The sequence below is a fragment of the Acinetobacter sp. RW6 genome (genome assembly GCF_041956835.1).
In the GTDB taxonomy this organism is placed as follows: Bacteria; Pseudomonadota; Gammaproteobacteria; order Pseudomonadales; family Moraxellaceae; genus Acinetobacter; species Acinetobacter calcoaceticus.
The window spans coordinates 3,052,836-3,168,178 of sequence record NZ_CP167121.1; the positions used below are offsets into that span (position 1 = coordinate 3,052,836).

A 115,343-nucleotide genomic window follows, 5' to 3' on the forward strand; every position below is an offset into this window, starting at 1 on the left:
GGGCCAACCAACCAATCAATTGCTCTTTTAGTACTTCAAGCTGACGTAAAGTAGAATGGCAAACATGGATCTGAATAGAGTCATCGTCTGGAGCAAGCTCATATTGCTTAGCTTGGGGTTCCACCAAATGCAAAATATCGGATTGAACTTTACCGAGTAAATTTTCAGGGAAATCATCCACAAAAGCATCAACCCATTTACCCTCTTCACCCGTAGATAAATTTGATAATAGCGAAAAGTGGTCGCGGGCTTGTTTACCCAATCTTGTTAAAAGCGGGTGTCTGGACTCACGCGCTTCAGCATTAAAGTTGAGTGTAAATTTATTAAAGAAATCGCTAATTTCAGCATCCGTTGCCTTAGGGTTTTTCGCAATAAAGCGTTCTTTCACCCCTAAGTCATAACGCTGTTTCCAGAGTGGATCGACGCTATCCGCCCAATATTCTTGCGAAGGGTTATAGTGCAAAATTAGCACATCAGTATATTGGCCTAAACGGCGTAAGAACTGTAACTGGCTTGGCGGTAAATCCAATAATGTAAAGATCACCACCTGATGAGGTAATCTTGAAATAGCCCATTTACTGCGATCTGAATGTTCGATCTCTTGCCAAAACAACGCATCAATTTGCTGCATCTGCAAAAAGTCATCATGAAAATGTTGCTGCCACAGCCACCGCTGCCAACGTTCTAGCTCTTGAGTTTGATGCAATGCAAAAGCAGTAACCTCTTCGTCTTTTTGCACAATATATTTTTCAATATCGAGCGCTCGCCCTTGCCCCCAAGCAGCCAACCAGTTCTCTGGACACGTACAACTATTTTCACAACCACGCTGACACTGTCCACGATAAATCATGTAGTTACTAAATAGGTCGGCAACCTGCTCAGCGACCCAATACAGCATTTTTTGTTTTTTTAGTTGTTTATCTATGCCTTGCTCAAGTCGGTCTGCGCTGTCATAAATGCGCTGAACAATAGAATGGAGAGGATGTGAGGTATCTATGCTAATTGCATCAGGTTGTATAAATTCATACAAAGCCTGATGAACCCGCCATTTAAAAATTAAACGTGGGATGTTCGCTTTACGGACCTGTTCTTTATGGGCAGTTAAGACTTGCTGGTAGGCATACCACTGGAAACCTCGTACCCGTTGATGAAACTGGTAATTGGCACTCATGCCTTGCTGTTCTGCAAGTTTCTGTATTAGCCACTGCTCAACCGCAGGACTTGGAACAACAAAATGCTGTGTTTTCAAAACCTGTAAAGGATGCGTTGAAGTTTGCGATGTAGACGCCAATACACCTTGCAACAACACATCAATACGTTGGCTTTGAATAACATGAATCCCCATTTATTTCATATCCTGCTTGCATAATTTATGCACAAAATCATAAACATTCATTACTATACAACTGAATCTGACTATGTCACGTTGGTTTAAACACAGCATAATTTAACTTTAGGTGTCACTTACACTTGGTTTAAATGACGCCATCAAGAAACTTACACAGGTAGACATTATGAAAATTGATAACATTCCTGACTATATTGATCCTAGCCTAAATCTGGAACAAATTCGCGATGAGTGTCATGACCTCATCAAAAAAAGAGCTTACGTCTCAGCAGGAGCGGCAATTGTACCCATTCCTTTTTTAGACGTGGTGATAGATTTGGGAATTTTGTCGTACCTTATTCCAGATATCAATTCCCGTTTTGGCTTAGCACCTGAGCACGTTAGTGTTTACGACCCAAAAACTAAAACAATTCATTGGGATGAATTACGTAAACGCGGTTTTGAATTTTCAGGTTTTGTGGTGGCGCGTACTACTGTTAAAAAGACATTTAATGGCTTTTTGGGCAAAATCGTAACGAAACAGGTGACTAAATTTATACCGCTAGGCGGACAAATTGTAGCAGCAAGTTTAGGCTATTTCATGATGAAAAAAATAGCAGAAACGCATCTGAATGACAGTTACAATCTTGCAAAACGTATTCAGCAAAAAAGCCGTACCACTATTGTAAATTAGTAGATACCTTATGGCTGAGAGCTTAATCTGCTCTCAGCTGTTTTAAAACTGCCTTTAATACTTCTAGACGTGCAGTATATTTATCATCAGTTGCAACAATATTCCAAGGTGCGTATTCAGTACTGGTTCGCTCAAACATATCTGCTGCCGCTTTTAAATAATCGTCCCACTTATCACGATTACGCCAATCCTCTGCGGTAATTTTAAAGCGTTTATGCGGTGTCTCTTCTCTGGCCTTAAAACGTTGCTCTTGTTCATCTTTACTAATTGCCAGCCAAATTTTTACTACAATCGTTTGACTATCAAATAAATCTTTTTCAAAACGATTAATTTCATCATAGGCACGCTGCCACTCTAAAGGCGAAGCAAAACCTTCAACACGTTCAACGAGTACTCGCCCATACCATGTCCGATCAAAGATCGTGATTTTTTCAGCCTCATTAATACGGTTCCAAAAACGCCATAAATAAGGATGACGTGCCTCGTACCGTTCAGGTGCTCCAATACAGTGAATATCATATTCACGCGGGTCTAGATTTTTAACAATTCGTTTAATTGCACCGCCTTTACCAGCAGCATCCATTCCCTCAAAAGCAATCACGACATTGCGTTTATCAAAACGCATTGCATCAGCAATTTTTTTGCTGAGTTTATCGAGCTCTTTTTTATATTCAGCTTTTTCAAGTGGCTCATTAGAAGGTTTTAATAAACTCTCTGGAATTTTAGCTTGTTGCCATTTTCCTTTAACTTCAGTTTCATGGTCAGGAAGTTGACGCATGTGTTGCAAAAGGTATTGAGCAAAAAACTGATCGCGTTGTGTTTCATCTTCGCCATCAATAATGTACCAATCATCGGTAAAACGGCGGCGTAACTTTTGCAAAGTGTCATATTGTTTTTTATTACGCCAGTCTAAGCCGTGGAGCTTATGCCAATGTTGCTCTGACGGGTCAATTTTATCTAAACGTTTTTGCAGTGATTTCCATGAAAGATCGAACCAGACTTTGACCACATCAACATAGTTATTTTTCAAATCTTGTTCGAATGCCCGCATACTTTCAACGTAAGCATCAAATCGCGTCTCATCTAAAGGTTCAGACACATGCGTTGCTGTGACAAGCAAATCGCTATACCAATTGCCAAACATCACCACAATTTGACCTTCGGTAGGAATAAACTCCGAATAAGATTGCCAAAATGCTTCTGTATCTGTCAGCACACGTGGTGCATCTGCTTTTACTCTTAAATATCTTGGATCTAGCCACTCGCGAAGCTGCTTAACCGCCTCGCCTTTTCCAGCCAGTTCAATACCACTCATTAAAATGAGTGTACTTTTAGCATTCGGTTTTCCCCGACTTTCTTTTAGAGCATATTGTGCTTCAATCAAATCGACTGAAAGTTGTTCTTCATCTCGAATTTCAAATTTTGGTTGTTGTTCACTCATAGTCCACAGCTCTAATCATTTATTGTTTAATTTCGATGATCTTTAACTTATGCGGTTAAATGATGAATTGCTATACAAATTATGTCATTGCGACCAAATTCCATCTAAAAATTGACGCATGAATCATTTTTTTTACATCTACTCGCCATAGTACAAGGTTACAATGCCTCTTATGATTTTTTGTAAATAGCCCAATATTAGAGTCTTACATGTCTAAACTCGCTGCTTTTGATGAACTTTTACAACAATATAAAACATTTAATTATCACGACAATCCGGTGCTTGCCCAACGTTTGCAAGATGTACAAACATGGCTAAAAGAGCGGATGAAAGATACACATCACGACTTTTTTAATCTGCCTGAACATAAACTCATGGCACAGTATTTTTTAAATCGTTTATATGGTGGTCCAGAGTTTGATGCCCTTGCAGCACAAATTGACCGTCTATTGAGATATGCACATAAAGCCGAAAAAGTATTGCCTGAGAATGCGATTAAAACTGGAACTAAATCGGTAAGTTTGGCTGTGCTTGCCACTCAGCTTGATGAACAAGTTGCCATGCAACTCCTTGAGGACTATCCGGCTGATACAGTATTAACCGATGAAATCATGCGCTTAACCCTAACCAAACTTGATCAGGCAGAAGCTCGTTATCAGCAACTCGCTCTTCTTGATGATTTAGGTGCAGCATTAGATAAATATATGCGCTCATTTATGATGTTTACGGCCTTTAAAATGTGTAAAGGTATTGCCCAAAAATATCACTTTGAATTGATGTATGATTTTATCCAAGATGGTTTTACTGCGATGAAACCATTAAAATCAGCCGAGACCTTTATCAAGACTTTTACGGAAAAAGAACGCCAGATTATTGAAAATGTACATTCAGGGCATCCGAATCCGTTTAGAGTGTGATAAGGTCGGCACAGAGAAAAAATCAACCTTACGAAGTTGAGATTTTATTCATTATATTTGCATGATGATGCCTGTAAAAATAGACAAAATCTGTCATCATGCAGAACTTATTCCGTTTCACTTGAGTTTGAGTCTAGGAGAGACAATATGTCTAACGAAAACCAAAAGCCAACATCTCCAACTGAGCAGGCACAAAGTTCAGACAAAGTTAGCCCATTCCTAAGCTCACCTTTACCGCAAGGTACCCCTCAAGGGCAACAACAAACTTTACAACAAACCTTAACTGATACACCGGTTAACGGTTCTGTACCGAAATACAATTTACCGCGTGGTGCTGGCAATACTGGCAACGTGGGAGAAACCACACACTTTGGTTTCTCGACTGTTAAAACTGAAGATAAAGCTCAAAAAGTTGCAGAAGTTTTCCATTCGGTTGCAAGCAAATATGACTTGATGAATGACTTGATGTCATTTGGTATTCACCGCCTCTGGAAACGCTTTGCAATTAACATGTCAGGTGTACGCCGTGGTCAACATGTGTTGGACATTGCTGGTGGTACAGGCGACTTAGCAAAAGTATTCAGCCGCGAAGTTGGTCCACAAGGCCATGTCGTTCTTTCAGATATCAATGAGTCAATGCTTAACGTAGGCCGTGACCGTTTGATTGATGCAGGCTGTACCAATGTCGACTTCGTACTTGCCAATGCAGAAACTTTAGAGCCTTTTGCAGATAACAGCTTTGATCTACTCACCATTAGTTTTGGCTTACGTAACGTGACTGATAAAGATGCAGCACTTGCTTCTATGTTCCGTGTGTTAAAGCCAGGCGGTCGTTTGCTTATTCTTGAGTTTTCTAAGCCTGTATTTGAGCCATTCTCAAAACTTTATGACCTCTACTCATTCACTGCTTTACCGATTATGGGTAAATTAGTTGCCAATGATTCAGAGAGTTATAAGTATTTGGCTGAATCAATTCGTATGCATCCAGACCAACGCACCTTAAAAGGTATGATGGAAAATGCTGGCTTCCAAAACTGTGACTATCACAACCTTACTGCTGGTATCGTTGCCGTTCACCGTGGCTTCAAACTGTAAGGGTTAACGATATGTGGTCGATTCTGGCACTCGGTGCAGTCGAACGTATCATTCATCATCTGATCGATCTGGATGCGGTTACTCGCATTCAGCTTAATCAGTTACAGGGCAAAATGTTGCGTGTCGTAATCGACAGTCCGCAACTTTCTGTCGATGTATTCTTTGATCAAGAAAAAGTACGTCTTGAACCTACCGCAACAGGACACAGTGAAAAGCCTTCTATTTTTGAACAACGCCCTTTTGATGAGCAATTCAAAATTTCTGAAGCTACAGCAACTTTGCATGTTAAAGATGCCATTGAGCTGATCAAACTATTGGTCAGCGATCCAGATCAGATTGGCAATATCCCATTACAAGGTGATTATCACCTGTTACAGGATATTCAAAAAATCATGCAACAAGCTGAACCAGATTTAGCTGCGCACTTATCAAGATGGGTGGGTCCTCAACTCGCACACGAAATTGGCAAGATTCAACTTGCACCAAAACATTTAAAACGCTCTCTTCAAAGTCATCTATTTTTTGCTGAAGATGCATTAAAAGAAGATAGCGGTCTATTTGCCCCTCGCTGGGAAATGGATGATTTAACTCAAGCAACGCGCAAGCTTAATCAAGACATTGACCGTCTAGAAGCAAGATTGCAGCAACTCAACGCACAACTACAACCCTCTCAAGACTAGGTAAGACTGTATATGATTCCGCACGTTTCACGTTTACTCGAACTTTGGCGTATTGCAGCGCACTATAGACTCGATACGTTGTTCCCTGCGGATGAATTACCAGTTAAAGCTCAACGTGCATTAAGTGTTATTAAAATGCACCCAGCCGCATGGTCTAGTCGTGAACGTAAAAATCCTTTAAAGCTCAAAGAAGCTTTGGAAGAGATGGGGCCGCTTGCAATTAAGCTTGGGCAATTACTGTCAACCCGACGTGATTTGATTCCACCTGAAATACTCGCTCAATTGGTCTTACTTCAAGATCAGGTAAAACCTTTTGATAGCAATGTTGCCAAACAACGTATTCAAGATTCGTTAAAAGCTGACGTAAATACCTTGTTTGCTCGCTTTGATGACCAGCCATTAGCTGCTGCGTCAATTGCGCAAGTTCATACTGCTGCTTTGCACGATGGCCGTGAAGTCGTTATTAAGGTGACTCGCCCGGACATTCGCAACCAAATTTTGCAAGACTTTGAGATTTTGGCATGGTTAGGCAACACACTAGAAAGCCGCCTTGAAGCTGCTCGTGCGTTGCATCTCACTGAAATTATTCAAGACTACCGCCAGATCATTTTGAACGAGCTGGACTTGAGTATTGAGGCAGATAACACCCGTCGTATGCGCCACTATTTTACTGGCTCAACCATGATGTATGTGCCTGAAGTCTACATGGACACAAAAGATGTCATGGTGGCAGAGCGTATTACAGGTGTTCCTATTTCAGATACGGCGACTTTTGACCGTCTAGGCATGGACCGCGCACAACTTGCAGAAAAAGGATTAACCATTTTCTTCACGCAAGTATTCCGCGATAACTTTTTCCATGCCGATATGCACCCCGGCAATGTCTTTGTAGAAACAATTAACCCAAGCAATCCACGCTTTATTGCGTTGGACTGTGCGATTATGGGTGAGTTATCTAAGCATGACCAGATGACGATTGCCCGCATGTTGCTTGCTGTAATGAACAGCAACTTTATGCAGCTCATTCAAATTGTGCATCAAGCTGGCTGGATTCCACCGGGTACAGACCAAGATGCGTTATCACGTGAAATGCGTCGTACTGTTGGGCCAATGGTATCCAAACCAATGGATCAACTGGATTTTGCTGGCATCTTGATTCAAGTGATGGATATTGCCCGTCGCTTCCATTTAGAGATTCCACCACAACTCATGCTATTGCTAAAGACTTTAGTGCATGTCGAAGGTCTAGGTACCGATCTTTATCCGCAGCTCGACATCTGGAAATTGGCAAAACCCATTTTGACTGAATGGGTCAAAGCCAACATGAACCCAGTCAAAAATATAAAAGAGTTAGGACAGCAACTACCTGACCTGCTTTTAGGTGCTCAAGATTTCCCAAGCTTAATTGTTGATAGTTTAAATGGTTTAAAAAATCAGTCTGCTTGGCAAGACCGTCAGTTACGCGAAATGCAGCAACTTCGTTTGCAAATGGAACATCAACAGCGCCGTAGCTGGATGTTCGGCAGTACTATGCTGATTTTACTAACCATCGCTATTATTAGTCCGTGGTTCGTTTCGGTTATTTTGATTGTGCTGAGTAGCTTATTAGCACTTTGGCGAGTGATGAAATAACATTTAAATCCCTTGCAATCGCAAGGGATTTTTCTATGACAATAATTTAATTTTAAAAAATTTTTCTAGATCAGTGATAAGTTCATTGTTAAATTGAACCTATAAATACTTCAAAAGAATAAACAATGAAAACACCTCATTTTGCCATTATCGGTGCTGGTACAGCAGGTTTAGCAACTGCGATTTTGCTCGCCCGCGAAGGCAATAATGTGACTATTTTTGAACAAGTTGATGAATTATCTCCGGTAGGTGCAGGTCTTTTACTACAGCCTGCAGGGTTAGCCGTATTTGAACATCTTGGTGTAATTGATGAAGCCTTAACACTAGGTGCAAAAGTCACAGGTTTAGAAGGGCAACTTCCTGATAAACGCCTTTTAGTAAATAGTCACTATCATGAAGCTTCAACAAATCTTTATGGTTTAGGTATTCACCGTTCTACTTTATGTCACGTTCTTACTCAAAAACTTTCTCAATATTCAAGTCACATTACTTGGCGTATGAGCCACATAATTGAAAGACTTGAAGAACACCCTAATGAAATTCGGGTCTTTGGCTTTAATCACAACCAAAAGTTTGATGATTGCTTTGATGCGGTCTTAATTGCCAATGGCGCTCGTAGTCAATTGCGACCAAAAGCATGGGTAAAAGTCGATCAAGCTTATCCATGGGGTGCTGCTTGGAGTATCGTGCCTGAATGTTTAGCACTGAATCCCCAAATTCTGCATCAATTTTATGATCGCTCTAAAATCATGATGGGGATTTTACCTACAGGGGCAATCCCTTCTGCACCCGAGCAACGACTTGCGAGTGTATTTTGGAGCCTACCTACTGCACAATTATCTACATTTTTGAAAGACGAGCAGTCAAAACAGACTTGGTTAAACCAAGTTTCAGAGCGCTGGCCTGATGTAGCAGAATGGTTACAACAGATTTTGTACAACAATCAAATTCAACCTAAATGGCTATCTGCCCAATACCGTGATGTGGTGATGACTCAATTTGGACAAGGCCGAATTGGTGTTATTGGTGATGCTGCTCATGCTATGAGCCCTCAACTGGGACAAGGCGCAAATATGGCTTTATTGGATGCTTGGGCTTTTTCTCAATCATTGCAACTTGCCCAAAAGAACCAAAATATTGACTGGTCACTACTCTGGCAGCACTATCATCAACATCGTCGCTCTTCCACCCAGTTTTATCAATTCCTCAGTCGCTTATTAACACCACTTTATCAATCTGACCATTGGTGGGCGGGAGGTGTAAGAGATCTCATTTTCCCTTGGATGTATCAGATCCCTTATTTTCGAAAAGAAATGGCAATCACAGTTTCTGGCTTAAAAACAGGTCTATTTCAACAACTCGATTATCAGAAAATTGCTCAATATTGCGAAAAAGAAAATGTACTTAATTCAAAAAGTGAATCTCTTCCCGACTATTAACCTCACAAAAGAATAGCGAGTTATATATGAAAATCAGCCACCTTGATCATCTCGTTTTAACCGTTGCAGATATTGAAAACACCTGTAATTTCTATCAAACAGTATTAGGGTTTGAGGTCATTACGTTTAAAGGTGATAGAAAAGCCTTAAAGTTTGGGCGTCAAAAAATTAATTTGCATCAACTAGGCAAAGAATTTGAACCAAAGGCATTACATCCAACTTCTGGATCTGCTGATCTGTGTTTTATTTCAGAAACACCAATTTCAGAGGTCGTTACACACCTTAATAAGTTAAATATTCAAATTGAAGAAGGCCCCGTTGAACGTACTGGTGCAATGCACCCTATTCTCTCAGTTTATATACGTGATCCAGATCAAAATTTGATTGAGATTTCCAATATTCTCACTTCAGAAATATCTAAATAACGTACTGACAAGTAATGAGAGTAAGCTGTTTGTTAGCCTGACACAGAGAAAAAGCGTAAAGAATTTTTCCGCAAAGTGACGTTCATGCCGTACACTATACAAGCTATTTTTTAGCATCTGACTTAAATCAATTTATAGTTCATATTTCTTTGGTGATTCCTCATGAATAACACGCAATGGCTCGATGAAGTAAAATTTAACGAACAAGGTCTTATCCCTGCCATTGCTCAACATCATCAAACCGGACGCATTTTGATGGTGGCGTGGATGAACCGTGAAGCACTCGCGCTAACAGCGGAAAAAAATCAGGCTGTTTACTTCTCTCGCTCTCGCCAAAAACTCTGGCACAAGGGTGAAGAATCAGGCCATTTCCAAACAGTTTATGAAATTCGTCTGGACTGCGATGCCGATGTCATTGTGTTACAAATTGAACAGCACGGCGGTATTGCATGTCATACAGGTCGTGAGTCTTGTTTCTACCGTAAACTTACCCCACAAGGTTGGGAAATTGTCGATGCACAGTTAAAAGACCCTACTGCAATTTACGGTGAAAATGCTAAAACAGAAGCTCACGATCATGCCCATACCACTGAACAAGTTGATGTACTTGCTCATTTAGGTCAATTGATGCAAGAGCGGAAGCAAGCGGAAGCAGATACCTCTTATGTTGCCAGCCTCTATAAAAAAGGCATCAATAAAATTTTAGAAAAAGTCGGCGAAGAAAGTGTAGAAACCATTATTGCTGCTAAAGATTTTGCAGTTCAAGATTCAGAAGCTCACTTAAACGATCTCGTTTATGAAACAGCCGATTTATGGTTCCATACTATTGTCATGTTGGGTTATTTCGATCTTAATCCACAACTTATTATTGACGAATTAGCTCGTCGTCAGGGTTTATCTGGTTTAGTTGAAAAAGCTAACCGCAACAAGGTATAAAATCACTCAGTGTCGAATATTGAAAAACCTAAAGCTACCTATGAGCAAGCGATTGCCATAGACAACGCACGTCTTGGGCAATCATTTAAAGTGATTGCCTATGCAGGTACAGGTAAAACTACTACTTTACAAATGATTAGCGATGCCATGCCTGAGCGGCGCGGTATGTATTTGGCATTTAATAAAGCGATTGCTGGTGAAGCCCAAAACAAATTTCATCGCAATGTCGACTGCCGTACTTTTCACTCACTTGCTTTTCGTAGCGTGCCACGTGGCGTAACTGACAAATTACGTCTACCGCGCTTAAGTCCAAGTTTTATTGCTAAAGAATATCGACTAGAGCCGATTACTTTACGACGCATGATGGGTGGGCGTTACGAGAAATATGTCTTAATGCCAAGCCGACTAGCGAGTCTTGTCGCAAATGCGGTAGGTTACTTCTGTTCAACGAGTTCTCAATACCCTGCACCTCGCCATATTCAAGCACCGAATTGGTTACATCCAGATGATATTATCGAATTACAAAAGCATCTTTATCCTGCTGTAGAACGTCGTTGGCTAGAGTCGATTGACTCGAATCATCAAGCCGGAATTGGCCATGATATTTACCTTAAACTTTGGGCATTATCTGAACCGAACATTCCTAGTGATTATGTGTTATTTGATGAAGCACAAGATGCCGACCCTTTAATGCTGGGTATTTTGCTTCGACAAAAAAATACGCAGGTCATTTATGTGGGCGATGCTCATCAGCAAATTTATGCATGGCGTGGCGCAATTAATGCTATGCAGCAATTACCATTACCTGAATCTCGTCTAACCACGTCTTTTCGTTTTGGTGAAACAATTGCTGACGTTGCCAATGCGTTACTGGGTGGCTTAAATGAGACTGTTCCTCTACTTGGCAATCCGAACCAGAAATCAAGTGTAGTTAATAAACCTCACACTAAAATGCGTGACGCAATTTTATGTCGCACTAATGCCCGTGCAATGGAACTTTTGTTGGCAGGTTTAGTTCATGGCGATAAGGTAAGTTTGCAAGCAGACCATCAAAAACTAAACCGTTTTGTAGATGCTGCAAGCCTCTTGAAACAAGGCAAACGTGTCACCGATGTTCCTGAGTTAGCATGGTTCAATTCATGGCATGATGTTCATGAATACTGTGAAACCAATGAAGGTAGTGACATTAAACCTTTGGTTAAATTGGTTGATGATCACGGGACTGACCCATTAAAGAAAGCACTTGCAAAGATTACACCCATTGAGCAAGCTGATTATGTCATCTCTACAGCCCACAAAGCGAAAGGGTTAGAATGGAACCGCGTTCATATTGAAGATGACTATCAATTTAAAATTAATGGCTTAGAACACAAGATTACAGATGAAGAGTTAAGATTACTTTACGTTGCCTGTACTCGTGCTAAAGTAAGTTTAAATATCCATCATCTTTATGATCTGATACAACAATTAAAACTAAGGGCGCCTTTAAGTCTTCGTCAATCGGTTGGTTGAAGCGCTCATACTTAGGTGAGCCTATGAAACTTGAATCGATCCAATTTAAACATATTGCTTTATTTCAAGATCTTAAAATACAGTTTCAATATGAAAAACAGCCTATTACCTTAATTTTAGGTGAACAAGCAACTGGTAAAAGTATGTTACTCAAACATACTTACCATGCTTTAACTTGGTTCCCTGCCCGTCTTAAAGATTTACGTAGCCCTGGTATTGTCATGCCTGATCAAGACATTACTCAGTCGCGCCTACAATCAAGAATCGAAGTGACCATTCAAGTTCCAGCAGAAATTGGTCATTTACCAGAATCTACCTCTGCCCAACAGGTGGATTCTTCTCTGTGTAGCTGGAAACTTTTTAAAACTCTAAATTCAAGTGGTATTGGGATAAGCCAAGTTGAAACGCAGCAACTTGATCAAACTATGGCCCTTTATCAGCAAGTCACAAAAAAAGATCCACTACAAGGATTGCCCTTAGTCGCTTACTACCCAGCCGAGCGATTTGTAAATGATATTAATCTGCTGAATAAAAATTTACCCGGCATTACTCAATCGATTTCAGCCTATGACATTAGCCCACTGCCATTTACAACATTTACCCGTTTTTTTGAATGGCTACGTGAAATTAGCGATATAGAAAATGCTCAAGCTGCACATCTCGTACAACGTATTATTTCTAAACAATCAGATCAGCAAGACCAGACGGAACTATTAAATGAGCTTCAAAAAGAGTTATCAGGGCAGCCTAAACAGCTCACCTCCCCGAATCTCTATGCACTGAAAAATGCATTAAATATTGTTCTGCCTGAACTTAAAGACCTATATTTGCAATATCAACCTCGGCTCCAGCTCATGGTTGACTATGAAGGTCAAACCCTACCGTTTCAGCAGCTTTCCAACACCACAAAAACTTGGATTGCGTTGGTAGGCGATGTAGCCCGTAGACTCTGTTTACTTAATCCCTTAAGTTTAAATCCTTGCCTCGAAGGTGACGGGGTTTTATTGATTGATCAGATTGATGCACAGCTCGACTCCACACATTGCACAGAAATCTTGAATCGGCTTCATCAGGCATTCCCACGCTTACAAATTATTGCAACAGGAAGTCGTGAGGAATTACTTGAACATGCTTCCAACTATCAATGTTTAAAATTAGAAAATGGTAAAGTTAGCCATCTTGATTTAAATACAACCAAGCAACAGCTTGAAAACATCTATACATTGCTACAAAGAAGCGAACCATTAACGCAGTCTATAGAGGCACAACCTCTTAGCTTAATTGATCCAACACCATCTCCAGCACAAATTGGTGTTTTATTTCAGCAAATCCAAAATCTAAATGAGCAACAAAAAAATGAATTGCTCCGCATGATTCATGCTGGCGACACACCAGAAGAAAGCCCTTCTGTTTAAATTTTATGACCCATTTACTCTATTTTTATAGTGAAATTCGGCCTCACACAATATAGAGTTTAAGCAGGATTTTTAGGCTCTAAAATCACTAGATGTTGTTACTACATGTAATAACATCAGATTTTTACTGCTTTTTTAGTGTACAATAAATTTCATTTTGCGTTTTTATTCTTCAAGTTGCGCAATACAACTTGTTTCTCGCTTTATTTTTCTAATTTGGTTGGGCTTTCAGAATACAAGCCTTGGAAATCTCTTTGAATTCCTATCTGTTCTGAAATTAAAATTTCACTTTTAGGTCTCGGCCTAAATCACATATGGATACGAGTGTGCTACCGATAATTATCTTATTACCGTTAATATTAGGCACCACCCTTGTTTCATTGCTTCAACGGTTCTCGCGTGGAGTAACGGCTTTAGGGGCAATCGGAGTCAGTTTAACCAGTTTTGGTTTATTACTGGCTCAAGCAAAAACTGTGCTTGGTGGTGCAAGCATTCAACAGAGCTGGGATTGGTTACCTCAATTAGGAATTAATCTAAGCTTCAGACTCGATGCTCTTGGTTTACTATTTTCTCTACTTATTACCGGTATCGGTACCCTCATTTATATATACGCCTATTACTATCTTGGCCCTAAAAATTCTTTAAGCAAACTATATGCTTTACTCATGCTGTTTATGGCAGCAATGCTGGGTATTTCGCTCTCTAATAATCTTATTATTTTATTAGTCTTTTGGGAGCTCACCAGTATTTCATCTTTTTTATTAGTGGGTTACTGGAGTCATTATGAAGCTGCTCAACGCGGCTCTCGAATGGCACTCACCATTACAGGGATGGGCGGTTTGGCGTTATTGGGTGGATTTGTTCTATTAGGACAAATCACTGGAACCTATGAAATTAATGACATCATGGGTATGAAAGATGCCATTCAAGCCCATTCCCTATTTATTCCAATGTTATTGCTTATTTTGCTTGGTGCATTTACGAAGAGTGCTCAGTTTCCATTTCATTTTTGGTTACCCAATGCAATGGCTGCGCCCACTCCGGTGTCTGCCTACCTACACTCTGCAACCATGGTAAAAGCCGGGATCTTTCTACTTGCCCGCTTATTGCCAATTTTTGTAGGCGCTGCGATCTATCACAATATCGTGACGTTTGTCGGCCTATTTACACTTTGTATGGCCGCATGTTTTGCCATTTTCAAAGAAGACTTAAAAGGGCTACTGGCGTATTCAACAATTAGCCATTTAGGTCTTATTGTCTGTTTGCTAGGTATCGGTTCGCCTTTAGCAGTTGCTGCTGCCATTTTTCATATTATTAACCATGCGACATTTAAAGCAGCTCTGTTTATGCTTGCAGGGATTATTGATCATGAAACTGGTACACGTGATCTTCGAAAACTCAGTGGTATTTGGCAATTACTTCCTTTTACAGCCACATTAACCATGATCACCGCTGCTTCTATGGCAGGGGTACCACTCACCAATGGCTTTATTTCTAAAGAGATGTTCTTTACCGAGCTATTGGCGAATCTTTCAGGTTCAACGGTTATCTTTGCCAGCATTATTGCAACTCTGGCTGGTATCTTTGCAGTAAGTTATTCAATTCGCTTAGTGCATGGTGTGTTTTTTGACGGCCCAATTGGTAAACAAGTTCCAAATAAAAATGCACATGAACCCCCGATCGGCATGCGTTCGCCAGCCATTCTTCTTGCTGTGCTATGTATCTTGGTTGGAATTCTACCTTCTTTATTGGTAGAACCACTGGTCAATAGCGTAACAAGAGCAAGCTTGATGCAACCAGAATTTGTAGGAACTCATCTTGCAATCTGGCACGGATTCAATGCTCCTCTCGTGATGAGTATTATTGCTTTAGTGGGTGGCACACTCTTCTATTTTGCTTTGGCAAAAGATGGCATGATTCGTAAAATTGACCTTGACCCACGTCTTGGCAGATTACAAGGTCGTATTTTATTTGATTTATTTTTAAAACACCTGTTGCTCACCAGCCGAAAAATCAAACAAAAAACTGAAAATGGCTCATTGCAAAGTTACTTGTTCTTGATCATTGCTTTTAGCATCATCATGGTCACCATGCCGCTACTTAATCAAGGGCTCACCACAGGCACACGTGAACTCACTCATGCCCCATGGATTGCCATCGTTCTCTGGCTGACCTTATTCTCGGGTTGCTGGATGATGCTATGGTTCCACCATGAACGTATTAAAGCAGTCCTCATTAGTGGTGCAATTGGTCTGGTTGTAACGATGGTATTTGTCACCATGTCAGCTCCAGATTTGGCATTGACCCAAATTACTGTGGATGTTGTAACCACTGTTCTTTTATTAATGAGTTTGTCTTTACTTCCACAGCTAACGCCTTATGAATCTCTGCGCTCAAGACGTTTAAGAGATGCCGCTTTAGCGATTGTTGGAGGCTTAGGGATAGGCTGGATTACGTGGCTGATTTTAACCCGTGATCATAATTCGATTTCATGGTTCTTTGCCCAACAATCTTTACCACTCGGTGGTGGTTCAAATATTGTAAATGTCATTTTAGTTGACTTCCGTGGTTTCGATACCTTTGGTGAAATTACGGTACTAGGAATTGCGGCTATTGGTTCACTTTGCCTCATGGATGGCATGCGTGTACATGGTACAACCATGACCCAAGGTCTCACCTACCGTTTTAATCCATCTCCGCTCATGTTCCGTATTACAGCCTCTTGGGTATTGCCATTAGCGCTTGTCGTGAGTGTTTATATCTTTATGCGCGGCCATAACTATCCAGGCGGTGGCTTCATTGCAGGTCTAATCACCTCAATGGCGTTAATCATCCAATATATTGCCCTAGGTCAAGACCAAACTGAACAATTACTCAAAGCAAAATCAGGGCGTCTTTACGAAGTCTGGATTGGTTCAGGTTTAACAATTGCTGGGCTTACTGGTGTAGCTGCATGGTTCTGGTTACGCCCATTCCTTACCAGCGCGCACGTGTATGTTGAATTACCAATTTTAGGAAAACTACATTTGGCTTCAGCTGCAAGTTTTGACTTAGGCGTTTATATCACCGTTGTTGGTGCAACGATGTTGCTCATCTCTGTATTGGGAGACTCTCGCCACTCAAGTATGTCTGGTCCTGTAGTACCACATAGGGAGGAATCATCATGATCAGTTTAGAATTCTTATTGGCTTCTGCTATTGGTTTACTTGTTGCCACAGGTATTTATCTGATTTTACGTGCTCGTACTTTCCCTGTCGTGCTTGGGTTAGCTGTAATTGGCTATGCTGTAAACCTATTTTTATTTGCTATGGGCCGATTACAAATCAGCTCACAAGCAATTTTAACTGAAACAACAAAAATAACCGATCCACTTCCTCAAGCGCTGGTATTAACAGCTATTGTGATCGGTTTTGCAACCACCGCTTTTATTGTACAACTGGCGCTGCGTAGCCGTTATGAGTCAGGTAGTGATCATGTTGATGCTAAAGAAGACATCTCTCCAACATACGACCCACGCGAGGATGAGCCGTAATGTTTGATTTTTTATCTTTCTGGCAAGAACATGCGCCTATTTTTAGCATTCTCATCCCGGCATTTACTGCTTTTATATTATTACTGCTCGGCAACCCGGGAGCTGGTGCTTTAAACAATGATTGGCGACAGCCATGGCGTCGTGGCATTAGTCTTGTTTCCGCAATTGCAGGATTAATTACCGCAATTGTTTATCTGAGCTTTGCCAGCACTGGCCAGATTACCATTTACCAACTCAGTGAATGGTCAGCACCGTTTGGCATTGTACTCGTATTAGATCGTCTTTCTGCTTTTATGCTGGTACTGACCTATGCATTAGCAGTGCCGGTTTTATGGTATGCAAGCGACAATTGGGATACCCGTGGTCGCTATTTCCATGCCATGGTTCATTTCTTGTTAATGGGTATCTGCGGAGCATTTTTAACAGGCGATTTATTTAACCTTTTCGTCTTTTTTGAAATTTTGTTGATGGCTTCGTATGTTCTGCTTTTACATGGACAAGGCAAGCCACGCTTTCAGCTAGGTGTTCACTACGTCATTATCAATCTATTAGCCTCTGCCCTATTCTTAATTGGCCTTGGTATGATTTATGGTAGTGTGGGTAGCCTCAACATGGTGGATGTTTCACGTCTTATCCCCACACTCGAAGCAGATCAACATAAATTAGCCGTAGCAGGTGCCTTACTTTTATTTGTAGTGTTTGGCATTAAAGCAGCCATGCTTCCTGTAGGTTTTTGGCTACCAAAAACTTATGCTATTGCAAGTACGCCTGTAGCTGCAATTTTCACCATTATGACCAAGGTCGGTATATATTCGATTTTGCGTGTGAATGGAACTGTATTTGACGATGCGCTTAGTCAAGAAATCTTAAAAAGCTGGTTACTTCCTATTGGTTTAATTACATCACTCTATGGTGTGATTGGAGCAATTGGAGCAGATCGATTACGTCGCTTTGTCGGGTTTATGGTGCTTTCTTCAATTGGCACCTTGCTCACGGCAATTGCCATGTCGAATACACAAGCATGGTCTGGCGCATTATATTACTTAGTGCACAGTACACTGATTGGAGCAGCTTTTTATCTATTTTGTGGATGGATAACCTCACAACGTGGAGATTTTAAAGATCATTTAAAAGTTGCCCCAAGAATCAAACAAGAAAAAGCGGCTATGCTGACTTATTTCTTGATTGCCATGATGCTCGCGGGTTTACCACCTTTTAGTGGTTTCCTTGGAAAAGTATTTATTTTGCAAGCGACAGTTGAAACCAGCTACCAAGGCTGGATTATTGGTGTTGTGCTTGTTGTAAGCCTATTAAGTATTATTGCCCTAACACGTGTTGGTTTTATCTTGTTCTGGCGAGCAACACCTCCTGAACAAGATCCAATCCATCCCGCTTATATTCTTTATCAAGCCTTACCAGAACGAGCACCACCACGTAATGATAAAGTCATCTATGTGTTACTTGTTGGCTTAATGGCTTTTGTCGTATTTGCTGCACCTATTCAGCATTACACATTAAGTACTGCCCAGCAGATCCAAGACCATGCGCTTTACCAACGTACTATTCTTAAAGTAGATCAAAATGGTGAATTTATCAGCGTGCAACCATTTGATCCCGCTTACCTACCAGAAACTAAATATGGGGGTGAAGTTGAAGATCATAATGCTTACCTCATTCCTGATATTATTTCGAAAGATACCTTTAATGGTGAACATATTTCAGAATATAAACATCGACAAATTCAGCAACAGGACAAACTACAAACGCCTACCATTGTTGATGAAAGTCAATTGAAACCTATGGAGCCATAACAATGCAGTTATCTCATTTGCTTGAACGCTGGTTTCCACATCCATTTGTTTCCGTTCTTATCATTTTATTTTGGCTGATGCTGTCACATAGTCTTGATGCCAGTGATCTTTTGACGGCTGTGCTTTTAGGCTTGATCATTCCTCGTTTAGTCAAACCGTTTATTACCCGCACACCACATATTCACTGGAAACCTGCTGTTAAATTATGCTTTGTAGTTCTTTGGGATATTGTGATTTCTAACTTTCGAGTAGCAAAGCTCGTTTTAGGACCTACCAAAAATTTACATCCTAAATGGTATCGTGTGCCACTAGAAACAGAACATGAGCAGGTCAATACCTTACTGGCAATGATCATTACGACAACGCCAGGTACTGTCTCTGCTGGTATTGATCAGGAACGTGGAGATATTTTGGTTCACGCCTTGAGCACGGATGATACCGAATCTGACATTCAAGACATCAAACAACGTTATGAAATTCCACTTATGGAAATTTTTGATGTAAAAAGCGAAACGGAGGCAAGTGTATGACAATCCTACCCTATGCTCTAGGTATTAGCTTAATTGCCATTACAATCTCTATGCTACTTTGTCTTTTCCGAATGGTAATCGGTCCATCAATTGTAGATCGACTTTTAGCACTCGATACTCTTTTCTTAAATGCAACTTGCCTCATTGTTGTGCTAGGCATTTACTGGATGACCACCTCTTTATTTGAAGGAGCGCTACTGGTTGCTATGCTAGGCTTTGTGTCTACAGCAGCTTTAGCTCGTTACTTCACAACCGGTCATGTTGTCGATTAAGGAGAGATCAAAATGCAGTTTGTAATGGAAATTATTGTTTCGGTCTTTCTGGTTTTTGGCGCTTTCTTTATGTTAGTCGGCTCAATTGGTATGGTCCGCTTACCTGACTTATTCATGCGCTTACATGCACCCACAAAATCAAGTACGTTAGGATTAGGCAGCTTCTTGATTGCTTCCATGATCTTTTTTGCTTTTCAAGGCCGTTTTGGTTTTGCCGAGCTACTGATCACACTTTTAGCTTTTATTACCGCACCGGTTTCAGCAAATTTAATTGCTCAAGCTGCGCTACATTTACGTTTGCGCTCGCTTAGTGGAGAAGTTCCTGAAGCAATTGAACGCCCTTTGCCTTGGGATCGTTATAAAATTGGACAGCGTTTCTCGCAAAATAAACCTCCTATGGACCCTCCTAAAGAGTAGGCGAAAAAACCAACCAATAAAAAAGCCACCCAAAGGTGGCTTTTTTATTTTTAATTTATATTACTGTTCGTCATCTGACTCGCGTTTCGGTAAATCATTTACCGCTTTCTCGATCAGACCAAACATATAGTTACCATACGCATTAGTCTTATCATAATGGAAACGCAATCTTGGCGTAATACGTGTCTTGATACGACGGCTCAATTCATGACGCAAGAAACCAGAAGCTTTATTTAATACGTCTAAAGTTTCTTTATTTGCTGCTTCACTTTGCTCATCACCAAGCTCACGTCCCATTACAGTGACATAAACTTCAGCATAACCCATATCTGCACTAACTTTCACCGCAGAGATGGTCACTAGACCACCTAAGCGAGGATCTTTAAGCTCCTGACGGATCAGCTCAGACAACTCACGTTGTACTGAATCCGCCATGCGCTTTAAGCGTTGGCTACCCGCCATTAAAGACTCCGTTTAATCAATTGAACATCATAGACTTCGATCTTATCTTTCACTTTGATGTCTTTATAACCTTTCACCGCAAGACCACATTCCATACCGGCACGAACTTCTTCAACCACTTCTTTATAGCGACGAAGAGATTCAAGCTCACCTTGGAACACAACCACGTCATCACGTAATACGCGAATCGGTTTATTACGATGCAATACACCTTCAAGTACCATACAGCCTGCTGCTGCACCAAACTTACTTGAGTGGAATACTTCACGTACTTCAGCAACACCCAAGATAGTTTCACGATGTTCAGGAGCAAGTTTACCACTCATGGCATCTTTCACATCATCAATCAATTCATAGATGATGCTGTAGTAACGAATATCGATACCATCTTGGTCACTTCTCTGACGAGCAGTCGTATCGGCACGAACGTTAAAGCCCAACAATACAGCTTCTGAAGATTCAGCAAGAATCACATCAGACTCAGTAATCGCACCAACACCCGAACTAATTACACGAACTTTTACTTCATCAGTAGATAATTCATGTAAAGCTGCATTCAATGCTTCTAAAGTACCACGTACGTCAGTTCTTAAAACAACGTTCACTGTAGGAACATCTTTTTTGCCCATTGACGACATGATATTTTCAAGACGCATTGCGCTTTGACGATCAATACGTTTTTGACGTTCACGGTCAGCACGAGCATCAGCAACTTCACGTGCTTTCTTCTCGTCATTTACAACAAGAACTTCATCACCTGCCATTGGAGCATCTGGAAGACCCAGAATTTCTACTGGAATAGATGGTCCTGCTGATTTAATAGGCTTACCATTTTCATCAGACATTGCACGGACACGACCGTATGATGAACCTGCAAGAACAAGGTCACCAATGTTTAATGTACCGTTTTGAACAAGAATAGAAGTTACTGCACCACGGCCTTTATCAACACGCGCTTCAATAACAACACCTTGCGCAGCACCTTCAGCAGATGCTTTTAATTCCATCAATTCTGATTGAATAAGAATTAAATCAAGAAGTTCATCAATTCCTTGTCCACTGTGCGCAGAAACCTTAGCAATCGGAACATCACCACCCCATTCTTCTGGAACGATTTGTTTCGTTGTTAATTCATTTAACACACGGTCTACATCAGCAGATTCTTTATCCATTTTGTTGATTGCAACAATAATTGGAGTACCTGCTGCGCGCGCATGGTCAATTGCTTCTGCAGTTTGTGGCATTACACCGTCATCTGCTGCAACAACCAATACAACGATATCCGTTGCTTTAGCACCACGTGCACGCATTGAAGTAAACGCAGCATGTCCCGGTGTATCAAGGAATGTAATGATTCCTTTGTCTGTTTCAACGTGATATGCACCAATATGCTGGGTAATACCACCTGCTTCGCCTGCCGCTACTTTCGAACGACGGATACGGTCAAGCAATGATGTTTTACCATGGTCAACGTGACCCATAATGGTAACAACTGGCGGACGAGTTGTTTGCTCACCACGTGCTTCTTCAGCCGCTTCAAGCAAGTTATCTTCCGCTTGTGTATCAGAAACTAAAACAGGGTTATGGCCCATTTCTTCAACAACAAGTGCTGCTATATCTTGATCAATAGCTTGTTCTTGATTAACCAACTCACCCATTTTCATAAGTGATTTGATAACTTCACGTACTTTAATCGCCATTTTTTGAGCAAGATCGGCAACAACAATGCTTGAACCGATTTCTACATCATAAACTTGCTTTTTAACTGGCTTTTCAAATCCATGCTTATTTGCTTGGCTTGATTTTAAACCGCGTTTGTTATGGTTAACAAAGCTTTGCTCTTCTTGACCACGACGACCACCTTTTTTACCCGCACGTGGGTTAGTGGTTGCGCCACCGCGTTTAATTTCACGGTCTTCTTGCTTAAATGAATCTTCATAAGCCTGGCCAACTAGACCTGAAGCAAGTGGAGAATCATCAATCACACGAATTGTCGTAGTAGCTTCGTCATTTGAATACTTAGACGCCATTTTGCGCATTTGTTCAAGTGTACGTTGCTGAGCTTCTTCAGCCGCTTTACGACGCGCAGCTTCTTCAGTCGCTTTTAACTGAGCTGTTTGTGCTTCACGCGCTTTCTTTTGCTCTAATGTTTCTGCTGGTTTTGGTGCAGGTTTTACTGTACCACCACCACGTCTTTTCACGACTACAGCAGCTTTAGGAGCTGTCTGTGCAGCGCTATCTTGTTGATGAGCAACACGCATAGCATCTAAAGTTGCTTTTGCTTTTTGCTCTGTTTGAAGACGCGCGTTTTGCTGTGCAGTGTCACGCGTTTGCTGTTCTACACGTGTTTTAGCTTCAGCTTCTGCACGTGCTTTAGCTTCAGCTGCAATTTGTTCAGGGTTTGGTTTAGCAAAAACCTGTTTTTTACGTACTTCTACGTTAATTGTTTTTGCTTTACCTGAAGTACTTGCAACTTTAGCGGTACTGGTTGTTTTACGTTTCAACGCAATTTTTCCTGTGTTACCACTTTCCTGACCATGCACTTTTTTCAAATGATTGACTAAAGTATCCTGTTGTTCAGTGGTAATAATATCGTCTGCTGTACGTTGAGGCAAACCTGCTTCACGAGCCTGTTCTAGGAGCTTCTCAACAGGACGTTCTACACTGAGAGCTAACTCTTTAATCGACTTGTCCGTCATATTTCATCTCCTAGTTAAACCATGATTCGCGAGCTTTCATGATCAATTGACCTGCTTTTTCATGATCAAGACCTTCAATATCAGAGATATCATCAGTAGCCTGATCTGCCAAATCGTCGACAGTAATAATACCGCGCGCGGCAAGCGAGTAAGCGATCTCAGAAGTCATGCCTTCCATAGTTAGAAGGTCTGCGCTCGGTTCTTGAATATTTTCTTGCTGTTTCAAAGCATCAGTAAGTGCTGCTTCTTTTGCACGACTTTGCAATAACTCAACCAATTCAGCATCAAGCTCAATTTCGTCAAAAGTTTCAGCTGGAACATAAGCAATCTCTTCTAAAGAGGTAAAGCCCATTTCCACTAATGCCATTGCTAAATCTTCTTCAATATCGAGACGTGATACAAACATGTCAAGATATTGCTGAGCTTCATTTTGCTGACGAGCACGATACTCTTCTTCAAGCATCATGTCGAGTTTGTAGCCAGTTAAATCAGAAGCTAAGCGAACGTTCTGGCCTTGTGAGCCAATCGCACGAGCCAATTGATCGCTGGTTGCAAAAATAATATCGGCACTTCTTGCATCTTCATCAAGCACGATGCCTGAAACATCAGCTGGTTCTAATGCACTTGCAATGTACTGAGCTGGATCATCAGACCAGACCACTACATCAATACGTTCACCGTTTAACTCTTGTTGTACTGCTTGAATACGCGTACCACGCATACCAATACATGCACCGACAGGGTCAATACGATGGTCATTTGTTTTCACTGCAATTTTAGCACGAACGCCTGGTTGACGTGCCGCTGCTTTAATTTCAATAATTTCTTCAGAAATCTCAGGAATTTCTTTTTTCATTAAAGCAATTAACATTTCAGGCTTAGCGCGTGATAACAACAACTGAGCGCCACGACCTTCACGGTTCACATTGTATAAAATAGCGTTCATACGTTGTTTCGGGCGAAGAATTTCTTTAGGAATCATTTCTTCGCGCGCAAGATAAGCTTCTGCGTTGTCGCCTAAATCGATAATAAAGCCATCTTTGGTTTGTTTTTTCACTTCACCGTAAATCAACTCACCAACTTTAGACTCGTATGCATCAGCAACTAAAGCACGCTCAGCTTCACGAATTTTTTGTACAATAACTTGTTTTGCAATTTGTGCAGCGATACGACCAAACTCAATAGATTCTACTTCGAGTTCACGTACATCACCAATTGACCATTTAGATGGGTCAAGGTCAGAAATCGCATCTTGGCAAGCTGGCATTTCATGATCTTCATCTGCCACAACAGTCCATTGACGGAACGTACTGTAATCACCAGTTTTACGATCAATTTCTACACGAAGCTGAGCTTCTTCAGCATGCGTACCTTCGTAAAATCTTTTCTTCGTTGCGGCAACTAGAGCTTGTTCTAAAGCCTCGAAGATCGCTTCACGACTAACACCTTTTTCATTACTAACCGTTTCAACAACGGTAAGAATTTCGCGGCCCATAAGTCACCTACCGATTTCTTATAAAATTTAAATAAATTTAATCTTGATAGATCAAGTTTGCTTTATCGATATTGTTGCTGTCGATCTCAAGCACGTGCTGCCCATCAACTTCAACCTGAATTTCTTCATTTTCAAGGTCTACTAAGATAAGTTTTGCTTGAAATTTACGACGGTTTTCTACTGCTGCAATCAAACGCAAAGCAATTTGTTGTCCAATGTAGCCTTGTAACTGTTCTAGTTGAAAAAATGGACGATCCCAGCCCGGGGAAGAAACTTCTAATGAATACTCACCTGAAATTGGATCATGAACATCCAGCATTGCGCCGACTTGTTGTGTTACACGCACACAATCTTGTACACCAATACCACGGCCTTGTTCTACTTCGCCATCTTCATCAAGTACAGGCTCAGCATCTTCACTTACCGCTTTGTCGATATAAATACGCAATAATGAACGTTTGCCTTGTGGGAGAAACTCGATTCCCCAAAGGTCGACACCACATGCTTGTACTGCAGGAACAATTAAGTCATGCAATGCTTGGGATTTATTTGATAATTTCATTTACTCTCGTCATTCTCGTGCGATTCAATCGGTTGTTTTAACCGACACAGACCTACTATAGTGAAGCATGACTATTTGACCAATTGATGTCGAAACTACACGATAGCGATACGATAACCAATAAAAAAGGGCGTTAATCGCCCCTGTCTTGCACAGAAAACAATAGTCCACTGTGCAAAAAGGCCCACTTGTTTGTGAGCCTCTTTTAAGAAACTTGGTAGCGGGAGCTGGATTTGAACCAACGACCTTCGGGTTATGAGCCCGACGAGCTACCAGACTGCTCCATCCCGCAACAACGTGCAAAAATTATATACAAATATCAAATAAAGTCAATGTAAACTTACTAGATATTTGCCTGATTAAGTTGCACCTTAATCAAATTGGTAGCGGGAGCTGGATTTGAACCAACGACCTTCGGGTTATGAGCCCGACGAGCTACCAGACTGCTCCATCCCGCAACAAAAACAAACCACACGCATCAACTTTCTGGTTAAAAGCTGGTGCGGAAGGGGGGACTTGAACCCCCACGCCCGAAGGCACTACCACCTCAAGGTAGCGTGTCTACCAATTCCACCACCACCGCAGCTTGTGGGACGCATTCTAGTGCTTCCCACCACAAAAGGAAAGCCCTATTTCGAATTATTGACTCGTTTTTGGTGCAGTTGGCGAAGTTTCAGGCAATGTGCTTGGTGTTGGCGCAGTAGTTTGTACAGTTTTTAGACTATAAGCCTCTGTAGTTTGCTTTTTCGCAAAAACAGCTAGGGTTAAACTAGTCACAAAAAACAAGGCTGTTAACACAGCAGTAAGGCGAGTAAGGAAGTTAGCTGAACCCGATGCACCAAATACAGTGGCTGCTCCGCCGCCGCCAAAAGAGGCACCCGCATCCGCACCTTTACCGTGTTGCACTAGAATCAAGCCAATCATCAGTACCGCTAAAATAATATGTACGATCAGTACAAAAGAGTGCATACCCTATCCTCGTTATTTACTTTGTGCAAAGGCTTCTACGATTTGATAAAAAGATGCTGCATTTAACGAAGCACCTCCAACCAACGCGCCATTAATATCTGGACATGCTGCCAACTCGACTGCATTTTCAGCTTTTACACTACCGCCATATAAAATCGCAATGTCTGGACCCGCTGAGGTAATCTGACTTAAACCTTCACGGATTTTAGCATGCATTGCCTGTGCATCTTGTGGTGAAGCAGTTTTACCTGTACCAATTGCCCAGATTGGCTCATAAGCAATTACAATTTGCTTTTGCCATTGTTCTGCTGTAACTACAGGAGCTATATCACAGATTTGTTGCAATACAACCTGCTCTGCCAAATCTTGTTCACGCTGTTCGAGACTTTCACCCACACAATAAATGACAGTTAAGCCTGCATTTAAAGAATTTTGGAGTTTTGCCTTCAAAATTTCAACGTTATCACCTAATAAATCACGGCGTTCAGAGTGACCCACCAATACAAAATTAATTTGGCTATCTTTTAATAATTCTGCACTGACTTCACCAGTATAGGCGCCTGTACCTGCTACACGCGATACATCTTGTGCAACTGTATATACTGTTCTTGCAGCATCTTGCAATTGTGTTTGTACCATTGCAAGTGCAATAGAAACTGGAGCAACCCCGACATGGCAGCTTTCATCTGCAATTTGGTTTTGTTGCAATAGTTGTTTAAATTCTTCTATAAGTTGTTTGGCATTGGCACGCATTGGGTTCATTTTCCAGTTGCCAACTACCCAAGGCGTAATCGTCGAACCCGACATACGGCTCACCTTTCATCAAAAATGCAGCACATTCTACACGCATTTCTACAAATTTCAGATACTTTTCTTTAACGGCTTTGCTCATATCTTTTCTACTATTTGAAAACAGTAATAAAACTTTATTGAGCCTAAAGCCTTAGCTTTTAAAAATTAATGAATAAAAACTTCGACTGGTTCAAGCTTTGATAAGCGGATCAAGACCAGAGCATCATTTTCTCAGGTAGTAATTTTAGATAACAAAAGTATAATTTTTTATATACCAATTATAAACATATGAGCACAGGTAGGCAGATGTCAGTCATACATACATCTCCAAAATTTTCGGGGTTTTTTCGACGATTAGTCGAAGAAAAACATGTGTCGGCAGCGACCATGCAAACAGCATTAGATGCAGCAAAAAGAGCTAAACAGGATACAGTTTCGTACCTGATTGAAGAGGTTCATCTCTCCCCTTCTTTATTAGCTGAAACAATTTCTATTGAATTTGCTGAACCATATTTTGATCTGGATGTTTACGATACCAGCCAGATTCCTAAAGATTTGGTCGACCAGAAACTGATTTTAAAACATCGGATCTTGCCTCTCGTACAAAGAGGACAGATTTTATATGTTGCAATCAGTAATCCTAGTAACATTGAAGCTATTGATGCTATTCGCTTCAACAGCAAGCTTATGGTTGAACCGGTTATTGTCGAGCACCATAAACTTGAGAAAATTCTGGCGCAGCAATTTACTGAAGAAAGTAGTTTCGAGTTTAGTGATGAAGAGTTTGATCTTGATGTAGATCTTGATACTTCAACCGCCCCAGAAGAGGATGATGACACTCCTCAGGGCGATGAAGCACCTATTGTTAAATATGTTAACAAGTTATTAATAGATGCGATTCGTATGGGGGCTTCAGACTTGCATTTCGAACCCTATGAGAAATCGTATCGGGTCCGTTATCGGGTCGATGGCGTTTTGCGTCAGATTGCAAATCCGCCTTTGCAACTGGCTAACCGTTTGGCTTCACGCTTAAAAGTGATGTCTCAAATGGACATTTCTGAAAAGCGTGTCCCTCAAGATGGTCGTATCAAACTCAAGCTATCGAAATCTAAAGCAATTGATTTTCGTGTGAACTCTCTTCCGACTTTATTTGGTGAAAAGCTAGTTCTACGTATTCTCGATCCATCTAGTGCCATGCTGGGAATTGATGCTCTAGGATATGAAGAAGATCAAAAAGCACTCTTTATGGAAGCATTAGATAAGCCACAAGGTATGCTTTTAATTACTGGTCCTACAGGTTCTGGTAAAACAGTATCCTTATATACAGGCCTCAACATTTTAAATACTGAAAGCTCCAATATTTCTACTGCCGAAGATCCAGTCGAAATTAACCTTGAAGGTATTAATCAGGTTAACGTGAACCCTAAAGTAGGTCTTACTTTTTCGGCTGCGCTTAAATCATTTTTACGTCAGGACCCTGACATTATTATGGTCGGTGAGATTCGTGATTTAGAAACAGCTGAAATCGCGATTAAAGCTGCTCAGACGGGCCATATGGTAATGTCCACACTACATACTAACAGTGCCCCTGAAACACTTACTCGTCTACGCAATATGGGAGTTCCATCTTTTAATATTGCGACATCGGTCAATTTGGTTATTGCTCAACGTTTGGCACGTCGATTATGCCCTCAATGTAAGCTGCCTAGTGACATTCCTAAACAAAGCCTATTAGAAATGGGTTTTACAGAACAAGATCTAACACATCCCGATTTTCAAGTTTTTCAACCGGTCGGTTGTCCTGAATGTCGTGAGGGTTACAAAGGTCGAGTAGGTATTTATGAGGTAATGAAAGTCACACCTGAGATTTCCAAGATTATTATGGAAGATGGCAATGCTTTAGAAATCGCTGCTGCTTCTGAAAAATTGGGGTTTAGTAATCTGCGTCGCTCAGGTTTAAAGAAAGTCATGCAAGGTGTTACTTCTTTACAAGAAGTCAACCGCGTGACCAGTGAATAAAAGACAATTTAAAATAAGGATAATGTCATGACTGTCAAAAAGGCACAATTGATGCCGACTTTTGCTTATGAAGGGGTTGACCGTAAAGGCGTAAAAATTAAGGGGGAACTTCCAGCTAAAAATATGGCTTTAGCTAAAGTCACCCTACGCAAACAAGGTGTAACAGTCCGTAATATTCGGGAAAAGCGTAAAAATATTCTTGAAGGTTTATTTAAGAAAAAAGTATCAACGCTCGATATCACGATTTTCACACGACAACTTGCAACCATGATGAAAGCTGGTGTTCCACTGGTACAAGGCTTTGAAATTGTGGCGGAAGGTTTAGAAAACCCAGCGATGCGCGAGGTGGTGCTCGGTATTAAAGGTGAAGTTGAAGGTGGCGGTACTTTTGCCTCAGCTTTAAGAAAGTATCCTCAGCACTTCGACAAACTGTTTTGTTCTCTTGTAGAGTCTGGCGAACAATCTGGTGCGCTTGAAACCATGCTAGATCGTGTGGCAATTTACAAAGAAAAAAGTGAATTGCTCAAGCAGAAAATCAAGAAAGCCATGAAGTACCCAGCAACGGTTATTGTAGTTGCTGTAGTTGTTACCATTATTTTGATGGTTAAAGTAGTTCCTGTCTTCCAAGACCTGTTTTCTTCCTTTGGCGCAGATTTGCCTGCGTTTACACAAATGGTCGTAAATATGTCGAAATGGATGCAGGAATACTGGTTCATTATGATTATTGTAATTGGTGCAATTATTGCTGCTTTTATGGAAGCTAAAAAGCGCAGTAAAAAATTCCGTGATGGCTTAGACAAACTCACGCTTAAGTTGCCTATCTTTGGTGATCTTGTTTACAAGGCGATTATTGCCCGCTACAGCCGTACTTTAGCAACCACTTTTGCAGCAGGTGTTCCGCTCATTGATGCACTTGAATCAACAGCTGGTGCAACCAATAATGTTATTTATGAACAAGCTGTAATGAAAATTCGTGAAGATGTTGCAACAGGTCAACAACTCCAATTTGCGATGCGCGTTTCAAATCGTTTTCCATCTATGGCTATACAAATGGTCGCAATTGGTGAAGAATCTGGTGCACTAGACAGCATGCTAGATAAAGTTGCCACCTACTATGAAAATGAAGTTGATAATGCCGTTGATGGCTTAACTTCAATGATGGAACCTTTAATTATGGCAATCTTAGGGGTACTTGTAGGCGGTCTGGTTATTGCTATGTATCTTCCAATTTTCCAAATGGGCTCAGTCGTGTAATGCAAGAAATTATTGCTTATTTTATTCAAAACTTAACTGCACTTTATATTGCAGTTGCACTATTGAGCCTGTGTATTGGTAGCTTTTTGAATGTGGTGATTTATCGCACCCCAAAAATGATGGAACAAGATTGGCACCAAGAATGTCAAATGCTACTCGATCCTGAACAACCAATCATTGATCATGAAAAACTGACATTAAGTAAGCCTGCTTCATCATGCCCCCAATGTCACCAGACCATTCGCTGGTATCAAAATATTCCTGTCATAAGTTGGCTGGTTTTAAAAGGTAAATGTGGGCATTGTGAGCACGCAATTAGCATGCGCTACCCAGCCATCGAACTATTAACAATGGCATGTTCACTGGTTGTGGTCATGGTGTTTGGCCCAACCATACAAATGCTTTTTGGACTAGTCCTGACTTGGGTTTTAATTGCTTTAACATTTATTGATTTTGATACTCAGCTGCTACCCGACCGTTTTACCTTACCTTTGGCCGCACTGGGTTTAGGCATTAATACCTTTAGCATCTACACCACACCCACCTCAGCCATTTGGGGTTACTTAATTGGTTTTTTATGCCTGTGGATTGTGTATTACCTATTTAAAGTAATTACCGGCAAAGAAGGCATGGGCTACGGCGACTTTAAGTTGCTTGCGGCATTAGGTGCATGGATGGGGCCATTGATGCTGCCATTAATTGTGCTATTGTCATCTTTACTAGGTGCAATTATTGGCATCATTTTACTAAAATTACGCAATGACAATCAGCCCTTTGCCTTTGGGCCGTATATTGCCATTGCTGGCTGGGTTGCCTTTTTATGGGGTGACCAAATTATGAAAATCTATTTGGGAGGTTAAGATGGCTTTTATTCTGGGAGTCACAGGTGGAATTGGCAGTGGAAAATCTGCTGCAACACAATGGTTTGAATCCCAAGGAATACAAGTCGTCGACGCCGACATCGTTGCTCGCGAAGTGGTTGAAAAAGGCCAACCTGCCCTTCAAAAAATTCAACAAACTTTTGGAGATTGGGTACTTCAACCTGATGGAAGCCTAGATCGTCGCGCCCTACGCGAATATATTTTTCAAAACCCTGAAGCAAGACAAACACTTGAGAAAATTACGCATCCAGCCATTCGCCAATCTATTATTCAGCAGTTGCAAAACCAAAAAAGTCCTTATGTGATTTTAGTTTCACCACTACTTTTTGAAACCAACCAGCATGAATTGGTTAACCACACGTTATTAGTTGATGCTAGTGAACAAACTCAAATTCAGCGTGCAAGCCAACGCGATGGACAAAACCAAGAACAAATCCAGAAAATTATTGCGGCGCAAATGCCACGTGATCGAAAACGTGAACTTGCCAATGACATTGTGTTTAATGACGGATTACTCGAACATTTACATCAACAATTAGAGCCCTTACATCAAAGTTATTTGAAACGTACAGACTAATCTGGCTCATTTTGCTGTCTAATTTTTTGTGCCAAGCTATCTGGTCGAAACCATCGCCAAGGTTGTAAAGCACCGATTCCCATTCCGACCAAGCCCACAACAATCGATGGGCTTAACGCCTCCCCTAACAGAGGTACGGCCAATATGGCTGCAATAAAAGGCGCCAAAGTGACAATGCTTCCAGTTTTAAAAGCACCAAGCCGCTGAATGGCTGCCACATAAGTCAAAGTTGCAATAATGACTACGAACACACCATGAAAAATGCCTTGTATGGCTAAATGAACAGGGCTGACTTCCATGAAATGCTTAGGCAAAAATAAAACATAGATGGGCAAATAAATAATTGCAGACCAAATCGCAACACTTGCCATTGAGTGCCATGCAGACAGTTTCCACTGTTTAAGTAACACAGTGAAAATACCCCACCAAATCGCACTAACAAAAAGGAGTAGATCACCTATTCCAAAAGCAGAAGCATTACCTTGCAGCATCAAAACACTCATGAGACCTAAAGCAGCAATCATGATTGCCAAACTAGCCCATGTATGTTTATCAAAGGGTTGTCTAAATAAAATATATGCTGCAAATGCAGTACAAATTGGAATACAGCCATTTAAGAAAATTGCAGCGTGAGCGGCGGGAGCATAGAGAAATGCGGTGTAGACGGTAAGGCAATAAATGACCCCACCAATCAAGGCCAAAATAACCGCATGCTTACTCCATAAAAAAGCGAGATCTTTTTTATAGATCAGAATAGGCATTAAAATTAAGAAGGCTATAGCGAAGCGCAGTGCGGCAATATCCCAAGCACTGATGTGCCACTGTGCATTTAAACGGGCAAAAAGCGTAAACCCGCCCCAAATGCACATGGTCACCAATACAAAGAAATAACCTTGCTTACGGGGAGACATATCAAGATGACTTAAAAACTAGAAAGGCAGCTAAATTATACTTCAGAACGCTGGCGGCAAGCCTCATAAAGAGCCATACCAGTCGCTACACTGACATTTAGACTTTGTAGATTTCCTGCCATCGGAATATAAACTTTATGATCACACTGCGCCTGTGTAATAGGACGCAAACCGGTATCTTCAGCTCCCATCACAATCACGACTGGGCCAGAAAAATCGCATTTTTGAAGTGGCAACGCACTTTCATCAAGCATAGTGCCAATCACACGCACATGCGTTGTTTCTTTAAGATGAGCCAATGTACGAGCTAAGTTTGTGACTTGAATGAATTTAACTTTCTCGGCCCCACCCGCTGCAACTTTACGAGCAGTTGGCGTTAAACTTGCCGCACGATCACGAGGAACGATGACCGCTTGCACGCCCATCGCAGCGGCAGTACGAATACAAGCCCCTAAGTTATGTGGGTCTGTCACTTGATCTAATGCCAACAACAAGGCATCTGGAGTTTCACTTAAGATTTGATCAAGATCTTGCTCATTTAAGACAGGATGCGGACGAACTGCTGCAACTACGCCTTGATGAAATGGTAGACCTGCAAGTTTTTCAAGACTATCGCGGCTTGCTTTTTGTACACTGATTCCAAAAGGCTCTGCCAATTGCAAAATCTTTTGCAAACGCTGATCATCCCGTCCTTTTAAAGTAAACAGGGTTAGCACACGCTCCGGCTCAAGTTCTAGCAATGACTCCACTGAATGAACGCCATAATAATATTCCTGTTTTGCCATGCATGACCTCTAACAACGTTTGAGCAAAAAAATAAAAATCCTGCAAAGCCAACTTCACAGGATTTCTTTGGGCATAGTGTACCCGATTTGAACAGGAATTTCTTAGCCTTCTAAATGGCACACATAATCGAGGACTTCATCAGTTTCGATTTTGAAAACGCTATTTCCAGGCACGTAAAATGATTGGCCTGCACGGAACAATTCACTTTCATTACTGTCCGCAATTGTTACGCGACATTCACCTGAAATAATTTCCATACGCTCAGGGACATGCGTTTCAAAAGTTAAGGCTTGCTCAGTCGGCAAAATAACACCTAGTGTTTTTTTCGTTCCATCTTCAAATTGCACGGTATGGCTGATACATGCTCCACCAAAATAAACGTTTGATTTTTTGATGACCGTTACATGATCAAATTGGTTTGTACTCATGCACATTCTCCAGATAATGCCATATTTATATAAATTATGATGAATGTAGTTTAATTGTGCCTAAATAACTAATCAATCAGTTTTCATACGGATAGACTTGTAATTTCCACTGCTCGGCCTGAATTTTTTTGGCAAAAGCATGAGGTAAATTAATCTCAATATTTCGACTATTCGACACAATTGCATCGTATCTGCAAACTTCGACCTGATTTTCATCTAGGAGTACCCAACACACTCTTTGTGCTGTTGGATGGGCAACTGCTGTAGCAACTACTGGTGAACCGTCATTCATTCCTACATGAAAATTTTCACTGTCATTTTGCATTAACGCCAGATCATAAGCTGGAAAATCGATAGCATCTGAATCAAATTGCTGGCTATCGTGTATCAGCACACTCTGTTTTAAAGTCGGCCAAATACAATAACGCAAATAATGTTGATCCATCACCCGATTATCCAGATAACGCCCGGTGGCAACATAATCTCTGATATGTGCTTCAATATTATGAAAAATCCCCGTACATCCGCCCCACATTCCAGCCAGAATTAGTTCGGTATGAGAATAGTTATCTCGCATTAAATGAAACCATTTATCACTCTTGAGCCACGCATCTACAGCCGCCTTTTCACGGTACGACACAATCGAGTCAGCATCACGTATAAGAAAACGCTTAATTGTTGGATCATCCATCACAAAAAATCGCCAGAACAGCCCTGATAGTTGTTTTTGGGAGTCCGTCACTGGTACCACTTGCGCACCTTTCTCTTTTAAACGCTGTTGCACAAGCACTGGAACGGTATCATCGACATAAAATCGGCATGTCCACTCTGGATAAACTTGTTTGGCTAACTCAGTATTTAAAATAGAGGTTTCACAATAACGCGGGTTTGCCCCAAACAATGAAAGGGCAATAATATTTTCTTGAGGGTTTGAACTAAACTCTGGAGGCGCATGATTGGGAATAGGCAAAACAGGTTCGTTCTTAGCCAATTCTTTTTTAGTTGTAATTGCCAAGCGTCCAAATTTTATTGTTTCTTCTTTTTTATTTAAATGATGACAAACTTCTGTTAATCCATCATATAAATTTGTATTTACAGCTGAACCACTTACCTGAATCGCTTGCAAATAGTGTTGATAGGCATCGTTATAACGGCGTAAGCGTAGCTCGGTATATGCCAAATCGGATAATGCTCCCGGATGCTTGGGAACTAAATTAACAGCTTGTTTAACATGTTGATAAGCTTTGGCATAATCTCCTTGTGCGGCTGCCTGTTTAAATGCATTAAAATGTTGATTTAAAATTTTATTCATTTCCGCAGGATTGTTTTTTTTATGACGGTTGATCATCCCTATTGGTGGTTTCGGTAAGCTTAATGTTTTTTTCATTGTAAATATCCGCAATCTTGCTGTTCTATAATTTCAGTTAGAATAATAGATCACTTGTAGCAAATTCAAAACTTCTCTATCTTTAACCCATAATTTGGCGCGTTGGATGCGTTTATGCTCACACATTTAACTTTAATTAATTTTGCATTAGCTGATCATTTAGCTATTGATATAGAACAAGGATTTAATGTTCTAACAGGCGAAACAGGTGCCGGAAAATCATTATTACTGGATGCACTTTCTGCCTGTCTAGGGGAACGTACCGATACGAATTATGTCCGTTATGGTTCAGACAAAGCGGATATCACCGCTGTTTTTACCTATCAAAATAATAGCCCTGAAGAAAAATGGCTACAAGAACACGAGCTAGATGATGATTCTGGGGAAATTCATTTACGCCGTGTTATTTTTGCAACTGGACGTAGTAAAGCATGGGTCAATGGCCGCCCTAGCAGTTTATCTGAACTCAAAGAATTGGGCCGTTTGCTCGTTCAACTCTATAGTCAACACAGCCAGCAGCAGCTTCTTGAGCCACCTTATCCAAAGCATTGGCTAGATCGTTATAACAATTTTTATGTTGAAGCGAATGATGTACGTGAAGCCTATAGCTCATGGCAACGTACCATTCGTTTGCACCAAGCAGCCTTAGATGCACAAGCAACCCGTCTACAACGGATTGGTACTTTAGAGCATCAAATCGAGGAACTTGAAGAGGTTGTCCAAACCGACTATAAAGAAATTGAGCAAGAATTTGATCGTCTTAGCCATCATGAACATATCATGCAAGACTGTAGCTACAGCTTAAATGTCTTAGATGAAGCTGAGCAAAATATTACTCAAGAAATGTCTTCGATTATTCGCCGTCTAGAATCTCATGCCGGGCGTAGTGATCAACTTTCTGAAATTTATAACTCTTTGCTCAATGCTCAAAGTGAAATAGATGATGCAACAGCGAACTTGCGTCAATTTATTGATCGTCAGAGCTTTGATCCAGAGCGCATGGAAGAACTCAACTCTAAACTTGAGGTTTTTCATCGTCTGGCACGCAAATACCGGACTCAACCGGAAACACTTAAAGAAGAATATGAAGCTTGGCAACGTGAGCTTGAGCAACTACATCAACTTGAAGACCCAGAAACACTGGCAGAGCAAGTTGAAAAGTCGCATGAGGAATTTTTAGAAAAAGCTCAGCATTTAGACAATATTCGTCGTGAAGCTGCCGCTCCGCTCGCTAAACAATTAACTGAACAAGTGAAACCTTTAGCGTTACCAGAGGCACACTTCGAGTTTAAGTTCGAACCATTAGAACAACCAGGGGCAGAGGGTTTAAGCTTCATTCAACTTTTATTTACTGCGAATAAGGGTATTCCTCCACAACCACTGGCACGAGTGGCATCTGGCGGTGAGCTTTCTCGTATTGCACTCGTGATGCAAGTCATGAATGCTGAGAAAACCGAATCTGAAGTTTTGGTGTTTGATGAAATTGATGTCGGGATTAGTGGCGGCACCGCAGAAGTTGTGGGACGTTTACTTGCCGACTTAGCGCAACATGTCCAGCTTTTATGTATTACTCACCAAGCACAAGTTGCTGCACAATCTGATCAGCATTTATTAGTGAAAAAACAACAAACTGACCCAGCCAGCAGTACAATTATAGAACTTGATGAAAATCAAATCATTTTTGAGTTAGCTCGCATGTCAGGTGGTGTTGAAATTAATGAAACAACCTTGCAGCATGCAAAACAATTACGCCAACTTAAATTTCAGGCTTCTTCAAATTAATAAAGAAAATGAGAGAAAAAGATTGGCGAAATCCGATTAACTCTTGTATGTTGATAAAAAGAACCTATATAGATAAAAGGGTCGAGAGGCCTTCTAGTGACATTTTTTGAGGGAGAACCGCTTAGGTGACCAAACAATACCTGACTCACCGTTGTCTGATTGCCCCGCCAGAAATGGCAGATGACTTTTTTGCAAACACTGTAATTTATCTTGCCCGTCATGATGAGGAAGGTGCTCAAGGCATTATTATTAATCGTCCTTCCGGTATTCAAATTAAAGAATTACTCAATGATCTCGACATTGAAGCTGACAATGTAAATCCACATGCGGTTTTACAAGGTGGTCCTTTACGTCCTGAAGCTGGATTTGTTCTACACACTGGACAACCAACATGGCATTCATCTATTGCTGTAGGTGAAAATGTTTGTATTACCACCAGTAAAGATATTCTCGATGCCATTGCCCATAATGAAGGTGTCGGCCGATACCAGATTGCATTAGGCTATGCAAGCTGGAGCAAAAATCAGTTAGAAGACGAAATTACGCGTGGTGACTGGCTCATTTGTGATGCCGATATGGATCTGATTTTTAACCTGCCTTATGACGATCGTTGGGATGCAGCTTATAAAAAAATTGGTGTAGATCGTGCGTGGCTAGCATCTGAAATCGGACACGCTTAATGACCGAAACACAATCAAAATCGATTATGGCTTTTGACTTTGGCACTCAAAAAATGGGAATGGCGATTGGCCAGTCTTCAATTGAAAGTGCCAACCCTCTCCCTCTATTTGTCATGAAAGATGGTATCCCGAACTGGGATCAACTCTTAAAAATCGTGAAAGAATGGCAACCTGATTTATTTTTGGTTGGCCTTCCCCTAAATATGGACGATAGCGAGTCAGAACTCTCTACACGTGCTCGGAAATTTGCGAGACGTTTACGTCATCAAACCAACATAGAAACGTTGATGGTAGATGAGCGTTTAACGACACGTGAAGCAAGAGAAGAGTTAGGTTTTTACCAAGAACAAGGTCGAGCAAAAAAGCTATCAGCAGATAGTTTTGCAGCTGCACTACTCATTCAGAGTTGGTATCGAAATCCAGTCGGTTTAACACCCTAAGATTTTAAAAAAGAAGGAAGGCTAAAGCCTTCCTTCTTTTTTACTTCTCAACAATATGTACGGTAGCAGTTCGTCCCGAGACAAAAGCAAGCTGATTCTTCGGTGTTTCATCTAACATGATCTTCACGGGTACACGCTGTGCTAAACGAACCCAGCTAAAGGTTGGGTTTACATTGGCAAGAAGCTTAGAGCTACTTGAACGCTCACGATCTTCAATTCCCGATGCAATACCTTGTACATGACCTTTAATTTTTTGGTTATCACCCATTAACTGTACAGTGGCCTGATCACCGACATGAATACGATTTAATTTGGTCTCTTCAAAGTATCCCACGACATACAGCTGTTTACGGTCAAGTAATGCAGCAACCGCTTGGCCTACTTGAACATAGTTACCTGGGCTCATATCAAAGTTAGATAAAGTACCATCCGCTGGTGCAACCACTGCGGCACGATGCATATTAAGCTCAGCCAAATGTAAACTGCTCGTTGCTGCCTCAATCAAGGCCTGCTGTTGCTTAACAGTTGCTTCTGCTTGTTCAATTGCTGCTTGTAGTTGCTCATGCTCGGCATGCGATTGATCACGTGTTGCAAAAACCTGATCTTGTTCTTGTTTTGAAATCGCCCCATCCATTAAGTTTGAATAGCGGCTCGCATTTTTTTCAGCTAAACGAATATTGGTATCTGATTTAATCAGATTTGCTTTTGCTTGAGCTAAGCCTGCTTGTGATTGAGCAAATGCTGCTTTCGCTTTTGCTAAATCAGATTTTGCTTGCTCTACATCTAAAGCTCGGCGAGACACATCAATTTTAAAGAGTACCTGCCCCTTCTTCACACTCTGGTTATCTTGAACCAAAACTTCTGTGACAAGGCCGGCTACATCCGAAGATACTTGAATAACGTCACCACGAACTCGACCATCTCGTGTCCACGGCGCTGCATTATAGTAGTTCCACAAATGCACAATGGTATAGACCGCAACCATTAATGCGACAATCAAAATTACTGGACGGATGACTTTTTTCAAATCCACCTGATTCATTTCACTCACCTAACTCAATCTTTAATTTCGCAATCATCTCTATGCACCAACCCCAACAAAAATTTGATGTATCACCAAGAGCAATAAAAGGTAAAAACACAAATTAAAAATACTAGGTAATGCAATCCAGCCTTGTGCAATCCACTTGTTGGTTAAAACACTTAATCCACGAAAACATATATATGCCAAGAGGGCTTGAACGAGCAAAGAAGGCACGTAAATGCCATAAACATTAAACTCACCCATTTGCTGTGGCTCCTCTAAAGGTACTGTTTTCATTCATTTGATCTGATGAAACATGACACATGCTATAAGCAATATTGTTAAGTGAAATAAGTAATCTTTGTCGCATAGTCATATCGTCAACATTTGAAGCAAGCTGTTTTAGTTCAAATAAAGCTCGATGGATTTTTTCCACTAAAACCACAGTATTGTCTGCATCATTTTCTTTAGCTCTAAACAGTTCATCCAGATTCTGTTGCAGATTTCCGATGTGATGAGCCAGTTCTGAATTTTGAGGGAACTGATTCGCCAGTTCTTGTAATCTACTTAAATCGACAATACTGCTCGACTCAATCAATGCTTGCTGAATTGAGGTTTTAATCTCACTAGATTGCACTACTTTACTGTTAAGAATTCCAATTCGGTCCAGCATACTGCGCAGGTGAACTTTAAAATCAAGACCATAAGGTAAATAGATCGCTTGTCTCATTGCACGATAATGCAAGGCCAAAATACGGCTGGCACTGGTGTCTGGAGACATTGCACGAACAACGTCAATGACAACTAAAGACACCAAGACACCCAAGATCATGGCAAAAGAACCATCAAGATAAGACACTGCATCCATGCTATAAGCATTGTGCAGGTTTAGTCCCATCATGGTATTAATACCCAAAACCATACCCACTGGCATAAGCATCTGGTTAGCCATCATAGAAACTGCAAACAGGAACATAGGTAATAAAACCAGTCCAAGCTCCCAGAATGTAGTGACATGAGGGAAAATACCAAATGCATAAACGAAGACTAAAACTGCTGAAGCGATACTGCCCCAGATAAAAATACGCAAAACTGGAACGGGATTATCTAAGGCCGTTAAAATACAGGCCGTTACTGCGCCCATTTGCGCCATCATAAATCCAGCTTTCCATCCAGAAATAATCCAGCCCCCAGTCACAATAAATGTAATAAGGACTGCACTGATGCCACCTCGGATAGCCACACCATGATCACGGTGTAAACTTGGATATTTAGTGGTCATTGGGGTAATGTTGTCAGGGATTTCTTTATTACCTTGCTGAATTCGCTGCCACAAGACTTTAACCGCTAAAACATTGCTAATGAAATGACGTACATCCATTTTCATAGCTGCGACCAAAACTTGCTGATGTGTAGAAGCCGATTCCATCAAACTTGCAAAATCACATTCAAACTCATCAGGTAACTGCAAAATATTTTCATCAATAATCAGATCTTTTTGCTCCAGAAAATGTACAACATGCGCTGAGAGCTGTTGCAGTTTTTCTGAATGAGTTTCGATAAACCGAAGCTCTTGAAGTTGCTTAATACGTTCAGATAAAGCGACCAGATTAGCAACCACCATTGAGATTTGATGAAGCATTTCCTGCAAGGGTTTGGTCATACCATGCAACTCACCCTTTTCATAACTCAAATGTACTGCCAAAGCATGAATATCGGTGGTGTCACGAGTAATGGTCGCTAAAAGTTGAGTATTGTTCTGCTGCGGATCAGCAATTAATAAATTAGCAAACAGATTTTCTGTATCTTTAAGCGTTTTGATGACGCGCTGCTTAATCGCAGAACCAATGTGCATTGGAAGAATAGTGGCAGAAACCACAGCACTTGAAATCACCCCAATCGAAATCTCTATGACCCGAGCTAAAGCAATATCAAAAATATTGTATTGATCAATATACGTAATCGCATTGAAGACAATCATGGCTGTCGAATAACCCGCCAGCATAAAAGCATAACTGCGTGGAGTCCGGTCAAGTAAAGACACATAAAGCGCAAAACCTACCCACAATGACAACACCACAGTAAACAACCAAGGTGTATTAATTAGATGTGGCGTTAGCGTTAAGGCAATCACAGCCCCACCAATCGTCCCTACCACACGGTAGACGCACTTAGAGGACACCATTCCTGAATAAGGATTGGCAATAATCAGGACCGTACCAATCGACCACATCGGGTTAATCAGATCTAATTCAAATGAAACAAATAACGCCAACATTCCGGCAATAAATGTTTTTATTGCAAAGATCAGATCAAGCCTACTCGGGCGAAACGCCAGTATTTGCTTTAATAACATGAACTCATCTCAAATACAGATTTGAACTGATGAGCATGCCCTTCAATGTTAAATTGCCTTTCTAGAGACAACAAAACTGTGCCATTTGCCTAAAAGCAAATGAGATGAGGAGCATCCTTCAATACAATGATTTTTCCACATCCTGCCTGATTGGCCCAGATGATTTCAATTTGGACGTTATTTAAACGGCCAAACTTTGGAAAGAAGAGGTATCAAGAAATTCGCCTAGAATCGACCAATTTCTCGATTAGATATTTTGTTTGGCAATTTTTTCAAAATAAAGCGATTTAGTCAACTAAAATATCTCTATTTGATAATTTGATATATTTTTTGATAATCATATATGATGTATAAGCCAAGAGAAGTTTTCTCTTTGTCAGAGTAAAATACTCAAATCAGGCATTTATTTTAGAATTGAGACAAATTTTCTTTTTTTCTGTTATAAGAACTCAAACATGACTCTTTGTTAAAGGATACGAACAAGACGCTATGGCAATTTCAAGTTTTGGCAAAATTTTAACCGTACTGGACCTATTTTCAGTTTCGCGTCCAATCATTAATGTCGATATTATTTGCGAAGAGCTTGGCTTGTCTAAACCAACCAGTTACCGTTACCTGAAAGAACTGGTGTCTACTGATCTATTAAAACGCATTAATGGAACGTCTGGCGATTATACCTTAGGCTCAAAAATTGCAGTTCTTGATTATATTTCCCGAACCACTGATCCGTTAGTTCAAATCAGCACACCATTTATGCGAAACATTGTGGAGCGTACCGAACTGTGCTGCTTGCTCACCTATTTAAATGATGACTATTGCATTGACATTCATCATGAAATATTTAAAGACACCGAATTACTGTCATATGGCCGAGGCTGCCCAAGACCTATTTACGTTGGGTCATCTCCAAAAACGATGGTTTCGCATTTAAGTAAACAACGGATGCAGGACTACTATCATCGTTACCAGCAAGAATTAAAACAATCAGGTTTTGCTGAAGATGAACCAAGCTTTATTCAACGTATGCGTAAAATTAAAAAACAAGGGTTCTATTTCTCACAAGGTGAGATTGACCCAAATGTTTCTGGCCTTGCCGTTCCAGTTCGTTTTTCGAACAAAGAGGTACCTTTAGCTTTAACTTTAGTTGCTTCTAAAAATCGTTTTGATTTTTTAAATGTTGAAAAGCTCACCGAAATTTTGCAAGAAAATGCAGCACTTATTGAACAACGTTTTATGGAGTTATCTGAAAAAGGTGAAATTTAAAACCCGACTTTATGATAATTTAACCTTTTCTTACATTTTAATACATTGAATATCTCACAATATTCTCATATTATGATTTTAGCTCTTATTGATGATTCTTTTCATCAGCAGCTCATCAATAGAAGCATCCCCCTCAGAGGAATAAGCTCATGTTGCCATCATGGGCTTTTTTCTTGCCCAATTTTTAATGAAAGTCATGAAAACTGAAACTGCCTGAAAGTAAGATTAATACGCGGCTGTAAAATCTTTGTTGAGCGATTTAAACGATGTTGCCAATGTTGTTGCGTTTCACCACGCATCACGATGAGTTGGCCTGGCTGTAGCCACAATTCAACTTTTTCTTTACTTTGAATGTGTTTAAAAGAAAATTTACGGCTAGCACCAAAACTTAAAGATGCAATCGTTGTGGTTTTTGCTAAAGAAACATCCGAATCACTATGCCAAGCCATACCTTGTGTTCCATCTTCATAAAGGTTTGCTAAGCAGGAATTAAATGTTTCTGAAAGCCGCTGTTCTACCAATTGTTTGAGTTTGGCAAGCCCTCGATCCCAAGGCAAAGAATCACGAATGACACCCGAATATTTATATTGATAATAATTATCTCCATACCATGCCACTTTTCGGGGGGTGATAAAGTGCTTGCCATACAACTTAGCCTCGTCATGTTTCCACGCGAGATGTTGGTAAAGATAGTGAAAATATTGTTCGGCTTCTTCTAGGCTTAAAATACAACCATAGTCCTGAACTTCACCATCATAAGGTAATAAATTTTCACAAGGCTCTGGAGCAAATAAATCCAAGGTCATTCGGTCTCTCCATGTTGCTTTGACATCTCCCAAGCTAACAATGCCAATTTACGCCCCTTTTGCCAATGATATTCTCCGACCATGCCTGTTGCATGTATCACCCGATGACAAGGAATCAAATATGCAATCGGATTTTGTCCAATCGCTGTAGCAACAGCTCTGACAGCCTTAGGCTTTCCAATCTGTTCGGCAATCTCTTGATAAGTCCGCAATTGACCTTCTGGAATGGTCAGTAGCGCTTCCCAGACTTGCAATTGAAATGGAGTTCCAGCCAAATTAAGCGGAAGTTTCTGCTGTAAGTGTTCTGAGAAATCTTGTTCAAACCACTGCGCAATTTGTTGATGCCAAATCGGCGCCTGATTTTTTAATTGAGCTTTAGGGAACTGCTGTTTAATTATTTCTTCGATATGTTCACGAGTATCGATAAAGCGAACAGAACATATCCCTTTATCGCTACTTACAACCAGCAACTCACCAAAGGGACTCGTTTCAATCGAATAATTAAGTGTAACCCCTTCACCTTGCAGTTTATATTCACCAGGCGTCATGCCTTCAAGCTGAATAAACAAATCATGTAAACGACCGGTACCAGACAAACCCGTGTTTAAAGCAGTGTCTAACAAACTGCGTTGCTGCATCAAATAATATTTTGCCTGCTGCAAACTCATATATTGAACAAATTTTTTCGGGCTAATACCCACCCATTCTTGAAACTGACGTTGAATATAACCTGAACTTAAATTCATATGACTCGCAACATCGTCCAGACTGGGTTGCTGGTCCAGATGTTCATATAAATATTCAATTACAGTGGCAATTACAGCAAATTGCCGAGAAGAAAGCATTTGCATGTGTCACCTCCTTAGCACTTATATCTTACATTAAAGTACCTAAAGCTCGGTGACGACCCGATTCTTGCACTATCCGAAAATAAAAAAGCCTTTCATTATAGAAAGGCTTAATCATTCAATCTGAAATTAAGGTTGCTTCAAATAAGGCCAAGCTGCTCTTAGGTAAATAAACATTGACCATAAAGTAAGAATCACAGCGGTATATAACAAGGCATATGCTAGCATTTCTAAAGGCTGCCAATTAAGTAAAAACACACTGATGGCAATCATCTGAAAAGCTGTTTTATATTTGCCTACTGTCGATACAGCCACACTCGTTCTTGCGCCAAGCTCTGCCATCCACTCACGTAAAGCAGAAACTGTAATCTCTCTTGAAATAATGACAATTGCAGCAAAAGCCATTGATATGGTGGGATTCCACTGCACCAAAACAATCAGTGCTGCTGCCACCATAAGCTTATCTGCAACTGGATCTAAAAAACGGCCAAATGCTGAAGTCTGGTTTAAAGTTCGTGCCAAATAGCCATCAAACCAATCGGTAATAGCAGCAAACACAAAAATTGCAGTCAAGATAATATGACGACTCATACTTCCTTCTTGCTCACCAATACCCATTGCAGGCGGCCAATACGCAATCACCAAAAATACAGGAATAAGCGCGATACGCGCCAAAGTTAGGATATTTGGGATATTCAGGATTCGCCCTGTGGTCATAAACACCGCCAATTTAGTCTTCAAGCATCTTGTAACAGACAAAAATACATTCTTCAATATTGTATCTATCTGTAACAGCCACTTTATACGAAATATATGAATCGAGGAAGTAGACTGCTTAGGTAAATACCGTAACAGTTTGCCGTAAAATTGCAATTAAATGATCATTTTGATCCCATAAATGCGCATATTCTGTGGAATAACCTTCACCAGCATATTCAGTTACCACTTTATATTTAAACCAGTCACATAGTTGATGCTGGATCGGATGCACATAGGTAATGTGCCAAGTTAAAGAACTTGCAGGAGCAACTTGTTTAAACATCGGCAATACACCGGGTGGCCAAATATCCATCAAAACAATTAAATCTGGCAAAGTCATTTGACGATTTAGATGCTTTTCTGGAGAAAATCTTGACCATCCTCCAAAGTCAGCATACTGACTTCCTGTAACAGGATAATGACCTTCTGCCCAGCATACATCAAAATGTTGATAGCATTCTGGCATTTGTCTAGCAAAAGGAAGAGGTTGTAAGTCTTCTGGCTGTGCATATACTGGAACAATAGGTTCTTGGCGTACTTCAATATTCGAAGTGCGAGGCACACCAAAGCTTGCGACCAAAATAGTTTGTACAGCACCATCTTGCCATAAACGGGTTTCAAGCGTAGTGACCGACTTTCCTTCCCTTAAAATTTCAATAGTCAATTGGGCAGGTCCTTGCTGTACAGGGCCCACAAAAGTAATACTACAACTTAATAATCTTTTATTTGGGTCGTGAATATTTAAACATGCTTTTTGCATCAACAACCCTGCAACAAAACCACCAAAAACCGTGCGGCCTTGTAACCATCCTTCAGGTATTTCAATCCATTCCTTTTCTTTTATTTCTTCAAATAATCGCAGCAATGACATTCCTTTCCCTAAAACGAAAGTGTTATTAGGAAATATCTTTCATCATTTTGATTGGAATGTGAATGGTCAATCATTTAGTAATTGGCGAGTTATTTTGCCACTCACATTATTCGCATGATTACTCATGGAGAATTTTATAAATTGTTCTGGCCATCATCTCACCAAAGCCAGGCACAAGTGTGAGCTCTTTTTCAGACGCTTTTAAAACACCTTGAATCCCACCAAAATGAGTCAATAAATCTCGACGGCGTTTCGGTCCCAACCCCGGAATTGCTTCTAAAACCGATGTACTACGACGTTTATCACGTTTAGCTCGGTGTTTAGTAATTGCGAAGCGATGGGCTTCATCACGCACCTGTTGAATCAAGTGCAATGCTTTATTGTCTTCTGGTAATTGAATTTTCGTGCCATCAGTAAAATGTAGGGTTTCAAGTCCTGGTTTACGCCCTTCACCTTTAGACACCCCCACCATAAAAGCATCAAGCCCAAGTTCTTGCATGACGTCCATCGCCATGTGAAGTTGACCTTTACCGCCATCAATCAACAACAGATCAGGCAATATGGCTTTTTTATAACGTCGTGTTAAAGCTTGGCGCATGGCAGCGTAATCATCACCACCAGTAATATCTTGAATGGCAAATTGGCGGTAATCACGCTTACGAGCACCACCTTGGTCAAACACCACACATGACGCAATTGGAGCTTCACCCATGGTGTGACTAATATCAAAGCATTCAATACGATCGACTGGTCGTCCAATCACTTGTTCTAACTGATGAAAACGTTCATTGAGTTCTAAATGATTACTCAGCTGTCCCTTAATGGCATGTTGAACGTTCATTTCAGCAAGCTCTAGCCACTCCGCACGAGTTTCTCGCACACTACTCTTAATTTGCACCTTCTTACCAAACTGCTGTGCCAATGCTTCTTCTAACTCCTTACGATCAGGTAATGCAATATTCACAATGAGTTCATTTGGAACTTCATCTGCAACCTGAAAGTAAAAGTTAGCCATAAAGTCACTGAGCATTTGGCCAAGATCATCGCCAAGCATGTCTGGGAAATAACTTTTACCTCCCAACATTCGTCCATTGCGTACATACATAATTTGCACGCAAGTCACGCCAGCCTGATATGCAATTGCCAGAATATCCGCCTCACCTTTAACCTTAAAAACAGCCTGTTGTGCTTGTACTTCACGAAGCAAAGACAATCGGTCGCGGTAAAAAACAGCTTTTTCAAATTCAAGTTCAGCCGCGGCTTGCTCCATTTTGGCAATGAGCTCTTGATTTAACTCTTTGGTGTCGCCTTGCAAAAAGCGAATACTGTTATTAACGTCTTCTTTATAATCTTCGGGTGAAATCAGACCTACACACGGTGCAGAGCAACGCTTGATCTGATATTGCAAACATGGGCGTTTGCGCTGTGAGAAATAGCTATTTTCACACTGACGAACATTAAAAAGTTTTTGCAAAACCAGTAAAGTATCGCGAGCGCTATAGGCGCTTGGATAAGGTCCAAAGAACTTCCCAATTTGATGCTTCCCTTTACCACGACCGCTCGCAAGCCTAGGATAGGGCTTATCCGACGAAACAAAAATATAGACATATGACTTATCGTCCCGCAGCATGATGTTATAAGGCGGACGATGTTGTTTAATTAGGTTTTGTTCTAAAAGTAATGCTTCGGTTTCTGAACGTGTTACCAAAGTTTCAATATTATAAATTCGTGCAACCAAAGCCTGAGTTTTAGGATGCTCAATCGTTTTAACAAAATAACTCGACACCCGATTTTTTAGGTTTTTTGCTTTACCGACATATAACAATTCACCCTCTTTCCCTAGCATTTTATAAACGCCTGGAAGTTGAGTCATATGGGCTAAAATTTTTTCAATATGGGGACGAGCGTTTTGATTCACTATCGGCAGACATGGCTTAATACTGAATAGCTAATGTGATGTTTTAACCGCTACTTTTCAAGTGCTTTACTGTGCCAGAAGCCAAATTTGAAAAGAGATTTGGATATGGCGCGACAGAATATGTCGTATTCGCTTAAGAATCGAGACGATAGTAGCTATATTTCATATCTTTTTCTTTATAGACCGCATAGGTTTTTTGGCGAAAATCCGAGAACCAGCCATTGCCTGTATAACCCGCAATATGACCATATGTGTGGCCACTTGTCCGCTCAATAATATAGATATCACCTTCTTGAGGACGGTTAAAAGCAGGTTTAATTTTCTTATAGCCATTCTTCTCAAGCGTATGCCCCCAATCAGAGGCAGCTACTGGGTGCTTAGACACATCGGCTCCTGCGGCTTGTAAAGCAATACGAATATTTTTGGCACATTTTTCTTTACTATGCTGTGCCGACATGCTTTCAAGCTTACTTGAGAACTTATGCAAATTAATATTTTGATCTTCAGATTGCTGTCTTTTAGCATCAGATTTTTTATGTTTTTCAGACGTCGGAGCTGCTTGTCTTAGCATCACTTTCATTTTTAAATCATCCTGAGAGCTTTCTTCTTTTCTCACTTTGATATGGTGAACATGTGCATGAACTGCGTGATGAGCATGAGCCATTTTAAAACCTACTTCCGCTAACCAGTCTTCGAAAAAACCGCGCCATTGTAGAATCAAAATTGCTTATTGGTTTTTAATAGTTGTAACAAATTGCCAGCACTGTGAAATGAGTCACAAAATCCATTAAGTATTGTATAACATAAAAAAACGCCCTTTTGGGCGTAATAAACAAAACTATTTATCTATAATTACTGGGTCAAAGTCTCCACTTACAAAAACAGAATACTTATCTGTAAGTGGTCAATTGCATTCATTTCAATACGACTGACCAAGCATTTATAAAGAGTTTTAGATTAATTTAAATTATTTAAATAAACCGTTCGCTCTATAGTTTTTTGAGTAAAGCACTGTGTATATTGCATCTCTTGGTTTTGCTGACGCATTTCAGCAGTCCAATAATTCGATTGTTTCTGATAAGTTTCTAAATCTTTTTCAGCAATGTCATCAACACTTTTTTGTGCCAGTACCTTACATTCAACATCGCGTTTTTCAAACCAGTCGGATTGATCTTGTTTAAATTGAGTTTTTTTATCAGCACTCAATTTATCCCAAGTCTGATTTAAGCGTTCTACTTGCTTAGCTTTTTCGGCATCCAATTCTTTTTTACGGACATCCATGGCTTTCTGTGCCAATTCAGTCTGTGCATTATAATTTTCTGCAGATTGCTTATCATCCTCTACACGACTTTTTTCATAACGCTGATTTTCTTCAACATAAGCCGCATATTGCACAGCTTTGGTTGCTATAAAAACTACACCCTCTATGACAATATTTTGATTTGGTAAATTAAACACCAAACCCTCTTTATCTGTTTTAGTAATGTTATAGAAAAAATCACCTTTTAATTGGTCATGTTCAAGGGTCAAAGGTGAATCATTATCCGAAAAATAGTCATTGAGTGTATATATCTCATCACTATTATACTGTTGCTCTTCAAGATATGCTTTTTCCGCACGTTTTTGTAAACCTTTAGGAAATGAAATGACCAATTGGCTTTCACAACTTAATTGTGTATTTTTCTGACTCTCATCTTCTAATGGTAAAGTGCGAATATTTTTAATTTCAAACTTCAATCCTTGATTAATTTTATTAAGGATATCCGCATCAACCTGATATTGACTTTGTCTTAAACTGCGTTCGATTTGTTTCAAATACTCTTTTTTCAATGAGGTTTGAATCTGATTTAAATTTTCAGGGTGTGTACAGCTCCAATCCGAAATTGTCTCAACTTTATCTGTTTTTGATTTTGGCTCTGGCTTAGATTTTCCACATCCAGTCAATATTACTGCTGCACTGAATGTAGTTATTACTAAAGCTTGTTTCATCACCGTATTCATTTATATTCCACGCAAATTTTTAAATTTATCAAGTACAAGAAAGGTATATATTTACCAGTTGCATTATCATCCCAATAATTAATATAAAATTCACCTAAAATTTTAAATAAAAATACTATCCGCTCTAATAATCATCTTTTTAAGTGCGGAAAAATAAATGCAAATTATTTAAATAATCAAAATAAAAAAACGCCCTTTCGGGCGCTTTTATTAAAATACATATGGTCGAACAAAAATCAGGAAGAAAATCCCAAGCATCAGGAACCATTTTAAAAAGTAATATAACTTACGGTTTTTAGCTTTTAATGCTTTAGCTTTAATACGAATTTGGTAAACATAACCAAACGCTTTATTTAAACCACCTGTTTGGTCACCTGTTTCATTCGGTGAACTTGCCGCAGTCATCACACTACGACCAAACCAATGGTTGAAACGTTCCATCCATTTCACTTTCATTGGACGTTCAACATCTGCAAAGAAAATGATACGGTTTTGATCAGTCTTATTTTCAGCATAGTGAATATAAGTTTCATCAAACACTACACTTTGACCATCACGCCAAGAGTATCTTTCACCATCGACATCAATAAAACAACGGTCATCATTTGGTGTAATTAAACCCAAGTGATAACGTAATGAACCAGCATATGGGTCACGGTGTCTTACTAAACGGCTATCAGGTGCAAGTTCAGTAAACATTGCGGCTTTAATCGTCGGTAATGTTTTGAGTAATGCCGTAGTTTTTGGACAAAGCTCGGCAGCCGATGGATGGCTTGACTCATACCATTTTAAATAAAAACGTTTCCAGCCTGTTTTAAAGAATGAGTTAAAACCTAAATCGTTATAAGTACTCGATGCTTTAATCCCACCTTGATCATATAAAGCTTTCGCTTCATCACGAATCATTTCCCAATTGTCATCCAACACTTTTAAATCTTTAAAATGCTGAGTGTCGATATAAGGCTGATTCGGCACCTTTGAAAAGATGTACATTAAAAAGTTAATCGGTGCGAGCAAGGTTGAATGGTCAAAAAATTGACGATAAAACGAGTGACGCACTTTGCCGCGATGTTGGATATACAATGCTGATATCACAAAAATCGCTAATATGATCCACTTAATCATATTGCTACTCTTTTAAAAGATTGGGGCAACTTCACCTTATATTTAAGGTAATAGAAACCGGAGGTTTATTTAATTGGCGCAAATTTTAACAAAATTGACTTATAAAAAGCCAATGTAAAAAAATTAAGTCAAATGATAGAGATCATACTTTAAATAAAAAAAATAAATATACGTTATTTTTCTATAACTTTAAGAGAGTTAAAATTCATGAATGTTCCTAATATTATTTACAGACTAACCTACTAACAATTGACATTTTTGACAAAAAGTTAAGCTTTAAAATTTAATCGTTTTTATATAAAAATTTGATAATTCCAATGCGTTATAAAGAAAAATTTAAATTAAAACAAATGACTTTGGTTTACATCTATCTTTATGATTTCTTTTATGCATTTACTAGAGATGAATTAAATAAAAAATAAGATGACCCTTGCGTCACGGCTTGATACAACTTGTCAGGTTTTTTTTAGATATAGTTATCGTAAGATTAGCGAAGCATAAATGTGTACCGAAGCTGTGCACACGCTTCATAACATCAATTTAGAAGTCCTCCAAAACCAAGGAGATCAGGCATGATCCACGCTGGCAATGCCATTACCGTCCAAATGCTTTCGGACGGAATTGCAGAATTCCGCTTTGACTTACAAGGTGAGTCGGTCAATAAATTTAACCGTGCAACAATTGAAGATTTCCAAGCTGCTATTGCTGCGGTAAAAGCAAATAATGATATTAAAGGCTTAGTTGTTACCTCTGGCAAATCAACATTTATTGTTGGGGCAGACATTACCGAGTTTGGTGAAAACTTCGCTCAAGGTGAAAAAGCGATTGTTGACTGGCTTATGCCTGTTCACGAAATCTTCAATAGCTTTGAAGATTTAGATATTCCAAAAGTTGTTGCTATTAACGGTATGGCGTTAGGCGGCGGTTTTGAAATGTGTTTAGTGTGTGACTATCGAGTGATGTCAGAAGCTGCACAAGTGGGCTTACCAGAAATTAAACTTGGTATCTACCCAGGTTTCGGTGGTAGCGTACGTTTAAGTCGTGTTATCGGTATCGATAACGCTGTTGAATGGATGGCAATGGCTGCTCCTAAAAAACCGGCTGCTGCACTAAAAGATGGTGCTGTAGATGCGGTTGTAGCTGCTGATAAATTACTTGATGCTGCAATGGACTTGGTTAAGCAAGCAATTTCTGGTCGTTTAAACTGGAAAGCAAAACGTCAAGAAAAACTTGATGCTGTAAAATTGAACCCGCTTGAGCAAATGATGGCGTTCAACACAGCAAAAGGTGCAGTACTTGCTAAAGCGAATCCAGCTCAATACCCTGCTCCAAAATTATTACTTGATTCATTACAAGCAGGTGCAAGCCTTGCGCGTGACGAAGCATTAAAAGCTGAAGCTGAAGGTTTTGCGAAAGCAGCGATTACTCCACAAGCTGGTGCATTGATTGGTTTATTCCTCAATGACCAAGTTGTTAAGAAAACTGCTAAGAAACATGAAAAAGGTGCTCATCCTGTAAACCAAGCAGCTGTACTAGGCGCTGGTATCATGGGTGGTGGTATTGCCTATCAAGCTGCAAGCAAAGGCACTCCAATTATCATGAAAGATATTGGTAACCCACAACTTGCACTAGGCATGTCAGAAGCGAATAGCTTGTTAACTAAACAAGTTGAACGTAAGAAAATGAAACCTGCGCAAATGGGTGAAACGCTTGCACGTATCCGTCCTACTTTAAGCTACGATGAGTTTAAAGAAGTCGACATCGTGATCGAAGCGGTTACAGAAAATCCAAAAGTTAAAGAAATCGTTCTTGCAGACACAGAAAAGCATGTTCGTGAAAATACGATTATTGCGTCTAACACGTCTACAATTTCAATCACGCGTTTGGCGAAAGCTTTACAACGTCCTGAAAACTTCGTAGGTATGCACTTCTTCAACCCAGTTCACATGATGCCGCTTGTAGAAGTAATTCGTGGTGAAAAGACTTCTGAAGAAGCAATTGCAACTACTGTTGTTCTTGCTCAAAAAATGGGTAAAACACCAATCGTTGTAAACGACTGCCCAGGGTTCTTGGTTAACCGCGTATTGTTCCCTTACTTTGGTGCATTTGACCTTCTTGTAAAAGACGGTGCAGACTTCCAGCAAGTTGACAATGTGATGTCTAAGTTTGGTTGGCCAATGGGTCCTGCTTACCTCATCGACGTTGTAGGTATCGACACAGGTGTACATGGTGCAGAAGTAATGGCTGAAGGTTTCCCTGACCGTATGAAGCCAGACTACAAAGGTTCAATCCAAGCAATGTACGAAGCTAAACGTCTTGGTCAAAAGAATGACGTTGGTTTCTATAAATACGAACTCGATAAGAAAGGCAAGAAAGCAAAAACTGTTGATCCAACAGCGTATGAAATCATTGCTCCTTTCGTAACGGGTGAAAAACGCGAGTTTGATAACCAAGAAATCATTGACCGCATGATGCTTGCTTTCTGTAACGAAACAGTTCGTTGCTTAGAAGACAACATCGTTGCAACTGCAGCTGAAGCTGATATGGCAATGATTATGGGTGTAGGTTTCCCTCCATTCCGTGGTGGTCCATGTCGTTATATCGACCAAACAGGTGTTGCTGAATACGTTGCGCTTTGCAACAAATATGCGCACTTAGGTAAGGCTTATGAAGCGCCACAAATGTTGCGTGACATGGCTGCTAACAACAAAAAATTCTACGGTTAAGGAGCAACGTGAATGGCTACTTTAAATCCACGTGACGTTGTCATCGTTGATGGCGTACGTTCTGCAATGGGTAAAACCAAAAACGGTATGTTCCGCAATGTACGTGCTGACAGCTTATCTGCTGAATTAGTTCGTGCACTCGTTGCTCGTAACCAGTTTGATACCAATGAAGTTGAAGACTTGATCTGGGGCTGTGTAAACCAGACTCTAGAGCAAGGTATGAACATTGGCCGTAACATCGGCTTATTGGCTGACCTACCAAAAACTGTGGCAGGTCAAACGGTAAACCGTCTTTGTGGTTCATCTATGCAAGCGCTTCATACTGCTGCCGCACAGATTGCAACTAACCAAGGTGATATCTTCATTATTGGTGGTGTAGAGCACATGGGTCACGTAGGTATGATGCACGGCATCGACTTAAACCCAGAAGCATCTAAACACTATGCTAAAGCATCTAACATGATGGGCTTAACAGCTGAAATGTTAGGTCGTATGAATGGTATTAGCCGTGAAGAGCAAGATGCATTTGGTGTTGAATCTCATCGCCGTGCTTGGGCTGCAACACAAGAAGGTCGTTTCAAAAACGAAATCGTTGGTGTTGAAGGTCACGACGCAAATGGCTTTAAAATCCTTTGTGACATCGATGAAGTGATTCGTCCAGACGCAAACCTTGAATCATTCAAAGCATTACGCCCTGTATTCGATCCGAAAGGCGGTACTGTAACTGCGGCTACATCTTCAGCTTTATCTGATGGTGCTTCTGCAATGTTACTTATGTCTGCTGAGCGCGCACAAGCATTAGGTTTAAAACCACGCGCTGTGATTCGCTCTATGGCAGTTGCAGGTTGCGACGCTGCAATCATGGGTTACGGTCCAGTTCCAGCAACTCAAAAAGCGCTTAAACGTGCTGGTTTAACGATGGCTGATATTCAAACTATCGAGTTAAACGAAGCATTTGCTGCTCAAGGCTTATCAGTAATGAAAGGCTTAGGCGTTTATGATAAGCAAGACATCATTAACTTAAATGGTGGTGCGATTGCTTTGGGTCACCCACTAGGCTGTTCTGGTGCTCGTATCACCACTACGTTGTTAAACGTAATGGAACAACAAGATACTCAAATCGGTCTTGCGACCATGTGTATCGGCCTTGGTCAAGGTATTGCAACGATTATCGAACGTGTTTAATTAACACCACGATAAAAAAATCCCCGCTCAATGCGGGGATTTTTTTAATGGCCTTGAAGACCATCTTTAATTTTCTGCTGTAAATCTCTAATATCTTGAATATTCACTTTCATCGTACCCTCACGATAAGCGTCGACATTACTTCGATTAATATTCAAATCTTTTAACATTTCAAAGATACCATTGGTCGGGTCAGAGGACTGTATTCCCCCTGCTACCGCTAAAATATACTCTTGCAAAAACGGAGAAAATTGAGACAAATCTGGCTGGGCCATGACTGGCTGATAATCTACCGTAGTCATGCCTTCAGGGACTAAAGCATTCTGTATATCGTAATGAGTTTTATACTCACGATGTTGCAGAGCCTGACGCACTTTTTTATCTTCTTGAAATGGTACAAACCCCACCTCTTCACGCAGCTCAGATTCAGCCATAACGCGAATTGTAGGTAACGTAGCGACCTCTTCAGCTTGAACAGTCGGCAACCCCATAAAAGCAAATGCAGCAATGAAGGCTGATTGTTTTAGAAAGTTCATAACTTGCTCCAAAAATCACTCACCCTATTCAAATTAAAAAGATGATGATTAAATTAAAAGTATCTATAAATAGGCTACAACAAAGTCGAATTTGATTCAGTAATGCTCAGATAAACGGTAAATATAATTAAATTTTTTAATGTAATAGTACGGTTCTTCTATTTATTAAAACTGCATCCTATAAAGCACTCTATAACTTGAACAAAAGTGTTCAGATTATAGAGTGCGATTTATCTTATAAATTTTATTTGCTCTCTAACATCTCTTTTAAAGAATTCACGACTTGCGGAAATGTCGTATAACCTTCCCGTCCTAAAAAATGACCGCCATTAGGCACTGTAATGTACGGCGCATCAATTTCTTTAGCGAATTGAATGGTCAGTTTAGGCGGAACCAAATCATCGTTATCAGACAAATACACAAGCTTTTTCTTTATGTCATGAAAGTAACTCGTATCGACTTTGCTTTTTGTTATATAAGCATCGAGTGGAGAAAAATCTGAAATAGTTCCAGAAAATCCAGATACTAAAATCATTCCACCCATGTTTTGGTAATCATGTCTTTGCAAAAAGTGCAGTAAAGTAATGACGCCTAAACTGTGTGCAACAAAATAAGTATTTTCATCCACACTAGGGATCTGTTGATCTAAAACTTTCTGCCATGCATCTACATCTGGATGTTCAGAATCTGGAAATGGAATTAAGGTAACAGTCGTATGTTCATCTTCTATTTGATGTTTTAGATCTAAAAACCAGTGATCGTCGATAGAAGCAGAGTAACCATGAAGTACAAATATTTGACGCATGTTGTTCTCCCGAAGTTCAATTATTTTGGCATTTGTAACAAATGACATGAAGCCGAATAACACTAATAAAATGAGTTTTCTAATCATGGAACAAGTACCATTTTGAAAGATACAAACATGCTAAACTATGACATCACTGTTAAGGTCAACCCTATTTTATGAACCTTGCCAAAGTTGCCGAACTCACAAAAGTAAGCCCTCGTATGCTGCGTTATTATGAGAGTTTAGGGCTTATACAGCCTCTTCGAGCGAGTAATAACTATCGAAGTTATACGCAAAAAGATATTGAAAATGTTAAGAAAATTAAAATATTAAATGATGCGGGAATGAATCTAAAAGACATTCAGGCTTTGTTACCTTGTTTTGATTTAGATGAACGCGTATTTACGCTATGTTCAGTAGTTCAAGAAAAGCTGCAAACTGAGCTCATGCACGTGTCCCAGCAGTTAATCAAACTACAAACTTCTCAAAGTTTATTACAATCTTTTTTAAGTAAAGGGAAAGCTGAGAGCACCAATCCATAAATTTTGATGCTCACGTTCAATTTATTCTTTTAAATCTCCCTCTAATGCAGCTACGTTCCTTTTCTTAATTTTTTCAACTTTTGCATTCAGCTTTAAAACATCTTGGTAAAGCTGGTTAAATTTTTTGACTTGAGCATTTTCATGAAAAAGAATCATCTGGTCTTTCTTTTGCCATGGATAGTTTTTTAGAAGTTTAAACATTTGTTCTGCTTTATCTAAAATTTGTAGCTCAATCATAAAAATTGCATGATCTTGATCAGCCTTTTGTTGAGACCCCAATTTCATTTCCAGCAGTTGCCTCATCTCTGCATCCACAGATAATTCCTGAACTTTTGCTAAGAAAGTTTTATGAATTTTTTCATATTGAGTTTGATATTTATCTGAAGCCGTACGAACATCGGCTAACATTTTTTCTGTTTCCACATACTTCTGTTTTTTATCAATATCTAAACGATCAACATTTAAAAAAGTATCCCACTTTGCTGCTTTTAATTCTCTTAAATATTCATTACGTGCATTTATATTTTGAATCCAATAACTTAAGAGAAATTCTGAAATTTGCTTATAGTGACCTGCTAAACGTTTATCGTGAATATCAAGTTGGATGGGTTTAGACCAGTCTTGTGCTTGGTCATAAAGCTGGTTCATTTTTTCAGTCATGACCACATCAAACATTTGGCTACTGTCTTTGGCCTGTTGTTGTTTGATATGTTGATAGGTGAAAAAAATAATACTCGTGATAACAACCAGACTTGCAATTGCAATCAAAACTCGGCGCATACACACCTCCTATTTCCCTTCTTATAGTTTTGCTCTTTATAGTTATGAAATAGAGCTTATATCTTATTTATATGCCATTTATTTCACAATACGCAACACTCTATTCGCTATTCAAAGCTTTAAATCCTTGTGCATCATCCCTATTATGATGGGTAATTAAAATTTATGAGATTCTCCCATGCGTGTTGATGTCTGGTCTGATGTAGTTTGTCCTTTCTGTTATATCGGCAAAAAACGCCTTGAACATGTAGCAGCTGAAGCAGGTATTGAGCTTGAAATTCACTGGCATAGTTTTGAATTAGATCCTGATGCGCCAGCAAAACATGACACATCAAATACAGAACGTTTGGCTAAAAAATACGGCCGTACCTATGAAGAGATGGAAGAAATGGAGCGTAATATTGCGGCCATGGCTACCTCTGAAGGTATTGATTTCCAATGGCAAAAGGCTAACTCTGGCAATAGTTTCAATGCACACCGTATTATTCACCTTGCGCAAAGCAAAGGCTTAGGCAACCAAGCAAAAGAAGCTTTTTTCCATGCTTATATGACCGAAGGTTTAGCAATTGGTGAACGTGAGGTTGTTGAAGAAATCGCTTCTCGTATTGGCCTTGATAATGCCGAAGTTGAATTTGTATTAGATACAAATGAACTATCTGACTTTGTTCGTCATGATGAAAAAATTGCGAAAGAACAGTTAAATGTTACTGGCGTACCATTTTTTGTATTTGACCAAAGAATTGCGCTCGCAGGTGCTCAACCACGTGAAGTCTTTTTAAACGTCTTAGAGCAAGCACAGCTCAAAGCAAATGCTGAAGAAGTTGAACAGGATGATGCGGCTATTTGTAATGATGAATCATGTGATATTCCACAGAAATAAATCAGCACAATTAAAAGTGTGATTAAATCGTATGTTTTATCACCATTTTAGCAATAGAGCGTTCTAAAAAAAGAACTATCTAATTGTTTAAAATCAGTTTATCATTGCCGCTTAGAATATTCGCGCTGTAATGTTCTGTTTTTTATGTGTTTAATGATCGGAATTTGAAGTTTCCTTGATCTATCATCCCCCTTAACTGGGGGATTTTTTTATGTAAAAATAATCGCTACTAGCTTAAACTTTTTAATTTCTTTCAAATATGTAAGAAAAGTTAAATTTACTTAACTTTTGTGTCGTCCTCTTGATTTTATTAGAAAAATAAACAAAAGTGGAAACAACAACAAAACATAAAGATAGATATGAAAACATTTCATGTAATGCCGTACCGGCAGCTTTTTGCACTTTTAACGCTTGGATTCGGTTCAGTATGCATTACTCATGCAGAGACCACCTCTTCTTCCTCAAACCAGCAGGTAGGAGGTTCGTCATCTGGAGTCCAAACTGAAGTCACAACAGATGAAAATCTTCTAGATCAGATTCCGCGCTGGGTAGATGCAACCCCCACCATTTTTCCAGAGCAGTCTAATCAACCTATTGTTCCACCTACCGAACAAACAGAAGATCAGACATGGGTTGATCGTAAACAAAAGAATATTCGCAATTGGGCTGATCGTACTTCTGAAAAAATTGACAACTGGTTTGGTGAAGTCGATCCACAGAAACCTGCGACAGCAACTGTTCGCGTAATGGTCGATAACTATTGGAATGAATACGATAACTTTGAAATTAAGCCCAGAATACGAGGTAGGATTAAGCTACCTACTCTAGAAAAACGTCTAAGCATCGTGTTTGGTGATGACTCTTTAGATAACGAATTTGATAATAGCCCAGCCAATATTAACCAGAACCCGAATCAAGATTCAAATAAGAAGCTAGATGGTAAGCAAACTCGAGATGACAACAGTTCAATCGCATTACGTTGGTCAGATTTCTCGAAAAAATTGCCTTTTGAAACAGATGCTGACTTAGGTATTCGTTCTGGAGATGATATTTACGTTCGTTTAAAAGCATCAAGAGATTGGCAATTACGTAATGATTTTAAATTTTATGCTGAGCAAATTTATCGTTATGGCATAGATAGTGAAAACTACTTACGTACCAACCTTGAACTTACACATGCCAGACCAAACCACCCGATTTTATCGAATCAGTTCAGCTTAACCTATGCCGATGACCAAGACGATGATTTAGAATGGGAAAACCGGACTTTCCGCCAACATAGTTTCTTTGCAAATAATCGTTTTAACTATGGTATTTATACCAGTGGTTATTACAACGACAATGACTTACGTTTAAATAGTTGGGGGCCTTTTGTTTCATGGCGTCAACCCGTTTTACGTGAATGGTTCTTTGTTCAGGGAGATGTAAATTACTTTAATGACCACCGTGAAGATCGCAACCATTTCGTCAGCACATTCTTACGTCTAGAAGCACTTTTTTAAGCCTGCAAACATCACCTTGGAAACTTCATTCAAGGTGATGAATAATAAAACACTTTTAAATAAAAATTTAAGCTTAGCCTCTTAAAATATTATTCTAATTTTTGATTCTTTTTTATTCTGAACGATGAATCAATTCTCTTCTTTTTCATTTCACTACAGATCAACTGTCTTAGTTTGTATTTATAGTCTGGGCGTATTGGCTTTACTTCCGCATACTCATTTTTTTTACAGTTCTATAAAGCACCAACGTTCAAGACGACATTCCTACTCGTCGAACCAACTCAGCAAAGCAAAAAGACTATCTCTGCCATTTTCACTCTCCCCTTGTGAAATAGAGACAAATAATGGTTTACCCGATGTAGCTTTAATTCAAGAACTTATGGCTGTATTTGGAAATGATACATTATGGAAGCGTGCAACCCAGCCTGAACACCCTTATAAAGCCTTGGGTAAGAAAAAGAAGAAGGCTTCATCAAATCAAGCTGCACCAACTAATCCACTCAGTGCAAGCTGGGCCACCATTTCAACCTGGATGCCTTTTGAAAATAATCTTGATCTAGGTTCAAACTCAGAAAATGATGTCTATGTACAATTTTTGGCAAAGAAAAAGTGGAACTTAAGACATAACATTAGTTTGGATACTGAACAGGTCTTTCGTTACGGTTCGACCAGCCGGCACTATACTGAAACCACTCTCAACCTAACGCAGAAAATGCAAGATAACACATTATTTTCTAATAAATTTAATGTAAATAAGAGTGAAAATGAAGATTACAACTGGGGAAATTGGACTTTCCAGCAATATCAATTTTTAAAGGATAATCATCTTACTTACGGTGTCTATAGTGGTGGCATATATACCAAAAATGACATTCGTTTGAACAGTTGGGGACCTTATATTTCATGGCGCCAGCCTGTGTGGCGAAATTGGCTTTTTATGCAAAATGACCTTAATTTTTTTAACCATATTGATGATGATCCGAGACATCAACTTAGCGTTCAAATGAATCTAGAAGCTAATTTTTAGTCAAAAATTACCAAATTGTGGATAACTCTTTCTTTATCCACAAAAAAGCCCCTGAAGGTTCAGAGGCTTTTTTTATAGTGAATTATTTCAGCAATAAGCTATTAATACGTTTTACATAAGCTGCTGGGTCTTCTGGCAAACCGCCTTCAGCAATAACGGCCTGATCGAAAATCACATTTGCCAAATCATCAAAATGTTCTGAACCTTCAAGTTTTTTCACTAATGGATGCTCAGGGTTAATTTCTAAAATTGGTTTGATTTCAGGAACTTCTTGTCCAGCTTGTTTTAACATGCGAATAAGTTGAGGTGATAACTCACCTTCGCTTGTTACTAAACACGCAGGAGAGTCGACCAGACGCGTAGTTACGCGTACTTCTTTGGTTTTCGCTTTCAATGAATCACTTAGCTTATCAACAACAGGTTTGAATTGTTCAGCTGCTTGCTCAAGTGCTTTTTTCTCTTCAGCATCTTGCAAGTCACCTAAATCAACCGCGCCTTTAGAGACATTCTTTAATGGCGTACCTTCAAACTCTTGAACAAAGTTCATTGCCCATTCGTCAACACGCTCTGCCATTAATAAGACTTCTATGCCTTTTTTCTTGAACAACTCAAGCTGTGGCGAGTTTTTCGCTGCCGCTAAACTGTCAGCAGTTACATAATAGATGGCTTTTTGGCCCTCTTTCATACGTGCCTTATAGTCAGCGAAAGAAGTCGTCACTTCATCATTTGTTGAAGTCGCATAACGCAATAATTTTAAAATACGTTCGCGGTTACCAAAGTCTTCGCCCAAGCCTTCTTTAATAACTGAGCCAAACTCACTATAGAAGGTCTTGAATTTTTCTTGGTCTTGTTCATCTTCCGATTTAGCTAAACCATCAAGCACAGTTAATACACGGCGTGCATTACCTTCACGAATCGTTTTTACATCACGACTTTCTTGTAGCAACTCACGGCTTACATTAAGCGGTAAGTCGGCACTATCCACCACACCTTGAACAAAACGTAGATAATTTGGAATTAAATTATCTGCATCATCCATAATGAACACTCGTTTTACATAGAGCTTAATGCCCGCTTTTGCTTCACGAGTAAAAATGTCATGTGGTGCTTTACTTGGAATATAAAGTAATTGGGTATATTCGGTGCTACCTTCAACACGGTTATGCGCCCAAGCCAAAGGCGCTTCAAAGTCATGCGTTAAGTTCTTATAAAACTCTACGTATTGCTCTTCAGTCACTTCACTCTTGTTACGTGTCCATAAAGCACTTGCCGAGTTGATCGCTTCCCACTCGCCAGTTTTGACCATTTGACCGCCTTTAGACTCTTCGCCTTCAGCTGCCTCTTCCTCTTGCCAAACTTCTTTTTGCATTTCAATTGGCAAGCTAATGTGGTCAGAGTATTTATTAACGATCTGCTTAACTTTATAAGATTCTAAATAATCAAGCGCGTCATCACGCAAGTGAAGAATGATGTCAGTACCACGTGAAGCCTTATCAATTTGCTGAACTTCAAACTCGCCTGTACCACCACTAATCCAACGCACCCCTTCAGATGCATCTAGACCTGCACGGCGTGATTCCACTGTAATTTTATCAGCAACAATAAAACCTGAGTAAAAGCCCACACCAAATTGACCAATCAACTGAGCATCTGCTTTTTGATCACCAGTCAATTTTGACATGAAATCTTTAGTACCCGATTTTGCAATCGTACCCAAGTTATCAATCGCTTCTTGTTGGTTTAGACCAATACCATTATCAGAAATTGTTAAAGTTTTATCTTCTTTATTTAAAATGACTCTTACATGTAAATCTGGATCATTTTCATAATATTCAGGATGGTTAATTCCTTCAAAGCGCAACTTATCACATGCATCTGAAGCATTAGAGATAAGCTCGCGTAAGAAAATCTCAGGGTTAGAATAGAGAGAATGCGTCACTAAATGTAAAAGCTGTGCAACTTCCGCTTGGAAACTATAATTTTGTGATGCTTGTTCACTCATAAATCACTCCTTAAATTTTGAAGTCTGTTTGTTCTCGAATGCTTTATGAATGGAGGACTTCTAGAATTTTTCAATCCTGAATATTAAAAATTTTTACTCTAATTAAAATGGACCATGGCTTAGCACTCTATCTTGCAATATTGTGTCTAACTGCTTTTGACGTTGTTGATAAGCTTTAGCAATACAACTTACACCAGCCGCACAAGCATTTCTTTTTTTCAGCCATTGGTATTGAGCATCTTTTTGATTATCACGTCCGCCCATTGGTAAAGCATGCAGAACAATTTGATAGGTTGTTGCCATTTTTACATCTGCATCATTTAAGGAACGGTTTTTACAAATACTTTTTTCCGTTTTCGTTTTTGCAGCATCACACGAGAAACTTGCTGCTTGCAAACTCTGTGTAAAAGCAATACCACTAAAAAGAGCCAAACACATCGCTAATTTGTTATTCATGATTTTATTCCCATGTCTGTAATGAATAAAAATTAGTTTAGAAAAAAATATGCATAAGATGTGTAGAAAACTGTCTGTTTTATGCTTTTTTTAGTGCAAGTAAAACTCATAAAAAAACCTCACATAAAATATATGTGAGGTGCCTGAGTCTAGGTTTATTATTATATTGTTCTATTTATTATTATGCTTAAAATTTATAGCTATAACCTAAAGTGTAAACAAACGGATTAATATCTAAATCAAACTTATAATTAGCAACTGAAGGATCAATTGTTACTTCAGGACTAATATCCATATAACGAACATCTACAAATACTCCCCAGTTTTTAGCATCAGCAGGCTGAAAATTAAAACCAACTTGTCCTGCTACACCAAAATCTTCTTTAACTTTTACCGCTACCCCTTCTTCATCCCAAGGAATAAATGCTGTAGCACCAACACCAATATATGGTGTGAAACGTGTCGAGTTTTTAAAATGGTATTTGGCAGTAATCGTTGGCGGTAACTGTTTAATACGCGCTACCTTGTTTCCATCTAACAAAACATCATGATTAATAGGTGTTGCTAATAATAACTCTGCGGAAAATGGAGATTGGCCAAAAAAGTATTCTACTGATGGCGTAAATGCATATTCATGATCTGCTTTTACCACACCCAAAGGAGTTGTTGTGTCTTCCGAAGGAGCGATAACACTACCACCAAATTTCACTTGCCAGTTACCAGCGAAAGTAAAAGAAGACATCCCCATTAATGCAACAACCAAAACTTTTTTGAACACTTTAATATCTCCAAACTTATTTATATTTATAATAAACACGTATTTTAAAATCATGCAATACTCATTATAAAACTATTTTATTTTTTATTTTTAAATAACTGTTTTAAATAAAATTATATATTAACCAACTATTTTAATTGGTTTTAAAACCAACCTTATTAATCAAGATTATTTTATATTACCAACTATTTTAATATACTTTTTAATTCTGAGTATTTTAATATAATTTATTTTAAATACATCTTTTATTTATTCAATAAAAAACCTTCTTAATTTAAATCTAAAGATCATCATTAAGAAGGTTAATCATTCAATATTTTATAAAAATTTATAAAACCATTGCAGCAATCCAGCCAAAAATTAATAGCGGAATATTAAAATGAATAAATGTAGGTACAACCGTATCCCAAATATGATCATGTTGCCCATCTACACCTAAACCAGCTGTTGGCCCTAAGGTTGAATCAGAAGCTGGTGAACCCGCATCCCCTAATGCTGCTGCTGTCCCAATAAGGGCAATAGTCGCTAATGGTGAAAATCCAAACTGTACGCATAAAGGTACATAAATGACAGCAAGTACAGGTACACTTGAGAAAGATGAACCAATACCAATTGTGACAAATAAACCAATACAAAGCATTAAGAAAGCCGCAAGTGCTCGGTTATCTCCGATAATATCGACTACACCGTTCACTAGCTGATTAATATCTCCCGTATGGGTCATCACTGATGCGAAGCCTGCAGCGGAAATCATAATGAAACCCACCAGGGCCATCATCCGCATGCCTTGTACAAAGACATCATCTGCATCTTGCCACTTAAAAATTCCAGCAGTAGATAGAACAGCAAAACCGACTAAACCGCCCAAAATCATTGAACCGGAATAGAGCTGTGCAGCGAGTGTCAGACCAATTGCAAGCAATGCCATAAAAATGGTTTTCTTGGCAATCACTGGTGCTTGCTCTGCCTCATGCTTTAACTCTTCAGCATCTGCTTTTAAGTCAGCTGTTTCGACTTGAGTAGTTGCACGAAGAGGCTTATCTAAATCAATCGTTGTGGTTGGCGTAATAGCGCGATCGGCATAAATCCTTGGTTTACGGTAGCTAATAAATACAGCAACCAAAGTACCTAAAACCATTCCTAAAACAGGAATAGCCATGCCAATTGACATCATGCCACGCTCTACATGCAAGCCGTACGCTGCACCTACCTTGTTGATATTTCCCATCAAAATTTGTTCAAGGAAAATTGCACCAAACCCAACCGGAAGAAAAATATAAGTTCCGACTAAACCTAGAGTAAGCACACAGGCTGCGGCTCTACGGTCTAACTTTAAATGGTTCATTACCCGTAATAATGGCGGAACGAGTACAGGAATAAAGGCAATATGAACCGGGATAAGGTTCTGAGAGAAAATAGCTGAAATAAGTAAAATACCTAATAGTAGATATTTCACTTTAGTTTGACGGCTTTTTCCCGCTTCCATTCCCAACAAACCAATAAGTTTATGAGCAAGTAAATCAGGTAAACCAGATTTTGAAAGTGCTAGAGCGAATGCTCCTAGCACTGCATAGGCAAGTGCGACTTCAGCACCATCACCAAGACCAGCGTTAAAGGCATCAACGGTTTGAGAAAGGCTTAAACCTGCTACGAGGCCGCCTACAATGGCAGAAACCACTAAAGTCAGTACGACAGAAACGCGCGCCAGTGATAATAAAAACATCACTGCAATCGCAATAACGACAGCATTCATGAATAAATTCAGAGCAAAACAAAAGGCGATATTCTATCAGATTCAGATCTATGAAGCCGAAAATATCGCCGAATTAACTGTTTTATGCAGTCACTCAATCATTAAGCTTGAGCCTTAATAAACTGACGAATATGATCTGCAATTTTCGCAGGCTCACTCAGAATTGCCCAGTGATTTGCCTCAAGCTCTACATATTCAAATTTTTCTACCCATTTTGGCATAGCCTCAGTGATATATTCAGGGCTCACAAAAGTATCATATTTTAAAATAACCGCTTTGACTGGGCACTGTGCATAACGTTGACGTGGGCCAGTTAAACGAGGAATAAAATTGGCACGATATAAATTAATGCCATATTTACCATCAGCACTAATATTATTATTTAAAGGTAAATTACTTTTCCTCTCTAATTGAGTCAGAACTTTCCCCCATTTTTCAGGGCTAAAAAGAGACCACACTGTTGGTGCTAGTAACGGAAGATGAAATGCACCGATATACCAAGATTTGGTTAATATTTTTAAGATTTGACCTGGTGAAGATTTAAATTTATCACGCAAAAATAAAGCGGCATGGTCAAGGCATGGTCCAGAAATTGTTGTATATGACAATAAACGCCCTTTAAACTTAGGCTCTGTTGCCGATTCCCAAGACTGGATAGAGCCCCAATCGTGCGCAGCCATATGAAATTGACGATTTGGCAATAACTCATCAACAACTTCTTGTAAGTCTAGAGATAAACGCTCTAAACGGTAATCACGTATACGTTTTGGTATAGAAGACAAACCCGCCCCACGTACATCATAGGTGACAATGTAGAAGTCATTGATTAAATGTTCAATGATTGATTCCCATACTTCTTGATTGTCAGGATAACCATGTACTAAAACCAACGGTGTATTTTTTTCGTCGCCCCATGTCTTGGCACAAAGCGTTTGTTGGTCACTTGTTGTTACTGTATGAACTTTTGGCTGCATAATCATTTCCTATCTTGTTTTTCAATCGATCATGTCGTTAGTCGGATAGAGCATTGCCATCAATATAAAAAAGATGATACTTATCTAGTATGAATACTGTTTCAATAAAAAAAATTGACTATTATGGCTATTTTAAGAAGACTTCAGAACAATCCTACGATTTCAAAATTTCTATTTAATCACTACCCTCCTTATCGGGGAGCAGGGATTTATATTGAAATCATGAATTTAGAACTTTGTCATGTACGAGTAAAAATGCCTCTGACTTGGAAAAACCAAAATTTGGTTGGAACGCATTTCGGGGGCAGTATTTATTCAATGGTTGATCCATTTTATATGATGATTCTGCTGCATCATCTCGGATCAAAATATATTGTTTGGGATAAAGCTGCTGAAATTAATTTTCTTTCCCCTGGTCGAAGCACTGTCCATGCAGATATTCGAGTAGACTTGGCTGAAATTGAGCAAATTCGTGAACTTGCAGACAACTTCGAACCTGTTTTAAGAACCTATCATTTAAACATTTTTGATGAAACTGGAGTAAGAATTGCTGAAGTTCAAAAAACGCTTTATATCAGACGTAAAAAAGCAAAACCCTTTCAACAATAAAAATAAGCGCTGAATAAGCGCTTATTTTTATTAATGTGCTAAATTTTTATTTTTTCTCTTCAATCGCTGCACCAGCACCACCACCAATCGCACCGCCAATTGCAGCACCAGAGTCACCACCCAATATTGCTTTACCTACCACAGAACCGATACCCGCTCCGATCGCGCTCTTAGTCGTGGTTTGCTTACTACCGCCTTGGGTATTTGAACCAACTCCAGCACCTACGGCTGCACCTAAGCCTGCACCCACACCACCGCCTACATGGTTACCTAAGCCACCACCTAGTGCACCACCTGCTGCTGCTGCACCAATACGTTGGTCAGATGGGCTCATATTTTGACAACCTGTAAACATAAGCGTAGACAGCATCACAGCAGAAACTAATCCAATTGTTTTTTTCATGACCATACTCACTATTATCTGTTCTAATAAAAAGCATAATCCTCTTTTATGAGGAATTTGATCACATTGTGTTATTCGTCTGTCCTAATCGATTGATATTTTGTAAAGCTCTTCCTTTTACACCTATTCTTTGAAATTTTAATTATAAAAAAGGCATAAAAAAGAAGTCTCTAATAAGGATAAAGACTTCTAAGGTTTAAACATTATTAAGGGGACTTTTAGTACTTCCCTTTCTTCTCTTCATAAGCTGCGCCAGCACTACCACCTAGTGCTCCGCCTGCAGCAGCACCAGTATCACCACCAATGATTGCGCCACCTAACACGGCACCCACACCGGCACCAATTGCACTATTACGTACTGTTTTACTGTTGGACCCTTTTGCATTAGCTGCAACACCTGCACCAAGTGCCGCTCCTAAACCTGCACCAATATTACCGCCCACATGTTTTCCTACAGCCCCGCCTGCACCACCGCCAATCGCAGCTGAACCAATACGTTTACTTTCTGGGCTTGCATTTTGACAACCAACAAGCAAAGTTGTTGACATCAAGCCAACACTAACAATCATCATCATTTTTTTCATTAGATTTACTCCAGTCTTCATAAGCATGTAGCCTAATAGGTTTTTGTGGAGGGTTTATCCCGCTTAAGTAATGAAATAATGGCTCTTCAATATGTTTTTGTAATTACCACTTTTAATTGTTATAAATAAAAAAGGCACCCTTAGGTGCCTTTTTTAGTGCCAGTCTAAACTTAGAATTGTTCTGAGTTTAATGCTTGGCTGAATGCTTGGTCTACTTCGCTGAAGTCATTGTGAAGCTCATGTTCAGCAGCTTCTGCTTCTTGACGACGACGTTCTAGGTGGTATGCAAGACCAGTACCAGCTGGAATCAAGCGACCTACTACAACGTTTTCTTTCAAGCCACGTAAATCATCTTCTTTACCTGTTACAGCCGCTTCAGTTAACACACGAGTTGTTTCCTGGAACGATGCAGCAGAGATGAACGAGTCAGTAGAAAGCGATGCTTTAGTGATACCCATCAATAGACGTTCGAACTTCGCAGGGAACTTGTTCTGAGCCAAGACAGCTTGGTTCTCTTGAACAACGCGGATGTAATCCACTTGCTCGCCTTTGATGAAGCTTGTATCGCCACCATCGGTGATATCAACTTTACGCAACATTTGACGTACGATAACTTCAATATGTTTGTCGTTGATTTTTACACCTTGGAGACGGTATACGTCTTGAACTTCGTTCACGATGTAGTTAGTTAATGCAACTTCACCTTTCAAACGTAAGATGTCATGCGGGTTTTGTGGACCATCAGAAACAGTTTCACCACGGTTCACATGCTCGCCTTCGAACACGTTGATTTGACGCCATTTTGGAATCAACTCTTCGTAGATCTCAGAACCATCATCAGGGCTAATTACCAGACGGTTTTTACCCTTAGTCTCTTTACCAAAGCTTACAACACCTGAAACTTCAGCAAGAATTGCATGCTCTTTCGGCTTACGTGCTTCGAACAAGTCAGCTACACGCGGAAGACCACCGGTAATATCACGAGTACGTGATGTTTCTTGTGGTACACGACCAATAACGTCACCCACACCAATCGTTTCGCCATCGCGAACAGTTACGATTGTGTTTTGTGGCAAGAAGTAGAACTGTTCGCCGCCATCTGTTGTATCCAACACGATTGCAGGACGTAAATCTTTACCAGAAGCAGGACGAGCTGTTACAGGTAAGATTTCAACGGTAGTCATACCAGTTGCATCATCAGTTTTTGATGTTGCAGTTACACCATCAGCGATTTGGCTGAAACGTGCTTTACCAGCAACTTCTGTAACAAGTGGATGCGTATGCGGATCCCAAGTCGCCACAATACCGCCAGCTTCTACAGATTCACCATCTTTCAACAAGATGCTTGCACCGTAAGGAAGTTTATAGCGCTCGCGTTCACGACCTAAATCATCGGCAATACCAATTTCACCTGAACGAGAAACTGAAACCAAGTGACCTTTTGCATGTTGTACAGTTTTCACGTTATGGAAACGTACAGTACCTTTGTTACGTACTTGAACACTGTTTGCAGCAGAAGTTCGGCTCGCAGCACCACCAACGTGGAACGTACGCATCGTTAACTGTGTACCTGGTTCACCAATAGACTGTGCTGCCATTACACCTACTGATTCACCTGGGTTAACCAAGTGACCACGTGCAAGGTCACGGCCATAACATCTAGCACATACACCAAAAGCAGATTCACAAGCAATTACTGAACGTACTTTGACTTCATCCACACCCGCTTCTTCAAGATGAGCTGCGATTTTTTCGTCAATTAACGTACCGCGAGGTAATACAACTTCATCATCAGACGCACGACGTACATCTTCAGCAGTTACACGACCTAATACACGGTCACGTAATGGCTCGATAACATCGCCACCTTGAATGAATGGAGTCATCACTAGACCACCCGCTGTACCACAGTCAGGCTCAGTAATTACCAAATCTTGTGCTACGTCTACAAGACGACGTGTCAAGTAACCAGAGTTCGCAGTTTTTAATGCTGTATCGGCCAAACCTTTACGCGCACCGTGTGTTGAAATGAAGTACTGAAGTACTGTCAAACCTTCACGGAAGTTCGCTTTAATCGGCGTTTCGATAATCGAACCGTCCGGTTTTGCCATCAAGCCACGCATACCAGCAAGCTGACGAATCTGTGCCGCACTACCACGGGCACCAGAGTCAGACATCATATAGATGCTGTTGAATGATTTTTGCTTCTCGTCTTCACCTTGTTTGTTTTTCACAACGGTATAAGACAAGTTATCCATCATTGCTTTAGCAACTTGGTCGTTTGTACGCGCCCAGATATCGACAACTTTGTTATAACGCTCACCAGCAGTTACGAAACCTTGTTCGAACTGTTGTTCGATTTCACGAACTTCTGTTTCTGCTTTATCAATAATTGTGTGCTTAGTAGGTGGAATTAACATGTCTTCCATACCTACAGATACACCTGAACGAGTTGCTTGACGGAAGCCCAAGTACATTAATTGGTCAGCAAAGATAACTGTATCTTTCAAACCAAGTTTACGGTAACAAGAGTTGATTAACTTTGAGATATTCTTTTTAGTCATCTCAAGGTTGATCATGTCAAAGCTTAAGCCTTGTGGAACAACTTCCCAAAGCAAACAACGACCTGGTGTTGTCTCAACAATAATAGTGCCGTGTTCACGTTCGCCATCTTCATTGATAACAGTTTGATGCACACGTACTTTAACACGAGCATGAATCGCAACCTGACCAGTTGCAAGTGCACGGTTTACTTCGTGAGTATCAGCAAACACCATGCCTTCGCCTTTAGCATTTACTGCATCACGTGTGATGTAGTAAAGACCCAAGACAACGTCCTGAGAAGGAACGATGATCGGCTCACCATTTGCTGGTGACAAGATGTTGTTTGTTGACATCATCAATGCACGAGCTTCTAACTGTGCTTCAAGTGTCAATGGAACGTGTACCGCCATTTGGTCACCATCGAAGTCGGCGTTAAACGCAGCACAAACGAGTGGGTGAAGACGGATTGCCTTACCTTCAATAAGAATAGGTTCAAATGCTTGAAGACCTAAACGGTGAAGTGTTGGCGCACGGTTCAACATTACTGGATGTTGACGAATTACAGAAGCAAGAACGTCCCAAACTTCTGGAGTCTCACGCTCAACCATTTTCTTCGCAGCTTTAATGGTTGTTGCCTGACCTGAAGCTTGTAGTTTCGCGAAAATGAATGGCTTGAATAATTCAAGTGCCATTTTCTTCGGAAGACCACATTGGTGAAGACGTAAAGTAGGACCTACAGTAATTACCGAACGACCAGAATAGTCAACACGCTTACCAAGTAAGTTCTGACGGAAACGACCTTGTTTACCTTTGATCATATCTGCCAAAGATTTTAATGGACGTTTATTAGAACCGGTAATTGCACGACCACGACGACCATTATCAAGCAATGCATCTACAGACTCTTGTAACATACGTTTTTCGTTACGTACGATGATGTCTGGTGCTGCAAGATCAAGAAGACGCTTCAAACGGTTGTTACGGTTAATGACACGACGATATAAATCGTTCAAGTCAGAAGTCGCGAAACGACCACCTTCAAGTGGAACTAATGGACGTAAATCAGGTGGAAGTACCGGAAGTACATTCATCACCATCCATTCTGGCTTGTTGTTTGAATCGTTGAATGCTTCCATCAATTTCAAACGTTTAGACGCTTTTTTCAACTTCGTTTCAGAAGTTGTTTGAGGAATTTCTTCACGTAAACGTGCGATTTCAGCTTCAAGATCGATATCTTTTAATAAGTCCTGAATCGCTTCTGCACCCATTTTCGCAGTGAATTCATCACCGTGCTCTTCAAGTGCATTGAAGTATTCTTCGTCTGTTAAAAGTTGATACTTTTCAAACGGAGTCATACCAGGATCAGTTACAACGTATGATTCGAAATACAATACGCGTTCGATATCACGAAGCGTCATATCAAGTAATAAACCGATACGAGATGGTAACGATTTTAAGAACCAGATATGTGCAACTGGAGAAGCGAGTTCAATGTGCCCCATACGTTCACGACGAACTTTCGCTGTAGTTACTTCAACGCCACATTTTTCACAAATGACGCCTTTGTATTTCATACGCTTGTATTTACCACACAAGCATTCGTAATCTTTTACTGGACCAAAAATTTTGGCACAGAACAAACCGTCACGTTCTGGTTTGAAAGTACGGTAGTTAATTGTCTCAGGTTTTTTAACTTCACCATGAGACCATGACTTAATCATTTCTGGTGACGCAAGACCAATACGGATACGGTCAAACTCAATTGGTGCATGACCATCTGAGTCCGTTTTCTTACGCATGATATCGAGCAAGTCTTTCAATTTTTTTCTCCGTGTGTCGGGAAGCAACGCTTACCCGACTGGGTCACAAATATTGTTTTTTCCTAAAAAATCGTGAGTCTTACGACTTAGTCACCATTTTTCAGTTCAATGTTGATACCTAAAGAACGGATCTCTTTGGTCAATACGTTGAACGATTCAGGCATACCCGGATCCATATAATGGTTACCATCTACAATATTCTTATAGATGCGTGTACGACCTTCAACGTCATCCGACTTAACAGTTAACATCTCTTGAAGTGTATATGCTGCGCCGTAAGCTTCGAGTGCCCAGACCTCCATCTCACCGAAACGCTGACCACCGAACTGTGCTTTACCACCAAGCGGCTGTTGTGTAACAAGTGAGTAAGAACCAGTTGAACGCGCATGCATTTTGTCATCAACCAAGTGGTTCAATTTGAGCATGTACATGTAACCTACAGTTACAGGACGATCAAACTGTTCACCCGTACGACCATCAAACAATACTGTTTGACCTGTACGCGAAATATCAGCTAATTCAAGTAAGTCTTTAATTTGGCTTTCTTCAGCACCATCAAATACAGGAGTAGCTAAAGGCACACCAGCACGTAAGTTGCCTGAAAGTGCTAAGACTTCAGCATCAGTTAAGCTATCAAGATCTTCTTGCTCGCCGCCGACTTTGTTATAAATCTTGTCTAAGAATTCGCGAAGTTCTAAAACTGTGCGCTGTTCTTTCAACATTTTTTCGATTTTATCACCAAGCCCTTTAGCTGCCATACCCAAGTGAGTCTCAAGAATCTGACCCACGTTCATACGAGATGGTACACCCAATGGGTTCAATACGATATCTACCGGCACACCGTTAGCATCGTGTGGCATGTCTTCAACAGGTAAAATGTTAGATACAACACCTTTGTTACCGTGACGACCAGCCATTTTATCACCAGGCTGAATACGACGTTTAACTGCTAGGTAAACCTTAACAACTTTCAGAACGCCAGTTGTTAACTCATCACCAGTTGAAAGCTTACGTTTCTTCTCTGCAAACTTCTCATCAATTTCTGCGCTCTTCTCTTTCAAGAATACTTGAATTTGAGATAAACGTTCAGCAATTGCTTCGTCTGTAGGTTGGATTTCAAGTAAGTCAACAAGTTCTAAACCAGACAACATATCTGCAACGAGCTTGTCGCCACGTTTAGTCGAACCACCACCGTTAGACTCTTGGCCGTTAAGCAAACGAATTACACGCTCACGAGCTGCTTCTTCAAAGATCTTGTATTCTTCTTTCAAGTCTTTACGGTAAGCGTCAAGCTGTGCTTTTTCAATTGCCATCGCACGGTCATCTTTCTCTAAGCCATCACGAGTGAAGACTTGAACATCGATAACTGTACCTTTAGTACCAGATGGAACACGTAAAGATGAGTCTTTAACGTCAGCTGCTTTCTCACCAAAGATTGCACGAAGCAATTTTTCTTCAGGAGTTAACTGAGTTTCACCTTTAGGCGTTACTTTACCAACAAGGATGTCACCAGCAGTAACTTCCGCACCGATATAAACGATACCTGACTCATCAAGTTTAGAAAGTGCAGCTTCACCTACGTTAGGAATATCAGCAGTAATTTCTTCCGCACCTAACTTAGTATCACGCGCTACACATGATAATTCTTGAATATGAATAGAAGTTAAACGGTCTTCTTGAAGTACACGCTCAGATAATAAGATCGAGTCTTCGTAGTTGTAACCATTCCACGTCATGAACGCTACACGCATGTTTTGACCAAGCGCAAGCTCACCCATATCTGTTGACGGACCGTCTGCCAGAATGTCACCGCGAGCAACTTTGTCGCCCAAATTCACGATAATATTTTGGTTGATACAAGTGTTTTGGTTAGAACGTGTATATTTAATGAGGTTGTAAATATCTACACCAGCCTCACCTGCAATCATTTCATCTTCGTTTACACGAATAACGATACGAGAAGCATCTACATATTCAATCGCACCACCACGGTTTGCGATCACACATACGCCTGAGTCACGTGCAACGTTCGCTTCCATACCTGTACCTACAAGCGGTTTATCCGCACGTAGAGTAGGAACCGCCTGACGTTGCATGTTTGAACCCATCAATGCACGGTTCGCGTCATCGTGTTCAAGGAATGGAATAAGTGATGCAGCTACAGATACAACCTGCTGTGCAGATACATCCATATGCGTCACTTTTTCAGGTGGCATACGTACAAAGTCACCTTGGTGACGAACAGAAACAAAATCTTCTGTTAAGTTACCATCTTTATCTATCGCAGAATCGGCCTGTGCAATAACAGTACCTACTTCTTCAATAGCAGAAAGGTATTCAACAGCATCAGTTACTCGGCCATCTACCACTTTACGGTAAGGTGTTTCCAAGAAACCAAAATCATTCGCTTTTGCATAAACAGAAAGCGAGTTGATCAAACCAATGTTTGGACCTTCCGGCGTTTCAATTGGACATACACGACCATAGTGAGTTTGATGTACGTCACGTACTTCAAAGCCCGCACGTTCACGCGTTAAACCACCAGGCCCAAGCGCTGAAACACGACGTTTATGTGTAATCTCAGATAATGGGTTGTTTTGATCCATAAACTGAGACAATTGGCTCGAACCAAAGAATTCTTTGATTGCAGCTGCAACTGGTTTTGCGTTAATGAGATCTTGCGGAGATAAATTATCTGTTTCTGCTTGGCTTAAACGTTCTTTAACAGCACGTTCAACACGAACCAAACCAACACGGAATTGGTTTTCAGTCATTTCACCAACAGAACGTACACGACGGTTACCTAAGTGATCGATATCATCGACTTCACCTTTACCGTTACGGATTTCAACTAATGTACGTAATACATCGATGATATCTTCGTGCGATAAAATACCTTCTACTTCACGTGACTTCTGGTCAGTACCAACTTCGTATGGGCGACCCAAACGACGGTTGAATTTCATACGACCTACTGGAGATAAGTCATAACGTTCAGAAGAGAAGAATAAGTTATTAAATAAGTTTTCAGCAGCTTCTTTTGTTGGTGGCTCGCCTGGACGCATTACTTTATAGATTTCAACTAATGCTTCTTCACGACCAGATGTTGTGTCAGCACGTAATGAGTCAGCAACAAATGAACCACGGTCAATATCGTTCGTAAACAAGATATTGAACTGTTTAACACCGCCTTCTGCCAGTTTCACCATAACTTCATGGCTTAACAATGTATTTGCAGCAATCACATCACCATTACGTAAAGTAATATCTTCAGCAGTGATACGCTCATACAGGTATTCATCAGGAACTGATAGCTTAGCTAAACCAGAAGCTTCCATTTGACGTACGTGACGTGCATTAATACGTTTACCTTGCTCAACAATGATTTTGCCATCATTGTCTGCAATATCAAATTGCGCCATTTCGCCACGCAGACGATCTGGAACGAGATCAATTTGATAACTACCCATATCAAGATATACAGGCACTTTTTCATAGAACAAATTCAAAATTTGTTCATTGTTATAACCCAATGCACGCAACACAACAGTTGCTAATAATTTACGACGACGGTCAATACGTACATAAACTAAATCTTTTGCATCAAATTCGAAATCTAACCATGAACCACGGTAAGGAATAATACGTGCAGAATAAAGTACTTTACCACTTGAATGTGTTTTGCCTTTATCGTGATCAAAGAACACACCAGGTGAACGGTGTAATTGAGATACGATTACACGCTCAGTACCATTGATCACAAAGGTACCATTGTCTGTCATGAGTGGCATTTCACCCATGTAGACTTCTTGTTCACGTACGTCTTTAATAGATTTAGTTTCGCGATCTTTAATAATCAAACGAATTTTTACGCGCATTGGTGCCGCATAAGTCGAACCACGTAAAATACATTCACGCACATCAAACTCAGGCTTACCAAGGCTATACTCAACAAATTCTAAAGCAGCATTGCCAGAATAACTTTCTATAGGGAAAACTGAACGAAATGCGGCTTGGAGACCGATATCTTCGCGGTTTTTTGGAGATTTGCCACCTTGCAAGAACGTTCTATACGAATCGACCTGGATCGAAAGTAAGTACGGTGCTTCCATTACTTGGGGCAATTTACCAAAATTCTTACGGATCCGTTTCTTTTCGGTATATGAGTATGCCATCTGGAGTCCTCGGAAAGTAAACCAAGCCCGCCTGCAGAACGGGCTCAGAAGGAATTACACAGGCCGATATGGCCACCACTGTTTACAAATGCTGCAATTTTTAGTGGTATTAAAACGCTTAACAATATTTTTTAAAAAGAAAAATATTGGTAAACATTTGAAATTACTATGATTATTCTAAAACACGACAATTATTGTACAGAACAAACAAAAATCGAGCCGATTATTGTAACGCAAAAAGGCTGATGACCCAAGAGCCATCAGCCATTTTATGGAGCCGATTTAAAAACCGACTCCTTTTACAATTACTTAAGTGTAACTGTAGCACCAGCTTCTTCAAGTTTCTTCTTAAGTTCTTCGCCTTCTTCTTTAGAAACGCCTTCTTTAAGAACTTGAGGAGCACCTTCAACTAGGTCTTTAGCTTCTTTAAGACCAAGGCCAGTTGCTTCACGAACTGCTTTAATTACAGCTACTTTGTTAGCACCAAAAGAAGTCAACTCAACGTTGAATTCAGATTGTTCTTCAGCAGCAGCAGCAGCAGGAGCAGCAGCTACAGCTACAGCAGCAGCAGATACGTTGAATTTTTCTTCAAAAGCAGAAATAAGTTCAACAAGTTCAAGAACAGTTTTTTCAGCAACTGCGTTTAGGATTTCTTCGTTTGTTAAAGCCATGAGATTAACTCCAAATGGGTATTGAATGGTGTGGAAGTAGATTTAAGCTTAAGCAGCTTCTGACTCGTTTTTCTCTTGAAGCGCTGTAAGTAAGCGACCCAATTTCGAAATAGGAGCTTGAAGAACAGATGCGAGCATAGTAAGCGCTTTTTCTTGGTTTGGAAGGTTTGCGATAACGCTAACTTCAGCACCTTGATAAAGTTTGCCGTCAAATGCAGCAGCTTTTAATTCAAATGCTTTGTTAGTTTTAGCAAATTCTTCAAACAAGCGTGCAGCTGCACCCATATCGTCTTCAGAAGTTGAGAATGCTAAGATTGTTGGGCCAACAAGGTTGTCATTCAAGATTGCAAATTGCGTATCTTGAAGAGCACGTTTAGCCAAAGTATTACGTACAACACGTGTAGCAACACCTAGTTTACGAGCTTCAACACGAAGAGCAGTTAATTGCTCAACAGTTAAACCTTGATAGTCAGCAACAACGGCAGCGAACGCTGTAGAAGCAGTTTGAGCCACTTCAGCAACGATCTGTTTTTTGCTTTCAATAAGAAGAGCCATTGTAAAACCTCCTAACGGTGATTTATGTACTCAAAAAAGTACACTCCCAATTCGCAAGTCAACAAAGATTTGACTTACACGCGGAGGAGGAATAAATCACACCACCGCGTCTACGCAGGCTGGGCTATTAAGAAGATATTCAAAAGAAGTCTCTTCGCCTGTGGTCTTTGACGCTGATAAATTTACATTTATCAATTCAAAGTCCGCCTGATGAGTGAGGAAACAAAGCATTACTTTGAATGAGTATAAAAAATCTATGATTTTTTATACTCTGCCCTCAATCAGGACTTTAAAATTCTTGACTAAGTTTAAAACTTAGTTAGAAACGTTGCTTACATCAACAGTAAGACCAGGACCCATAGTTGAGCTCAAAGTGATCTTTTTGATGTATACACCTTTAGAAGTTGCAGGTTTTAACTTTTTCAAGTCAGCAACTAAGGTTTCAACGTTTTGACGGATAGCAGCAGCATCAAAGCCTAACTGACCGATCGCAGCATGGATAATACCCGCTTTGTCTACACGGTAACGAGCCTGACCAGATTTAGCATTTTTAACAGCATTCGCTACATCAGGAGTTACAGTACCAACTTTAGGGTTTGGCATTAAACCACGTGGACCAAGGATTGTACCGAGCTTACCAACAACACGCATAGCGTCAGGAGCAGCGATTACAACATCAAAGTTAAGGTTTCCACCTTGGATGCTTTCTGCAAGGTCATCAAAACCTACGATGTCTGCACCAGCTTCTTTAGCAGCTTCTGCTTGCGCGCCTTGAGCAAATACCGCTACACGTACAGTTTTACCAGTACCAGCAGGTAATGTAGTCGCACCACGAACAACCTGATCAGATTTACGCGGGTCTACACCAAGGTTTACAGCTACATCTAAAGATTCTTTGAACTTCGCAGCAGGTAAGCTGTTAAGAACTTGAACAGCTTCTTCCAAAGTGTAAACTTTGTTTGCTTCAACAGCAGCAGCAATGGCTTTTTGACGTTTAGTTAACTTTGCCATGTCTTATAGCTCCACTTCCAAGCCCATAGAACGTGCAGAACCAGCGATGGTACGTACACGTGCGTCTAAATCAGCACCAGTTAAATCTGGTTCTTTAGTAGTCGCAATTTCTTCTAACTGAGCACGAGTCAACTTACCAACTTTAGTTTTGTTTGGTACAGGTGAACCTTTTTGGATACCAGCAGCTTTCTTAAGAAGAATAGAAGCTGGTGGAGTTTTCATGATGAATGTGAACGACTTATCGTTGTACACAGTAATCACTACAGGAATTGGAAGACCTTGTTCAACTTTTTGTGTAGCAGCATTGAATTCTTTACAGAATGCCATGATGTTTACACCACGTTGACCTAATGCAGGACCAATTGGTGGAGATGGATTTGCTTTACCAGCTGGAACTTGCAGCTTGATATAGCCGTCAATCTTCTTAGCCATTTTAAAATACCTCTGGGTACAAACGCCGCTAGGCTCCCCAATGTTTACGCTACACTTTTATTACAACAACAATGCCCGATAAAATCGGGCGTTTTTCAACCAATTAAGATTAAATCGTTTTTTCGACCTGGCGAAATTCGAGTTCAACCTGAGTTGGTCGATTAAATACGTTAATCGTCAACGTTAAACGCGACTTCTCGTATTGAACTTCTTCCACCACACCTTTAAAGTCTGTGAATGGACCGTCAATAACAAGTAATTCTTCACCTGGCTCAAACATCGTCTTAGGACGTGGTGCTTCACCAGTATTACGTACACGCGCAAGAATCGCATCCGCTTCACGCTGAGTGATTGGCGCTGGTTTTTCAGGTGTACCACCGATAAAACCTAGAACCTTTGGACATTCTTTAACGATATGCCAAGTATCATCATTCATTTCCATTTCAACTAACACATAGCCAGGAAAGAATTTACGCTCAGATTTACGTTTCTTACCATCCTTCATTTCTACCACTTCTTCGGTAGGAACAAGGACATCACCAAAGCTATCAGCAACAGCGCTACGCTGGATTCGTTCTGTAAGTGAACGTAACACTTGTTTTTCATAGCCAGAGTAGGCATGAATAATGTACCAACGTTTCATAGCTCTTTTACCCGATAATCAACTTAATTAACCAACCCAAACCATAGTCAAAACACCATAAAACCAATGATGCAACAACTACAACCAATAGAACCTGCCACGATGTAGTGACTGTTTCTTGTTTTGTTGGCCAAGTTACTCGACGCAATTCGACTCGTGCATCTTTTAGCAAACGAACGAAGCCTTTACCTTGATGGGTGGCGTATAATAAACCTAAAGCCACAACGATACAAGCAAAAATTGCCCCAACGCGCACCCAAATATTGTTTGCAGGTGCCCAATGCGCAGGTAAATATTGATTCGCCATAACAGCTAAAACCAATAATGCAATCGCAATCACCCATAGAACAATATCTAGAGGGGAACCAGAACGAACAACTTCAGCAGAATTATTTCTTTGAGGAATTGGCGCGTCGCTCAATGCGTCACGCGATTTATCATTCGACATTTTTGTACTCGTCGTAGAACTCGCGACTTATTATATGAACAACTAAGCCAGCATCAAGCTTTTTATTTGAAAATATGGCAGGCCAGGAGGGACTCGAACCCCCAACATTCGGTTTTGGAGACCGACGCTCTACCAATTGAACTACTGACCTATAATGCAAGTTGAGAGCCAAAGCCCTCAACCTGAGACGTAATCCGTCACTATATTATGCTTATGCAGTTACTTTCGCAACAACACCAGCACCTACAGTACGACCACCTTCACGGATCGCAAAACGTAGACCTGGGTCCATTGCGATTGGGTGGATTAATTCTACTGACATTTCAACGTTGTCACCTGGCATAACCATTTCAACGCCGTCTTGTAATTGGATTGCGCCAGTTACGTCAGTTGTACGGAAGTAGAACTGTGGACGGTAACCGTTAAGGAATGGAGTATGGCGACCACCTTCTTCTTTAGAAAGTACGTATACTTCTGCATCGAATTTAGTGTGTGGCTTGATTGTACCTGGTTTAGCAAGTACTTGACCACGTTGTACGTCTTCACGCTTAGTACCACGAAGTAATACACCACAGTTCTCGCCTGCACGACCTTCGTCAAGCAATTTACGGAACATTTCAACGCCAGTAACTGTAGTTGTTTGAGTATCACGGATACCAACGATTTCAACTGATTCGCCTACTTTCACGATACCAGCTTCTACACGACCAGTTACTACTGTACCACGGCCAGAGATAGAGAATACGTCTTCGATTGGCATTAAGAATGCTTTGTCGATAGCACGTTCTGGTTCTGGAATGTAAGAGTCAAGCGCTTCAACAAGAGCAAGAACTGAAGGCTCACCATATTGACCAGCATCGCCTTCTAACGCTTTAAGCGCAGAACCACGGATAACTGGAGTGTCATCACCTGGGAAGTCATAAGTAGAAAGAAGTTCACGAACTTCCATTTCTACTAATTCAAGTAATTCTTCATCATCAACAAGGTCACACTTGTTTAAGAATACGATGATGTAAGGTACACCAACCTGACGAGAAAGAAGGATGTGTTCACGAGTTTGTGGCATTGGACCATCAGTCGCAGCACATACAAGGATCGCGCCGTCCATCTGAGCAGCACCAGTAATCATGTTTTTAACATAATCGGCGTGGCCCGGGCAGTCTACGTGAGCGTAGTGACGGATTGGAGAATCGTATTCTACGTGTGAAGTATTAATTGTAATACCACGTGCTTTTTCTTCAGGTGCTGAGTCGATTTGTGAGTAATCTTTCGCTTCACCGCCGTAAGTTTTTGCACAAATAGTTGCAATCGCAGCAGTTAAAGTTGTTTTACCATGGTCAACGTGACCGATTGTGCCCACGTTTACGTGTGGCTTATTACGTTCAAACTTAGCCTTAGCCATGTTTATAGTCCTCGTTTACGTCGAACACAATTCTGAGTAAGACCCAGCATCGACATATCGCCTAAAAAATCAAACACCCAATACTTGAAAAGCAGACTAATAAGCCTGCTTTTTAAATCTTTGTAGAAAATCTACTAAACTGTATCTGGAGCTCTTATCGAGATTTGAACTCGAGACCTCTCCCTTACCAAGGGAGTGCTCTACCACTGAGCTATAAGAGCGATTATCCTTCGATGGAGCGGGAGACGAGGGTCGAACTCGCGACATGCAGCTTGGAAGGCTGCCGCTCTACCAACTGAGCTACTCCCGCACGATGCTGGTATACTTAGCACTTCAATCGAAGTTAATGGTGGTGAGAGAAGGATTCGAACCTTCGAAACTTTCGTAGCGGAGTTACAGTCCGCCCCCTTTGACCGCTCGGGAATCTCACCACTTCACACTTATTTCAGTGTTATTCTTCACTTAACAACTCCACACTTTTAGATGGTGCCGGCACACGGATTCGAACTGTGGACCTACTGATTACAAGTCAGTTGCTCTACCAACTGAGCTATGCCGGCGCTTCTTAGTGTTTCGTACGTTTCGTATCGGAACGGTGTGCAGTTTAGCAAAACTTCCAAACGATGCAAGTGGTTTTTTTAAAAAAATCGCTAAAAACTCATAAAATCAATCCGTTTGACGATAATTCAACCGCTTTAATCACTGCGCGAGCTTTTATTTGTGTTTCATTCCATTCTGATTCAGGGTTTGAGTCAGCAACCAGGCCCGCTCCAGCCTGCACATACACTTTTTTATCGCGGATAACACACGTACGGATTGCAATCGACATGTCCATTTCACCATGCCATCCTAAATACCCCACTGCCCCGCCAAAAACGCCTCGCTTAACAGGCTCAACTTCATCAATGATTTCCATTGCACGAATTTTCGGTGCGCCAGATAGAGTACCTGCTGGAAAGGTTGCCTTAAATACATCTAAGGCATCGATATCATCACGAACTTCACCTTGCACATTTGAAACAATGTGCATGACATGCGAATAGCGCTCAATCACCATTTGATCAGTAACTTTGACCTTACCAATTTTAGAAACTCGACCAACATCATTTCGACCAAGGTCAATCAACATTAAATGCTCTGCTATTTCTTTTTCATCAGAAAGTAAATCTTTTTCTAAAGCGATGTCTTCTTCTTTAGTTTTTCCACGCGGTCTTGTACCTGCAAGTGGACGGACTGTCGCAATACCATTTTCCAGACGAGAAAGAATTTCTGGTGATGATCCTACAATATGAAATGGTTTGTTATCTGTAATGGTCTGACCCTGCACCAAAAACAAATAAGGTGAAGGGTTTAAATGACGTAAAGCACGGTAAACTTGCAAAGCCTCACCATCAAAGTCCGAAACCATACGCTGGCCTGGAACAACCTGCATAACATCACCCGCACGGATGTATTCTTTAACCTTTTCTATGGTTTCAAGGAACTTAGCCTTACCTGTAATCGATTCAAAATGAGGCGGTGTATGCGGCTTAGCTTGCAAACTCACTGGTGTAGCTAATAACTGCTCTAATTGATCCAACTTTTGCTGAGCATCTTCATAAGCATGTGCCTGCGTTGTATCAGCATGGACAATTAGAAATAAAGTATCTTTAAGGTTATCGAAAACAATGACTGTCTTTGATAGCATCAACCACAAGTCTGGTAAAGCAATTGGATCAACCGCAGGTACATTCTTTAAGCGTGGCTCAATATAACGAACCGCATCATAGCCCAAATAACCAACTAGCCCGCCAGTAAAACTTGGTAATGCTGGCAGAAGCTCAGCTGGTGGCACTGTAAATTGCTTCTGAAATTCACGAATATATTGAAATGGATCTAGACAATCTTCTTGTGTGATCGAACCATCAGCATGCTGTATAGACAAGATCCCTGCATTACATGAAAAAACTGTCGATTCGCCTAAACCAATCATGGAGTAGCGCGCCCAGTTTTCACCACCTTCAACCGACTCAAATAAATAAGCTTGTTTTTGATCCTTGAAACGAGCAAAAACAGATAAAGGTGTTTCCGTATCTGCCAAACGCTGGCGATAAACTGGAATCGTGTTGTAACCTGATGCCTTAAGTTGTTCAAATTGCGCTAATGTAGTCATGAATTTTTCTCTAATATGGTTTCGATTTAAAACGGTGTTTTTCTAGTTTCGATTTAGACACGCCATCGAAAAACCATACGCTTATTCATGCTGATCTCCATTTCACTCATTAGATAATTAACTCAGCCAAACTATCAACCACTTGCTGAGGTTGGCAATCATAGATATTTTCTCCATGATTATAGCCATAGCTAACCACAATACAATCAATTCCCGCGCGGCGTGCAGCCTCAATATCATTACTTGAATCGCCAATCATTAGCGCGTGCGAAGCAGATATCTTTAAACTTTGCATACAATGTAACAAAGGCAATGGATGTGGTTTTCTCTCTGGCAAGCTATCACCACCCAATACAACTTGAAAATAAGAAGAAAGTTCCAATGCATCAAGTAATCCTTGAGCAAGTTGCACAGGCTTATTGGTAACACATGCCATATGTATATTCAAAGCTTTACAATGCTTTAAAAACTCAGTTACTCCAGGATAAATTTGAGTATTTACGCAAAGCTCCGCACCATATACATCCACAAATTTTTGTAATAAAACTTTATGTTGTTCGGTATCTAATTTTCCAAATATATGAAGCAAAACACTTTCACAAAGTTTTGAAGCTCCTTTACCTACCCATTCTCGTATTTGTGCTTCAGTTACCGATGGCCAACTTAGCGCTTGTAAACTTAAATTCATGGATCGATATAAATCAGCTGCAGAGTCAACTAACGTTCCATCAAGGTCAAATAAAATTAAATCGCGCTTATTTAGTTGTGCAACAGACATCTTCTTATACTCAAAATTAAAAAGGCATGCGTTTAGCATGCCTTGATTGTAAAAGCACCAACGGATTATTTAAAGAACAACCATGCCAATAAAGCTAAGATTACTAAAATAATAATAGTGATCAAACCAACTGAGGCATTCTTCTGTTGCTCTTTTTCTTCAGCAACACGAGAAACAGGCTCATCAAAGGCAACTGGTGTCTGTTGTGGTTGTACATTAACATCTACACCTTCCGGGATCGGTGCAGGTTTTGGAATAGAGATATTCTGCGGCATACCATCGCGACTGACTTCTATTTCAGCAGCACGCTCTGTAAGGCTTGGCATCCCTTGATCGCTTAAATCTTGAGATGGAGCCGTATTTACAGGCTCTACTTCAATTTCAGGCAAATCCTCTATTTCCTGCACAGGCGCTAATACAGAAAATTTAAAGCTAGCAAATTGAACAATATCACCATCATGCAGCTGTTTTTCTTGCTCAATACGAATATCGTTTATGAATGTGCCATTCGATGAATTAAGGTCTTGCACCCATAGCAATTGATCTTTTAAAAGCAATGCAGCGTGGCGACGTGAAATTTCAGCAGCTTGTAACAACACATCAGCATCTTGATGGCGCCCCACCAACATATCACGATCAATACTAATTTCTTGGCCAGTAATTTCGCCAGTAATTGCTTGTAATTTCCAAGTCATGCGTATGTCCTATTTCACTTTTTATCAATCATAACATGCTACTACGGCGCTGTGCTTGGACGCAGTGTCGTTGTTGTTACTGTATTTTTAGTACGATTAATTTCAGGCTCAGGCAACTGTAAGGTTTGCTTTCGAACCGCAGGTTCTACCGCTACGGGTGTGGTTACTGTCGAGCTTTTTCCACCCGATGGAACCTGTTGATAATTTTTTGGCTGAGAGGTAACACTTGGCAGTGTCATCTTTTGATTATAGACATCATCGACCTGCTCAGGCAGTTTGGCAAAATTACCATTTTGATCCATCGCCAATTGCAAGCTGTAAAGCTGATTATAGCGCTGCTGAGACAAACGGCGCACATCATTCGCATCACCCACAATTGTTGGATGAATAAAGACAAGAAGATTACGCTTCGTATTACTTCTGCTGTCTGATCGGAATAACCTACCTAGGTATGGAATACTGCTTAACCCAGGAATACCTTGACGACTAAGCTCAACATCATCAGACACCAAGCCACCTAAAACAACTGTTTGTCCATGCTCAGCCAATACAGCAGTTTTAATAGCACGTTTATTAGTAATTAAATCGGCTGCCTGACCTTTACTGGTCTGAACATTCGAAACTTCTTGCTCAACTTCGAGACGAACCGTACCACCTTCACCGATATGTGGAACAACTTTTAATGTCACCCCGACATCTTTTCGTTCAACAGTTGTGTATGGATTGATACCTGTACTATTCGTAGTGACTGACCCTGTTACAAATGGAACGTTCTGACCTACAACAATATAAGCCTCTTCATTATCCATAGTCACAATGGATGGTGTCGAAAGTAAATTTGATTTGGTGTTAGCTTTGAGGGCTTGAATTAATGCACCATAAGCCTTACGGGAATTCTCAAAATTACCTACAGCAAAAGTTGCACCATTACCTTTATTGGCACCACCAGCAATAGCGGATGCCGCTCCAGCCGAACCACCAGACAAATAACCAGCAGCAATAGAAGATAAACTTGCACCCACATTACTGAAGCTAAGCAAGCCTATTCCACTAGATAGATCACCTAGCGCCCATTGAATTCCGAGTTGATCTGCATCATCTCCTGAAACTTCAATAATGGCAGCTTCAATTAAAACTTGCTGACGGCGAACATCAAGTTGCTGGATAGCAGATTCAATTTCACGCATTAATTGTGGATCAGCCTTAACCACTAACGAGTTTTGGGCATTATCCGCAATGATACTCACACCATTTTGGCTAAAGCTAGAGATACTGTTCTGATTGTTATTATTTGAATTACCATTTAGGTTAATAGATGGGGTAGAAATTGAGCTACCATTTGAACCAGATGTATTTGAGCTGGAATTCTGGTTATTACCCATCAAATTATTAATCGGATTCGATGAGTTAGAAGAATTATTATTACTATTTGACGAAGAAACAGCCTGCCCCGTTACAAGGCCTTGTAAAATCTCTGATAAATTTTTTGCACTTGCATATTTCAGTCGGAAAACTTTTAAGCCGCCTAAACGGTCTGCCGAAGGCACATCCAGCATCTCAATCATGTGGCGAATGCGCTTACGTGTTTCAGGATCACCCTTTACCAAAATACGATTCGTTCGGTTGTCTGCAATAATACGAATACGTGCGCCACTAAAATCTTTCGAAGCCCCCGTTGCACTCATTGCCTCAAGTTGAGTAATGATTTCTTCAGCTTGGCTCGATTGAAGGCTTATTGCCTCAATATCATTTTGCCCCGTACCATCAAGGTTACGAATGATATTTTCAAGTTGATAGATATTCGCAGCTCGGTCAGAAATAATCAGCGCATTAGTGCCTGCTATCGCAGCCATATGTGCAAATTGTGGCATTAAAGGGCGAAGTGCTGGAATTAAGTCATTTGGATTCGTATTTTCAAGCCAAATGACTCGAGTGACAATTTGATCACCACGCAGTCTATTTCTAGAATCGTAAGGAATTCCCGAATTTTTAACATTGCTATCTGGCACCAGTTTAATGGTGTTCCCAGAAGGAATTGCCACAACCCCATTTACATTTAGGACCCCAAGGAACAGATCATAAACTTCATCTTTATTGAGGGGTTTATTCGATATTACTGTGACATTGCCACGCACTCGCGGATCTACTGCAAAGTTTTTTCCCGTGATGTCTGCAACTTCATTAATAAATGCAGTTAAGTCAGCATCACGTAAATTGATCTTCCATGTCTGGGCATAGACGCTGCTGCTCACTGTCGCAATCAATGGGGCTGCTGCAAGTAATGCCCAAAGTGGACGTTGATGATTCAATAAAGCCATAACTTGCGATAATTCCTAACTCTTATGGTGACGTGTTATCACTAAAAATTTTGTTGTATGGTCATCACTTGATCACCACGTTTTATTTCTATTTTTACTTGCCCAGCTCGACGAGCTTGTTCAAGTAACTGCACATCCGTTTGTCCTTGCCCAACCGTTTGACCATTTAAAGAAACAATCCGGTCACCCGGCCTTAAACCTAACTTATTTCGAAGCGCAGTGGGTGTACGTTCTGTAACTTCAAAACCTTCGCTTGAGTTCCCGCTTACGCCCATATCACGTAGATATTGTTCACGGTTCCCTTGCATTTGCTGAATAGCCTGTCCAAGCGCTTCTTGAGTCGTATTAACAGGTGCAGACGGCTGAGTCCCAGTAGCAGCAGGTTGTGAAGCATCTGGCGTCATGGGCTGATATAAACCATTTGGCAGACCTTTAAACTGAAGCTCACGCGTACTTCCATTACCTTGACGCAATATCACATGATCCCAATAAACTTCTGCCAACTGATAAGATGTAGAGCCTATGGTTTCCCCCACCCGATATCGGTCAGCAGTATTATCAAGCTTAATAACCGCTGAGGAAAAACGGTTCGGATAGCCCACCATCACACCCTGCAATTCTAGGTTGACATTTTCCTGAGCTGCATTGGCTGAAGGTTCATTAAAAATCGAAAAAGTACTAATGTTAGGAATTTGCGGCTGCTGTGATCCCAACTCTACCCGATCGAATTGCATCATTTGGGGAGGTGCAATGACCCACCAAAATAATGAAGCCAATTTCCAACACAGCCATAAAATTAAAAAGGCAAATACGACAACACTTAACCGGTCTAATTTTTGCCATTGTAGTTGCTGTAATTTCTCAATCCATACTTTCATTATTAGTTACCCCCTTGTATTAAGGGTTGACGAGAACTAATGACAAAAGTATCTAAACCGGCTTTTCCATCATAAGACGGAATATTCAGTAATAATCTTTGTGTAAGCTGCACATCAAGCATCATATTGGCATCTAATAGAAGATTTGCCATTTTTTGACTGCGTTGATCACGTATATCAATCTGTAATTGACCATTTTGATCCGTTAATTGCCCATTTAAAGAAGGCATATTCATCCGGTCTTGACGGTCACCAATATTATAAATTAAAGCACCACCACCCCAATGCAATTGACCATCAACTGCAGCGAAACCTTGCTCTTTTTTATAATTAAAATCAATATCTTTTAACTGGATACTGTTTACAGGCCATTGCCAGTTCACAATTTGTTTTAATGTTTCAGGCGCAATTTGACCATTCATTGCTCTAACAAGTACTTTTTTACCAACACCATAGGCCATTACCCCAGATAATTGGGTATTTCCACTATGGATATCCACATCAGCAGCGAACCTTAATAAAAACAGGTCAAGAGGTCTAGTTTTCCAATGAATCGAGCCTCTCAAAGTACCGCGCCGCCAATCTGCTTGGCCCTGCCAGATATTTCCACTTACATTGTGTAGAGTTTGATTATTCTTTGAAAATTTAGAAATAAGCCACGTCGCTGGGATCTGTAAAATAATAAAAATTAAAAATGCAATGAGGGCAAATAACCACCACTTCCACTGCTTAGACTTTTTCTTCATTCAGCCTTACCAACATGCAAATTATCGTCCTTATTTTGAGAGTAGCTCCCTAGTCTGACATTATGCATACTTTTTCAACATCGCCAATTCACTTCATATAAAAAAACCAAGCAATCAGGCTTGGCTTCTGTATATAACTATAAGTTGAACGTATGACAAAATCATGAAAACTGGCTAATCAACTTACTAAATGTACATTTGATCTCAACAATTTATTTAAAGATGAATTTAAACACTCAAATTCTTAAATAATATTTATAGCAAAATTTTAAATATTTTCACGCATAAAAAAGCCAGGCAAATTTGCCTGGCTTTTTAGATCAGCAATACGATTAGATTAAGAAATCTTCAAGTTTTGCGCCTTTTTCAATTTCAGCAACTAACCAGCGTGGTTGTTTACCACGGCCAGTCCAAGTCTCTTCAGAATTGTTTTTGTTGCGGTAACGAGGCTCAACAGATTTACGTGTTGTTTTCTTACGTTTTTGAGCACCAAACTCAAGAAGTTGTTCAACACTAAAACCTACATTTTCAGCGATCTCGATAATTTGATTATAAGCATCTTCAATTGCTTGATCTTTTTTACTTACAATTAAAGCTTCAGCTTCTGCTTGTAAACGTTTTAACTCTTCAACAGATAATTCACTGATATCCGGTTTCATTAATAAATACTCCAGTCTTACAGACAATTCAAAATAATACAGACAAAATTTAAAAACATAAAATCAAGACCAATATTATTTATAATCCATTCAATAAGCAATAGTTTGAAAGCCGTGTTCATCAGAATAATCAAAAAAATTACCTTTTAATTACATTATCAATTATAAATGACATATATTTTATTAATATTTATTTAAGATAAATGTATTAAGTCATGTCCAACAGTTTTTTCTAGCTCAATAATTTTTTGTTTTATCTCTTGAGGTATTTCACATTTTCGTTCTGTTAATTTATCTACGCATACCATAACAGCTTCACCCGTAGCTACGACTTGTTGTTGTGTTTCGCTCCATAATATATAAGCCATACGGAATGCACTATTACGGAGCTCTTCCACGCGAACACCGACTTTCAATACATCGGGATAAAAAACAGGCTTTAAGTATTTGCATTGGCTTGAAGCGACAACGGTATATAATTGTGGGGTTAATATATTTATCGCTTCCATATATAAAATACGTGAGCTTTCAATATATCGATAATATTGTACATTATTGACATGACCAAAAGCATCCATATCTCCCCATGCTACTTTCTGTTCATATATTATCGGGTAGACAGACAGTTCTTTCATTTTTGCCTCATATTTTAAATTTTAAAAAATTCGCATCATTTTCAAAGATTAGGTTTAACTGATTGATTAACACTTCATCTTCTTTAAGGGTAGACTTAATACGCAAATAGCTCATTAAAATATTATCTGGATATAATGTTAATAATGTTTCAGCCTCTGCTTGACGTCCGGTTGCCATATAGACATGCCATTTTGCAAAAGTTAAAACTGGCAAATTCATATATTGATTTTCAAGCTCAATAATTTTTTCTTCAACATCAGCATAGTCTGGAACCTGTTTAAGCAACTGTTGCTGAAACCACAGGTAAAACACTTCTGGATCAAACTGCTCTTTTAATAAGTGTAGTGTTAAGGCTGCATGCTGCATGCTCATATCAGGCATACGTGCTAATAGTTTGAGCCATAACAACTTACTGCTATAAGGTCGAGTTTGGATCTCAGACTCTAAATCCAGATAACGTTGTTGCAAGGCATGTAGATCATCGATAGAAGCTTGATCAAACTGCTGAAGAAGCTGCTGCAACCATAAATCACGGTGTTCAGCATCTAATAATCCATACTTCATTGACCGCAAATATACCCATGGATGTTGCAGCGCTAATTGCCCCCATAATGCAGTTAATCTTTGCTGGTAAGCGGTTTCTATTTCCTCAAGCCAAGGCGATAACTGATGCTGGTATAAAAACTCAAGATGAGTTAATGCGCGGTCAGCCTCGTTTTCAGCTAAGAAGATTTCGATTCGCTGTAACTCGGCCAATTCAAATGCCATGGGTGGTGATTGATCTAAAGCAGCCAATGCTTTTGGATAGTCTCCACTTAAAACCAGAAACTTGGCATCAATAATATTTTTTAAAAGTCCTGATTGAGTAAAAACACGTTCAATAAATACACGTTGGTCTTCGGCAGCCTCTAATAACCAGACAATACCTAATTGTTCATAGGGATGAAGGTTTTTAAACTGGAAGATGTTTTCACTTTTTCTTTGTTCACGAGAGGAATAACGTTTAACCCAAAGCCATATGAGTTGAGCAATAAAACTCATCACCACAAAAGCAAGCGTTAACCCCCAGACATTTGTTTGCAACTGCAATTGTCGCCAGTAAATATAGACATACCCCATTCCATAGCCATAACTAAATAAAGCTAAAGCTGCAAAGAGTATTAAGCTAATTACGAAATAAACCGACAGGAGGTGTTTCATATCTCCTCCTTATGAGCCAATTAGACCAAGTGTAGATAATTTAGGAACAGGCACTACCGATAAATGTGCCACTTTAGCAATACGTTTTTTTAACTGCTGACTCGTTGCATCAGGCATTTCATCTAGCTTTTGCATCACAGACTGCAACTCATTTTGGTACTCTGTCATTTTCCCTTCATTGAGTGCCTGTTCAGCAATTAATAATCTTAATTGCACTTCTTTGATCACTACACTTCGATTCATTAAATTAATAGACGGCGTTTCTACTTTTTCTATACGAAACCATTTTTTCCACCAAGACACAGACTCGGATTGATCCATCTCAAGTTTAGGCTGAGCCAAGGCTTGCTGAATATTTTTATCAATCGTTTGTAATAAATCGTCAATCAATTGATGGCGTTGATTTTGGGCCAATGTGAATTGCTGAACTGCCTGTTTATCCTGCTCCAGTGATTGGTTCAAGCTATGTTGCAATGCAGGGGCAATTTCATAGTGTAGAAGAGATTGCTGTAACTGGTTTAATTGATCAACTGCGTAAATCAATTGCTGCTGATCAATTGCAAATTGAATTAAATCTAACTTTTGTTTTATTAAAACTGTAGGGGCAATACCCATCGGCGGGACTTCTAAATTGCCTGCCGGACTCAGTTTATTTCCTGTATTTACAGGTTGATTCTGTAATTGTCGCTGTAAAGCAACCAATTGATCATTTAGATTGGCATAGTGCTGTTCTGATTGAAGCAGACTTTGCTTAAGCTCGGGAACAGTACGAGAAATTTGCCACATATCGTAACTGAGCTTAGCCAACCAAGCCATGCCCAGTAAAATGATGATAGAAACAAGTTTTCTCATACGAATCCTTATAATGCCTGAATGTGATGAATCATCCCCGAAGGCGATAAATTTTCAAGTTGAATAATGTGAAAATGAGCCTGTTGCTGATCGCGATATTCTTTAACAATTTGAAAAAGACGTGGCCCTAAAACCAAATATACGCAATCAGCTTGTACATTATTTTTTGAACAAAGCTCTAACCAATACTTCCAGCTCGCCTCACTCGTAATTAAGACCAGCCATTTGTTTAAATTATAATTTGAATTCTGTGTCAGATGTTTGAATGTGGAATATGAGGCTTCTGGGCACTGCCGATAATATAAAACGAAATTTAAAATCTGAATTCCTTGCTGTTGCAAGGTCTCCATCATAAATTGACGTCCACCTTCTCCTCGCCAAAAAGCGACGCTACCCGCCTGCCTCATATTATGGAGAATAGGGAGATTTAACATCCCCTCAGAGGTTTCAACATCTGGAATATGTGCTTCTATTCCATATTCATTTAGACAATTGGCCGTTGACTGCCCAACAGCAATCCACTGAATATGTTTTAAATCACTGAGCTTTAAACCGCTTTGCAGTAAATACTTCATCCCCACATCAACGGCGGTTGGGCTCACTACAACTATAGCTTGTGCTTTAACTAATTGTTGGTAAAGCTGAAGTAAATGTTCGGAAAAGGGTTTAGCAACGAGTTCTAAAAGAGGTAAAGACTCAACCTGATAACCTTCATTTTGCAAAACTTCTGTTAATTCTGCAGCCCGAGAATCAGGTCGAGTATTAATAAACAACATAGCTTAGTAGAGAGCCTTTAATAGCTCACCAGCGCCCTGATCAAGTAAGTTTCGAGCAAGGTTTTCACCCAATTGCTGAGCATTGCTGGCTTCATCTGTCAGTTCAGCACGTAATAATGTTTGACCATCGGCACTTCCGACACGACCTTCAATATGGATTTGTCCATTTTGTAGTGTGGCATAACCTGCAATTGGTACCTGACAACCGCCTTCAAGATAAGCATTAAAGGCACGCTCAGCACGCACACAAACATCTGTTTCTTGGTGTAATAAAGGTTGAATTAAAGCTAATACTTCGTTGTCAGCTACACGGCATTCCAAACCCAATGCACCTTGACCTACAGCAGGCAAACTAATGTCTGGTGTTAAACAATGACGAATGCGTTCTGACAATCCTAAGCGCTTCAAACCAGCACTGGCCAAAATAATCGCGTCGTATTGACCATCATCTAGCTTCCCTAGACGTGTTCCAACATTTCCACGCAAATCAATAATTTGCAAATCAGGGCGTTGTTTTAAAATCTGAGATTTACGACGTAAACTTGATGTACCAACTTTTGCACCTTGAGGTAGATCAGCAAATTTTTCAAATTGATTTGAAACGAAAGCATCTAATGGATCTTCACGTTCACAAATTACCGCCAAGGTTAAACCTTCTGGCAAAGCCATCGGGACATCTTTCATTGAATGTACGGCTAAATCTGCACGCCCATCTAAAAGTGCTGCTTCTAACTCTTTAACAAACAGCCCTTTCCCACCAATTTTTGCTAAAGGCGTATCTAAGATTTTATCGCCCTGCGTGACAAATTTAACCAACTCCACCGTTAAATCCGGGTGAAGCTCCTGTAATCGGGCACGAATATATTCTGCCTGCCAAAGAGCAAGTGGGCTTTGTCGTGTAGCAATTTTCAAGGTTTTCATAAATTCAAGCATGGGCTGGTCAAACAATACACCCTAAACTTAACTTGATCCCTTAAAATTGCAAGTAAAATCTCGCACGTCCAAGATAACTCTTTTTAAGTTTAGAGCTGATGAATTCGGTCTCTGAGCATAGATAAATGTCGACGACTCACCGAAAGTCGTTCATCTAAACCACGTAATCGAACCTGATATTGCCCCGAACTGACCAACTCCAATCCATCTAAATAGGCAACTGCAACCAACGCATTGCGATGAATACGAATGAATTGATCTGCAAATTCGGTTTCAAGCTCTTTTAATGTTTCATCAATTAATACACTGCCATTTTGATGACGCACCGTGACATATTTCTGATCTGCTAAAAAATAATAAATATTCTCCACAGGAATCAGCTCAACCCCACGATAGGTTTTGGCAGCAATTTGATGTCGCTGTGTTTTTAGATCATGTAAAAAATCATGTTGTGGCAAAGCATTGAGCTGTGCTCGAGTAAGCTGAGTCAGTTGACTAAAAACTTGTTCAAGTTCTTGAGGGTCGATCGGTTTAAGAAGATAAGCTTGAGCCTGAGATTTAAACGCTTCCAATGCATGTTGATCATAGGCTGTACAAAATACAATCGCAGGTCTAGGGCTCAGCTGACTTAACTGTTCTGCACAGACAAGACCATTCATACCTGGCATTTGAATATCAAGTAAAATTACATCCGGTTGATGAAGCCGCGCCTGTTCCAAGGCTTCCTGTCCATGATGAGCGGTTGCTACAACTTCATGTCCCATCTTTGAAACTAAACGTGATAATCGCTCCACTGCAAGTGGTTCGTCATCACAAATCAGCACCTTCATTCATCCTCCTTGTCACCGTTAACTTGATCCATTTTTTTATGGTTAACTCTGACTAACTTATTATTTTGTTTGATATTGATAGCTCATAATGGTGGTATATAAGGTTTCACCTTTATAAACCTGAAATCTAACGGAGTTCCCATAATATGCTTTCAGGCGTTGTTTTACATTTTCAAGCGCGATTCCATGCCCTTTCCGTGAATTTATTGTATCGTCTGTATATGGGTTGGTAATGACTATACTGACCTGATTTTGCAATATTTCAACCAATACCCCGATGGTTGCCTTACCTATCATTGGTTCTACCCCATGAAAAATACTATTCTCTAACAAAGGTTGTAATGTCAATAAAGGAATGGTGACCTGTTTCAGTTGCACAGGTGAAAGCTCGATTTTCCAATCTACTTTTAAACGTTCACCCAAACGCACCTGCTCAATCATTAAATATTGTTTACTTAGCTCGATTTCTTCATGCAGACTGACCAATTTTAATTCTTGGAAGCTCGCTCGAAATAAACGTGACAGACTAATCAACATACCTTCTGCTTTATCTGGGTCTATCGCAATTAAGCTCACCACGTTATTTAAACTATTAAATAAAAAATGAGGATGAATTCGCGCCTGCATGGCCTGAATACGCGCATTTAACTCTGCATATTGTTGATGTAGCCATTGCTCTCTCACATAGAGATAGCGCAAGCAGAAAGCCCCCAGTAATATCCCGTAGCTTAGATATAAAGGCACATTGGTAAAATAAATGCTCCAGTCCTGTGTTAAAGAAGCATGTTTATTTAAAAGACCAAACTGAAAAAAATTACTCATTAAGGTCGTCAAAACAACAATACCTTGCAGCATGACAAAACCGATAGCCAAGGCAAATTCTTGACGTAAGCTGCTAAAAAAATGCTGAAAGCGTTCAACCAAGGCAAAAAACGACAAGATGATCCAATTAATAAAAACGATGTATTGTAAAAGGCGTCCACCGCTTAATGCTTGCCATGACTGAGCTTCAGCCAGTGCCAAAACCAGTGCCAAAATGTTACTTGCGATAATTAATTCGAATAAGTGTTGCCAACGCCCGTTTTTCGTAAAAAAATAGGAGGAATTTTGATTTCGGTATGCTGTAGGAAACAACTTTGTTTGTTGAGCTTCGGCAAGTGATATACTCTTTTTTATTTTACTGAGCCACCATGACCACATCTTCAAATCCCCCTAATTCAGTAACCCCAGACCAAACCTCAGGTATGTGGGGTGGTCGTTTTTCTGAAGCGACGGATGCTTTTGTAGCCGAATTTACCGCCTCTGTTCAGTTTGACCAGCGTTTTTATAAACAAGACATCGCCGGTTCGATTGCGCATGCTACCATGCTTGCGAAAGTTAGCGTACTCACAGAAGCAGAACGCGATGACATTATTGAAGGTTTAAGCACCATTCGCTCAGAAATTGAGGCTGGAACCTTTGAATGGCGCATCGATCTTGAAGATGTTCACATGAACATTGAATCACGTTTGACTCAACGTATTGGTATTACAGGTAAAAAATTACACACCGGTCGTAGCCGTAACGATCAGGTTGCAACCGATATTCGTCTTTACCTACGTGACGAAATTGATGACATTTTAAAATTATTAGAGCGCTTACAAAAAGGCTTGTTAGGCTTAGCTGCCAAAAATGTAAATACGATTATGCCTGGCTTCACCCACCTACAAACTGCACAGCCAGTGACTTTTGGTCATCACCTGTTAGCATGGTTTGAAATGTTAGTGCGTGACTCTGAGCGTCTTCAAGATTGCCGTAAGCGTGTCAACCGTCTGCCACTTGGTTCTGCCGCTCTTGCTGGCACAACATATCCAATTGACCGCGCTTATACAGCAGAACTATTAGGTTTTGAAGCTGTATGTGAAAACTCTCTTGATGCCGTATCTGACCGTGACTTTGCCATTGAGTTTAATGCAGCTGCGTCTTTAATTATGATGCACTTATCACGTATGTCAGAAGAACTGATTCTTTGGACTTCTGCACAGTTCAAATTTGTGAATATTCCTGATCGTTTCTGTACTGGTTCTTCAATCATGCCACAGAAGAAAAATCCGGATGTTCCAGAACTGATCCGTGGTAAATCAGGTCGTGTATTTGGTGACTTAATTAGCTTACTTACGCTCATGAAAGGTCAACCATTGGCGTACAACAAAGACAACCAAGAAGATAAAGAACCTTTATTTGATGCAATCGATACAGTTCGTGGTTCACTCATGGCTTTCGCAGACATGATTCCAGCATTGGTTCCAAATATTGAAATTATGCGTGAAGCTGCACTTCGTGGATTCTCGACCGCAACCGATCTTGCTGACTATTTAGTGAAAAAAGGCGTTGCTTTCCGTGATGCGCATGAAATTGTAGGTAAGGCTGTTGCTTTAGGCGTTGCTGAAGAAAAAGACTTATCTGAGTTAACGCTTGAGCAATTACAACAATTCTCTGACTTAATCACAGCAGATGTGTTTGATAAAGCTCTAACACTAGAAGCTTCAGTAAATGCACGTGATCATATTGGTGGAACTTCACCAAAACAGGTAGAAGCCGCAATTGCTCGTGCCCATACACGTTTAGAACAGTTATACGCTTAAGGATAAAACATGAGTCGACAAGTATTTTGCCGCAAATATCAAAAGGAAATGGAAGGTCTAGACTTCGCTCCATTCCCTGGTGCTAAAGGCCAAGATTTTTTTGAAAATGTTTCTAAACAAGCATGGCAAGAATGGTTACAACACCAAACAACGCTGATTAATGAAAAACGCCTAAATGTGTTTGAACCAGAAGCGAAGAAGTTCCTTGAGGAACAACGTGAGAAGTTTTTCAATAATGATGAAAGCGTAGAAAAAGCTGAAGGCTGGAAACCAGAATAATCGGTTTGTTTTAGCTTACTCATCATTTAAAAGGCGGGTCTATATACATAGACCCGCCTTTTTTTTACGTGAAACTTACACAAGCATAAAAAGCCTTACATAGAGCGAACAGGACTCTACATGACATCAAAAAGCGAAGAACTTAATATCAATTCATAGCAAGAAGAACACGATCCCTGTCGTGTTTATGCACTTGATTTTCTGTCCTGAACTTCCCCCCAAAGTTCGGGACATTTTTTTATCTATTATTTTAAAAAATAAAAAGGCCTTGTTTCAAACAAGGCCTTTAAATATTTCAGCTTAAGATTACTTTTCGTGGACTTTAGCTTCAATTTCTTCAATTTTGGTATGGCGGGCATCAAAGCCTTTTGCCATGTAAATCACTTGCTCAGCAATGTTACGGGCATGGTCACCAATACGCTCTAAAGAACGTAACACCCACATCACATTAATTACACGAGCAATATGACGTGGATCTTCAATCATATAAGTCATTAAAGTACGTGTTGCTGACTGGTATTCACGGTCAATATCTGCATCGGCTAAAAGAACACGTAAAGCTTGATCTGCATCTAAACGCGCAAAAGCATCAAGTGCGTCATGAATCATGACACGAACTTGGTTCCCAATATGACGAGTTTCCATGTAGCCACGCGGAGAACCACCTTCTTCACAGAGGTTTTGCGCAATACGGGCAATTTTTGCCGCTTCATCACCAATACGCTCAAGGTCAGTATTGGCTTTACTCATTGCAATAACCATACGCAAGTCGATCGCTGCCGGATGACGACGTGCCAAAATTAGCGTAAGACCTTCATCAATATCACGTTCATATTGATTCACGGCGTTATCTTTAAATTGAACATCAATCGCTAAATTTGCATCTGTATCAAGCAAGGCATGAATTGCGTTCGCCACCTGTTGTTCGACCAAGCCACCCATGGTCATGAACTTTGTGTTTACATCTTGCAAATCTTCATTAAATTGAGAAGAAATATGATGGCTTAACACCGGATTACTTGGACTCAAGGGAAGCCTCCAACATGATGGCGCAGGAATAAAATGATTGAGCATTAGAACACAGCAATCATTAAGTTTTTATGACAAAATTAAAATTCAGATAAAAGCTTTTTTTGCTCACTGATAGGTTAGCCAGCTGTTTAATTCGACCAGATCTTTTTCGCCTAACTGGCCTACCGCAGCTTTTAACCGAAGTACATTCAATAAGTAGTCATACTGACTATTAAGATAATCCTGTTTTGCCGAAAAAGCATTACGCTGCGCTAATAAAACATCAACCATACTTTTTAAGCCTTCGTTATAACTCGCTTTTGAAGCTTGAGAAACAAGCGAAGATGAATCCATTGCAGCTTTTCGTGCTTCGAGTTTTGCTTGGTCTGTATCTACCTGCATAAAGGCACTTTTCACATCAACATTGGCACGGCGAATAGCTGCATCAAGTTGTGCCTGAGCTTTACTAGCCTCTACAGTCGCCTTTTTAATGGATGTTTTAGTACGCCCACCATTAAATAAATTCCAGTTCATTTCCACACCGACCTGATCAAATTTTCCATCAGTCGAGATGAGTGTCTCTGGTGTCTGTTTGGTATATCCATAACTTGCAACAGCATCAATTTGAGGATAAAGCGCTGCCTTTTCAACACGACGCTGATCTTCACTATATTGTTGCTGTAAACGGGCTTGCTGAATCTTTAAGTTTTTTTGCTGGGCCAAAGAAAGCCAATCATTAAGCTGGGCTGGATACGGTTTTTGAAAACTAAAATCACCACACAATACAGCAAGCTTATCTTGATAAGACCCAATATATTCCGAAAGCTGCTCTTGGGCTAAAAGTAATTGAACATTGGTGGCAATACGATTGGCTCTAGCATTTTGATATTGAGCATTTGCCTCACTCACATCACTACGTGCCACCAAACCCTCTTTGAGTTTGGCATTCATCATATTGAGTTGCTCAAGCAAAGCTTTTTCTTCTTGTAAGTATGCAACACTAAGAGCTTGTTGACGCAGCACATTAAAGTAGGCTTCTGCTACATTTAAAACATGATCTTGTTTTTGCAGCCTTAAAGTGATTTCACTTAAGGCAACCGAAGTTTTAACTTGCTTATAACCTTCCCAAGCATCCATTCGAAACAGTGGCTGACGTGCAGTTAAAGTCGCTTGACGAGTAGTAGACGTATTACTCACCAAGGCATCTGAAAGCCCTTCCTGATCAACTCCAGGAAAGTTAGAACGCTTCACTGTTTGCCGATTACGAGTAATATTTCCTGACAATGTGACCGTTGGTAATAAGGCACCAGTTGCCAAGCCTAAATTAAGTTGATCTGCTTCAAATTGTTGTTGATTGGCTTGCCATGTCGGGTCATTTTGTTTTGCGCGCTCATATACTTCAACTAAATCTAGAGCAAAACTGGAAGATGCAAAACTCCAAAGGCCAACAGCGACCATTAATTTTATTTTCATTGTTCAAATCAACGATAAAACTTGCCTTTAAGACTAAGAAAAATTCCAAGCAAACTCAAGCCATTAAAAGTTTTAGTTTTTTAAGCGTTCTCATTTTTTGACAATATTAAAATACAAATAAAAATCAAAAACATGCCTATCCAACCCAACCATGAAATATGCTCACCAACCAACACGATAGCGAAAAGTGCGGCAACTAAAGGTTCAAATAAAGTTAAGGTCGTCGCTTTGCTGGCATTTACTGTTTTTAGACCAAAACCGAAAAGTAAATAACCTAAAAACATAGGAATCAGCATCATATATCCAGCAACAAGTAAATTGGTTGAACTTTGCAACAACCCTCCACCTGTAACCAGTAAAGTAGGAAGCAAAATAACTGCCCCACCACCCATAATCATGCCCATTGCAGCTTTAGCAGCAACACCCCGATCTATTAACCTTCTAGCAGCCCATGAATAAAGTGAATAAGTTGTAGCCGCGACAAGCCCAAGAAAAATACCGAAGATTTTATTCCATTCATTTGTACCCTCTTGGACCGCATGGTTTTCACCCATGGATAACAAACTTACGCCCATAACACCAAAAATAAAACTTAAGAACCAGATCGTTGACAAAGACTTCCGATCAAAAAATCGTTCTAAAATCGCTGCGATCAGTGGCGCTGAACCAATAGAAACCACAGTGCCAATTGTAATTCCGGCATAATGCATCGAGGAGTAAAAAGCCAAAGGATAAATACCAACTGCCACAACACCTAAAAGCAGTATTAGAAGGTTTTGCCTTATAAATTGTCGGTTTTCCCGAATAGCCCGCGATGCAACCAAAGCTTGCAAAAGACCTCCGCCACCCATAGCCACAGCACCAATGGCGAGTGGTCCAAGTGTTGGTGCAAATGCGGCAGCAGTACCTGTTGTTCCCCATAAAACAGAGGCAACTAAAATTGCAATTGTGCCGCCATAACTACTATTTTTAATGAGGCTAATCATGTTGGCCTTCTCTCTTTAGAAGATCTTCTGCCATTTGTTTTGCTAAGAGGAGTTGACGACTACTTCCTTCCAACCCTGCTCTTGCCATAGAACCTTCTAAAAGAAAGGAAAGCTGTGTAGCCACGTAGCTAACGCGCTGCGAGTCTGGTATTAATTTTTTTAAATGTTCAGCAACAATAGCTTCAACCTCTTCTTTATGCTGCCTTACCGCATTTCGTCCTGCACTATTCGCTGGAAATTCCGCTGCTGCATTAAGCAAACCACATCCTCGAAAGCCTTTTTCATAGGCAAACTCTGCATGGTCTTGATAGGCATCAAACACTGCCAAAATAGCTTCTGTAGCTGATTTTGTTGTCTCTAAACGTTTTTGATAAAGATCAAGCCATTCTTGATGCCGCGCAGCAATGTAGGCATCAACAAGCTCGCCTTTTGAAGAAAAGTTATTGTAAAGAGACATCTTGGCGACATCTGCTTTAGCCGTAACCGAATTAATTCCTGTTGCAGTAATGCCATCGTTATAAAATAAAGTTGCTGCTGCATCGAGAATTTTCTGTCTTGCTGTTTTATCATTCATAGCTTTGTTTTTTAAGTAGACCGATCTACCTAATAATAAAGATTTCTAACAATGATGCAATCTTTTTCCGAGTTATAATTTGAGCAATGTTCACTTCGATAAAAATACAATGATGAAAAAATTTCTAATGATGAGTGTGTGCAGCGCACTAATTTTATCTGGATGCAATAAAACATCGCAGCAAGATCAAGCTGTTTCTAAAGAGCAAAAATCAACTGAACAAAAGCCTGTAAGCAAACAAAACAATAGCTGTATCGAAATCAATGCCGCAATACAGAAGATTAATCAGAACAGTAAAATAGAAGACTTAAATCAAATTAATGAGAAGCTGAAAACATGTGTTCCATCTTTAAAGAATGATGAGCAGCTTAAGCTTATTAACGCCTCAACTACCATGTATCAACGTTTTCTAAAGCAAGACTACACTGACAAAACAGCCAGAGCTTTTGAAGCTTTTGGCTATGCCGTTTTAGAACAAAAACAACGAGACCCTAAAAAAGTCATCCAAAGCCAGAAAAAATTATTCGACCAACTTAGTCCACGTGACCAATACTTACTTCAACATAATGGTGAAGCCTATATTGACCTCCTTTATCAAGGCGAAGGCATGTTTACCTATCGACGTCAGCCAAACTATCTAGTCGATGTTTTTTCTAAAGCCTTAACCGCGGACCAAAAAGAGTTCTTAACTCGTATGGCGAAAGACAATCAGTATATTTTCTATAACGATGGTGCTTTGGCTGTTTCATGGAAAGAACTTACTGAACGAGCGCTGTTTTGGGAAAAATTTATTCAAAAATATCCAAAGAGCCACTTTATTAGTGATGCAAAACTACTATTTAACGAATATCGCTATTTTATTTTCTTTGGCTTAGATAACACCCCTGTTTCAGATGAATATGCACCGAACACATGGTTTGATAAAGATGCCCTTCAGCAAATCCGCTTTCTATCTACACAGAGCCAGTCAAGTTTAGCAAAACCTGCCCAGCAATTTCTTAAGTTTATTGCCACGCCTGTAGAAGAGCGCAATAAGCAATTTAAAATAGATTCAACTGAAAAGAATGGCGATAAAAAATCAAATTATCAGATTACGCATGAACAACTTGAGCAGCTATTAAAATTTGATTCGCCATGGAACACGGAAGTCTATCGCGACTGCCATATGGATGCGGTTTGTATAGATACAAATTGACAATGCCAGCCAACCTAAATCATGTTAGTCTGTAATTCGCTTGACGGAGCGCGAGTAATAGCTCGCTGAGATTGTGTAAATTCCGTGTTATCGCAACACAAGTTTGATCACAAGTACCGTTGAACCTGATCAGGTTAAGACCTGCGTAGGAATCAAGCCATCTGAAAACCTAAGCCTCAAATTTATCTAGTAAAGATAAATCCGCCATCGTTTTTGGTCGTGCTTGATTCGTTGATGTTATTCATAAGGATCATGTAATGAACCAGTTAACGAATCTCTCTTCTGTTGAAATTTCAGCGCAACATGAACAAGATGCAAAAGATTTAACTCGCATCTTACCCGCTTCAAAAAAAGTTTATATTGAAGGCTCTCGCCCTGACATTCAGGTTCCAATGCGGGAAATTTCTCTCACCGATACCCCTACTGGTCTTGGTGGCGAACATAATCCCCCTGTTATGGTCTATGACACTTCAGGTGTTTATACCGACCCAAATGTTCAAATTGATTTAGACAAAGGTTTACCTTCAGTTCGCCAAAACTGGATTGAAGAACGTAACGATACTGACGTACTTTCTGGCTTAACTTCAACGTTTGGTCAGGAACGTTTAAAAGACATTCGTACCGCAGATATTCGCTTTGCCCACATTCAAAACCCACGCCGTGCCAAAGCTGGCAAAAATGTCTCTCAAATGCACTATGCCAAGCAAGGTATTATCACACCTGAAATGGAATATATTGCAATTCGTGAAAATCAGCGCCAGCGCGAAGGTGTTGATATGCGCCAGCATCCGGGCCAAAACTTTGGTGCAAAAAACTTAAAAGAAATTACACCTGAATTTGTACGCCAAGAAGTTGCTGAAGGTCGCGCAATTATTCCTGCAAACATTAACCACCCAGAACTTGAGCCAATGATTATTGGCCGTAACTTCTTGGTTAAAATTAATGCCAACATTGGTAACTCAGCGCTTGGTTCTTCAATTGATGAAGAAGTTGCCAAAATGACATGGGCAACCCGTTGGGGTGCTGACACCATTATGGATTTGTCGACAGGTAAAAATATTCATGAAACACGTGAATGGATTATTCGTAACTCACCTGTTCCAATCGGCACCGTGCCAATTTATCAAGCACTTGAAAAAGTGGATGGTGTTGCAGAGGACCTGACTTGGGAAATCTTTAAAGACACGCTCATCGAACAAGCTGAACAAGGCGTTGACTACTTCACGATTCACGCAGGCGTATTACTTCGCTACGTGCCACTCACCGCAAACCGTTTGACCGGTATTGTGTCTCGTGGTGGTTCAATCATGGCACAGTGGTGTTTAGCACATCATGAAGAAAACTTCTTATACACACATTTCGATGAAATCTGTGAAATCATGAAAGCCTACGATGTTTCGTTCAGTTTAGGCGATGGCCTACGTCCAGGCTGTATCCAAGACGCAAATGACGAAGCACAATTCAGCGAACTTAAAACACTCGGTGAACTCACTCATCGTGCATGGGAACATGATGTTCAAGTCATGATTGAAGGCCCTGGTCACGTACCAATGCACATGATTAAAGAAAACATGGACCTTCAGCTAGAAGTGTGTAAAGAAGCACCATTCTATACGCTCGGACCTTTAACGACCGATATTGCTCCGGGTTACGACCACATTACCTCTGCAATTGGTGCAGCCATGATTGGTTGGTACGGCACAGCGATGCTTTGCTATGTCACACCAAAAGAGCATTTGGGTCTACCAAACAAGAAAGATGTTAAAGACGGGATTATTACCTACAAACTTGCAGCTCACGCGGCCGATCTTGCTAAAGGACATCCGGGTGCACAGGTTCGCGATAATGCCTTGTCAAAAGCACGTTTTGAATTCCGTTGGGATGATCAGTTCAACTTAAGTCTGGACCCTGACACAGCTCGTAGTATGCATGACGAAACCTTACCGAAAGAGGCTCACAAATCTGCACACTTTTGCTCAATGTGCGGACCGAAGTTCTGCTCGATGAAAATCACCCAGAATGTTCGTGACTATGCCAACAACCTCACCAATATTAATACAGAGGTTGAAGAAGGCCTCAAAACCATGAAAGAGGTTTATCAAGAACAAGGACAAAAACTGTATCACAAAGTGTAAATATTCAAAAAAAACACTTGCCTAGCCATGATTCTCAGTTAGGATGAAATAAATAGATTTTATCCTGACTGGCTCATGAGCATTGTTGAACATCCAAGCTATATATCTGAAGATGTCGAAATAACATCCCGTGAATATGTATTCCGCGGTTTTATTCAGGTTGAAAAAGTCAGCCTTCGACATCGTCTATTTAACCAGTCTGAATATACCCCTGTAATACAGCGCGAGCTTATTCATCGCCCTGAGGCTGCAGGCGTTTTACTCTACAACGATCAAAAACAACAGTTCGCATTGATTGAACAGTTTCGTGTTGGTGCTTTAGATGACCCTCACTCCCCATGGCAACTGGAAATAATCGCAGGCGTGTTAGACGGTGATGAAACTCCCGAGAGTTGTATTCGTCGAGAGAGCCTCGAAGAGTCAGGGTGTGCAGTTCAGGATTTACAACATCTATTTAGCTTTTATCCGTCAGCTGGTGCGTGCTCGGAGTTATTTCATCTCTATGTTAGCGAAACCGATTTACCTGCTGAAGGCGGCGTTTTTGGTGTAGATAATGAGGGTGAAAATATTCAATTGCACTTATTTAATTATAGTGAAATCCAGACTCTACTCGACAGCGGACGTTTAAGAAATGCTCCTGTCATTATGGCGTTACAATGGCTGTCTCAACACATCACAACGATAATAAAATCCGACGAGGTAGGACGGTGACTTTTCAAGTCTCAACACTTTCACAAAAAGACCATGTCATTATACAAATTACCGATACTCACCTATTGGAGTATCCGCACTTAGAATTTGTGGGGATGAATCCTGAAGAAACTTTTCATGCAATTATTCAACAGATCCTGAAAAAACATCCTGAAACTGATGCCATTATCCATACTGGAGATCTGGCTCAAGCACCAACGCCTATTACGTACAAACGTTATATTCAATATATGCAAACGTTAGGTCTGCCATTTTTTCAGACACTGGGTAATCATGATAACGTTGACCATTTTCCATTGCATAAAGAAAACCATCAGGAACCTGTTGTGATTGGTTTAGGAAACTGGCGCGTTATTTTATTAAATAGTGCGGTAAAAGGTCAGATTGATGGACATCTGTCACCAGAGCAACTACAAAATTTAGCGACATTACTCAAAGAGTTTTCAGATAACCCTGTTTTATTGGCTTGTCATCATCATCCTTTTGCAATGAAATCCAAATGGATTGATCATCACAAGTTACAAAATTCTAATGCGTTGCTTACAACATTAGCTCCATTTAAAAATGTAAAAGCTTTAGTCTGCGGGCATGTTCACCAAGACTCACTGAACACTTGGCAAGGGATCGAGTTTTTCTCGACCCCATCGACCAGTGTTCAGTTTAAACCGTTTAGTAATGACTTTGCCCTAGACCAAAATGCTCCCGGCTACCGTTACATTCGTCTAAAAAACGATGGTAGTTTTGAAACCGAAGTCTTCCGTCTTGAAAATTTTCAGGGCCTTATAAATACTGATATTTCAGGCTATTAGCTCTATTTTTTATATGCTTATATGCAATTATGACTAGGGTAAACACGTTTTGAAAATATTTACGGGTCGGAATGACTATCATCTTGCAGGAAAAATCTATATGATGACGACCCGATGGTAAAATCCATCGATGGTTTTCTATAAAAACACTTGCATATCACCATATTTTTTGCGTATAGATAATACGTGTATGATGAGGAATGCCCTATTATGGCGAATGACAACCACAACCAAGTTTTGGATGAACATACAGAAGTTGTAGTGGAAGGTGAAAAAGCTTCTGCAAAACGTGCACGTAAAGTGAAACCTAAAACTTCTGATATAGGCACAACTGCAAGTTTATTTGGTATTGCACCTTATCAACCTAAGAAAAATGAAGAGTACATGTCTGAAGGACAGCTCGAGCATTTCCGACAAATTCTGCAAGCATGGAAAGCTGAATTGATGTCTGAAGTTGATCGTACGTTGAATACGATGCAAGACGAATCAACTGCATTGCCAGATGTAAATGACCGTGCTACCCAAGAAGAAGAGTTTGCAATTGAATTGCGTACACGTGACCGTGAACGTAAGTTAATTCGTAAAATCGAACAATCTATGGAAGCCATTAAAAATGAAGACTATGGTTTCTGTGAAACGTGCGGTATCGAAATCGGCTTACGTCGTCTAGAAGCACGTCCAACGGCAACTTTATGTATTGATTGCAAAACTTTGGCAGAAATCAAAGAGAAGCAAAATAACGGTTAATATGACCGAGGTAACTCCTAAAGAGAAACCTAGCTTTGCATATTCAGGTCGGTTTGCGCCATCGCCAACCGGCCCTTTGCATTTTGGATCACTCATTACTGCCGTTGCCAGTTATTGTGATGCAAAGGCCCATCATGGCACATGGCTCGTTCGTGTCGAAGACACAGATATCCCTCGTATTTATCCCGGCAGTGAAGATCATATTCTCACGTCACTGGAAGCCTTCCAGTTCGAATGCGATGCAGAAATCATCTTTCAAAAAAACCGTTTAGACATTTATGAAAGCGTATTAGACCAACTTAAAAAAGAGGGTCTTATCTATGCTTGTCAATGTACACGCAAAATGCTGGGTTCAAATGCAATCTACGCCGGAACTTGCCGCAATCTAAATCTTGATTTTCAAGGACAAGCGATTCGGGTAAAAGTTCAAGATCAACAGATCTGTTTTGATGATCGACTGCAAGGACTTCATTGTTCTAATCTGCAACACGACCTTGGAGACTTTGTTCTTAAACGCCGTGATGGGATTATTAACTATCAACTTGCCGTAGTCGTTGATGATTATCTGCAAGGCATCACCCATGTCGTTCGAGGTGCAGACCTATTAGATAATACTGAACGGCAGATCTGGCTGGGTGAGCTCTTAGGTTACCCTAAACTAAGCTATATGCACCTACCCCTCGCCATGAATGATCAAGGACAGAAGCTCTCTAAGCAAAACCTTGCTCAAGCACTCGATTTGTCAAAAGCTCCTCAATTACTGCAACAAGCGATACAAGCACTGGGACAACCTAGCGTTGATTTAGACCAGCCTAAAGTTATGCTTAAACAGGCGGTAGCACAGTGGAATGTAGATTTAATTCCACATGTAGAGCAGCTGAGCGGAACCTATCTATAAATAAAAAAACCCGATATCAAATCGGGTTTTCTAATACCTAAATACTCAACTAGAAGTTTGATTCTTCCCTTTCTGGGTTAACTTCTTGTGTTGAAGCATCAATCTTTAAGATCAGACTAATCATCGCAGCACACATCATTAAAGATGTACCACCATAACTAATAAATGGCAGAGTCAAACCTTTAGTTGGCATCAACCCCATATTCATGCCCGCATTTACCAAGATCTGGAGCAAGAAAATAATACTAATGCCGTACGCCAAATAACCTGCGCGAAGGTAATGATGTTTCAATGCACGATGACCAATTTTGATACAACATGCTAGCATCGAGAAAGATAATACAATGACAATCGAAATACCAAAGAAACCAAACTCTTCGCCTAACACTGCCAACATAAAGTCAGTATGTGCTTCTGGCAAATAAGACAGCTTTTGTACACTGTGTCCTAAGCCTGTACCAAACCATTCACCACGACCAAAGGCCATTAATGCATTTGATAACTGGTAACCAACCCCTAAAGGATCTGCCCATGGGTCGGTAAACGAAATCAAACGTTGGAAACGGTAAGGCTCAAACAAAATCAAAAACACAATACCGGTTACGATTGCACCAAGCATGATTAAGAACTGTGTTGGCGGTGCGCCAGCTAAAAAGAACACACCGACCATCATCAACACAATTACGATCGTAGCACCCAAGTCAGGCTCAGCAATAATCAAACCGACCGTGATTGCCATAACCCCACTTAAACGCAATAAGCCTTTCCAATGAGTACGAACCTCTTTGGCACGGCGCACAACGTAGTCTGCGGTAAAGATTGCCATCATCACTTTGGCAACCTCGGTTGGCTGTAAAGTAAAGCCACCTATCTTAATCCAACGTGTAGAACCGTTGACTTCTGAACCCACTACTAAAGCAGCAAGCAAAAGAACCATGGTCAACAACCACAACGGGAAAGTATTTTTAAACCACGTATTAAGTGATATCCGATAGGTCAAATAAGCCACCACAGCCGCAGCGACAATCGAAATACCATGACGAATCACATAATGAAACGGGTTTTCATGCATATATTCAGCATAGGGCATCGAAGCAGATGCGACCATCACTGAACCGATACACAATAATGCAACGACACAGAAAATCAGGACATTACGTGGCGTCACTTCCGCTGGCCATTTAGGCAATATCCGTTCATACCAATGATTGATTTTCTGGATTGTGGTCTGAGCTAAGCCTGCCATACAACATTCCTAATCATGTTTTCTTTAAACCAACGAATTGACGCAGGCAACAAACTGCTGACCACGGTCATTATAACTTTTAAACATATCAAAACTTGCACAGGCTGGTGATAACAGCACAACATCTTCAGCTTGTGTTTCACGTTGACACAGCTCTACAGCCTCTTTGAGCGTTGCGGCATGCAAAATTTTGGTTGCACCCTTAATTGCTTGTTCAATAACTGAAGCATCCTCACCAATCAATACCACAACTTTGGCATATTTTTCGATAGAAGAACGTAATGGAGCAAAATCTTGACCTTTGCCCTGCCCACCCAAAATCAAGGCAACCTTACCCTTTTTAACCTCAATTGCAGCGCCTAAACCATCAATTGCTGCAAGTGTAGCACCAACGTTAGTCCCTTTAGAGTCATTGTAATAACGTACATCATGTACAGTTCTCACATACTCACAGCGGTGCTCTAATCCTTTAAACTGTTTTAACGTTTCAAGCATAGATTCCATAGGCAAACCAATTGCTTCACCTAATGCTAAACAAGCTAAAGCATTGGCTACGTTGTGCATGCCTTGAATATATAAATCTGAACTTTTAATTAAACGCTGTAGGCCACGCGCAAGCCAAAGCGTGCCATCGCCATCCCTTAAAACACCATATTGATTTAAGTCTGGAGCATTTAGACCAAAGCTTTGCATTGGTGTTGTATCTGGAACAAGAGGACGACTTAAAGCATCATCACGGTTAAATATGACTTTTTTAACGCCTTGGAAAATACGGTGTTTTGCTTGGTGATAACCCCACATATCGCCGTGACGATCTAAATGGTCTTCACTCATGTTCAGAACCACAGCAACCTCAGCATTTAAATGAGATGTGGTTTCTAACTGAAAACTTGATAGCTCAAGTACAAGCAACTCTGGTTGATCTTTTAGTAAGTCTAGAGCTGGACGTCCAAGGTTTCCACCAACAGCAACTTTCTTACCTGCATCTTTAGCCATTAAGCCAATTAAAGTCGTTACTGTACTTTTCGCATTAGAACCCGTAATCGCCACAATAGGCACTTCGGTCGCACGGCGTAATAATTGAATGTCGCCTACGACTGAAATCCCTTGAGCAATAGCTGCCTGAATTTCTGGTAATTGCGGTGCAAGGCCTGGGCTTAAAATAATTTCTTCTGCTTGTAATAATAATTCTTGGTCAAGTTGACCGAAACTGGTTTTAACGCCAGCTGGAATCTGGTCATAGCCTGGGGGTGTGGGACGAGAATCCGTTACTGCAACTTGGTAGCCTTGTTCATGCAGGAAATTAACAGCAGAAACGCCTGATATTCCCAAGCCTGCGACAACTTTTAATCCACCACGTTGTATTAACATTTTTGCCCCACAATTTATCAATCGACAGAATGGCAAAAATGTTAGCACTTTGCTGTTTTGAATGCTTTTTCAGTTTGAACTTTATTCATCTTTTTTTGTGTCAGTGCGTAAAAAAGCCATCAATATGATGGCTTTTTAGACGAAACAAGAAATACTAAATTTATTGCCATTTAATCGGCTTAATTTCTTGAACTGTATTCGTAGGTTTATCTTCACTTGAGCAACCACAGCCGCCAGCACAGCCAAAGGTCATTTTTGGCTTAAGCCATTTTGCCAAGGTTGTCCAACCCTGCTTTTCACAAAATGAAGAGAGTGTAGAAAAGACTGAATTTGCTGTTTTTGGAAATACTTTCTTAAAAACAACAACAGCACTCCAACTCACTAAAACCGCAATAATCAGATATTGAATCATATACAACCTCCTTTCTTGCCTTAACCCCAATAGTGGGAAGCAATTTGATAGGTAACAAACGATGCCAAATAAGCCAAGCCGAACAGATATGCAGTCATGACAGCAACATGTTTCCATGAACCTGTTTCACGTCGTACCGTTGCCAATGTGGCCAAACAATGTGGAGCATAAATAAACCACACTAAAAGCGATAATCCTGTTGCCAAAGACCAACCCGAGCCATCTGCACTAATCAGATGTGACAAACCTTGAGCTACAGCATCGTCACTCGTTGCAGACAAGGCATAAACTGTACCTAATGCTGCCACTACAACTTCACGAGCTGCCATTGCTGGAATTAAAGCAATACAGATTTGCCAGTTAAAACCAATTGGAGCAAATACAGGTTGGATAAGATGTCCGAGCATACCGGCAAAACTATAATCTATCGCAGGTAATGTTGCCCCTTCTGGTGGCTGTGGGAAAGTACACAAAAACCAGAGCAAAATAGAAAGCGCAAAAATGATTCCGCCGACACGTTTCAAGAAGATCTTCGCGCGATCCAGCAAACCAATTCCCACACTTTTTAAATCGGGGAAACGATAACTCGGCAGCTCTAGCAGTAAAGCATGCTGTGACTTATCTTTTTGCAAAAATTTCATTAAAAATGAAACGCAAAGAGCACTCACAATACCAGCCATATACAGACCGAATAGCACCAGACCTTGTAAGTTGAAAAGCCCCCAGACCATTTTCTCTGGAATAAATGCCGCAATAAGCAAAGCATATACAGGCAATCGTGCCGAACAAGTCATTAAAGGTGCAACCATAATGGTCGTAAAACGATCACGAGGGTCACTAATACTACGGGTTGCCATAATTCCCGGTACTGCACAAGCAAAGCTTGAAAGTAAAGGAATGAAAGCACGCCCACTTAAACCGGCTTGAAACATTAATTTATCAAGCAAAAATGCTGCACGTGGTAAATAACCCGATTCTTCTAATACTAAAATGAAGAAGAACAAGATTAAAATTTGTGGCAAGAACACAACTACGCCACCTGCACCCGCAATAATTCCGTCAACAACCAAACTATGCAGTAGTGGCTGTGTAATCACAGTTCCCACTACTTCACCCAACCAACCAAAGAAGCCTTCAATGCCATCCATAAATGGTGCTGCCCAAGCAAAAACTGCTTGGAACACAATAAACATCATGAGTGCAAGACTAAATAGGCCTAAAACTGGGTGTAAGAAAATTCGATCTAGAAAATCAGTACGCTTATCTCCCTGATCGACATATTGAACAACATCTTTAAAAATCATATCGATTTTTTGATGATGAGTTCCAGTCAAACCACTCAGTTCGGTCTGTGGCACACTGTATTTTTCTTGATCAAGGGCATGTAATAAATTTTCAATACCCGCATTACGAACAGCAACTGTTTCAACGACTGCTACGCCCAAACGTTGAGACAACTTTTGAGTATTAATTTGGATGCCACGACGACGTGCTTCATCCATCATATTCAGTACGAGTAAAATCGGACGGCCAAGCTCGATCATTTCGAGCACTAGCCCTAAATGCAATTTTAAGTTAGTCGCATCGACTACACATAAAAAGGCATCTTGCTGACCTTCTTCGGCAATCTTACCCAAGCAAACATCACGGGTAATAACTTCATCAGGACTGGTTGCATTTAGACTATATGTACCCGGTAAATCGAGTACACGCACTGCACGCCCTGAAGGTAACTGAAAATGACCTACTTTACGCTCGACCGTTACGCCCGCATAGTTTGCGACTTTTTGTCGAGTTCCAGTTAAATGGTTAAAAAGAGAGGTTTTACCACAGTTTGGATTTCCCACAAGGGCAATACGTAACGCATCACTCATGCGGGTACTCCTTCTTCTACTTGAATTTCGATTTTGTCCGCTTCTGCTTTACGCAAAGCGAAACGAGTAAAGCCAATTTGGATCAAGATCGGATCACCACCAAAAATACCCTTGGTAATCACTTCCACTCGTGTGCCTGGCACAAAGCCCAGACTTTCCAAACGAATTGCGACCAAATCTTGCTGCTCGGACTCTACTGATATCCGATTCACTTTGCTGATGGTCGCCGCTTGCTTCACTTTTAAAGCTGATAAACGCACCGCATCCGATCCTAAACCTTTTTTTCTAGTATACATATAAATGAGAATAATTACCAAATAAGGTTAAATTTCACTTCCTATTCAGTTTAATCGACAAACCTTAAAGTTTCTTTTACAGTACAGAGGTTTAGAGGATGTAGTGTATGTTAAATAAAAAACCGCGTATTCCAAGCCCTGTTCAAATTCCAGAACATTTAAGCTTTTTACAAGGTTTTCGTGACTATCTCGTTGCACAGACAGTGAGTCCACATACACGTAATGCTTATTTATCTGACCTCATTCAATGCAGCGAACTCCATAAAAAAAATGCTCTTCCACAATGGTCAAGTGATGATATTGCCGATGTTCTTATCGAACTGACAAAAGCAGGAAAAAGTCCCCGCTCAATTGCACGGTGTTTATCTGCCCTACGTCAGTTTTACAAATTTTTACGTGAACAGAAGTTACGGAGTGACAATCCGGTTGCGACCCACCACTCTCCTAAAATTGGGCGAGCATTACCTAAAGATCTATCTGAAGAAGATGTCGAATCACTAATTCAAGCACCAGATATCAATACAGCACTTGGCTTACGTGACCGAGCAATGTTTGAAGTACTTTATGCATGTGGTTTACGTGTTTCAGAATTACTTAACTTGCGTCTGGAACTCATTAATTTAAAACAAGGCTATTTACGTGTTACAGGTAAAGGCAACAAAGAACGTTTGGTGCCGTTAGGACAATTTGCCTGTGAGTGGGTAGAACGCTATTTGAATAATGCTCGACCTCAACTCTATAAAAGCTCGACTGACTATCTCTTTTTAACCCAACATGGGGGGATTATGAGTCGACAAAACTTTTGGTATGCCATTAAACGCTATGCGCTACAAGCCAATATTCAAGCTGAACTT

At 40.2% G+C, this 115,343-nt stretch carries 106 protein-coding genes, 8 tRNA genes, 1 pseudogene and 1 riboswitch (2 of these 116 cut by a window edge); of the genes and pseudogenes, 40 read left to right on the forward strand and 75 right to left on the reverse strand.

Annotation, left to right across the window (positions count from 1 at the left end):
* A protein-coding gene (locus tag ACB088_RS14425; RefSeq protein ID WP_375037286.1) for an exodeoxyribonuclease V subunit gamma crosses the window boundary here: on the reverse strand, positions 1-1,345 show its 5' portion. The gene continues 2,291 nt to the left of window position 1, outside the view; the window shows 1,345 of its 3,636 coding nt (coding positions 1-1,345); it begins with the start codon at positions 1,343-1,345; the stop codon falls past the left edge of the window.
* Positions 1,346-1,514: 169 nt separating this feature from the next.
* Here ACB088_RS14425 and ACB088_RS14430 point away from each other — a divergent pair, with 169 nt between their 5' ends.
* Positions 1,515-2,021 carry a hypothetical protein gene (locus ACB088_RS14430; RefSeq protein WP_005045071.1) on the forward strand — a complete coding sequence of 169 codons (507 nt, stop codon included), beginning with the start codon at positions 1,515-1,517 and terminating at the stop codon, positions 2,019-2,021.
* A 22-nt stretch (positions 2,022-2,043) separates the two neighbouring features.
* Here the strand turns inward: ACB088_RS14430 and ACB088_RS14435 are convergent, their stop codons facing one another.
* A complete protein-coding gene (locus ACB088_RS14435) occupies positions 2,044-3,462 on the reverse strand; it encodes a phosphate--AMP phosphotransferase (RefSeq protein WP_375037287.1) in 1,419 nt (472 codons plus the stop codon).
* A gap of 209 nt (positions 3,463-3,671) precedes the next feature.
* Between ACB088_RS14435 and ACB088_RS14440 the strand changes: the two genes are divergently transcribed.
* From ACB088_RS14440 to ACB088_RS14510, 15 genes are all read left to right on the forward strand, one after another.
* Positions 3,672-4,379 (forward strand): hypothetical protein, encoded by a 708-nt coding sequence (locus ACB088_RS14440; RefSeq protein ID WP_375037288.1) that lies wholly within the window; start codon positions 3,672-3,674, stop codon positions 4,377-4,379.
* 147 nt (positions 4,380-4,526) lie between these two features.
* A complete protein-coding gene (ubiE, locus tag ACB088_RS14445) occupies positions 4,527-5,474 on the forward strand; it encodes a bifunctional demethylmenaquinone methyltransferase/2-methoxy-6-polyprenyl-1,4-benzoquinol methylase UbiE (protein ID WP_004640878.1) in 948 nt (315 codons plus the stop codon).
* An 11-nt stretch (positions 5,475-5,485) separates the two neighbouring features.
* Positions 5,486-6,154, forward strand: a complete 669-nt coding sequence (locus ACB088_RS14450) for an SCP2 domain-containing protein (protein WP_375037289.1) — start codon at positions 5,486-5,488, stop codon at positions 6,152-6,154.
* Positions 6,155-6,166: 12 nt separating this feature from the next.
* A complete protein-coding gene (locus ACB088_RS14455; protein WP_209831464.1) occupies positions 6,167-7,786 on the forward strand; it encodes an AarF/UbiB family protein in 1,620 nt (539 codons plus the stop codon).
* A gap of 125 nt (positions 7,787-7,911) precedes the next feature.
* Complete coding sequence (locus ACB088_RS14460; protein ID WP_375037290.1) at positions 7,912-9,225, forward strand: FAD-dependent oxidoreductase; 1,314 nt, start codon at positions 7,912-7,914, stop codon at positions 9,223-9,225.
* Positions 9,226-9,251: 26 nt separating this feature from the next.
* Positions 9,252-9,650, forward strand: a complete 399-nt coding sequence (locus tag ACB088_RS14465; protein WP_375037291.1) for a VOC family protein — start codon at positions 9,252-9,254, stop codon at positions 9,648-9,650.
* Positions 9,651-9,812: 162 nt separating this feature from the next.
* A complete protein-coding gene (gene hisIE / locus ACB088_RS14470; RefSeq protein ID WP_005037164.1) occupies positions 9,813-10,586 on the forward strand; it encodes a bifunctional phosphoribosyl-AMP cyclohydrolase/phosphoribosyl-ATP diphosphatase HisIE in 774 nt (257 codons plus the stop codon).
* Between the two features lie 9 nt (positions 10,587-10,595).
* Positions 10,596-12,098 (forward strand): UvrD-helicase domain-containing protein, encoded by a 1,503-nt coding sequence (locus ACB088_RS14475; RefSeq protein WP_375037292.1) that lies wholly within the window; start codon positions 10,596-10,598, stop codon positions 12,096-12,098.
* 23 nt (positions 12,099-12,121) lie between these two features.
* Positions 12,122-13,513 (forward strand): AAA family ATPase, encoded by a 1,392-nt coding sequence (locus ACB088_RS14480; protein WP_375037293.1) that lies wholly within the window; start codon positions 12,122-12,124, stop codon positions 13,511-13,513.
* A 314-nt stretch (positions 13,514-13,827) separates the two neighbouring features.
* Positions 13,828-16,680 (forward strand): monovalent cation/H+ antiporter subunit A, encoded by a 2,853-nt coding sequence (locus ACB088_RS14485; protein WP_375037294.1) that lies wholly within the window; start codon positions 13,828-13,830, stop codon positions 16,678-16,680.
* Positions 16,677-17,045, forward strand: coding sequence for a Na+/H+ antiporter subunit C (locus ACB088_RS14490; protein WP_005037171.1), 369 nt, complete (start codon positions 16,677-16,679; stop codon positions 17,043-17,045). Before ACB088_RS14485 ends, ACB088_RS14490 begins: the two co-directional genes overlap by 4 nt.
* The gene (locus ACB088_RS14495) at positions 17,045-18,856 is read left to right on the forward strand and encodes a monovalent cation/H+ antiporter subunit D (RefSeq protein WP_375037295.1); all 1,812 of its coding nucleotides are present in this window, start codon (positions 17,045-17,047) and stop codon (positions 18,854-18,856) included. The genes ACB088_RS14490 and ACB088_RS14495 overlap by 1 nt, the downstream gene beginning before the upstream one ends.
* A gap of 2 nt (positions 18,857-18,858) precedes the next feature.
* The gene (locus tag ACB088_RS14500) at positions 18,859-19,386 is read left to right on the forward strand and encodes a Na+/H+ antiporter subunit E (RefSeq protein WP_005037176.1); all 528 of its coding nucleotides are present in this window, start codon (positions 18,859-18,861) and stop codon (positions 19,384-19,386) included.
* Entirely contained in the window at positions 19,383-19,658 is a 276-nt protein-coding gene (locus ACB088_RS14505) for a monovalent cation/H+ antiporter subunit F (RefSeq protein ID WP_005037177.1), read from the forward strand. The genes ACB088_RS14500 and ACB088_RS14505 overlap by 4 nt, the downstream gene beginning before the upstream one ends.
* Positions 19,659-19,670: 12 nt before the next feature.
* The gene (locus ACB088_RS14510; protein ID WP_005037179.1) at positions 19,671-20,075 is read left to right on the forward strand and encodes a Na+/H+ antiporter subunit G; all 405 of its coding nucleotides are present in this window, start codon (positions 19,671-19,673) and stop codon (positions 20,073-20,075) included.
* A 60-nt stretch (positions 20,076-20,135) separates the two neighbouring features.
* Here ACB088_RS14510 and ACB088_RS14515 read toward each other — a convergent pair whose 3' ends face one another.
* The 9 genes from ACB088_RS14515 to tpiA form a co-directional block, all read right to left on the reverse strand.
* The gene (locus ACB088_RS14515; protein WP_003654587.1) at positions 20,136-20,537 is read right to left on the reverse strand and encodes a ribosome-binding factor A; all 402 of its coding nucleotides are present in this window, start codon (positions 20,535-20,537) and stop codon (positions 20,136-20,138) included.
* Complete coding sequence (gene infB, locus ACB088_RS14520) at positions 20,537-23,236, reverse strand: translation initiation factor IF-2 (RefSeq protein WP_198496444.1); 2,700 nt, start codon at positions 23,234-23,236, stop codon at positions 20,537-20,539. Before infB ends, ACB088_RS14515 begins: the two co-directional genes overlap by 1 nt.
* Before the next feature lie 10 nt (positions 23,237-23,246).
* Positions 23,247-24,731: a transcription termination factor NusA gene (gene nusA, locus ACB088_RS14525; protein ID WP_003654584.1), complete on the reverse strand. Its 1,485-nt coding sequence runs from the start codon at positions 24,729-24,731 to the stop codon at positions 23,247-23,249.
* A 37-nt stretch (positions 24,732-24,768) separates the two neighbouring features.
* Complete coding sequence (gene rimP / locus ACB088_RS14530) at positions 24,769-25,293, reverse strand: ribosome maturation factor RimP (protein ID WP_375037296.1); 525 nt, start codon at positions 25,291-25,293, stop codon at positions 24,769-24,771.
* A gap of 215 nt (positions 25,294-25,508) precedes the next feature.
* Positions 25,509-25,585, reverse strand: a tRNA-Met gene (locus ACB088_RS14535).
* Between the two features lie 89 nt (positions 25,586-25,674).
* Positions 25,675-25,751, reverse strand: a tRNA-Met gene (locus ACB088_RS14540).
* Between the two features lie 40 nt (positions 25,752-25,791).
* Positions 25,792-25,876 (reverse strand) — tRNA-Leu (locus ACB088_RS14545).
* A 56-nt stretch (positions 25,877-25,932) separates the two neighbouring features.
* Complete coding sequence (gene secG, locus ACB088_RS14550) at positions 25,933-26,262, reverse strand: preprotein translocase subunit SecG (RefSeq protein WP_092710024.1); 330 nt, start codon at positions 26,260-26,262, stop codon at positions 25,933-25,935.
* 12 nt (positions 26,263-26,274) lie between these two features.
* On the reverse strand, positions 26,275-27,069 hold the full coding sequence (gene tpiA / locus ACB088_RS14555) for a triose-phosphate isomerase (protein ID WP_003654580.1): 795 nt from the start codon (positions 27,067-27,069) through the stop codon (positions 26,275-26,277).
* Between the two features lie 291 nt (positions 27,070-27,360).
* Here tpiA and pilB point away from each other — a divergent pair, with 291 nt between their 5' ends.
* The 4 genes from pilB to coaE are packed head-to-tail and all read left to right on the forward strand — an operon-like array spanning position 27,361 to position 31,785.
* Positions 27,361-29,073: a type IV-A pilus assembly ATPase PilB gene (pilB, locus tag ACB088_RS14560; RefSeq protein WP_375037297.1), complete on the forward strand. Its 1,713-nt coding sequence runs from the start codon at positions 27,361-27,363 to the stop codon at positions 29,071-29,073.
* A 27-nt stretch (positions 29,074-29,100) separates the two neighbouring features.
* Entirely contained in the window at positions 29,101-30,327 is a 1,227-nt protein-coding gene (locus ACB088_RS14565; RefSeq protein WP_198496440.1) for a type II secretion system F family protein, read from the forward strand.
* A complete protein-coding gene (locus ACB088_RS14570; protein ID WP_375037298.1) occupies positions 30,327-31,187 on the forward strand; it encodes a prepilin peptidase in 861 nt (286 codons plus the stop codon). The genes ACB088_RS14565 and ACB088_RS14570 overlap by 1 nt, the downstream gene beginning before the upstream one ends.
* 1 nt (position 31,188) lies before the next feature.
* The gene (coaE, locus tag ACB088_RS14575) at positions 31,189-31,785 is read left to right on the forward strand and encodes a dephospho-CoA kinase (protein WP_375037299.1); all 597 of its coding nucleotides are present in this window, start codon (positions 31,189-31,191) and stop codon (positions 31,783-31,785) included.
* Here coaE and ACB088_RS14580 read toward each other — a convergent pair.
* The 4 genes from ACB088_RS14580 to ACB088_RS14595 all read right to left on the reverse strand — a co-directional run bounded on the left by ACB088_RS14580 (position 31,782) and on the right by ACB088_RS14595 (position 35,297).
* The gene (locus ACB088_RS14580) at positions 31,782-32,696 is read right to left on the reverse strand and encodes a DMT family transporter (protein ID WP_375037300.1); all 915 of its coding nucleotides are present in this window, start codon (positions 32,694-32,696) and stop codon (positions 31,782-31,784) included. The two genes, coaE and ACB088_RS14580, sit on opposite strands and share 4 nt — an antisense overlap.
* Before the next feature lie 35 nt (positions 32,697-32,731).
* A complete protein-coding gene (gene rlmB, locus ACB088_RS14585) occupies positions 32,732-33,481 on the reverse strand; it encodes a 23S rRNA (guanosine(2251)-2'-O)-methyltransferase RlmB (RefSeq protein WP_004640838.1) in 750 nt (249 codons plus the stop codon).
* A gap of 102 nt (positions 33,482-33,583) precedes the next feature.
* On the reverse strand, positions 33,584-33,910 hold the full coding sequence (locus ACB088_RS14590; protein ID WP_003654567.1) for a pyrimidine/purine nucleoside phosphorylase: 327 nt from the start codon (positions 33,908-33,910) through the stop codon (positions 33,584-33,586).
* Between the two features lie 76 nt (positions 33,911-33,986).
* Complete coding sequence (locus ACB088_RS14595; RefSeq protein ID WP_375037301.1) at positions 33,987-35,297, reverse strand: tetratricopeptide repeat protein; 1,311 nt, start codon at positions 35,295-35,297, stop codon at positions 33,987-33,989.
* A 114-nt stretch (positions 35,298-35,411) separates the two neighbouring features.
* Between ACB088_RS14595 and recN the strand changes: the two genes are divergently transcribed.
* The 3 genes from recN to ruvX all read left to right on the forward strand — a co-directional run bounded on the left by recN (position 35,412) and on the right by ruvX (position 38,199).
* Positions 35,412-37,079, forward strand: a complete 1,668-nt coding sequence (recN, locus tag ACB088_RS14600; protein WP_375037302.1) for a DNA repair protein RecN — start codon at positions 35,412-35,414, stop codon at positions 37,077-37,079.
* Between the two features lie 125 nt (positions 37,080-37,204).
* Complete coding sequence (locus ACB088_RS14605) at positions 37,205-37,759, forward strand: YqgE/AlgH family protein (RefSeq protein WP_003654562.1); 555 nt, start codon at positions 37,205-37,207, stop codon at positions 37,757-37,759.
* Positions 37,759-38,199, forward strand: a complete 441-nt coding sequence (gene ruvX, locus ACB088_RS14610) for a Holliday junction resolvase RuvX (protein ID WP_002115066.1) — start codon at positions 37,759-37,761, stop codon at positions 38,197-38,199. Before ACB088_RS14605 ends, ruvX begins: the two co-directional genes overlap by 1 nt.
* Positions 38,200-38,239: 40 nt before the next feature.
* Here ruvX and ACB088_RS14615 read toward each other — a convergent pair whose 3' ends face one another.
* The 4 genes and pseudogenes from ACB088_RS14615 to ACB088_RS14630 all read right to left on the reverse strand — a co-directional run bounded on the left by ACB088_RS14615 (position 38,240) and on the right by ACB088_RS14630 (position 41,701).
* A complete protein-coding gene (locus ACB088_RS14615; protein WP_092710043.1) occupies positions 38,240-39,241 on the reverse strand; it encodes an HlyD family secretion protein in 1,002 nt (333 codons plus the stop codon).
* A gap of 39 nt (positions 39,242-39,280) precedes the next feature.
* Entirely contained in the window at positions 39,281-39,487 is a 207-nt protein-coding gene (locus ACB088_RS14620; RefSeq protein ID WP_004640831.1) for a DUF1656 domain-containing protein, read from the reverse strand.
* Positions 39,480-41,579, reverse strand: coding sequence for an FUSC family protein (locus ACB088_RS14625; RefSeq protein WP_375037303.1), 2,100 nt, complete (start codon positions 41,577-41,579; stop codon positions 39,480-39,482). Before ACB088_RS14625 ends, ACB088_RS14620 begins: the two co-directional genes overlap by 8 nt.
* Positions 41,570-41,701, reverse strand: a pseudogene (locus ACB088_RS14630) (hypothetical protein). The gene ACB088_RS14625 and the pseudogene ACB088_RS14630 overlap by 10 nt, the downstream one beginning before the upstream one ends.
* A 367-nt stretch (positions 41,702-42,068) precedes the next feature.
* Between ACB088_RS14630 and ACB088_RS14635 the strand changes: the two are divergent.
* Positions 42,069-42,842, forward strand: coding sequence for an IclR family transcriptional regulator (locus ACB088_RS14635; RefSeq protein ID WP_003654555.1), 774 nt, complete (start codon positions 42,069-42,071; stop codon positions 42,840-42,842).
* A gap of 194 nt (positions 42,843-43,036) precedes the next feature.
* On the opposite strand, the gene ACB088_RS14640 is transcribed toward ACB088_RS14635, so the two are convergent.
* The 9 genes from ACB088_RS14640 to lpxO form a co-directional block, all read right to left on the reverse strand.
* A complete protein-coding gene (locus ACB088_RS14640; RefSeq protein ID WP_375037304.1) occupies positions 43,037-43,648 on the reverse strand; it encodes an alpha-ketoglutarate-dependent dioxygenase AlkB in 612 nt (203 codons plus the stop codon).
* Positions 43,645-44,499: a methylated-DNA--[protein]-cysteine S-methyltransferase gene (locus tag ACB088_RS14645; RefSeq protein WP_375037305.1), complete on the reverse strand. Its 855-nt coding sequence runs from the start codon at positions 44,497-44,499 to the stop codon at positions 43,645-43,647. The genes ACB088_RS14640 and ACB088_RS14645 overlap by 4 nt, the downstream gene beginning before the upstream one ends.
* 126 nt (positions 44,500-44,625) lie before the next feature.
* A complete protein-coding gene (gene pgsA / locus ACB088_RS14650; RefSeq protein WP_004640822.1) occupies positions 44,626-45,213 on the reverse strand; it encodes a CDP-diacylglycerol--glycerol-3-phosphate 3-phosphatidyltransferase in 588 nt (195 codons plus the stop codon).
* A 118-nt stretch (positions 45,214-45,331) separates the two neighbouring features.
* Positions 45,332-46,126 carry a thioesterase family protein gene (locus ACB088_RS14655; RefSeq protein WP_375037306.1) on the reverse strand — a complete coding sequence of 265 codons (795 nt, stop codon included), beginning with the start codon at positions 46,124-46,126 and terminating at the stop codon, positions 45,332-45,334.
* A gap of 118 nt (positions 46,127-46,244) precedes the next feature.
* A complete protein-coding gene (gene uvrC, locus ACB088_RS14660) occupies positions 46,245-48,044 on the reverse strand; it encodes an excinuclease ABC subunit UvrC (protein ID WP_004640818.1) in 1,800 nt (599 codons plus the stop codon).
* A 133-nt stretch (positions 48,045-48,177) separates the two neighbouring features.
* A complete protein-coding gene (locus ACB088_RS14665) occupies positions 48,178-48,708 on the reverse strand; it encodes a CHAP domain-containing protein (protein WP_375038813.1) in 531 nt (176 codons plus the stop codon).
* Positions 48,709-49,001: 293 nt separating this feature from the next.
* Positions 49,002-50,045, reverse strand: a complete 1,044-nt coding sequence (locus tag ACB088_RS14670; RefSeq protein WP_375037307.1) for a DUF1311 domain-containing protein — start codon at positions 50,043-50,045, stop codon at positions 49,002-49,004.
* A complete protein-coding gene (locus tag ACB088_RS14675; RefSeq protein ID WP_080547775.1) occupies positions 50,042-50,164 on the reverse strand; it encodes a hypothetical protein in 123 nt (40 codons plus the stop codon). The genes ACB088_RS14670 and ACB088_RS14675 overlap by 4 nt, the downstream gene beginning before the upstream one ends.
* 91 nt (positions 50,165-50,255) lie before the next feature.
* Positions 50,256-51,170 carry a lipid A hydroxylase LpxO gene (gene lpxO, locus ACB088_RS14680; RefSeq protein WP_198496430.1) on the reverse strand — a complete coding sequence of 305 codons (915 nt, stop codon included), beginning with the start codon at positions 51,168-51,170 and terminating at the stop codon, positions 50,256-50,258.
* A 572-nt stretch (positions 51,171-51,742) separates the two neighbouring features.
* On the opposite strand from lpxO, the gene fadB reads away from it, so the two are divergent.
* A complete protein-coding gene (fadB, locus tag ACB088_RS14685; RefSeq protein WP_375037308.1) occupies positions 51,743-53,896 on the forward strand; it encodes a fatty acid oxidation complex subunit alpha FadB in 2,154 nt (717 codons plus the stop codon).
* Between the two features lie 12 nt (positions 53,897-53,908).
* A complete protein-coding gene (gene fadA / locus ACB088_RS14690; RefSeq protein WP_004640802.1) occupies positions 53,909-55,081 on the forward strand; it encodes an acetyl-CoA C-acyltransferase FadA in 1,173 nt (390 codons plus the stop codon).
* A gap of 44 nt (positions 55,082-55,125) precedes the next feature.
* On the opposite strand, the gene ACB088_RS14695 is transcribed toward fadA, so the two are convergent.
* Together ACB088_RS14695 and ACB088_RS14700 are read right to left on the reverse strand one after the other, a co-directional pair.
* Entirely contained in the window at positions 55,126-55,617 is a 492-nt protein-coding gene (locus tag ACB088_RS14695; protein WP_375037309.1) for a hypothetical protein, read from the reverse strand.
* Positions 55,618-55,861: 244 nt separating this feature from the next.
* Positions 55,862-56,509 carry an RBBP9/YdeN family alpha/beta hydrolase gene (locus tag ACB088_RS14700; protein WP_375037310.1) on the reverse strand — a complete coding sequence of 216 codons (648 nt, stop codon included), beginning with the start codon at positions 56,507-56,509 and terminating at the stop codon, positions 55,862-55,864.
* 71 nt (positions 56,510-56,580) lie between these two features.
* Here ACB088_RS14700 and ACB088_RS14705 point away from each other — a divergent pair, with 71 nt between their 5' ends.
* The gene (locus tag ACB088_RS14705; protein WP_375037311.1) at positions 56,581-56,946 is read left to right on the forward strand and encodes a MerR family transcriptional regulator; all 366 of its coding nucleotides are present in this window, start codon (positions 56,581-56,583) and stop codon (positions 56,944-56,946) included.
* A gap of 21 nt (positions 56,947-56,967) precedes the next feature.
* On the opposite strand, the gene ACB088_RS14710 is transcribed toward ACB088_RS14705, so the two are convergent.
* Complete coding sequence (locus ACB088_RS14710; protein WP_375037312.1) at positions 56,968-57,726, reverse strand: hypothetical protein; 759 nt, start codon at positions 57,724-57,726, stop codon at positions 56,968-56,970.
* A gap of 178 nt (positions 57,727-57,904) precedes the next feature.
* On the opposite strand from ACB088_RS14710, the gene ACB088_RS14715 reads away from it, so the two are divergent.
* The 3 genes from ACB088_RS14715 (at position 57,905) to ACB088_RS14725 (ending at position 61,135) form a co-directional block, all read left to right on the forward strand.
* The gene (locus ACB088_RS14715) at positions 57,905-58,606 is read left to right on the forward strand and encodes a DsbA family oxidoreductase (RefSeq protein ID WP_375037313.1); all 702 of its coding nucleotides are present in this window, start codon (positions 57,905-57,907) and stop codon (positions 58,604-58,606) included.
* A gap of 359 nt (positions 58,607-58,965) precedes the next feature.
* Positions 58,966-60,108 (forward strand): hypothetical protein, encoded by a 1,143-nt coding sequence (locus ACB088_RS14720; RefSeq protein WP_375037314.1) that lies wholly within the window; start codon positions 58,966-58,968, stop codon positions 60,106-60,108.
* Between the two features lie 124 nt (positions 60,109-60,232).
* Complete coding sequence (locus ACB088_RS14725; protein ID WP_375037315.1) at positions 60,233-61,135, forward strand: selenocysteine synthase; 903 nt, start codon at positions 60,233-60,235, stop codon at positions 61,133-61,135.
* 82 nt (positions 61,136-61,217) lie between these two features.
* On the opposite strand, the gene htpG is transcribed toward ACB088_RS14725, so the two are convergent.
* The 5 genes from htpG to ACB088_RS14750 all read right to left on the reverse strand — a co-directional run bounded on the left by htpG (position 61,218) and on the right by ACB088_RS14750 (position 67,104).
* Positions 61,218-63,137: a molecular chaperone HtpG gene (htpG, locus tag ACB088_RS14730; protein WP_375037316.1), complete on the reverse strand. Its 1,920-nt coding sequence runs from the start codon at positions 63,135-63,137 to the stop codon at positions 61,218-61,220.
* Positions 63,138-63,239: 102 nt separating this feature from the next.
* Positions 63,240-63,593, reverse strand: a complete 354-nt coding sequence (locus ACB088_RS14735; protein ID WP_375037317.1) for a lysozyme inhibitor LprI family protein — start codon at positions 63,591-63,593, stop codon at positions 63,240-63,242.
* A 187-nt stretch (positions 63,594-63,780) separates the two neighbouring features.
* Positions 63,781-64,371: an OmpW family protein gene (locus ACB088_RS14740; RefSeq protein ID WP_375037318.1), complete on the reverse strand. Its 591-nt coding sequence runs from the start codon at positions 64,369-64,371 to the stop codon at positions 63,781-63,783.
* Between the two features lie 328 nt (positions 64,372-64,699).
* Entirely contained in the window at positions 64,700-66,124 is a 1,425-nt protein-coding gene (locus tag ACB088_RS14745; protein WP_004640760.1) for a Na+/H+ antiporter family protein, read from the reverse strand.
* Positions 66,125-66,225: 101 nt separating this feature from the next.
* A complete protein-coding gene (locus ACB088_RS14750) occupies positions 66,226-67,104 on the reverse strand; it encodes an alpha/beta fold hydrolase (RefSeq protein WP_133747511.1) in 879 nt (292 codons plus the stop codon).
* A gap of 117 nt (positions 67,105-67,221) precedes the next feature.
* On the opposite strand from ACB088_RS14750, the gene ACB088_RS14755 reads away from it, so the two are divergent.
* Complete coding sequence (locus ACB088_RS14755; protein ID WP_005045166.1) at positions 67,222-67,707, forward strand: DUF4442 domain-containing protein; 486 nt, start codon at positions 67,222-67,224, stop codon at positions 67,705-67,707.
* Positions 67,708-67,753: 46 nt separating this feature from the next.
* On the opposite strand, the gene ACB088_RS14760 is transcribed toward ACB088_RS14755, so the two are convergent.
* The 30 genes from ACB088_RS14760 to ACB088_RS14905 all read right to left on the reverse strand — a co-directional run bounded on the left by ACB088_RS14760 (position 67,754) and on the right by ACB088_RS14905 (position 97,048).
* Positions 67,754-68,110, reverse strand: a complete 357-nt coding sequence (locus ACB088_RS14760) for a hypothetical protein (protein WP_003654509.1) — start codon at positions 68,108-68,110, stop codon at positions 67,754-67,756.
* A gap of 218 nt (positions 68,111-68,328) precedes the next feature.
* The gene (locus tag ACB088_RS14765; protein ID WP_004640753.1) at positions 68,329-68,694 is read right to left on the reverse strand and encodes a hypothetical protein; all 366 of its coding nucleotides are present in this window, start codon (positions 68,692-68,694) and stop codon (positions 68,329-68,331) included.
* 170 nt (positions 68,695-68,864) lie between these two features.
* Positions 68,865-73,058 (reverse strand): DNA-directed RNA polymerase subunit beta', encoded by a 4,194-nt coding sequence (gene rpoC / locus ACB088_RS14770; protein ID WP_017391399.1) that lies wholly within the window; start codon positions 73,056-73,058, stop codon positions 68,865-68,867.
* Positions 73,059-73,144: 86 nt separating this feature from the next.
* Positions 73,145-77,233: a DNA-directed RNA polymerase subunit beta gene (rpoB, locus tag ACB088_RS14775; protein ID WP_199989963.1), complete on the reverse strand. Its 4,089-nt coding sequence runs from the start codon at positions 77,231-77,233 to the stop codon at positions 73,145-73,147.
* A gap of 305 nt (positions 77,234-77,538) precedes the next feature.
* On the reverse strand, positions 77,539-77,904 hold the full coding sequence (gene rplL, locus ACB088_RS14780) for a 50S ribosomal protein L7/L12 (protein ID WP_005037257.1): 366 nt from the start codon (positions 77,902-77,904) through the stop codon (positions 77,539-77,541).
* 48 nt (positions 77,905-77,952) lie between these two features.
* Positions 77,953-78,459, reverse strand: a complete 507-nt coding sequence (gene rplJ, locus ACB088_RS14785; RefSeq protein ID WP_005037259.1) for a 50S ribosomal protein L10 — start codon at positions 78,457-78,459, stop codon at positions 77,953-77,955.
* Positions 78,460-78,774: 315 nt separating this feature from the next.
* On the reverse strand, positions 78,775-79,470 hold the full coding sequence (rplA, locus tag ACB088_RS14790; RefSeq protein WP_003654501.1) for a 50S ribosomal protein L1: 696 nt from the start codon (positions 79,468-79,470) through the stop codon (positions 78,775-78,777).
* Positions 79,471-79,473: 3 nt separating this feature from the next.
* On the reverse strand, positions 79,474-79,902 hold the full coding sequence (rplK, locus tag ACB088_RS14795) for a 50S ribosomal protein L11 (protein WP_003654500.1): 429 nt from the start codon (positions 79,900-79,902) through the stop codon (positions 79,474-79,476).
* A gap of 109 nt (positions 79,903-80,011) precedes the next feature.
* Positions 80,012-80,545 (reverse strand): transcription termination/antitermination protein NusG, encoded by a 534-nt coding sequence (gene nusG / locus ACB088_RS14800; RefSeq protein ID WP_003654499.1) that lies wholly within the window; start codon positions 80,543-80,545, stop codon positions 80,012-80,014.
* A 7-nt stretch (positions 80,546-80,552) separates the two neighbouring features.
* A complete protein-coding gene (secE, locus tag ACB088_RS14805; protein ID WP_004640737.1) occupies positions 80,553-80,993 on the reverse strand; it encodes a preprotein translocase subunit SecE in 441 nt (146 codons plus the stop codon).
* Positions 80,994-81,068: 75 nt separating this feature from the next.
* Positions 81,069-81,144, reverse strand: a tRNA-Trp gene (locus ACB088_RS14810).
* 60 nt (positions 81,145-81,204) lie between these two features.
* Positions 81,205-82,395, reverse strand: a complete 1,191-nt coding sequence (tuf, locus tag ACB088_RS14815; RefSeq protein WP_004640736.1) for an elongation factor Tu — start codon at positions 82,393-82,395, stop codon at positions 81,205-81,207.
* A 146-nt stretch (positions 82,396-82,541) separates the two neighbouring features.
* Positions 82,542-82,616, reverse strand: a tRNA-Thr gene (locus tag ACB088_RS14820).
* Positions 82,617-82,629: 13 nt separating this feature from the next.
* Positions 82,630-82,705, reverse strand: a tRNA-Gly gene (locus tag ACB088_RS14825).
* A gap of 37 nt (positions 82,706-82,742) precedes the next feature.
* A tRNA-Tyr gene (locus tag ACB088_RS14830) sits at positions 82,743-82,826 on the reverse strand.
* Between the two features lie 53 nt (positions 82,827-82,879).
* Positions 82,880-82,955: transfer RNA gene (locus ACB088_RS14835), tRNA-Thr, on the reverse strand.
* Between the two features lie 98 nt (positions 82,956-83,053).
* Positions 83,054-84,547 (reverse strand): anthranilate synthase component I, encoded by a 1,494-nt coding sequence (gene trpE, locus ACB088_RS14840; protein WP_375037319.1) that lies wholly within the window; start codon positions 84,545-84,547, stop codon positions 83,054-83,056.
* Between the two features lie 109 nt (positions 84,548-84,656).
* Entirely contained in the window at positions 84,657-85,325 is a 669-nt protein-coding gene (locus ACB088_RS14845; protein WP_375037320.1) for a phosphoglycolate phosphatase, read from the reverse strand.
* Positions 85,326-85,390: 65 nt separating this feature from the next.
* On the reverse strand, positions 85,391-86,020 hold the full coding sequence (locus tag ACB088_RS14850; RefSeq protein ID WP_092709570.1) for an FHA domain-containing protein: 630 nt from the start codon (positions 86,018-86,020) through the stop codon (positions 85,391-85,393).
* Between the two features lie 41 nt (positions 86,021-86,061).
* Positions 86,062-88,338 (reverse strand): type II secretion system secretin GspD, encoded by a 2,277-nt coding sequence (gene gspD, locus ACB088_RS14855; protein WP_375037321.1) that lies wholly within the window; start codon positions 88,336-88,338, stop codon positions 86,062-86,064.
* Between the two features lie 41 nt (positions 88,339-88,379).
* A complete protein-coding gene (locus tag ACB088_RS14860; RefSeq protein ID WP_375037322.1) occupies positions 88,380-89,216 on the reverse strand; it encodes a type II secretion system protein N in 837 nt (278 codons plus the stop codon).
* Between the two features lie 2 nt (positions 89,217-89,218).
* Positions 89,219-89,962 carry a type II secretion system protein N gene (gene gspN, locus ACB088_RS14865; RefSeq protein WP_092709578.1) on the reverse strand — a complete coding sequence of 248 codons (744 nt, stop codon included), beginning with the start codon at positions 89,960-89,962 and terminating at the stop codon, positions 89,219-89,221.
* Positions 89,963-90,294: 332 nt separating this feature from the next.
* Positions 90,295-90,621, reverse strand: a complete 327-nt coding sequence (locus ACB088_RS14870; RefSeq protein WP_092709580.1) for an H-NS family nucleoid-associated regulatory protein — start codon at positions 90,619-90,621, stop codon at positions 90,295-90,297.
* A gap of 194 nt (positions 90,622-90,815) precedes the next feature.
* Entirely contained in the window at positions 90,816-91,256 is a 441-nt protein-coding gene (locus ACB088_RS14875; RefSeq protein ID WP_375037323.1) for an acyl-CoA thioesterase, read from the reverse strand.
* Between the two features lie 7 nt (positions 91,257-91,263).
* Complete coding sequence (locus tag ACB088_RS14880) at positions 91,264-92,457, reverse strand: heme biosynthesis protein HemY (RefSeq protein ID WP_375037324.1); 1,194 nt, start codon at positions 92,455-92,457, stop codon at positions 91,264-91,266.
* Between the two features lie 9 nt (positions 92,458-92,466).
* Positions 92,467-93,309, reverse strand: a complete 843-nt coding sequence (locus ACB088_RS14885; protein ID WP_375037325.1) for a hypothetical protein — start codon at positions 93,307-93,309, stop codon at positions 92,467-92,469.
* Between the two features lie 8 nt (positions 93,310-93,317).
* A complete protein-coding gene (locus ACB088_RS14890) occupies positions 93,318-94,085 on the reverse strand; it encodes a uroporphyrinogen-III synthase (protein ID WP_375037326.1) in 768 nt (255 codons plus the stop codon).
* 3 nt (positions 94,086-94,088) lie between these two features.
* Complete coding sequence (hemC, locus tag ACB088_RS14895) at positions 94,089-95,006, reverse strand: hydroxymethylbilane synthase (RefSeq protein ID WP_307013456.1); 918 nt, start codon at positions 95,004-95,006, stop codon at positions 94,089-94,091.
* A gap of 101 nt (positions 95,007-95,107) precedes the next feature.
* A complete protein-coding gene (locus tag ACB088_RS14900; protein WP_375037327.1) occupies positions 95,108-95,848 on the reverse strand; it encodes a LytR/AlgR family response regulator transcription factor in 741 nt (246 codons plus the stop codon).
* Between the two features lie 60 nt (positions 95,849-95,908).
* On the reverse strand, positions 95,909-97,048 hold the full coding sequence (locus ACB088_RS14905; protein WP_375037328.1) for a sensor histidine kinase: 1,140 nt from the start codon (positions 97,046-97,048) through the stop codon (positions 95,909-95,911).
* Between ACB088_RS14905 and argH the strand changes: the two genes are divergently transcribed.
* Together argH and ACB088_RS14915 are read left to right on the forward strand one after the other, a co-directional pair.
* Positions 97,039-98,472, forward strand: coding sequence for an argininosuccinate lyase (gene argH, locus ACB088_RS14910; protein WP_375037329.1), 1,434 nt, complete (start codon positions 97,039-97,041; stop codon positions 98,470-98,472). The two genes, ACB088_RS14905 and argH, sit on opposite strands and share 10 nt — an antisense overlap.
* Before the next feature lie 9 nt (positions 98,473-98,481).
* Positions 98,482-98,751 carry an oxidative damage protection protein gene (locus ACB088_RS14915; protein WP_000089995.1) on the forward strand — a complete coding sequence of 90 codons (270 nt, stop codon included), beginning with the start codon at positions 98,482-98,484 and terminating at the stop codon, positions 98,749-98,751.
* 306 nt (positions 98,752-99,057) lie between these two features.
* On the opposite strand, the gene phoU is transcribed toward ACB088_RS14915, so the two are convergent.
* From phoU to ACB088_RS14935, 4 genes are all read right to left on the reverse strand, one after another.
* Entirely contained in the window at positions 99,058-99,780 is a 723-nt protein-coding gene (gene phoU, locus ACB088_RS14920; RefSeq protein ID WP_003654470.1) for a phosphate signaling complex protein PhoU, read from the reverse strand.
* A 108-nt stretch (positions 99,781-99,888) separates the two neighbouring features.
* Entirely contained in the window at positions 99,889-101,220 is a 1,332-nt protein-coding gene (locus tag ACB088_RS14925; RefSeq protein WP_375038814.1) for a TolC family outer membrane protein, read from the reverse strand.
* A 95-nt stretch (positions 101,221-101,315) separates the two neighbouring features.
* A complete protein-coding gene (locus ACB088_RS14930; RefSeq protein WP_375037330.1) occupies positions 101,316-102,221 on the reverse strand; it encodes a DMT family transporter in 906 nt (301 codons plus the stop codon).
* On the reverse strand, positions 102,214-102,795 hold the full coding sequence (locus ACB088_RS14935; RefSeq protein WP_375037331.1) for a TetR/AcrR family transcriptional regulator: 582 nt from the start codon (positions 102,793-102,795) through the stop codon (positions 102,214-102,216). Before ACB088_RS14935 ends, ACB088_RS14930 begins: the two co-directional genes overlap by 8 nt.
* A gap of 109 nt (positions 102,796-102,904) precedes the next feature.
* Here ACB088_RS14935 and ACB088_RS14940 point away from each other — a divergent pair, with 109 nt between their 5' ends.
* The 6 genes from ACB088_RS14940 to gluQRS all read left to right on the forward strand — a co-directional run bounded on the left by ACB088_RS14940 (position 102,905) and on the right by gluQRS (position 109,290).
* Positions 102,905-103,990, forward strand: coding sequence for a hypothetical protein (locus tag ACB088_RS14940; RefSeq protein WP_375037332.1), 1,086 nt, complete (start codon positions 102,905-102,907; stop codon positions 103,988-103,990).
* A 34-nt stretch (positions 103,991-104,024) separates the two neighbouring features.
* A riboswitch (TPP riboswitch) is annotated at positions 104,025-104,159 on the forward strand.
* 88 nt (positions 104,160-104,247) lie between these two features.
* The gene (gene thiC / locus ACB088_RS14945) at positions 104,248-106,125 is read left to right on the forward strand and encodes a phosphomethylpyrimidine synthase ThiC (protein WP_375037333.1); all 1,878 of its coding nucleotides are present in this window, start codon (positions 104,248-104,250) and stop codon (positions 106,123-106,125) included.
* Between the two features lie 75 nt (positions 106,126-106,200).
* Positions 106,201-106,836, forward strand: coding sequence for an NUDIX domain-containing protein (locus ACB088_RS14950; protein ID WP_045437255.1), 636 nt, complete (start codon positions 106,201-106,203; stop codon positions 106,834-106,836).
* A complete protein-coding gene (gene cpdA / locus ACB088_RS14955) occupies positions 106,833-107,645 on the forward strand; it encodes a 3',5'-cyclic-AMP phosphodiesterase (protein WP_133748044.1) in 813 nt (270 codons plus the stop codon). The genes ACB088_RS14950 and cpdA overlap by 4 nt, the downstream gene beginning before the upstream one ends.
* 210 nt (positions 107,646-107,855) lie before the next feature.
* Entirely contained in the window at positions 107,856-108,392 is a 537-nt protein-coding gene (gene dksA, locus ACB088_RS14960; protein ID WP_004640678.1) for an RNA polymerase-binding protein DksA, read from the forward strand.
* Between the two features lies 1 nt (position 108,393).
* A complete protein-coding gene (gluQRS, locus tag ACB088_RS14965) occupies positions 108,394-109,290 on the forward strand; it encodes a tRNA glutamyl-Q(34) synthetase GluQRS (protein WP_375037334.1) in 897 nt (298 codons plus the stop codon).
* A 49-nt stretch (positions 109,291-109,339) separates the two neighbouring features.
* Here the strand turns inward: gluQRS and ftsW are convergent, their stop codons facing one another.
* The 5 genes from ftsW to ACB088_RS14990 form a co-directional block, all read right to left on the reverse strand.
* On the reverse strand, positions 109,340-110,536 hold the full coding sequence (gene ftsW, locus ACB088_RS14970; protein WP_005037312.1) for a putative lipid II flippase FtsW: 1,197 nt from the start codon (positions 110,534-110,536) through the stop codon (positions 109,340-109,342).
* 24 nt (positions 110,537-110,560) lie between these two features.
* Positions 110,561-111,907, reverse strand: coding sequence for a UDP-N-acetylmuramoyl-L-alanine--D-glutamate ligase (gene murD, locus ACB088_RS14975; protein ID WP_375037335.1), 1,347 nt, complete (start codon positions 111,905-111,907; stop codon positions 110,561-110,563).
* Positions 111,908-112,067: 160 nt separating this feature from the next.
* Positions 112,068-112,319 carry a DUF6587 family protein gene (locus ACB088_RS14980; RefSeq protein WP_003654445.1) on the reverse strand — a complete coding sequence of 84 codons (252 nt, stop codon included), beginning with the start codon at positions 112,317-112,319 and terminating at the stop codon, positions 112,068-112,070.
* A 20-nt stretch (positions 112,320-112,339) separates the two neighbouring features.
* Positions 112,340-114,193 (reverse strand): ferrous iron transporter B, encoded by a 1,854-nt coding sequence (locus ACB088_RS14985; protein ID WP_309952410.1) that lies wholly within the window; start codon positions 114,191-114,193, stop codon positions 112,340-112,342.
* Positions 114,190-114,453 carry a FeoA family protein gene (locus ACB088_RS14990; RefSeq protein ID WP_016801736.1) on the reverse strand — a complete coding sequence of 88 codons (264 nt, stop codon included), beginning with the start codon at positions 114,451-114,453 and terminating at the stop codon, positions 114,190-114,192. The genes ACB088_RS14985 and ACB088_RS14990 overlap by 4 nt, the downstream gene beginning before the upstream one ends.
* A gap of 143 nt (positions 114,454-114,596) precedes the next feature.
* On the opposite strand from ACB088_RS14990, the gene xerD reads away from it, so the two are divergent.
* Positions 114,597-115,343, forward strand: partial view of a site-specific tyrosine recombinase XerD gene (gene xerD / locus ACB088_RS14995; protein WP_004640667.1) — the 5' portion only. The gene runs 174 nt beyond the window's last position; 747 of the gene's 921 nt are visible here — the first part of the coding sequence; it begins with the start codon at positions 114,597-114,599; the stop codon falls past the right edge of the window.

Excerpts from the sequence above, each read along its gene's own strand:
- ACB088_RS14430 (WP_005045071.1), top strand. The coding sequence starts at position 1,515 with ATGAAAATTGATAACATTCCTGACTATATTGATCCTAGCCTAAATCTG.
- ACB088_RS14435 (WP_375037287.1), bottom strand. The coding sequence starts at position 3,462 with ATGAGTGAACAACAACCAAAATTTGAAATTCGAGATGAAGAACAACTT.
- ACB088_RS14440 (WP_375037288.1), top strand. The coding sequence starts at position 3,672 with ATGTCTAAACTCGCTGCTTTTGATGAACTTTTACAACAATATAAAACA.
- ubiE (WP_004640878.1), top strand. The coding sequence starts at position 4,527 with ATGTCTAACGAAAACCAAAAGCCAACATCTCCAACTGAGCAGGCACAA.
- ACB088_RS14450 (WP_375037289.1), top strand. The coding sequence starts at position 5,486 with ATGTGGTCGATTCTGGCACTCGGTGCAGTCGAACGTATCATTCATCAT.
- ACB088_RS14455 (WP_209831464.1), top strand. The coding sequence starts at position 6,167 with ATGATTCCGCACGTTTCACGTTTACTCGAACTTTGGCGTATTGCAGCG.
- ACB088_RS14460 (WP_375037290.1), top strand. The coding sequence starts at position 7,912 with ATGAAAACACCTCATTTTGCCATTATCGGTGCTGGTACAGCAGGTTTA.
- ACB088_RS14465 (WP_375037291.1), top strand. The coding sequence starts at position 9,252 with ATGAAAATCAGCCACCTTGATCATCTCGTTTTAACCGTTGCAGATATT.
- hisIE (WP_005037164.1), top strand. The coding sequence starts at position 9,813 with ATGAATAACACGCAATGGCTCGATGAAGTAAAATTTAACGAACAAGGT.
- ACB088_RS14480 (WP_375037293.1), top strand. The coding sequence starts at position 12,122 with ATGAAACTTGAATCGATCCAATTTAAACATATTGCTTTATTTCAAGAT.
- ACB088_RS14485 (WP_375037294.1), top strand. The coding sequence starts at position 13,828 with ATGGATACGAGTGTGCTACCGATAATTATCTTATTACCGTTAATATTA.
- ACB088_RS14490 (WP_005037171.1), top strand. The coding sequence starts at position 16,677 with ATGATCAGTTTAGAATTCTTATTGGCTTCTGCTATTGGTTTACTTGTT.
- ACB088_RS14495 (WP_375037295.1), top strand. The coding sequence starts at position 17,045 with ATGTTTGATTTTTTATCTTTCTGGCAAGAACATGCGCCTATTTTTAGC.
- ACB088_RS14500 (WP_005037176.1), top strand. The coding sequence starts at position 18,859 with ATGCAGTTATCTCATTTGCTTGAACGCTGGTTTCCACATCCATTTGTT.
- ACB088_RS14505 (WP_005037177.1), top strand. The coding sequence starts at position 19,383 with ATGACAATCCTACCCTATGCTCTAGGTATTAGCTTAATTGCCATTACA.
- ACB088_RS14510 (WP_005037179.1), top strand. The coding sequence starts at position 19,671 with ATGCAGTTTGTAATGGAAATTATTGTTTCGGTCTTTCTGGTTTTTGGC.
- ACB088_RS14515 (WP_003654587.1), bottom strand. The coding sequence starts at position 20,537 with ATGGCGGGTAGCCAACGCTTAAAGCGCATGGCGGATTCAGTACAACGT.
- infB (WP_198496444.1), bottom strand. The coding sequence starts at position 23,236 with ATGACGGACAAGTCGATTAAAGAGTTAGCTCTCAGTGTAGAACGTCCT.
- nusA (WP_003654584.1), bottom strand. The coding sequence starts at position 24,731 with ATGGGCCGCGAAATTCTTACCGTTGTTGAAACGGTTAGTAATGAAAAA.
- rimP (WP_375037296.1), bottom strand. The coding sequence starts at position 25,293 with ATGAAATTATCAAATAAATCCCAAGCATTGCATGACTTAATTGTTCCT.
- secG (WP_092710024.1), bottom strand. The coding sequence starts at position 26,262 with ATGCACTCTTTTGTACTGATCGTACATATTATTTTAGCGGTACTGATG.
- tpiA (WP_003654580.1), bottom strand. The coding sequence starts at position 27,069 with ATGTCGGGTTCGACGATTACGCCTTGGGTAGTTGGCAACTGGAAAATG.
- pilB (WP_375037297.1), top strand. The coding sequence starts at position 27,361 with ATGTCAGTCATACATACATCTCCAAAATTTTCGGGGTTTTTTCGACGA.
- ACB088_RS14565 (WP_198496440.1), top strand. The coding sequence starts at position 29,101 with ATGACTGTCAAAAAGGCACAATTGATGCCGACTTTTGCTTATGAAGGG.
- ACB088_RS14570 (WP_375037298.1), top strand. The coding sequence starts at position 30,327 with ATGCAAGAAATTATTGCTTATTTTATTCAAAACTTAACTGCACTTTAT.
- coaE (WP_375037299.1), top strand. The coding sequence starts at position 31,189 with ATGGCTTTTATTCTGGGAGTCACAGGTGGAATTGGCAGTGGAAAATCT.
- ACB088_RS14580 (WP_375037300.1), bottom strand. The coding sequence starts at position 32,696 with ATGTCTCCCCGTAAGCAAGGTTATTTCTTTGTATTGGTGACCATGTGC.
- rlmB (WP_004640838.1), bottom strand. The coding sequence starts at position 33,481 with ATGGCAAAACAGGAATATTATTATGGCGTTCATTCAGTGGAGTCATTG.
- ACB088_RS14590 (WP_003654567.1), bottom strand. The coding sequence starts at position 33,910 with ATGAGTACAAACCAATTTGATCATGTAACGGTCATCAAAAAATCAAAC.
- ACB088_RS14595 (WP_375037301.1), bottom strand. The coding sequence starts at position 35,297 with ATGAAAAAAACATTAAGCTTACCGAAACCACCAATAGGGATGATCAAC.
- recN (WP_375037302.1), top strand. The coding sequence starts at position 35,412 with ATGCTCACACATTTAACTTTAATTAATTTTGCATTAGCTGATCATTTA.
- ruvX (WP_002115066.1), top strand. The coding sequence starts at position 37,759 with ATGACCGAAACACAATCAAAATCGATTATGGCTTTTGACTTTGGCACT.
- ACB088_RS14615 (WP_092710043.1), bottom strand. The coding sequence starts at position 39,241 with ATGAATCAGGTGGATTTGAAAAAAGTCATCCGTCCAGTAATTTTGATT.
- ACB088_RS14620 (WP_004640831.1), bottom strand. The coding sequence starts at position 39,487 with ATGGGTGAGTTTAATGTTTATGGCATTTACGTGCCTTCTTTGCTCGTT.
- ACB088_RS14625 (WP_375037303.1), bottom strand. The coding sequence starts at position 41,579 with ATGTTATTAAAGCAAATACTGGCGTTTCGCCCGAGTAGGCTTGATCTG.
- ACB088_RS14635 (WP_003654555.1), top strand. The coding sequence starts at position 42,069 with ATGGCAATTTCAAGTTTTGGCAAAATTTTAACCGTACTGGACCTATTT.
- ACB088_RS14640 (WP_375037304.1), bottom strand. The coding sequence starts at position 43,648 with ATGACCTTGGATTTATTTGCTCCAGAGCCTTGTGAAAATTTATTACCT.
- ACB088_RS14645 (WP_375037305.1), bottom strand. The coding sequence starts at position 44,499 with ATGCAAATGCTTTCTTCTCGGCAATTTGCTGTAATTGCCACTGTAATT.
- pgsA (WP_004640822.1), bottom strand. The coding sequence starts at position 45,213 with ATGACCACAGGGCGAATCCTGAATATCCCAAATATCCTAACTTTGGCG.
- ACB088_RS14655 (WP_375037306.1), bottom strand. The coding sequence starts at position 46,126 with ATGTCATTGCTGCGATTATTTGAAGAAATAAAAGAAAAGGAATGGATT.
- ACB088_RS14665 (WP_375038813.1), bottom strand. The coding sequence starts at position 48,708 with ATGGCTCATGCTCATCACGCAGTTCATGCACATGTTCACCATATCAAA.
- ACB088_RS14670 (WP_375037307.1), bottom strand. The coding sequence starts at position 50,045 with ATGAATACGGTGATGAAACAAGCTTTAGTAATAACTACATTCAGTGCA.
- lpxO (WP_198496430.1), bottom strand. The coding sequence starts at position 51,170 with ATGATTAAGTGGATCATATTAGCGATTTTTGTGATATCAGCATTGTAT.
- fadB (WP_375037308.1), top strand. The coding sequence starts at position 51,743 with ATGATCCACGCTGGCAATGCCATTACCGTCCAAATGCTTTCGGACGGA.
- fadA (WP_004640802.1), top strand. The coding sequence starts at position 53,909 with ATGGCTACTTTAAATCCACGTGACGTTGTCATCGTTGATGGCGTACGT.
- ACB088_RS14695 (WP_375037309.1), bottom strand. The coding sequence starts at position 55,617 with ATGAACTTTCTAAAACAATCAGCCTTCATTGCTGCATTTGCTTTTATG.
- ACB088_RS14700 (WP_375037310.1), bottom strand. The coding sequence starts at position 56,509 with ATGATTAGAAAACTCATTTTATTAGTGTTATTCGGCTTCATGTCATTT.
- ACB088_RS14705 (WP_375037311.1), top strand. The coding sequence starts at position 56,581 with ATGAACCTTGCCAAAGTTGCCGAACTCACAAAAGTAAGCCCTCGTATG.
- ACB088_RS14710 (WP_375037312.1), bottom strand. The coding sequence starts at position 57,726 with ATGCGCCGAGTTTTGATTGCAATTGCAAGTCTGGTTGTTATCACGAGT.
- ACB088_RS14715 (WP_375037313.1), top strand. The coding sequence starts at position 57,905 with ATGCGTGTTGATGTCTGGTCTGATGTAGTTTGTCCTTTCTGTTATATC.
- ACB088_RS14720 (WP_375037314.1), top strand. The coding sequence starts at position 58,966 with ATGAAAACATTTCATGTAATGCCGTACCGGCAGCTTTTTGCACTTTTA.
- ACB088_RS14725 (WP_375037315.1), top strand. The coding sequence starts at position 60,233 with ATGAATCAATTCTCTTCTTTTTCATTTCACTACAGATCAACTGTCTTA.
- htpG (WP_375037316.1), bottom strand. The coding sequence starts at position 63,137 with ATGAGTGAACAAGCATCACAAAATTATAGTTTCCAAGCGGAAGTTGCA.
- ACB088_RS14735 (WP_375037317.1), bottom strand. The coding sequence starts at position 63,593 with ATGAATAACAAATTAGCGATGTGTTTGGCTCTTTTTAGTGGTATTGCT.
- ACB088_RS14745 (WP_004640760.1), bottom strand. The coding sequence starts at position 66,124 with ATGAATGCTGTCGTTATTGCGATTGCAGTGATGTTTTTATTATCACTG.
- ACB088_RS14750 (WP_133747511.1), bottom strand. The coding sequence starts at position 67,104 with ATGATTATGCAGCCAAAAGTTCATACAGTAACAACAAGTGACCAACAA.
- ACB088_RS14755 (WP_005045166.1), top strand. The coding sequence starts at position 67,222 with ATGGCTATTTTAAGAAGACTTCAGAACAATCCTACGATTTCAAAATTT.
- ACB088_RS14760 (WP_003654509.1), bottom strand. The coding sequence starts at position 68,110 with ATGAAAAAAACAATTGGATTAGTTTCTGCTGTGATGCTGTCTACGCTT.
- ACB088_RS14765 (WP_004640753.1), bottom strand. The coding sequence starts at position 68,694 with ATGAAAAAAATGATGATGATTGTTAGTGTTGGCTTGATGTCAACAACT.
- rpoB (WP_199989963.1), bottom strand. The coding sequence starts at position 77,233 with ATGGCATACTCATATACCGAAAAGAAACGGATCCGTAAGAATTTTGGT.
- rplL (WP_005037257.1), bottom strand. The coding sequence starts at position 77,904 with ATGGCTTTAACAAACGAAGAAATCCTAAACGCAGTTGCTGAAAAAACT.
- rplJ (WP_005037259.1), bottom strand. The coding sequence starts at position 78,459 with ATGGCTCTTCTTATTGAAAGCAAAAAACAGATCGTTGCTGAAGTGGCT.
- rplA (WP_003654501.1), bottom strand. The coding sequence starts at position 79,470 with ATGGCAAAGTTAACTAAACGTCAAAAAGCCATTGCTGCTGCTGTTGAA.
- rplK (WP_003654500.1), bottom strand. The coding sequence starts at position 79,902 with ATGGCTAAGAAGATTGACGGCTATATCAAGCTGCAAGTTCCAGCTGGT.
- nusG (WP_003654499.1), bottom strand. The coding sequence starts at position 80,545 with ATGAAACGTTGGTACATTATTCATGCCTACTCTGGCTATGAAAAACAA.
- secE (WP_004640737.1), bottom strand. The coding sequence starts at position 80,993 with ATGTCGAATGATAAATCGCGTGACGCATTGAGCGACGCGCCAATTCCT.
- tuf (WP_004640736.1), bottom strand. The coding sequence starts at position 82,395 with ATGGCTAAGGCTAAGTTTGAACGTAATAAGCCACACGTAAACGTGGGC.
- trpE (WP_375037319.1), bottom strand. The coding sequence starts at position 84,547 with ATGACTACATTAGCGCAATTTGAACAACTTAAGGCATCAGGTTACAAC.
- ACB088_RS14845 (WP_375037320.1), bottom strand. The coding sequence starts at position 85,325 with ATGTCTGTTGCACAACTAAATAAGCGCGATTTAATTTTATTTGACCTT.
- ACB088_RS14850 (WP_092709570.1), bottom strand. The coding sequence starts at position 86,020 with ATGACTTGGAAATTACAAGCAATTACTGGCGAAATTACTGGCCAAGAA.
- gspD (WP_375037321.1), bottom strand. The coding sequence starts at position 88,338 with ATGGCTTTATTGAATCATCAACGTCCACTTTGGGCATTACTTGCAGCA.
- ACB088_RS14860 (WP_375037322.1), bottom strand. The coding sequence starts at position 89,216 with ATGAAAGTATGGATTGAGAAATTACAGCAACTACAATGGCAAAAATTA.
- gspN (WP_092709578.1), bottom strand. The coding sequence starts at position 89,962 with ATGAAGAAAAAGTCTAAGCAGTGGAAGTGGTGGTTATTTGCCCTCATT.
- ACB088_RS14870 (WP_092709580.1), bottom strand. The coding sequence starts at position 90,621 with ATGAAACCGGATATCAGTGAATTATCTGTTGAAGAGTTAAAACGTTTA.
- ACB088_RS14875 (WP_375037323.1), bottom strand. The coding sequence starts at position 91,256 with ATGAAAGAACTGTCTGTCTACCCGATAATATATGAACAGAAAGTAGCA.
- ACB088_RS14880 (WP_375037324.1), bottom strand. The coding sequence starts at position 92,457 with ATGAAACACCTCCTGTCGGTTTATTTCGTAATTAGCTTAATACTCTTT.
- ACB088_RS14885 (WP_375037325.1), bottom strand. The coding sequence starts at position 93,309 with ATGAGAAAACTTGTTTCTATCATCATTTTACTGGGCATGGCTTGGTTG.
- ACB088_RS14890 (WP_375037326.1), bottom strand. The coding sequence starts at position 94,085 with ATGTTGTTTATTAATACTCGACCTGATTCTCGGGCTGCAGAATTAACA.
- hemC (WP_307013456.1), bottom strand. The coding sequence starts at position 95,006 with ATGAAAACCTTGAAAATTGCTACACGACAAAGCCCACTTGCTCTTTGG.
- ACB088_RS14900 (WP_375037327.1), bottom strand. The coding sequence starts at position 95,848 with ATGAAGGTGCTGATTTGTGATGACGAACCACTTGCAGTGGAGCGATTA.
- argH (WP_375037329.1), top strand. The coding sequence starts at position 97,039 with ATGACCACATCTTCAAATCCCCCTAATTCAGTAACCCCAGACCAAACC.
- ACB088_RS14905 (WP_375037328.1), bottom strand. The coding sequence starts at position 97,048 with ATGTGGTCATGGTGGCTCAGTAAAATAAAAAAGAGTATATCACTTGCC.
- ACB088_RS14915 (WP_000089995.1), top strand. The coding sequence starts at position 98,482 with ATGAGTCGACAAGTATTTTGCCGCAAATATCAAAAGGAAATGGAAGGT.
- ACB088_RS14925 (WP_375038814.1), bottom strand. The coding sequence starts at position 101,220 with ATGGTCGCTGTTGGCCTTTGGAGTTTTGCATCTTCCAGTTTTGCTCTA.
- ACB088_RS14930 (WP_375037330.1), bottom strand. The coding sequence starts at position 102,221 with ATGATTAGCCTCATTAAAAATAGTAGTTATGGCGGCACAATTGCAATT.
- ACB088_RS14935 (WP_375037331.1), bottom strand. The coding sequence starts at position 102,795 with ATGAATGATAAAACAGCAAGACAGAAAATTCTCGATGCAGCAGCAACT.
- ACB088_RS14940 (WP_375037332.1), top strand. The coding sequence starts at position 102,905 with ATGATGAAAAAATTTCTAATGATGAGTGTGTGCAGCGCACTAATTTTA.
- thiC (WP_375037333.1), top strand. The coding sequence starts at position 104,248 with ATGAACCAGTTAACGAATCTCTCTTCTGTTGAAATTTCAGCGCAACAT.
- ACB088_RS14950 (WP_045437255.1), top strand. The coding sequence starts at position 106,201 with ATGAGCATTGTTGAACATCCAAGCTATATATCTGAAGATGTCGAAATA.
- dksA (WP_004640678.1), top strand. The coding sequence starts at position 107,856 with ATGGCGAATGACAACCACAACCAAGTTTTGGATGAACATACAGAAGTT.
- gluQRS (WP_375037334.1), top strand. The coding sequence starts at position 108,394 with ATGACCGAGGTAACTCCTAAAGAGAAACCTAGCTTTGCATATTCAGGT.
- ftsW (WP_005037312.1), bottom strand. The coding sequence starts at position 110,536 with ATGGCAGGCTTAGCTCAGACCACAATCCAGAAAATCAATCATTGGTAT.
- murD (WP_375037335.1), bottom strand. The coding sequence starts at position 111,907 with ATGTTAATACAACGTGGTGGATTAAAAGTTGTCGCAGGCTTGGGAATA.
- ACB088_RS14980 (WP_003654445.1), bottom strand. The coding sequence starts at position 112,319 with ATGATTCAATATCTGATTATTGCGGTTTTAGTGAGTTGGAGTGCTGTT.
- ACB088_RS14985 (WP_309952410.1), bottom strand. The coding sequence starts at position 114,193 with ATGAGTGATGCGTTACGTATTGCCCTTGTGGGAAATCCAAACTGTGGT.